The following is a 115,343-nucleotide window of genomic DNA, read 5'->3' as shown; positions in this document are numbered from 1 at the left end:
CATTCCGGCAATGCCCTGTCGCATGCGCAGACCACCGCGCCTGAATTGTGGGCGGATTCGGATGGCGAGCTGACCGCATTTGTCGATTTTGTCGGATCTGGCGGAACACTCGGCGGAGTCATGGAAGGGCTGCGCCGGTTCCAGCCGGACATGCGCGGATATGTTGTCGAACCCGAAGGCGCCGCGGTGCTGGCCGGGTTGGATGCCACATGTCCTTCCCATCCTATCCAGGGGGGTGGCTATGCGATGGCTGATCTCGATTTCCTGATGGGAGTGCCTGTGGATGGTTTTGTTCAGGTCAGCGGCGCGGAGGCGCGCGAGACCGCAAGGGCGTTGGCGCGGGAAGAGGGAATATTCGGCGGCTTTTCAGCCGGTGCCAATGTGGCTGCCGCATTGCGCCTGTTGGCCGGGCCGGAAGCCGGGGGAACAGTCGGAGTCATGATTTGCGATAGTGGATTGAAGTACCTATCTACCGACCTTTGGGAATAAGCGGAACACGGCCATGTTCGGTCAAAAGCCAGCAGTCCTGGCCTTCGAACACCGCGGTCGCCAGCGGCCTCCCATAGCCTGCTCCCGCATCCAGGTTGATGCGGTTACCGAAATGTTCCGCCATGCGTCCGGGTGTATGCCCGTGCACCACCAGCCACGGATGCGGTCGCGGATCGTCAAGAAACTCGTGCCTGATCCATATCAGATCGTGTTCGCATTGCTGTTCCAGCGGCACACCGGGACGGATGCCCGCGTGGACGAAGAGAAGCTCGTTTTCCAGGTGGTAGGACGGCAGCCCGGACAGAAACGCCAAGTGATCGGGTGGAACCGCATCGCGCGCTTGGGCGTGCACCTGATAGATCCGTGCGCCATCGGGAACATCGACACCATAGGAGGCGAGCGTTTCAATCCCGCCGATCCGCTCATGCAGCCAGTGATAACCGACAAGCAGCCGATCGTCATTGGCAGGGTGGTCGCGCAGGAACATCTCGAACATGCGGTCGTGGTTGCCCTTGAGCGTGATCCAGTCGCGACCTTCGTCCAGCCCGTTGCGCAGCAACTCGACGACCCCGGCGGAGTCCGGTCCCCGGTCGGTGTAGTCGCCCAAGAAAACTATGCGCCCACCGCCGTCCCGGTCGATCCGGGCGAGCGCATCTTCCAGCATGGTCTTTTGACCGTGGATATCACCTACGGCATAGATCGGTTGCATGGGCGAGGCCTGTATGTGGGATTATGCTTTGACGATCCACACATAGCGCGACGGCGTCAGAGAGAAAAGCAGTTCAGGCCGTTAGCACCGCTTCGGGATCATCTAGCATGGTGTAGGAGTGCAGATTGATATCGCCGCTCCAACGCCAGAACGTCAAAAGCCCCTCTGGCCCTGCCCGGAATGCATGCGGCATCAGTGATGGGTGATGTATCTGCGCGCCGGTCTCACGCAATTGCGTGTCCTCGCCTGCGGTCCAAATCGCTGAACCGGCAAGGATGGTATAGGTTTCGTCGGCGTCATGATTGTGCAGCCCGTAATAGGTATTGGGGCGCTGATAATAGAGGCCCATGCGCAGATTGGCGCAGGGCACGGGGCCTTCAGGCCCCATGAGGGTTGCAACGATATACATGGAGCCGCGGTCACCAACCTGCGCAGCGACAGGGTTTACACCCCAAGGGAGCAGATCGAACGCCGCCAGCAATCCCGGCGCGGCAGGATGAGGCGATTGGGCAAGGAGGCTCCGCATTGCAAGATGCTCTGCCGTCTGTGTTTGCGGAATGCAAAGTTGCTGCGGCCCCATTTCTTGCAGCACCAGAGCTGTACGGGCCGCCTCGACCCGCGTCTCGGCCAGAAGCGGCAGGCAAAGCGCGTCAATCAACGTCTGAACGGCCTCGGTCATGGCATTCTCCGGACATGTTGCATTGGCTCCTTACGACCAAACGGCTTGCCCTTGCCGATCCGGAAACGACGAAACGGCGTCGCAAATCTTCGCTGCTGACAAAAAAGGGCGCCACACAAGCCGTGTGGCGCCCTTTTTCCTGCCGGAATAGCTGGCTTAGACCACATCAAACTCCAGCGGTTTGATCTGGTTGAACATCCCGGTTTCCGCAAGTTTTGCGCGCGCCTCGGCTGGGACCGGCTCGTCGACATAGAGAAGCGCAATGGCTTCGCCGCCCGGACCCGCGCGGCCCAGGGTAAAGTTGGCGATGTTCACGCCATGATCGCCCATGGTGCGGCCCAGTGTACCAATGATGCCCGGCACGTCCTCGTTGGTGGTATAGAGCATATGCGCGCCGATCTCGGCGTCGACATTGATACCCTTGATCTGGATGAAGCGCGGTTTGCCGTCGCTGAACACCGTGCCAGCGACTGAGCGTTCGCGCTTGTCGGTGACGACGGTCACTTTTACATAGCCGTCAAAGGCGCCCGACTTGTCCTGGTTGGTGGTCGAGATCTGGATGCCCCGTTCCTTGGCCACAACGGGGGCCGACACCATGTTCACGTCCGGGTTTGACCTTTTCATGATGCCTGCCACGGTCGCGCAGTTCAGCGCCGCCAGGTTCATTTTCGCAGCCACGCCGTCATAGAGAATGTTGATCGCCTTGATCGGCTCGTCGGTCATCTGTCCGACAAAGCTGCCCAGATGCCCTGCAAGCGCGATCCAGGGGCCCATGACCTTGGCCTCTTCGGCGGTGACCGACGGCATGTTGAGCGCGTTTTCGACCGCGCCGGTCAGCAGATAGTTCGACATCTGCTCGGCCACTTGCAGGGCGACGTTTTCCTGCGCCTCGGTGGTGGCGGCGCCCAGGTGCGGGGTGCAGACCACGTTGGGCAGGTTGAACAGCGGGTTTTCCTTGGCCGGTTCAACGCTGAACACGTCGAATGCGGCGCCTGCCACGTGACCCGATTTCAGGAGGTCGGCCAGCGCCTCTTCGTCCACCAGACCGCCACGGGCGCAGTTGATGACACGAACGCCCTTCTTGGTCTTGGCCAGGTTCTCGCGGCTCAGGATGTTGCGGGTCTGATCGGTCAGCGGCACGTGAAGGGTGATGAAATCGGCGCGGGCGAGCAGTTCGTCCAGCTCGACCTTTTCAACGCCCATCTTGTTGGCTTTCTCCTCGCCCAGGTAGGGATCGTAGGCGATAACCTTCATCTTGAGGCCACGGGCGCGGTCGCAAACGATTCCGCCGATATTGCCCGCACCGATCACGCCCAGGGTCTTGTTCGTCAGTTCAACGCCCATGAACTTGGACTTTTCCCATTTGCCCGCATGGGTCGAGGCGCTGGCCTCGGGAATCTGACGTGCGACGGCGAACATCATGGCGATGGCGTGTTCGGCGGTGGTGATCATGTTGCCAAAGGGCGTGTTCATGACGATCACGCCCTTTTTCGAGGCGGCGTCCTTGTCCACGTTGTCGACCCCGATCCCGGCGCGGCCGATGACCTTCAGGTTGGTTGCGGACTCGAGGATCTTTTCCGTCACCTTGGTGGCCGAGCGGATGGCAAGGCCGTCATACTGGCCGATGACCTCGGCCAGTTTGTCCTTGTCCTTGCCCAGGTCAGGCTGGAAATCAACGTCGATCCCGCGATCGCGGAAGATCTGGACGGCGGCGTCCGACAGCTTGTCAGAGATGAGTACTTTGGGAGCCATATGGGCGGTCCTTTGAATTGGGAGCTTGGACGGTGGGCAGACTGCCCACCCTACTCAATCGAGCATCTGTAGGGTGGGCATTTTGCCCACCGTTCCTCAGGCAGCCTGCGCCTGCGCGGCGATCTCGGCCTCAAAGGCCCAGGCGAGCCAGGGCAACAGCGCCGAGATGTCAACGGTCTCGACCGTGCCGCCGCACCAGATGCGCAGCCCGGCCGGCGCGTCGCGATAGGCGCCGATATCCAGCGCCACGCCCTCGGCCTCCAGCCGCTTGGCGACTGCCTTGGCAAACCCGGCGCCATCCTGAATGCGCGCATCGGTGAACTTCAGGCAGACGCTGGTATTGGACCGCGTGGCCGCATCCTCTGCCAGGTTGGTGACCCAGTCATGTGCCTCGCAGAAATCGAAGATCGCCTGCGCATTGGCATCGGCCCGCGCGATCAGACCGTTCAGGCCACCAACCGAACGTGCCCAGTCGAGCGCCAGCAGGTAATCCTCGACCGCCAGCATCGACGGCGTGTTGATCGTCTCGCCCTTGAAGATGCCCTCGATCAGCTTGCCGCCCTTGGTCATGCGGAAGATCTTGGGCAGCGGCCATGCGGGGGTGTAGCTTTCCAGCCGCTCCACCGCGCGCGGGCTCAGTACGATCATGCCATGCGCGGCCTCGCCCCCCAGAACTTTCTGCCAGGAGAAAGTGGTCACATCCAGCTTGTCCCAGGGCAGGTCCATGGCAAAGGCGGCGCTGGTGGCGTCGCAGATGGTCAGGCCCTGACGGTCGGCGGCGATCCAGTCGCCATTCGGGACGCGCACGCCCGAGGTGGTGCCGTTCCAGGTGAACACAACGTCATTGTCGCAATCTACAGAGGCCAGATCGACGATCTGGCCGTAATCGGCGGTCTTGACCTCGGCGTCCAGTTTCAGCTGCTTCACCACATCGGTGACCCAGCCAGCGCCAAAACTTTCCCAGGCCAGCATCTCGACCTTGCGCGCACCCAGCAGCGACCACAGCGCCATTTCCACCGCGCCGGTGTCTGAGGCGGGAACGATGCCGATGCGATAGTCGGCGGGGATGCCCAGAATTTCGCGAGTGCCTTCGATGGCAGCTTTCAGCTTGTCCTTGCCGATGGCGGCACGATGCGAGCGGCCCAGCGCGGCATCGGCGAGTTTGGAAACATCAAAAACGGGGGGTTTGGCACAGGGGCCAGAGGAGAACCGCGGATTGGCCGGCCGCGTTGCCGGTTGTGCAATAGCCATGAATGCTATCCTTCCAGATAAGCGCCCCTCGTTGGGGAGGGGTGTCCCGACGACAGAGCTAGTCCGCCGCAGTGCGGCACGCAAGCGAAATAGATGTCGAAAATCGCCGCTTTGGCATTTGATTGCGACTTTTGTGACTACGATCGGAAACTTGCGTTTCGCAGTAAGGAAATCCTGTGCCAGGGCAGGGCACCGTGAGGCGGCATTCGGGATTGAGAGATATATCCTATTTTTTACAGTGGGTTAATGGAGGCGCACGCATCGGGTGGAGGCCGGTCTGAGGCGTGGGGCGCAAACTCGGCTGGGGCTGGCGGAGATTTCGCGCCTGCGATATGGCGGTTTCGACCCAAAGGAGATGCCCCATGTATGTCGCCACGCTGTTGACCAATCCCGCTATTGCCCGTCTCGACCCGGCGTTGGTCGATTCGCTGCGCAATGCCTGGGGCGGTGGCGATGCGGTCTGGCTCAGCCTCGACGAGGCGGCGGAATTCACGCTTGCGACCCTGCCCGGCAATCGCTGGCAGGTTTGGGATGATCTACAGGCATTGGGCGTCGATCTGGTGGTGCAGCCTGCCGAGGGTCGGAAGAAGCGGATGCTGCTGGCGGATATGGATAGCACCATGATCCAGCAAGAATGCATTGACGAACTGGCCGACGAGGCTGGGGTCGGCGAGCGGGTCAAGGAGATCACCGCCCGCGCGATGAACGGTGAACTGGATTTCGAGGGCGCGCTGCTCGAACGCGTGGGCCTGTTGCGCGGGCTGGATGAGGCGGTGATCGGCCATGTGCTCGACACCCGCATCACCCTGATGCCGGGCGGGCGGGCGCTGGTGGCGACGATGCGCGCCAATGGCGGCTATGCGGCGCTGGTCTCGGGCGGGTTCACGGCCTTTACCGCCCGAGTGGCCGCGCAACTGGGCTTTGACGAGAATCGCGCCAATACGCTGTTGGCCGCCGGTGGCAAGCTGACCGGCGATGTGGGGCGCCCGATCCTGGGCCGTCAGGCCAAGGTCGATGCGCTGGAGCAGATCACGGCACGTTTGGGTCTGTCCGAACAGGATGTGATCGCGGTGGGCGACGGCGCCAACGATCTGGGCATGCTGGGCCGCGCCGGAACCGGCGTTGCCCTGCACGCCAAACCTTCGGTCGCGGCCCAATGCGAGGTACGCATCAATCACGGCGACCTGACCGCGTTGCTGTTTGTTCAGGGCTACGCAAAGGCGGATTTCGTCACGGCATGATCTGCCGCTTGCATTATTAACGTAAATGTTAAATAATGCGACCATGACCCAGCTTCTGGCCGCCTTTTCGGCTTTGTCCGACCCGACCCGTTTCGCCATCGTCGAACAGCTGATGACCGAGGGCGAATTGTCCGCCGGTGATCTGGTCGAGGGCAAGGGCATGTCGGGCGCCGCCATCTCGCGGCATCTGAAACTGTTGCGTCAGGCCGGGTTGGTTCGCCAGCGCATCAATGGCACCCAGCGGCTCTATTCCGTGGCGCCCGAGGGGCTGCGCGCGATTGCCGACTGGACGATCTCGAAACGCACCTTTTGGGAGCGCAGCCTGGACCGGCTGGCCGCCGCAATCGAAAGCGACAAGACATGGCCGACCTGAGACTGGAACGCGAATTCGCCGTCACGCCCGAGGCCCTGTTCGCCTGGGTCAGCGATGGCGCGAAACTGCTGCAATGGTGGGGGCCCGAGGGCCTGCATGTGCCCGCCGATCAGCATGACCTCGATTTCACCCGGCTGGGGCCCTGGTTCTCAGTCATGGTGAATGATGAGGGCCAGCGCTACAAGGTCTCGGGCCACGTTACCCATGTGAAACCGCCGCATTCGGTGGGTTTCACATGGGGCTGGCATGACGATGACGACCGGCGCGGGCCGGAAAGCCATGTGATGTTTATCGTTGAACCCTGCGCCAAGGGCGCGCGGCTGATCCTGGACCACCGCGAACTGGGCGATGACGAGATGAGCCTGCGTCACGAGGCGGGCTGGACCTCGTCGTTGCGCAAGCTTGCGGCGGAACTCGCCTGACCCTGATGTTTCATGACCAAAGGAAAGGAACGCGACATGCCTGATTTCATCTTTGCCTATCACGGCGGCAAGACGCCGGAAACGCCCGAGGAAAGGGCCGAGGTCATGGCCGCATGGCAGGCCTGGTTCGGCGCCATGGGCGACGCGGTTGTGATCCCCGGCAACCCGGTTGGCCAGTCCAAGACCGTCAGCGCCGCAGGCGTGGCCGACGATGGCGGTGCAAACCCGCTCTCGGGCTATACCGTGGTGCGCGCCGCTAGTATCGGTGCCGCCGCCGACATGGCCAAGGGGTGCCCGATGGTGGTGTCGGGCAACGGCACCGTCGAGGTGGCCGAGATCATCGAGATGTGATCCGGATCAGAACCGCAACTCGGCTGTGGCACGGATGCTGCCGCAGTCGATACCGCGCCGGTTCAGGATGGGTGTGTCCAGCCGCTTGCGCGTGGCCGGATGACCCGGATCAAGGACGCCAAGACTGACCAAAATCGCGGCAATCGCGCATTCGCTGGCCCGCGTGCTGCCATCGGTGATCTTTACGGCAATCCCCAATTGCGTTTCCGGCAGAATCGCGACGAACACCGCTTCGGCCCCGGTCTTGATCGCTGCCCGTCCGTTCATGGCGCGCATCAGCTCGGTGCAGGCTCGTCCTTCACCTGCGACCAATTCGGGGTGTTTCATCATCGCTGCGGTAAGATCGGCGGCCGCCTGGCTCTGCCGGTCCGAGCGGGTCGAGGCAGAAGCGAACCATGCCATGGCTCGCGCCAAACCCTTGAGAGAGGTTGCAAAGTTCGGCGCGGAACACCCGTCTATTCCGTATCCGGGGCTGTCTTCGCCGGTGACGTCCTCGAACGCGGCCAGGCAGGATTGCTGAACCGGGTGATCGATGTCGATGTATTCCGGCCCGGCCCCCAGATGCTGGCTGAGCGTCAGAAAGCCAGAGTGCTTGCCCGAACAGTTGTTATGCATCTGACAGGGTTTTTCTTGGGCGCGGATCAGCCGTTCATGCTCGGGCCGGTCATCGGGGTCTTGCGGCCCGCATCTCAGATCACCATCGCTCAGGCCCAGTTGTGCCAGCCAGTGGTCAACCCGTTCGGTGTGGATCGCGGCGCCGTTGTGAGAGGCGCAGGCGAGCGCGAGTTGTTCGCTGCCCAGCCCGTATTTGGCGGCCGCCCCCGAGGACAAGAGCGGCAGAGCCTGAATCATCTTGCTGGACGAGCGCGGGTACATCACCAGATCGGGATCACCCCAGCTGCGGACAATGCTTCCTGCCTGGTCGCAGATCACCGCGTGACCCAGATGCAGGCTTTCCAGAATGGGTCCGCGCCAAACTTCGGCCATCGGAACTGGTTGAATCATGATGTTCTCCGCCAATTTGTGCGCGAAATCTCGCCAATCGCCCTTTCGTCCGTGGCGAATTCTGCGTTAATGTGTCTATGTCGGCAATCAAGGGAATGCGCAAGGCAGACGGATCGGCAAAGCTCCGCGAAGCATTCTTTTGATATTGAGGTAAAGGTCAGCTGGAGGGCTGAACAGATGGGATCGAAACTTGTCCGCGGAATTGCGGGCCTGTGTCTGGCCGGGGCGGCCGCAACCACCGCAATCGCACAGCAAGGCGAAAGCTCTAACCGAGTGGCATCCAAGACGGATTGGAGCGTCTTTGTCGAAGACAATCCGACCGAGTGCTGGAGCGTTTCGGCGCCCAAGGAAACCGTCAATACTCGCGGGGGCAGCGTCGTATCCGTACGGCGCAGCGACATCCTTCTGATGGTTTTCTTTCGACCCAAGGCCGGGGTCAACGGGCAGGTCACGTTCACTGGCGGTTATCCGTTTGCGCCCGGCTCGACCGTCAACCTGAACGTCAGCGGCACGGAATTCGAACTGATCACCGAGGGCGAATGGGCCTGGCCGGCAACCGCCGCCGACGACGCCAAGATTGTCGCCGTGATGAAGCGCGGCTCCGAGGCCACGTTGACGGCGCGTTCGGCGAGGGGAACCCAGACCAAGGATACCTTCTCGTTGTTGGGTTTCACGGCTGCTGTAGAAGATGCGGAGAAGCGTTGCGGCGGCTGATGAGAGTTGGTTAGGCTGCATTCCTCTCGTTCACCTTGAACACTTTCAGGAGTGGGGAGTAGGGTCCCGTAGGCCCATGAACCCGAGGAGGGAAACGTTTCTTGCAGCCCTACATGTTCGGCCCTGATCTGCTGTTCCAGATCCAAGCCAATCTTGGGCGTTTCACCGACCAGACGATCCAACGATCCGGGTTGCGCGATGCAGCTGTTGCAATCGTGGTGACTGAACTCACAGACACAGGCGAAGCCTGTGTTCTCATGACCTTGCGGCCTCCACGATTGAATCGCCATGGCGGCCAGTATGCCTTGCCCGGTGGTCGTCTGGATGACGGCGAAAACGAAACGGAGGCAGCCCTCAGGGAACTGCGCGAGGAACTGGGTCTCGACTTGAAACAGGACGACGTCCTGGGACGGCTGGACCAGTTTCCGACCCGATCCGGGTTTCGCATGTCACCGGTTGTGATGTGGGCCTCTGGCGAACTGGAACTGCGGCCTGACCCTTCGGAAGTGGCACAGGTTTTTCACCTACCTCTGCGTGAACTCGATAGCCCCGACATCCCGAGGCTTGAGAAAAGCGAGAACAGTGAACACCCTGTTCTATCCGCCTTTTTCCCAACCTTGGGACACTACATGTATGCCCCCACAGCCGCGATCCTCTATCAGTTTCGAGAGATCGCGCTGCGGGGCAAGACAACTCGGGTTTCGCATTTCGATCAACCTGCCTTTGCCTGGAAGTAGCGGCAAGCCAACAGGCCGAAACGCTGTCTGTCAGAAATCGAGGTTTTCCACGTTGAGCGCATTGGTCTGGATGAATTCGCGCCGCGGTTCGACCGAATCCCCCATCAGTTTCGTGAAGATGTCGTCGGCCTCGACCATGTCGTCCACCCGCACCTGAAGCAATGTCCGCGCGTCCGGATCAAGGGTGGTTTCCCACAATTGGTCCGGGTTCATCTCTCCCAAACCCTTGTAGCGTTGCAGGGAGAGTCCCTTTTCGCCCTCTTCCAGGATTGCCTTGAGCAGCGAGAGTGGCCCATGGATCACCTGCGTGCGGTCACGCCGCACCAGAGAGGCCGGCAGGGTGTAGACATCTTGCAGGCTGCGGGTAAAGCTGCCGGTCTTGCGGGCCTCGCCCGAGCGCAGCATCGGGCCGTCCAGCGTCCGAACCTCTTCGACACCGCGCAATATGCGCGCCAGCCGGATGCCATGATCCTGGGTGATCCGGCCGAGCCAGCCGCGCTCATATTCAAGGGCGATCAGGTCAAGCCGCGCGGCAACCTTGTCGGCCACCCCTTGCAGGTCTGCATCAACGGCACCGGCGACAAAAGCACCAGCGACGGCGGCCTGTTCCAGAATGTGGCGGGGGTAATGGGTCGGGAAGGCATCGAGGACGCGTTTCAGCTGACGCGCTTCATCGACCACGCGGGCCAGGTCCTGACCAACAATCTCTTCGCCATTGCCCTGCTTCAGCACCGCGCCTTCGACGCCTTGCTGAATCAGGTAGTCGTCCAGCGCCGCCTGGTCCTTGAGGTAAACCTCGGATTTGCCACGCGCGACCTTGTAGAGCGGCGGTTGCGCGATATAGAGATACCCGCCCTCGATCAGTTCCGGCATCTGCCGGTAGAAGAAGGTGAGCAGCAAGGTACGGATATGCGCGCCGTCGACGTCGGCATCGGTCATGATGACGATCTTGTGGTAACGCAGCTTGTCGATGTTGAACTCGTCGCGCCCGATGCCAGTACCCAGCGCCATCACCAGGTTGCCAATCTCCTGACTGCTGAGCATCCGGTCGAACCGCGCCCGTTCCACGTTCAGGATCTTGCCGCGCAGGGGCAGCACTGCTTGGGTCCGACGGTCGCGCCCGGTCTGGGCAGAACCGCCGGCGCTGTCACCCTCGACTAGGAACACCTCGGTCTTGGACGGGTCCTTTTCCGAACAGTCCTTGAGCTTGCCGGCCAGGTAGTTCACATCCATCGCCGTCTTGCGCCGGGTCAGCTCGCGCGCCTTGCGAGCGGCCTCGCGGGCCAGTGCGGCCTCGATGATCTTGCCGACGATCTGCTTGGCGACATTGGGATTTTCTTCGAACCACTCGGCCAGTTTCTCGTTCACCAGGTTCTCGACCGCCGGGCGCACCTCGGAGGAGACCAGCTTGTCCTTGGTCTGGGACGAGAATTTCGGATCGGGCACCTTGACCGAAAGGACGCAAGTCAGCCCCTCACGTGCGTCATCGCCGGTGAAGTTGATCTTTTCCCGCTTCGCGATGCCGCTTGACTGGGCATAGTTGTTGATGGTCCGGGTCAACGCGCCACGAAAGCCCGCCACATGGGTACCACCATCACGTTGCGGGATGTTGTTGGTAAAGGGCAGCACCGTCTCGTGATAGCTATCGTTCCACCACATCGCGATTTCCACGCCAATATCGTCGCGCTCGCCTTTGATGTAGATCGGTGCGGGCATCACGGGTGATTTCGACCGGTCCAGGTATTTGACGAACTCACGCACGCCACCTTCGTAAAACAACTCGGTCTCCAGCCGTTCCGCCGGACGCTCGTCGATCAGGATGATGCGCACGCCCGAATTCAGGAAAGCCAGTTCGCGCAGGCGCTTTTCCAGTGTCTCGAACACATAGTCCAGGTTCGAGAATGTGGTGGTCGAGGCCAGAAAGCGGACCTCGGTTCCGGTGCGGTCGCCACACTCGCCGACAACGCGCAGATGTTCGACGGTATCGCCACGCTCGAACCGCGCGACATGCTCTTTGCCCTTGCGCCAGATCCTTAGTTCCAGCCAGTCAGACAGCGCGTTGACGACGGAAACACCCACCCCGTGCAGGCCGCCTGACACCTTGTACGAGTTGCTGTCGAACTTACCGCCCGCATGCAACTGGGTCATGATAACCTCGGCCGCAGACACACCTTCCTCGGCGTGAATATCGACGGGAATGCCGCGACCGTTATCCGTTACCGAAACGCTGTTGTCTGCGTGGATCTTGACGGTGACATGGTCGGCATGTCCGGCCAGCGCCTCGTCGATGCCATTATCGACAACCTCGTACACCATGTGATGCAGGCCCGAGCCGTCATCGGTGTCACCGATATACATCCCGGGCCGCTTGCGCACGGCTTCCAATCCCTTGAGAACCTTAATGGAATCGGCACCGTATTCGTTTCCGGGTTGCTCGATTTCGGACATTCGCGCCTTCCTTCGTATTTTTGTGATTTTATACGAAACCCACAGGGGAATGTCACGGCCCGGGCCTGATTTTCAGCAATTGTTTTAGGCCGCTTTTGCACCCATCTGCGCCGCCTTGCGCAGCCATTTCTGGACCCGGTCGCCCTCGGCGCCGGTGGCGGGGGCAAATGTCGAAAAGCGGGCCGGCTTGATCCCGACGAAACCCAGGATCTGACGGGCCAGAAGCTTCTTGATCGCGTTCGAGTAGAACAGGCCCAACAGCATCGCCGGCGTGTCCGATGTCATCAGCACCCGCGCCGTGCGCCCCTTGAGCAGCGGCGCCGGAACGCCTAGGAAATTGGTGTTGCGAGTGTCGAAGGCCCGTCCCGGCAACAGTGAACGGTCGAACAGCCCCTTCAGCTTGGCGGGAATGGCACCCCACCAGAGCGGCGTCGCCAGCACCACGTGTTCGGCCCATTCCAGATCGGCCAGAAACGCCTCCAACTCAGGCTCCAGCGGTTTGGTGTTCTTATAGCCACCCTCGCCGTAATCCATATCGAACCGCATTTGCGATAGATCGTGATAGCGAACCTGATGACCTGTCTCGCGCGCGGCGGTGGCATAGGCGTCGCACAGCGATTTCGACAGCGACGACTGGCCCGGGTGGCCGTTGAGAACGATGATTTTCCGAGTGGACATTTTCCTGTTTCCTCTGCAAAAGTGACCTTGGTCAATTTACATACAATGAAAATGACCAGGGTCAATATTTATTTTTGACCTCGGTCAATTTTTTGAAAGGACAGCTATGCCCCGCCCACCGCAGAAACGCCGCCTGGAAACCCGCGCCCGCCTGTTGGCCGAGGCGTCTCGACTGGTCGAGGCGCAGGGATATGCCGGGCTGCGGGTCGAGGATGTGGTTGAAGCGGCAGGCGTCGCCAAGGGCACGCTGTTTTCCCATTTCACCGACAAGGATGGCTTGCTGGCCGTCCTTATCGGCGCCGAAGTGATGCGCATCATCGACGAGATGGAGAACGCCGCCCCACCTACGGATCTGCCGCAGCTGATGAACCGTTTGGCGCCGCTGCTGGACTTCGTGGCCAGCGACCGGGTGATCTTTGACCTGCTGTTGCGTTACTCGGGCTCCACCGGAGCCGAGCGGGACGAGGTGGTGGCCGAGGGGTTCTATCGCCAGATTGACCTTTGGGCGGGTTGGATCGCAGGCATGCAGGCGGCAGGCGCGGTGCGGGGCGATCATTCGCCCACGCTTCTGGCCGAGGGCATTCAGGCCTTCCTCAACCAGGTTATCGCGATCCGCTTCTGTCAGGGCGATCAGGCCACTGGCACGCCTGCTGAGGCCCTGCACCCCTTTCTGGCCGCCTGGCTGATCACGTAAAGGGCAGGATCAGCCCGACGACGATCAGCATGGCTCCTGCCATCAGGTTCATCCGCCTGAGCGCGCGGGGCGAACTCAGTACCCGCCGCACCCGATCGACAAAAGCCGCCAGCATCAGGTTGCCCACCAGCGGTACCGCCTGAGACACCGCCACGATGGCAACAAGGTCGGTGGTCGTGATATCGGACAGATCAAAGAAGCCCGGCAAGATCCCCATATAGAACAACACCGCTTTGGGGTTGCCCAGGATCACCACCAACCCCGCCAGAAACCCGGCCCAGATACCAGGCCGGGTCAACCTGCTGTCACTGGCGATGGTCCGGTCGGCGTTTCGGATCGTGACGATCCCCAAGGTGACAAATACCAGCACTGCAACCACCTTGAGTATCAGCGCGATCTGGGTCGAGGCGGCGGTGATCCAGCCGATGCCCAGAACCGCAAGAACCGGCCATAGGCTGTCGCCCACCACCACACCCAGGGTCAGCGGCCAGGCCGCCTGAAACCCGCCTGAGAGGGTGCGGGCAGTCAGCGCCAACCAGACCGGCCCCGGTGTCAGAAACAGGATAAAAACCGCCCCGGCATATAGCGCCAGATCATACACGGACAGGGTCATGTCCCCACCACCTCTGATTGGCCATCCCGCTCTATCAATGCGATGGATTGTGCCCGCGCACCCAGTTCGGCAAACAGTTCCGGCCCGGTGCCCGTCATCCAAGCCTGGGCCCCCGAGGCGCAAATCTCGTCATAGAGCGCGGCGCGGCGGTCCGCATCCAGATGCGCTGCGATCTCGTCCAACAGCAGCACCGGCGGCGCCCCAACCTGTCTGGCCAGCGCTCTCGCATTGGCCAGGATCAGCGAGACCAGCAGCGCCTTCTGCTCGCCGGTCGAACAGTCGCTGGCGGGCACGCCCTTGGCTGCATAGACACCATACAGGTCGCTGCGATGCGGCCCCACCAATGTGCGCCCGGCGGCCAGGTCACGAAACCGGCTCTCTGCCAAGGCCTCGCGCAGGTCACCTTCGCTTTCGGGCAAGGCCCCTTCGGTCTGGGTCAGCTCCAGATCGGCCGCCGGAAAGGCGGTTTCGGCCTCGGTCTGTGCGGCACCCAGCGCGGCCAACGCAGCCTTGCGCGCGACATGAATCCGATGACCTGCCGTTGCCATCTGCGTTTCCAACGCCAGATACCAATGCGCATCGCGTACCTGCTCACGTAGCAGGCGGTTGCGTTCGCGCATCGCCTTTTCATAGGTCAGCACCGCCTCGGCATGATCCGGTTCGAAACTCATGGTCATCCGGTCGAGGAATCGCCGCCGTCCGTCGGGCCCCTCGATCCAGAGCCGGTCCATCGACGGCACCAGCCAGACCATCCGCACCAACCGCCCCAGCGCCACCTGGCTGGCCGCCTTGTCGTCGATCCGCACCTGCCGCGCGGCACCGCCTTCGGACCAGGTTTCGATCTCGTGGCGCTGCGTTCCCGCAACGATCTCTGCGCTGAGCTTCCAACCCAGCGCCTCAGGGCGTCGTGTCATCTCGGCGGCGCTGGCCCGGCGCATGCCACGCCCGGGCGAGAACATCGACACCGCCTCAAGGATATTGGTCTTGCCCGCGCCGTTGGGTCCATGGATCGCCACGGGCCGCTGGTCCAGCCTTAGCCGCAGCAAGTGATGCGACCGGAAATGCGAGATCTTGATTGCGGTCAGGGCCAGCGCCATGACCCCTCCCTTCTGGTGATCAGAAACACCTCCGCCGGAGGCATCGCGCGTCAGCGCGATCAGACGCGCATCGGCATGACCACGTAGACCGCGCTTTGGTCATTGCCTTCGCGCATCAGGGTCGGATCGCCGGACGAGTTGAACAGGAACACCGCGTTTTCGCGATCCACCTGGCTGGCAATCTCCAGCAAGTATTTGGCATTAAACCCAATTTCCAACCGCTCATCGCCATAGGCAACGGCCAACTCCTCTTCGGCGGCACCGCTGTCGGGGGCATTCACCGACAGCACCAGCTTATCGTTTTCCAGTTGCAGCTTGACTGCGCGCGACCGCTCCGAACTGACGGTTGCAACCCGATCGACCGCCTTGGCGAATTCCGCGGCATCCACCTCGAGCCGACGCGTATTGGCTTGTGGGATCACGCGGGTATAGTCGGGGAAGGTCCCGTCGATCACCTTGGATGTCAGGGTTATATCCGGTGTCGCAAAACGTACCTTGGTCTCGCTCACCGATACGGCGATATCCATCTCGTCATCGTCGAGCAGCTTGCGCAGTTCTCCGACGGTTTTCCGGGGAACGATCACGCCAGGCATATCGACGGCACCCGCAGGCAGATCGGCATCGACCCGCGCAAGACGGTGTCCGTCGGTGGCCACACAGCGCAGCACCTTGCCGTCCGGGCCATCTGACACATGCATGTAGACGCCGTTGAGATAGTAACGCGTCTCCTCGGTCGAGATCGCGAATTTCGACTTGTCGAACAACCGGCGCAGCACGGCGGCGTTGGCGGCAAAGTTCGACTGATACTCGGACGAGGCCATGACCGGGAAATCCTCGCGCGGCAGGGTGGCCAGCGAGAAATTCGAGCGTCCGGCATCGACCGTCAGGCGGCCAGCGGCCGGATCGGCGGTCAGGGTTACAAGCGCGCCATCCGGCAGTTTCCGGACAATCTCGTGCAGGGTCGTGGCCGCCACCGTGGTCGCACCCGCCCGCTCGACCATGGCCGGGGCCTTGTCGACCACTTCGATATCCAGATCCGTGGCGCGGAATTGAACACTATCGCCTTCGGCCTCGATCAGAACATTGGCCAGGATCGGGATTGTGTTTCGCCTTTCGACGACAGACTGGGCCTGTGCCACGGCCTTCAGCAGAGCGCCGCGTTCGATGCTGATCTTCATATCCCTTCATCCTCCGAGTAGGCCGGGAAGGGCAAACTAACGGTTTCCCCCTTCGACACAAGGCTTTTTATGGATTTCTCGGGTGTATCGGGAAGGGCGTCAAGGGGGCGAGGACATCTGGAGCACCGATATGGCGCGGATGCAATTGTTTGAGGCCAGGAACAGTGCCATTGTGTACGTGTTTAGGGAGGGCGCGACCGTGATTTCTCATACCCAGGTCCGGGCAGCCGCCGAACAGTACCGCGAAGAAGGATACGCTTTGGTCCGCCAGTTCATCGACGGCGAGGAAGTGGTCCGTCTGCGCAAAGAAGCCCGGCGGATCTATGAAGAGGGCATGAGACATCCCTCCACATGGCGCCATGGGAACTTGTGCTTTGAAATCCTGCCAGAGGCCGATTTCGGGGCCAGATACGTGATTCAGGCCTATTGGATGAGCTGGATATCGGAATATTTCGAGAGGTTTCGCCGCTCGGACGCCTATTTGACACTTCTCGGGCCTATTCTTGGCGACAGCATCAAGCAGGTGGCGCAACAGATTCACTGGAAGCCGCCGGGGTCACGGTTGAATGGCTATCGCTTTCACCAGGACCTGCGGTTCCGGGAAGCCCGGGGTGCTTACCGGGATATTGCGGGATCGACAGTCAATACCGGCCTGGCAATTGATCCAGCAACTCGAGAGAACGGTTGCCTTCAGGTGATCCCCGGGTCCCAAAAATTGGGATACCTTGGGCTGTCGGACGACAGCGAAGGCGGGCAGATCATGAAAGGTTTGACCACAGAAGATGAGTTACGCGCCAAGGGGTTGGACCCTGACGCTATCGTCTGGCTGGAGCAGGAGCCCGGTGACATCGCGCTATGGGGCCTGCTGACGGTGCATGGATCCTTGCCGAACATGTCGGACAAGGACCGGGCCTTTGCGATCTCCAGCTATGTTCGTGCCGAGAATTCCGACCGTGGTGAGTGGGCCTTTCGCGACGGTGTTTCCGTTCCGCTCGGGACAGAGCCGCAGCTATGCAAATACGAGGCGCTCCATGACCGACCAGGGCCGCATTACGTAGATACTAAATGGTACAATTGATGAGTTCTCCGGGGCAGGGTTAAGGGACGGCAATCGCCGTCCCTTAAAGGTGTTACGCTTCCAGCGCCCGGCGCAGCATTTCCACGTCTTCGGCGATCTGGCCGTCGACCATCTTCAACTCTTCGATACGCTTCACGCCATGCATGACAGTGGTGTGATCGCGACCTCCGAAACGACGCCCGATCTCGGGCAGCGACCGGCTGGTCAGCTGTTTGCACAAATACATGGCGACCTGGCGCGGCCGCGCATACGAGCGCAGGCGCTTGGGGCCGATAATGTCGCTGAGGCGAATATTGTAGTAGTCGGAAACCTTCCGCTGGATCTCTTCGACGGTGATCTTGCGTTCAGAGGCGCGAAGAACGTCAGCCAGACAATCCTGGGTCAGTTCCATATTGATTTCGCGACCAACCAGCGACGCAAAGGCAAAGAGCCGCGTCAGTGCCCCTTCGAGCACGCGCACATTGGTCGAAATCCGGTGAGCCAGGAATTCCAGAACCCCATCGGTGATCACCAGATCCGGATAGGTGGCACGATACATCTGAACCTTGGTTTGCAGGATGCCAAGGCGCAGTTCATAGTCGGTCGGATGCAGGTCGACCACGAGGCCGCATTGCAGCCGGGATTTCACCCGATCCTCGAGATCCTTGATCTCACCAGGGGCGCGGTCAGCGGAAATGATGATCTGCTTGTTCTGATCCACCAGCGCGTTAAAGGTGTGAAAGAACTCTTCCTGAGTACTGTCTTTGCCGGCGATGAACTGCACGTCATCCACCATCAAGACATCGACCGAGCGGAAGAGGTGTTTGAAGTCCATCATGCGGCGTTCGCGCAGGGCCTGTACAAAGCGGTACATGAACTGTTCGGCAGACAGGTAGAGCACGTTGAGATCCGGGCGCTTCACCTTCAGTTCCCACGCGATCGCGTGCATCAGGTGCGTCTTGCCCAATCCGACGCCACCGTAAAGAACCAGGGGATTAAACGTGACCGGGCCACCTTCGGAGACACGGCGCGCCGCGGCATGGGCCAGTTCGTTCGGCTTGCCCACGACAAAGCTGTCAAACGTAAAGCGCGGATCGAGTGGGGCCGCTTGCAAGGCATCCATCGGGTCGGCGGCTTCCGCCGCGCGCACCTTGGGCGCCTCATTGTTTGCGGGGCGTGAATGCGCATTGCGCAAAGGGCGAACGGGAGAGTTGGCGGCAACCCGGAATGCGAGACGCTGGACCGCTTCGCCGGAATTGTTCAATTCATACAGAATCAGGTCAGAGAAGTTCTGGCTGACATAGTTCCCCATGAAGTTGGTCGGAACCGAAAACACGGCGACGCCTTCCTCAAGCGCCTGGAACTCAAGCGGTTCGATCCAGGTCGTATAGTTGTTCTGCCCTACTGTCTTGAGCAATTTCTGACAGAGTTGTCCCCATTTTTCTTGTGTCATTTACGCCTCACACGTCCCGTTCAATGGCCTTTTCGGCCTTATTGCCCATCCATATGTGGACCGGGGTTTCCCGGCCCGGATTCACTTTACGATTGGGTAAAGGATGCCGCCCCGTGAAACACGGTGCGTGTTGCCCATCCGACAACTACAAAGAACGCGCGTACAAGCCCCACAGACCCAACCAAGGTCTCACGGGGACAATACACACCGTTCAATACACACTTCAGACAGGGCGGATCGCCGGGCAGCCCGGTTACCGCAAGGATCGAGAGGCTTTGTTAGAAAACGCTCTCAATTTCTCTTATGCCGACTCTGAAAAGCGGTCGGAGCCGTCGTAAGATGCCTGTCCCCCCAAGCGAGTGAATCGCTGGGACAGTGGTAGCAATTCGGCCTGCGGAGCGGCAACGAAACTATGATGTTGACTCGGGATTCAGCAGCAAAGAATCTCTCCGCGCCGCGGGACAGGGGATTCAATGCAACACGAAAAAAAAGGCGTTGCCCAAGCAACGCCTTCTGCTGAAAACAGATTTTCAGGATTCTTGATCTGGATCAGGCCATCGCTTTGACGCGCGCCGACAGGCGGGACATTTTGCGGGACGCGGTGTTCTTGTGGAACACACCCTTGGTGACGCCGCGCATCAGTTCGGGTTGAGCGACGCGCAGAGCGGTTGACGCTGCGTCCTTGTCGCCCGAAGCGATCGCTTCTTCGACTTTGCGCAGGTAGGTGCGAATCCGCGAACGGCGGGCTTTGTTGATTGCGAAACGTTTTTCGTTCTGGCGTGCGCGTTTAGCGGACTGGGGCGAATTGGCCATTTTGTACGTACCTCGGATCGGGTTGTGTTCGTTTTGTACACGCATGGCACGCCCGAACCGATAATTGTACCGGTCTGATTCTAGCCTAAGCGGGCCCCACGCGCATGTATGGGGGGCCATATAGAGCGGTGGGGCGGCGAAGTGAAGACCTTTTTTCCCAGACCTCTGGCAGTAGCGGGCGGGTCGCCCGGGGGGATGGCGACCCTGTGTGCATGTTACTGTGCCTCTTCCGCCAACGCCTCCAGCTCTTCGGGGACGGCCGGCCCCGAGGAGCGGGTCAGAACCGCGCGCGTCACATCGGGGCGGTTGTAATGCCCTGCGGGATCGGCAAAGACCTTTGCCGCCTCGATCATCCCAAGGTCGATATCGGCCACCGCGAACCCGTCGGTGAACTCGTCGATCGGGGCGGTAAGCCGTCGGCCATCCGGCCCGAACACGGCCGCGGCGCCACCGCCCGCCCCCACCTGCATCCGGGCAAATTCATCTCCGCCGGTGATAGCGGCCAGATGCTCTTCGGCGATGATCGAGTTCGGGGCCAGAACAAAACAGCCGCCCTGCATCGCATAGCTTTGCGATTGAACCAGATTGGCCTCGGCGGACAGCGCATAGGCCATCGGATTGCCCTTGAACATGCCAAAGGATGGCCAGACCGCCACATGGATCTGTTCGTGCAACTGATACATGCCCTGGCGATTGACCGGCTGCATGTTCTCCCAGCAGCACAGCCCACCCAGACGACCGATCTCGGTCTCGACCACCTTGAGATCATCGGCAGGGCCCTCACCCCAGACCGTCCGCTCCATATGTGTGGGCTTCAGCTTGCGCCGGTTGAGGATCAACTCGCCCCGGTTATCGAACGCGGCAATGGAACAGTAGATCGACGTGCCATCCCGCTCGGCATAACCCAGAGCGACATGGGTTCCGGCCCGTTTGGCCGCCTGACCGATCGCACGCATTTCCGGTCCGTCAACGGTGATCGCGTTTGCGCGATGCCGCATCACCAGTTCCATCGCCTTCATCGGCGCCAGCAGCCAGATCGAGAAGGGATAACCGGGAAGCCAGGTCTCGCCAAAGGCCAGCAATTCGATATCCTGCCGCCCGGCGTCTTCGATCAATGCGATGGTCTTGTCGAGCGTGCCTTGGGCATCAAGCCACACTGGCGCCGCTTGTACGGCTGCAACTTTGGTCATTGGTGCGTTCCTCCTGTCGAACCAGTGGAGGTGACGCTATCAACCGTGCCTGCCGGGCGAAAAGTCCCCGAACGGGGACCCATGGCCGCCTACGAGATACCGGCGCGCCATGGCGGTTCGGGTGGTCACGCCAAAGATCTGGTGCAGCGCCTTCATATGTTTGCGCACCGCCGCCTCGCCGGTGGCCAGTTCCTCGGCAATCTGGCGGTTGGTCATGCCCTCGGCCGCGAGCCGGGCAACCGCGTCCTGCCGGGGTGTCAGTGCCGGGTGGAGCCCGGGCAGCGACAAAAGCTCGGTCCCGGCCCGCATGGCAAAAACCGTCAGATCGCTCAGGTTCCATTTTTCCAGCCGGGTGACCTGGGTCTGGTCCAACGCACCCAGATAGAGAATCCCGAACAACGTATCGCTGCGATAAAGCGGCAGGGCGGCAAAACCGGCCAGCCCGAACCGCCCCGACACCCGCTGGTACAACTGGCATTGCGTCCAGCGGTCCCCCAGAACGGTTCGCGTCGAAACCGGAACTCCGGTCCGGCGAAGCTCGGCCAGCACCGGGTCTATCGAGGCGCCAAGGGTTTCGTAGGCCGAGACAAAGGCCAGCGGCATGTTCAGAATGACGCCGTCTTTGAACGCGCCGGTATCGGCAACGACATACAGCCCCACGCTGCCCATTTGTGAACTGCGCAGGGCCTTTTCCGCGACCTTCGCGATGTCGTTGCTGTCGTAGACCATGGTCTCTGCCTTGCCGAGAGATATGGCCATGCTAACGCCAGCAGGAGATTCCGGCAAACCCGGCCTTGGTCGGGCGCCCTGTCGTCTATTTGTCGCGGAATTGGGCTGCGCGTTTTTCCAGGAAGGCGGCCATGCCTTCCTTCTGATCTTCGGTGGCGAACATCGAATGGAACACCCGGCGTTCGAACAGCAGCCCCTCGCTGAGCGTCGTCTCGTAGGAACGGTTGACCGCCTCCTTGACCGCAAAGGCGGTGATCATCGACTTCTCGGCGATCTTCTGGGCCGCGCTCAGTGCTTCCTCGATCAGTTTCTTGGCGGGAACGACACGGCTGACCAGTCCGGCGCGCTCGGCCTCTTCGGCATCCATGAAGCGGCCGGTCAGGTTCAGGTCCATGGACTTGGACTTGCCGACAAACCGGGTCAGGCGCTGGGTGCCGCCGATACCGGCGATCACGCCCAGATTGATCTCGGGCTGGCCGAACTTGGCGGTGTCGGCCGCGATGATGAAATCGCACAGCATCGCCAGTTCACAACCACCGCCCAGGGCATAACCCGCCACGGCCGCGATGATCGGCTTGCGGATTGCCGAGATCCGGTCGTTGGCATCGGCAAACAGGTTCTCGTCGAACACTTCGACAAAGGTCTTTTGCGACATCTCGCGAATGTCGGCGCCGGCGGCAAAGGCCTTTTCGCTGCCGGTGATCACAATGCAGCGCACCTTGTCGTTCGAATCCGCCTCTTCCAGGGCGGCGCACAGCTCTCCGACCAGTTGGGAATTGAGCGCATTCAGCGCATCCGGGCGGTTCAGCCGAATGAGGGCTACGTGGGTATCCACTTCGACGATGATCGTCTCAAAGGCCATGGGGCTTTCGCTCTCGCTTGTTCCGTTTCGGGACGATTCCTTATCACGGGGGCGCGATGGTTCAAGTTATCTTTGGCATTGCGCACAATAGAAAGACGATCTTCCCGACTGGGTGATTCTCTTTATCGAACCGGTGCAAGAGGGGCGCCGACAGGGTTCGCCCTCGCGTCCGTACACATCGAAGTTGTGCTGAAAATATCCAAGCTCTCCATCAGCTTGCCGGAAATCCCGCAGCGAGGAACCGCCCGCCTCGATGGCCTCTGACAGGACCTGCCGGATGATCGGAACCAGGGCGCCGACACGCGGGGCTGCGATCTGTCCGGCCTTGCGGCGCGGCGACACACCGGCCCGAAACAATGTTTCACAGACATAGATATTGCCCAGCCCCGCGACGATTCCCTGATCGAGCAGGGCGGATTTGACCGGGGTGTTCTTGCCCTTGAATGCGGCGATCAGGTGGTTTTCGTGGAAATCGTTGCCCAGCGGTTCGGGCCCCAGCACCATCAACAGCTTGTGATCTTCGGCGGTCGCGGTCGGCATCAGGTCCATCGCGCCGAACCGGCGCGGGTCGTTGAAGGTGATGCGGGCGCCATTGTCCATGTGAAACACCACATGGTCATGTTTCTGCGCCGCCGGGTGGTCATGCACGAACTGCCCCAGCGGATCGCCCGACACGGTCATCCGCCCCGACATGCCCAGATGGATGAGCAGCGTCTCGCCCCCCGACAGATCGGCCAGGATGTATTTCGACCGCCGCCGCAGCCGTTCGACCCGTTGTCCTGTCAGCCGCTCTGCCATGCGATCGGGGAAGGGCCAGCGCAGGTCGGGCCGGTTGACCTCGGCCCGCGCGATCACCGCCCCCTCCATCGCGGGGGCCAATCCGCGCCGCACGGTCTCGACCTCGGGCAATTCAGGCATTAGACGCTCCTCATCCAAAGGGCCGCATTGTGCCCCGGTCTCAGCGCCCTATAAGAAGGGGCGAAATGCGAGGAACGGCAAGACCCATGTCCGACACATCCGACAAGACCACCCATTTCGGCTTTGAAACCGTGCCCGAGCATGAAAAGGCGGGCCGGGTGCAGGGCGTGTTCGGGTCGGTCGCCTCGAAATACGATGTCATGAACGATGTGATGTCGATGGGCATCCACCGGGTCTGGAAAGACGCGATGATGGATTGGCTGGCGCCACGGCCGGGTCAGCGGCTCTTGGATGTGGCGGGGGGGACCGGCGATATCTCCTTCCGGTTCCTGAAGCGCGCGGGCCATGGTCATGCCACCGTTCTGGACCTGACCGAGCCGATGCTGGTCGAGGGCCGCAAACGGGCCGAGGCCGACCGCATGGCCGACAGTCTTGACTGGGTGGTGGGCGACGCCATGGCGCTGCCGTTCGAGGATAACACGTTCGACGTCTACACCATCTCGTTCGGCATCCGGAACGTGACCCGCCCGCAAGAGGCCCTGAACGAGGCCTACCGCGTGCTGCGCCCCGGTGGCCGCCTGATGGTGCTGGAGTTCAGCCAGTTGCCCAATGACGGGTTGCAAAAGCTCTACGATCTTTACAGTTTCAACGTCATCCCGCGCATGGGGCAGCTGATTGCAAACGACCGCGACAGCTATCAATACCTGGTGGAATCGATCCGCAAGTTCCCCGATCAGGAAACGTTCCTGGACATGGTCAAGGCGGCGGGTTTCGGCAATGCCAAGTATCGCAACCTGAGCATGGGCATCGCCGCGCTGCATTCCGGCTGGAAGATCTGATCCATGCGCGGCCCCCACAATATCATCCGCCTGATCCGCACGGGCGCCACGCTGGAGCGCAACGGCGCCATGGGTGCGGTGCTGGATGCGTTTGACGCGCCGCGCCCGCTGCGCATTCTGGCCCGCATGCTGGGCAAACCGTTCCAGTGGCTGGGTTTCAAGGGCGACCCCAGCCTGCCGCCCGCCACCCGCGCGCTGATGGCGATGGGACCGGCCTATATCAAGTTCGGTCAGGTGCTTTCGACCCGGCCCGACGTGGTGGGCCAGGACCTAGCCGATCAGCTGCGCGTGTTGCAGGACCAGCTGCCACCCTTTCCCCGCGCCGTTGCCATGCGCGAGGTGGAGCGGGAACTGGGCCGCCCGCTGCCCGAGATGTTCAGCGAGTTCAGCGAACCGATTGCGGCGGCGTCCATCGCTCAGGTGCACCGGGCGCGTCTGGCCGACAGCGGCGAGGATGTGGCGGTCAAGGTGCTGCGCCCCGGTATCGAGCGTGCCTTTCGCAAGGATGTGGACGCGTTCTATTTCGCCGCCCGCATCGTCGACCTGTTTGCCCCCGGTGCCCGCCGCCTGCGCCCGATGGAGGTGATCGAGCATTTCGACGGTGTCGTGCGCGGAGAGCTGGATCTGCGGCTGGAAAGTGCGGCCGCGTCGGAATTTGCCGACAATACCAAGGAGGATGCCGGATTCCGCCTGCCGCCGGTGCGCTGGTCGCTCTCGGCACGGCGGGTGATGACGCTGGGCTGGGCCGATGGCGTGCCGCTGGGCGACAATGCCGCGCTGGACGCCGCCGGACACAACCGCCGTGATCTGGGTGAGCGGGTGCTGCGCCTGTTCCTGCTGCACGCGCTGCGCGATGGCTATTTCCATGCCGACATGCATCAGGGCAACCTGAAGGTCGCCGCCGATGGCGATATCATCGCCTATGACTTCGGCATCATGGGCCATATCGACGAATATACCCGCCGCGTCTATGCCGAGATCCTGTTCGGCTTCATCCGCCGCGATTACAAACGCGTCGCCGAGGTGCATTTCGAGGCCGGTTACGTGCCCGCCACCCAGGATGTCGACGAATTCGCCCGCGCCTTGCGCGCGGTGGGCGAGCCGATCTTCGGCATGGATGCGACCCATATCTCGATGGGCCGGCTGCTGAGCTATCTGTTCGAGGTCACCGAACGGTTCGGTATGGAAACCCGGACCGAGCTGATCCTGCTGCAACGCACCATGGTCGTGGTCGAAGGCGTGGCCCGTTCGCTCGATCCGCATATCAACATCTGGGAGGTCGCCCGCCCGGTGGTCGAGGACTACATCAAGCAATCCATCGGCCCGCGTGCGGTGCTGGCCGATCTGGGCAAGACGGCGCTGGTGGTGGCCCGCTTCGGCCCGCACCTGCCCGATCTGGTCGAGCGGGCGCTGGTGGCGCAGTCGCAGCCGGGTCTGGACGAGAAACCGGGCCGCAGCGCGGCGTTCTGGCCCGCCCTGGGTGGCGCGCTGATCGGTGGCGGAGTGGTGCTGCTGGCCAACCTGCTCATGTGAACGGGTGACAGGCGCGACCTTCGTGCTAGGCTGCGCCCATGGCTCGCACCAATCCAAATCGCCCCTTTACCCCCGACCCCGAACAGGCAGCCCTTGCGCCCGGGATCAGCGGCAATGACATCAACGGGCTGGGCGAAACATCGTTTCGCCGCCCGCGCATGGTCTATTGGGCGCCCGATCCGAGCGACATCCCCCACGGGCCGCTGCAATACTATTTCTACCGGCAATCGGCCAAGGATCCCGACTTTGCCACCAGACGCGCCGGGCGCCAGATGGTGCTGGACGCCCCTTTGTCCCCATTGGCCGACACCGCCGTCATTCGCACGCCTGCGGACTGGACCGCCGCGCTGGTGCAATTCGTGGACAGCGGCGCCTGTGACCTGACCGGTGTCGCCGAGATGAACCCCGACTGGGTCTTCGAAGGCCACGAGATACCGCAATCCCGCGTTATCATGATCGGCGTGGCCCATGATTACGACGCCATCGCCACCGCGCCCAAGCCAAGCGCCGGGCTTGAGGTGATGACGCAATACACCCGTGCCGCCCAGGCCGCCAAGACCATCGCCGGATGGCTGCGCCAGCAGGGGTGGCAGGCCGAGCCGCTGACCGGCCCGATGACCGGCGCTCTGGCGATGATCCCACCGGCGCTCGCCTGCGGCTTTGGCGAGTTGGGCAAGCACGGGTCCATCATCAACCCCGATCTTGGCGCCTCGTTCCGCCTGTCGGCGGTGCTGACCGATGCACCTTTTGCCCCGACCCCGGCGCAGGATCACGGTATCGACGGCTTTTGCCAGAACTGCCGCATCTGTCAGGACGCCTGCCCGCCCGAGGCGCTGTTCGCGGACAAACAGACCGTGCGCGGCGCCCGCAAATGGTATGTCGATTTCGACAAATGCCTGCCCTTCTTCAACCAGACCCACGGCTGCGCCATCTGTATCGCCGAATGCCCCTGGTCGCGCCCGGGCATCGGCCCGAACCTGGCCGCGAAGCTGGCCCGGAAACGAGAAAGGGACGCGACCGGCTGATCGCGCCCCTGCTTCATTTCGCTCAAAATACTCCGGGGGTCTGGGGGCAGCGCCCCCAGCCTCTCCACTCAGAGCATTTCAATGGCGATGGCGATGCCCTGGCCACCGCCGATGCACATGGTGATCAGGCCCTTGGATCCGCCGGTGCGTTCCAGTTCATAAAGCGTTTTCAGCGTGATGATCGCACCGGTCGCCCCGACCGGGTGGCCCAGCGCAATCGCGCCGCCATTGGGGTTCACCTTGGCCGCATCAAGGCCCAGTTCCTTGTTCACTGCCAGTGCCTGCGCGGCAAAGGCCTCGTTGCTTTCGATCACGTCGAAATCACCGATGCTCAACCCGGTGCGCGCCAGCAGGTTCTGCACCGCCGGAACCGGGCCGATGCCCATCACCTCGGGGCGGACACCGGCATGGGCATAGCCCAGAATACGCGCCTTGGGTTTCAGCCCGGCCTTTTCGGCCGCATCCGCCGTGGCCAGCACCATCGCCGCCGCGCCGTCGTTGATGCCGCTGGCGTTGCCGGCCGTCACCCGGCCATCCTTCTTGAACACCGGCTTCAGCCCCGCCAGCGCCTCGACCGAGGTTGCCTTGGGGTGCTCATCCACCTTGAAATCGACCATGTCGCGCTTGACCTTGACCTGTACGGGCGTGATCTGGCCGTCGAAATGGCCCGCCGCAATTGCCGCCGCCGCGCGTTCTTGCGAGGTCATTGCGAACTGGTCCATCTGCTCGCGGCTGATCTGGTGCTCGTCGGCGACATTCTCGGCAGTCACGCCCATATGGCCGGTGCCAAACGGGCAGCTCAGCGCACCCACCATCATGTCGAGCGATTTGACATCACCCATCTTGGCGCCCCAGCGGGCCTGGGTCATGATGAACGGGCTGCGCGACATGCTTTCGGCGCCACCGGCGACGGCAAACTCCGCATCCCCCAGCATCAGCGACTGCACCGCCGAAACGATGGCCTGCGCACCGGACCCGCACAGGCGGTTTACGTTCATCGCGGGGGTGCCGTTGGGGATACCCGCCTGCATCGCGGCGACCCGGCTCAGATACATGTCGCGCGGCTCGGTATTGATCACATGGCCGAACACCACATGGCCGATCTGGCCGCCTTCGACGCCCGAACGTTCCAGCGCCGCCTCGGTCACCACGGTGGCCAGGTCGATGGGTGCGGTCGATGCGAGCGCGCCGCCAAAAGTACCGATGGCGGTACGGGCACCATCCAGAATCACGATGTCAGTCATGTTGTCCTCCTCAGGGTTTGACGCATTATGCAGGTGCAGCATGATTCGTCTCCTGAGACGTGCCGTCGCGCCCCAAGCGGCCCGGAATTGACAAATCCCGTGTATGAGCGCAGAGAATCCGTCATGACGGAAGAAGCCGACGATATCCTGAACCTGCTGCCCGCACGCCTGAAAGAGGCGCGGCGCGCCCAGGGCCTGTCGCTGGAGGCGGTTGCGAACCTGAGCGGGGTCTCGCGCTCGATGGTCAGCCAGATCGAGCGGGGCGAGAGCAGCCCGACCATCGCGACCCTGTGGAACCTGACCCGCGCCTTGCAGGTCGATTTCGCGGGTTTGCTGGAAACCTCCGAGAACGCCGCCCAGATCGACACGCTGCGCGCGGCGCAAGTGCCCAGCATCGACAATATGGGGCAGGGCTGCCGCATCCGCATCCTGTCGCCGCCCGAGGATGCAGGCGGGCACGAGGTCTATGATATCGCTTTTCGCCCGGGCGGAGCGCTGGTCAGCCAGCCGCATGGCCGGGGCACCCGCGAACAACTGACCGTGCTCGAAGGCGCGGTCAGGGTGACGTCGGGCACGGCTGCTCAGGATCTTGGGCCCGGCGATACCGCGCGCTATGCCGCCGATATCGCCCATTCGATCACCGCGACGTCAGACGGGGCGCGAGTGTTCCTGATCGTCAAGTCGGCCTGAGCCGACTTATTGCCCCAACACTTCGAGCAGGACCTCGCCCGCCGCCGCGGATGGTGGGGTGGTGCCCGCGATCATCGCCAGGGTCAGCGCCACATCCACCGTGTGAACGCGGCGCGAGACCCGGCGCGGTTCCAGCCCGAACCCGGCAAAGAAGATCGGCACATAAGTGTCATAGCGCCACGGCGAACCGTGGGTCACCGTCACGGAAAGCCCATCCATATCGTTGATGAACCAGCCGGGATCGAACACGACATAGATATCCCCGGAGCGGTCCGGGTGATAATTGTTCAGCACTGCCTGGGTCATCGCATTTTCGGGCAGCGACCCAAGGCGCAGGCGCGCGCTTGGCACGGCATAGGCCACCCCGTCTAGCGCCATGAGTTCCTGGGCGATGGCGGTTTCCAAAGCGCTCTGGTCGATGGCAAGGTTCCGGCGAACCGCTTCGTCAAGGTAGAGATACGGGTGATCGTAACCGGTGATCAGCGGGCCGCTGATGCCGAACCGGGTCTTGATCCGCGCTATCGCGGCCTCGGTGTCCCATGTATCGGGCGAGACATAGCCGCCGAGACTGCCCAGTTGCTCCAGATAGCCCGGCGCCTCGGGCGCGCCGTGATCGGCCGACAGCACAATCAGCGTGTTTTCCAGCCCGACCCGGTCGTCCACATGGGCTAGCAGATCGGCCAGCGTGCGGTCGAGATGCATCAGGTTGTCTTCGCTCTCCAGGCTCGACGGGCCGTAGAAATGGCCGACGTAGTCGGTTGACGAAAAGCTGACGCCAAGGAAGTCTGTCACCTCGTCCGCGCCCAGGTTTTCGTTGTCGATCAGCGCCTTGGCAAAGGTCGCAGTCAGTTCATCGCCTGCGGGGCTGACTGTCAGCAGAGTGGTGAAATATTTGTCGTCCGATGCCGGAAACGGATGCGGAAAGGTGCGGCCAAAGCCTGCGAAATCAGGTTCCCACGGTTGATCGTCACGGGTGCCGAACAGGTAGGATTCGGGTGAGTTCAGCAGGGACCAAGACTTGCCGGCGTAGGCGTCCGGCAGGCGCTGGTCGTTCCATTGGGTGACCCAGTCTGGATACCGGTCGTAGTAATAGTTGCTGGTGACGAACTGGCCTGCGGATTTCGAGAACCAGAACGCTTTGCCCACATGTCCGGCCATGGTGACGGCGCCGCGATCCTTGACGGAAACGCCAAAAACCTTGGCCTGCCCGGCGGTATGCCCGGATAGCTCATCCCCGAATGTGGTGGTCAGGATCGCCTTGGGCGAACGCCCGTCAGTCTTGGCCGCGCGTTGGGTCGGGTCGATTTCGGTATCGGCATCGACTCCGGCGCCGCCGGTCAGGATGGCATAATCGGGATCCTCGATATTATAGACGGTGCGCCCCTGGCCGCGATCGTACCAAAGGTTCCCGACCATTCCATGCCCCGCCGGATGTGCGCCGGTGGCAAGCGTCGCATGCCCCACCACGGTTTCGGTGTTCGCATGGGCGTGGTGGGCGTTGTCGAAGTGAATGCCCTGTTCCATCAGGTAGCGAAATCCACCCTCTCCGAATTGGTCGGAATAGCGCATGGGCAGGTCGCCCCGCAGCTGGTCGACAGTGATTTGCAGGATCAGCCGGGGCTTTTCCCGAGCGTGGGCGATGCCGGGCATCGCGGTAAGGCAAACGGAAAGAATTAGAGAAACGCGTAGAGAATGGCCCATGTGAACACCCGAAAGCTGAAACACATTCAGGCTAGCATATGTTCAGCGCGCGCACCAAGCGCGACGCGTCAGTTCGTCAAAGCTGGTCCGCCGGGGCAAGCCGGAAAAACTGGCCGGATGACCAGACGCCGAACCAGCCCTCATCCTCGGATCCCAAATCCACCAGACGATAAAACGTCTTTCGGTCGATCAGGGCCTCGAGCCCAGCGCGTACATGGACATAGGGCGATGGCTCGCCGGTTTCCGGATCGCGCTCCAGTCTGATTCCGTTCTCTGGCCCGGCAATGGTCGTATCGCCGGTATTGGTGGTAAAGGTCAGCACCTGGTTTTGGCCTTCGCCGGTCGCATCGCAATCGACTGCGACAAAGGGCGCATCATCGACGGTGATCGCCACTTTTTCGACCGGGGTGACCAGAAAGTACCGCCCGTCCTCGAGCTTGAGGATCGAAGAGAACAGCCGCACCATGTTGGGCCGATTGATCGGTGTGCCTTCGTGATACCAGGTTCCATTGCGGGCGATCCGCATGTCCATCTCGCCGGTGATGGGTGGGTTCCACAGGTGAACGGGCGGCAAGCCCCGTGGTTTCACCGTCCGAACCGCGGCCGCCAGACTGTCGGCGGAGGGTTTCACGGGCTTTTGTCCGCTCATTGTTTTTGCCATTTCCTGTCAGCGCGATACACTCATACCCATATAGTTGTCGCGGAGGGAAAACCATGTCCGAACCTGCCGATCTTATCGGGGAAATCGACGCGCTTGGAGAGAAGCTGAGGCAGGCGCGCGCCTCGATCACCCGGCGGTTCATCGGGCAGGAACGCGTGGTGGATTTGACTCTGACTGCGCTCTTGTGCGGCGGTCATGCATTGCTGATCGGTCTGCCGGGGCTGGGCAAGACGCGGCTGGTCGAGACGCTGAGCACGGTGATGGGGCTGCATGGCAACCGCATCCAGTTCACGCCCGACCTGATGCCCGCCGATATCCTGGGGTCCGAGGTGCTGGATACCGCCGAGGACGGCAGCCGCCATTTCCGCTTCATTCCCGGCCCGATCTTTTGCCAGCTTTTGATGGCGGACGAGATCAACCGGGCCAGCCCGCGTACCCAGTCGGCGCTGTTGCAGGCGATGCAGGAAAGGACCGTGACAGTGGCGGGCGAGAATCGTTCGCTGGGCACTCCTTTCCACGTGCTTGCAACGCAGAACCCCATCGAGCAGGAGGGAACCTATCCGTTGCCAGAGGCGCAACTGGACCGGTTCCTGGTGCAGGTCGACGTGGATTACCCGGATCGTGCGACGGAACGCGAGATCCTGTTGGCCACCACTGGTGCCGAAGAGGCCGAGGCGCATCAGGTGATGACACGGGACGAGTTGCTGGCGGCGCAGGTTCTGCTCAGGCGGATGCCGGTGGGCGAGTCGGTGGTAGAGATGATCCTGGACCTGGTGCGTGCGTTCCGGCCCGATGAACCGGGGGTGAGCGAACGGGTGCGCGACACGGTTGCGTGGGGTCCCGGCCCACGCGCGGCGCAGGCGCTGATGCTGACGGTGCGGGCGCGGGCCTTGTTGCAGGGGCGGTTGGCGCCCAATGCCGAAGATGTGATCGACATGGCGCGCCCGGTGCTGAGCCACCGGATGGCACTCAACTTTGCCGCCCGCGCGCGCGGCGACAGCCTGGCGCAACTGATCGAGGCGACCGCCGCAGGTCTGGCCCGCACCGAGGCCGCCGCGTGAGTGCCCCGCGCGCCCTGAGGCAACGGGCCGAGGCACAGGCCGAGACCTTGCCGCCTCTTTTGGCGCGCGCGGAACATTTGGCCGGTACGGTCCTGCTGGGCGACCATGGGCGCAGGCGGGCCGGGTTGGGGGATGATTTCTGGCAGTATCGCCCGGCGCAGCCGGGCGACAGCCGACGGATGATTGACCACCGCCGTTCGGCGCGCGGGGACGTGCAATACGTGCGCGAACGCGAGTGGGAGATCGCGCAATCGGTCATGCTGTGGGTCGATCAGGGCGCGTCCATGCGGTTTGCGTCGGACAAGACGCTTGAGACCAAGGCCGATCGGGCCCGGTTGCTGGGTCTTGCGGTGGCGATCCTGCTGGTGCGGGCGGGCGAGCGGGTCGGGTTGACCGGAACCGCATTGCCGCCACGGCGGGGCAACGGCCAGATCCACCGGCTAGCCGAAGCCTGGTCGCGGGATGTGGCGGCCGACTATGCGCCGCCCGAGCATCGGGCGATGATCCCACATGCGCGCGCGCTGTTCATCTCCGATTTCCTGGGCGATATGGCAGAGGTGGAACTGGCCCTGACCAAAGCGGCTGACCGCGGAGTCCGGGGCGTTGTCTATCAGGTCCTCGACCCGAACGAAGAAAGTTTCCCCTATCAGGGCCGGACCATATTCGAAAGCGTCGGCGGAACGATCCGGCATGAAACCCTGAAGGCGGGCGAATTGCGGGGCCGTTACCTGGAGCGACTGGCCGAACGACGTGATGTCTTGGTCAATCTGTGCCGAGCGACCGGATGGCAACTTGGTCTGCACCATACGGGTGACAGCGCGCAGACCGCCTTGCTCTGGCTGTGGCGTTCGCTGGATGGAGGCACGCGATGACGGTGCTGGGCGGTATCGGTTTCGCGTCACCCTGGTTGTTGACCGGGCTTCTGGCGCTGCCGATCCTGTGGCTGATCCTGCGTGCGGTGCCGCCTGCGCCGATCCGGCGCATGTTCCCGGCGGTGACGCTGCTGCTTGGCCTGCGCGACGACGAAAGCGTGTCGGATCGCACGCCTTGGTGGCTGTTGCTGATCCGAATGCTCGCGGTCGCGGCGGTGATCATCGGGCTGGCCGGTCCTGTCCTGAACCCTCAGCGCGAGGTGGATGGCACAGGGCCGCTCTTGCTGTTGCTCGATGCCAGCTGGGCCGGGTCGGCGGGGTGGGGTCAGCGGATGGAGCTGCTCGATACTCAGCTGACCGAGGCAGGCCGGGCCGACAGGCCGGTGGCGGTGATGAGACTGTCCGCACCAGAGGCGCCCGTGTTCCAGTCGGCGGCCAGTTGGAGAGCCCGTCTTGCGGGGCTGAAGCCGGAACCGTGGCAGCCGGGAGCCGGGCAACTTGCTGTGGCAGTAGAAGAGATCCGTTCGGTCTCTGGCGGGTTTGACACACATTGGTTGAGCGACGGTTTGGATTTCGACGGGCGGGAACAGGTGTTGTCCGCGCTTGCCGACCGGGGCGATGTGACGGTTTTTCAATCGCCTGACCCGGTGATTGCACTGCGCCCGGCGCAATACGCAGATGGTGCAATTGAGCTATCGCTTGTGCGGTCCGTTGGTGGCAGCGAGCGGGTGCAGGGGGTTGTCGCGCTTGGACCCGATCCTTCGGGCACCGTGCGGGTGCTGGAACGGGCCGAAGCGCGTTTTGATGCCGAGGCGACCGAAGCACGGCTTGCCTTGTCGCTCCCCTCGGAACTGCGGGCGCGGATCACCCGGTTTGAGCTGGAAGGCCAACGCGCGGCCGGGGCGGTAGCCCTGACCGATGACGGTTTGCGGCGGCGCGAGGTGGCCCTGTTCGCAGGGCGTCAGGACCGGGAAGGTTTGGAGCTTCTCTCGCCGCTGCACTATTTGACGCAGGTTCTTGTGCCGACCGCTGATTTTGTCGATGGCGCGTTGCTGGATGTAATTCCGGCAAATCCGGATGTGATCGTTCTGGCGGATGTCGCCACGCTGGCGCCGCCCGAAACCAGCGCCCTGACCGAGTGGGTCGAAAACGGGGGTTTGCTGCTTCGGTTCTCGGGGCCGCGGATGGCGGCCAGCGATATCGGCCGGGATGAGAGCGATCCGCTCTTGCCGGTGCGCTTGCGCAGCGGCGGGCGCTCGGTTGGCGGCGCCATGAGCTGGGGTGAAGCCAAGACACTGGCGCCTTTCCCTGAAAACTCTCCGTTCTTTGGGCTGAAGCTGCCGCCCGATGTGACCGTTTCGACCCAGGTCGTGGCGCAACCCGATCCCGATCTGGCGGACAAGGTTATCGCGGCGTTGAGCGATGGAACGCCCCTGGTGACGCGCAAGCCCCTGGGGCTGGGTCAGGTGGTTCTGTTCCATGTGACGGCAGACGCCGAGTGGTCGTCGTTGCCGTTGTCAGGGTTGTTTGTCGAGATGCTGGACCGGTTGGCGGTGTCGTCCAGCGCCAAACAGGTCGATGCCGAGGCGCTGGAAGGCACGGTTTGGAGCCCGGTCCGAGTCATGGACGGGTTTGGCCAACTGGAAGAGGCGGGTAACCTGCCCGGGGTCGACGGGGTTTCGCTGGTGTCCGATCCGCTTGGCCCTGAAATCAGACCGGGCATCTACAGCAACGAGAAACGGCGGCTGGCCCGCAATGTGCTGCGGTCGGACACGACACTGTTGGTTGCCGAGTGGCCGCCGTCTGTTCCGGTTGTCGGTCTTTTGGTCAAGGCCGAGCGGCCGCTTGGCGGCTGGCTCTTGTCCTTGGCGCTGATCCTGTTGGCGGTTGATGTCGTGGCGTCCTTGGCCTTGTCGGGTCGTCTGAGCGCCTTGCGCCGGGCCACCCCCCTTATCGCGGCGGTGTTCGTTTTCGCCCCCGATGCGCAGGCGCAGACCGCCGAAGCGGCGGAACGCTTTGCCCTGGAAGCAACGCATGAAATGGTGCTGGCCCATGTCCTGACGGGCAATAAGAGCGTGGATGACGTGGCTTGGGCGGGCCTGTTGGGACTTTCGCGCACGCTCTATTACCGCACTTCGGTGGAACCGGCCGACCCGATCGGCGTGGACCTGGAGCGGGATGAGCTGGCGTTCTTTCCCATGCTCTATTGGCCGGTGACGCCGGATCAGCCAGCCCCGTCCGAAGCCGCCTATGCCCGGCTGAACACCTATCTGCGTTTGGGTGGCATGATCCTGTTCGATACACGGGACGCAGATGTCGCGCGGTTTGGCTCAGGCAGCCCAAACGGCCGCAAGCTTCAGGAACTGGCCGCTCCGCTGGACATACCCCCGTTGGAGCCGGTGCCGGGCGATCATGTGCTGACCCGCGCCTTTTACCTGCTTCAGGATTTCCCGGGGCGCCATTCCGGCACCGATGTCTGGGTCGAATCCGCTCCGATGGACGCGGAACGGATCGAAGGCATGCCATTCCGAAACCTCAATGATGGGGTGACGCCCGTGGTGATCGGCGGCAATGACTGGGCCGCGGCCTGGGCGGTGGATCGCGATGGCCGCGCGCTGTTGCCGGTGGGCCGGGGCCTGGCCGGTGAACGCAAGCGCGAGCTTGCCTATCGCTTTGGTGTCAATCTGGTGATGCATGTGCTGACCGGAAACTACAAATCGGATCAGGTGCATGTGCCTGCTCTGTTGGACAGGTTGGGCCAATGACCGGAAGTCTTCTGTTCGATCCTTTGGTCCCGTATCCGCTGTTGATCGTTCTGGCGGTGTTGACCGTCCTCGGTGTGGTGCTTGCGCTTTGGCGCGGCTTGTCGGGCTGGGCGCTGAGGGGGTTGTCGGCCCTGGTATTGCTGGCGGCGCTGGCCGGGCCGGTCTGGCAGATCGAAGACCGCGAACCGCTGACGGATATCGTCTTGATGCTGGAGGACGAGAGCGCGAGCCAGACAGTATCGGACCGCCCGGATCAGACCCGTTCGGCAGCAGATCGCATGGCCGTCGAGATCGAGAAACGGCCCAACACTGAGTTGCGCCGTATTCGAGTCGGCGATGGCGAAGGGGATAGCGGCACGCGTCTGATGTCGGCCTTGTCCGATGCGCTGAACGAAGAACCACGCGCCCGGATCGCCGGTATCATCGCGCTGTCCGACGGGCAGGTTCACGATACCGACCGGGCCCCGGACCTGCCTGCACCGTTGCATTTGCTGCTGTCCGGTCGCGAGAGTGACTGGGATCGCCGCCTGGTGGTCAAGAATGCCCCCGCATTCGCCATCATCGGCGAGCCGGTCACGCTGAGCCTCAGGATCGAGGACAATGGCGCTGTCCCTGATGGTGTTGGGCCGATGGCGGAACTTCGGATATCGGTCGACGGCGGCGAGCCGGACAGGTTGAGCATTCCGGTGGGGCAGGACTTCGACCTGCCGATCACCTTGCCGCATGGCGGGCGCAACGTGATCCAGTTTGTGGTGCCGGTGGCCGATGGGGAATTGACCGACCGCAATAACTCGGCGCTGGTCCAGATCAACGGGGTTCGTGACAGGCTGCGGGTGCTGCTGGTGTCGGGGCAGCCGCACCCGGGCGGGCGCACCTGGCGCAATCTTCTCAAGTCCGACAGTTCCGTCGATCTGGTCCATTTCACCATCCTGCGCCCGCCTGAAAAACAGGACGGTGTCCCGGTGGACGAACTGAGCCTGATCGCCTTTCCGACCCGGGAATTGTTCCTGGAGAAGATCGACGATTTCGACCTGATCATCTTTGACCGATACAAGCGGCGGGGGATACTGCCCGCGATCTATCTGGACAATGTCGCCAACTATGTGAACGGCGGCGGTGCGGTTCTGGTGGCGGCGGGGCCTGATTTCGCCACCGCCGACAGCATTTATCGGTCGCCGCTGGCGCCGATCCTGCCAGCAGAACCGACGGCGCGCATCATCGAAGAGCACTTCCGCCCGGAGGTATCAGAGGACGGCGCGCGTCATCCTGTGACCTCGGGCCTGGACGGCGCGGGTGAATGGGGCGGCTGGCTGCGCCAGATCGACGTTCTGCCCCGCTCCGGTCACGTATTGATGAACGGTGTCGAAGGGCGCCCGCTCTTGGTGCTCGACCGTGTGGGCGAGGGGCGGGTCGCGCTTCTGGCCTCGGATCACGCCTGGCTCTGGGGGCGCGGATACGAGGGCGGTGGCCCGCAGATGGAGCTGTTGCGGCGGCTGGCGCATTGGATGATGAAAGAGCCCGAGCTTGAGGAAGACGCGCTGTGGGCCGAGGTTCAGAACCAGACCATGCGCATCATCCGCCGGACGCTGGAGGCCGAGGTAGGCTCTGTCACCGTGACCAGACCGGATGGCACCACCGATGAAATCCCGCTGGCCGAGGTGTCGCCGGGCCGGTTTGAAGCCTTGTATGCGGGTCCCGAAATCGGTCTCTACAAACTCAGCGACGGTGGCAAGACGGCGGTTGTGGGTCTGGGTCCTGCCGCGCCGCGCGAGTTCGAGGCGACCATCGCGACGCAAGAGGTTCTTGCGCCATTGATCGCGCCGCTGCGTGGCGGGGTGTTTCGAATGGAGGACGGTTTGCCAACAGTGCGCAATGTGCGCGAAGGGCGGCCTGCTTCGGGGCGCGGGTGGTTGGGTCTGACGCCTCGGGAAACCTATGAAACCCGCAACATTCGGCAAACGCCGCTGGCTCCGGCCTGGTTGGTTTTGCTGCTGTCTACGGGGTTCCTGATTGCCGGTTGGCTGAGAGAAGGGCGCCGATAGGGCCGCTCCCGGTCGGGGCCGTCAGCGCAGCGTGACGGTAGCCCGGTCCGCCTGCCCCTTGGCATCGAGGACCAGCAAGGTGGTGAAACCGCGACCGGTTACCGGCATGGCGATTTCCCTGAGCGGCGATTTCGTCACGACAGGCTCTCCGTTAACCAGGACCGAGAATGGGGCTGCTCCCCCACGCAGCTTCAACGTGATTTCACCGTCTTCGGCATAAAGGGCCGCGCCGTCGGGTGGAAACAGCAGTTGCGGCGCGTTTGGGATCTCGTCGAACGCGGCGTTGCGCGGCCGAAACCGTTGCAACGGCTGTGGCAGTTCCGCCGATCCCAGCAGCAAGGTTGCGTGCGGGGGTGGGGGCAGCGGAGAGAAATCCGGTTTCAGCCGTCCAAACGCCTCGAACAGGACCGGGGCGGCGACGTCGCCGCCGAATGCGCCGGGTACCGGTGTGCCGTCGGGGCGGCCCAGCCAGACACCGATGACATGCCTCCCGTCGTAGCCGATGGCCCATGTATCCCTGTGCCCGTAGGACGTGCCGGTCTTGTATGCCAGGATGCCCTTTCGCGCGCCCGGCGGCGGGGTCAGCCCGGCCAGGATGTTGCCCACCTGCCAGGCAGCCACATCCGACATGATGCGCCCGCTCGTTGTGCGCGGCTGTGTCCGGTCGTACCACAGCAGCGGCCCCTGGCCGCCCTGCGCCAGACCGCCGTAAAGCTGTACGAGATCGTTCAGGGATATCCCGACCCCCCCCAAGGCAACGGCAAGTCCGGGGCTGCCCGATGGCAGCCGCGCAGAAGCGCCGCCGCGTGTCAGTGCGGCCATCAGACGGGCAGGCCCCAATGCCTCGGTCAGTCGCACCACGGGGATATTCAGCGACAGTTGCAGTGCCTCGCGCACCCGAACCTCGCCGCGAAACTGGCCGTCGAAGTTGCGTGGGGCATAGCGGCCGAACATGACCGGGCTGTCCTGGATCAGGGTTTCGGGATGTGCCAGCCCCTGATCGAAGGCCAGCCCATAGACAAAGGGTTTCAGCGTTGAGCCCGGTGAGCGCAGCGCCCGGGTCATGTCGACAAAGCCCTGCCGCGCGGGTTCATAGGCTGCGGAGCCGACCGAGGCGAGGATTTCGCCGGTCTGGTGATCGGCGGCCACCAGCGCCGCCGACATCCGGCCGCCGGCCTTGCGGGCGGCCTCGGCCAACAGAGCTTCCATCTTGCGCTGAATGTCTGCGTCGAGCGTGGTGTCGAACTGCCGCGCTGTGGGATCGCCCGCGCGCATCCGGTCGGCCAGGTGTGGGGCCAGTTGCGGGAACCCGTGCAGCGCCGTTGGCAAAGGTTCGGACAGGGCCGCCCGGACATCTGCGGTGGAAAGGATGCCCTGGTCTGCCAACCGGTGCAGGATGCGATCCCGCGCCATTCTCGCTGCATCCATGTTGCGGTCGGGTCGGCGGGCCTCTGGCGCCTGGGGCAGCGCCACCAGCAGGGCCGATTGTGCCGTGGTCAGCCGACGCGGTTCCTTGCTGAACCACGCCAGCGCGGCTGCGCGCACCCCTTCCAGATTGCCTCCGTAGGGGGCGTGCTGGAGATAGAGCGACAATATCTGCTCTTTCGGCAATCGCCGTTCCAGAGCCAGGGCGACGCGGATCTGCCGCAGCTTTCCGGCCCAGCGGCCCGTTGGCCCGTCTTCGATCAGGCGCGCGACCTGCATGGTGAGGGTCGAGCCGCCCGAGACCGTCTGCCCGTGCCGCAGGGCCTGTGCGGTCGCGCGCAGCATCGCCAGGGGATCGACGCCGGGATGGCCGTAGAAACGCTTGTCTTCGTATCGGAGCAGCATGGCGACAAACCCGGGATCGACCGGGCCGGGATCCAGCCGCCAGATGCCGTTTCCGACCTGATAGACCCGAAGCGGCTTGCCGTCCCGGTCGCGTATCTCGACGCCTGTTTCGGCAAGCACCGGCGGCAACACGGTCGCGTCGATCCATGTATCGAGGCGGTCCCGCGCCATGGCGCCACCCCACAGGAGGACAGCGCAGGCCGCGAGCCATATGTGCGGTCTAGGCGCCATCGACCCAACCATGCCAAAGCCCCGGATAGCCGGTGACAAAGCCGCTCGCGTGCACCTCCAGTTTGGCGCTGAAGCCGGGTGAGGCATAGTGCACCCGGGACGCGTCCAGCCGGGTATAGACCTGATCGAGCCGGGCAATGCTGCCGAGATCGGGTTTGAGCCAAGCAGCGGGGACTTGCATTTCGCTGCCCCGGGCAGGTCCAAGGCGCTGCAGCGGCAGCAGATTGGTGGCGGGTGTAAAGCTCAGGTCCAGATCGGCGCAGTCGGAGGTGCCCGGTTGCATCACATCGTTCAGCAACCATCCATGTGCCGAACGGAGAAGGCGCAGCTCTATCCGGCGCCCCGCCTGTTCGCCCGCCACGTCCGCCGAAAGGCTATGCCCGTCGGAACCGCAGCGGATATCGTAGCTAAGTTCCGTATCCACATCCTCGCAGCGCCAATGGGCATGGCCCAGCAGCATCCTGCCCTGCGCCGCCTGCCACAGAGTGCAGCGGTCGGACCCTTCGCAATCGAGCCGCCGCCAATGGGCGACGGCAATTTCGCGTTTGTCGGTCATTGCGTCACTTTTATGCGGTCGGTTTCGGTCCTGGCTCTGAATTGCGGGCGGTACATGTCCTCGACCGAGGCGGCGGGGCGATGGAACGTGCCCGGGCTGACGGCACGTGCGACATAAGCCAGCGTCACCGGGCGTGCGCCGAAACTGTCGACAGCAGCGAGAAAGCGGTCGCTGCGGAACTCGGCATGCGCCGCCTCGTCCATCGACAACCAGTCGAGCGCGCGCACATCGCCCGAGCGCAACAGCGACGGATTGTCGATCTCGAACCCCGCTGGAAGCGGATCGTTGACCATCAGGCGCCCACCGGTTGCCTCGTGCGGCGACACGGTCAGAACCGTGACAAAGCGTTCGCCTACTGCGAACGTGTCGCGGTTTATCGGCGCACCATCCATCGTGTAGAGGGCGCGGGTAATGGTATAGCCCATGCCGCCCGCCGGTGGCGCAACCTCGGGTACCCCGATGGTGGTCAGGGTGATGTCGGTTGCCTTTGCGTCAGACGCAGTGATGTTCAGGACATCGGTGCTGCCGCCATCGAGAACCTGAACAAATGGCCCATCAACCGGTGCGCCATTGACCCGCAGACCCGATTGTTCCGGGACCTTGACCAGCGCTTGTGCGGCCAGCAGCGCCCATGCCGCCTCTTGCGTGGACATCTGGCCCGCCGGTCCGTCAATCCGGGTCAGCAGCGCGTCGCGGTTCACCACCGTGCTGCCCGCCTCGGCGGCAAGGGCAAGCAGGCCCGCGGCATCGCGCAGGTTGGTGCCATAGTCCGCCCGCCAAACGGCATCCTCGACCCGTTGGCCCGCCACCATCGCTGCTGCACGGGCGAACATCGCATCGGCGCGGGTCTGGTCGCCATAGTACGCAAGCGCCGCGCCAAGCTGTGCTGCTGCAAGCGGGGTGGTGAAGGCACTCGCCTTTACATCCGCATAGTAGCGCAGGTCGCCCATGGCCGCCGCCCCTTCACGGGCCAGCACCATCAGCGCATAGGCGATATCCTCGCCGCCCTCGTCGAAATCTGGGGCATAGCTGATGCGGTTGCGCAGGTTGTCCATCGCCATGGCAAAGGCGCGGTCGGGGACCGTGTGACCCGTTGCCCGGGCACGGCTGAGGAAGTCCGAGGCATAGGCATCAAGCCAGAAATCCCCGCTTTCCGCCCGCCAGAGTCCAAAGGCGCCGTTAGATGCCTGCCGGGTTAGGATACGCCGGATCGCGGCATCTATGCGGCCTGTGACCTGCGGGCGATGGCCCAGGCCTGCGGCCTCGGCTACTGCGCTCAGATACAAGAGCGGCATTGCCTGCGAGGTCACCTGCTCGGTACAGCCATAGGGGTAGCGGTCGAGCAGGTTGAGCAGGCCGGGCGCATCGAACTTCGCCAGAGGCCCGGCAGAGAGGATCGCCCGGGCAGACCCGGGCCGCAGCCCGGAAAAGACATCGCCCGAGAACAGGAAACTGTCGCCAGCCCCCAACGCAAAGCGGCGGGTCTGCGCCACCACAGGGTCGTTGGACCGCACCGCCAGTGTCAGTGTCTGGCTCAGTTCGCGCCCGTCCGGGGTGACCAGGCTGACGTCGATTGTCGGATCGCCGATTGCACTGGCCGATACCGGGATTTCGAAAACCTGCTTTGCCCCGTCGGCCAGGGTGAAACTCCCCGGCTGCGCGTCGATCTCCAGCCCACCCGCTGTCTTGAGAGCCAGTTCCATCTCTCCCGCCGGGCCGTCCGCATGTGTCACGTCCAGCAGAATCCGGCTGCTGTCGCCGGGGGCGAGGAAACGCGGCACGGTTGCTGTGACAACCACCGGGTCGCGCACGATCATGTCACGCTCGGCCTGACCGATGGCGCCTTGGGACCAGGCCACCGCCATAAGCCGCACGGTGCCGTTAAAGGCGGGCAGGCGGATATCGATCTGGGCTGCGCCATCGGCGCCGACCTTGACGGGTCCGCTGAACGTCGCCATCAGCTCTTGCGTGGGCGGCGGCGATTGCATCCTGAGACCGTTGTCCGCATCGCCCCCAGAACGTACTGTTCCAAGCGCGCCGTTCATGCCGTCGATCAGCCGACCATAGATGTCGCGCAATTCGACCCCCAGACGGCGCTGGCCGAAGTAGTAGCCTTGTGGATCGGGACTTTGAAATCCGGTCAGGTTCAGGATGCCCAGATCGACGGCGGCAAGGGTCAGCCATGCCTCTTCGCCCGGCTGTGCGCCTTCTACCAAGACGCGCACCGGCTGGGTGCGGCGGGGTTCGGCGACTTCGGGTGCGTCGATGGAAACGGTCAGTTCCTTGCCGACCGGTTCGACCCTGGCATGGGCCAGACCCAGCGCGCGGGCCGGGTTCTGTCCTGCTGCTACGTCCATCGGGCGGATCACTGTCACGGTCACATAGGCGCCGGTGCCCCAGTCGGCCGTGACCGTCAGTGGGATGACGGTTTCGCCAGCCTCTACCGTTATGGCCTGTCGCGAAATGACACGATCGGACAAGACGGAGACCAGAGCGGTTCCAGCGGCGCGCGCGACAAGGCGCAGACGGGCGGTGTCGCCCGGGCGATAGCTGTCGCGATTCAGCGACATTTCCAGCCGGTCGGGCGTGGCCGAGGCATCCGCAGCCTGGTACCAACCGGCGTAGAAATTCACCGAGGCCGCGACATAGCTGCCGTCGAGTCGTTCCACCAGCAGTTCGTATTCGCCCCATTCCACCGGCTGCGACAGTGACAGGGGGGCATCGCCCAATGTCGCCTCGCCGGTTGCGATGCGGGTGCGGCGGGTGATCGGCTCCCAGTTCCAGTTGCCGTAGAGCTGGTACCATTGATAGCGGGTCTCGACCCGGTTCAGGGTCCATTTCACCTGCATTGGTTCCGGTGTCAGGCCGGGGGTCAGTCCAATCACCTGAAACGCGGCGTCGGTGCCTTCGCTCACCACGTCCTCGAACAGGGGTTTGATGCCGATCACGGAGGTGTCGGGTGACACCGGCACCGTCAGCCGCCGTTCGACCGGGCGGGCAGAGCCATCGGCCAGTCGCGCGATCACGGTGGCCGACAGCGGTTTGCCCTCGGCATCCAGAGATGGAATTTCGATTGCAAGCCGGGCCTGTCCGCTGGCATCTGTCCGCTCGCCTCCGAAATAGCTGCTTTGGGTCGAGACAAAGGCGTCGTGCCGGCCAAAGCGGTAGCCGGGCCAGGCCTCGATACCCTCGGAGGCGCCGAGCAGCACCTGCCCGTCTATTGTCAGATCCGAGCCGGGTGCGCCAAAGAGATAGCGCGCATCGATTGTGAGCGGTGGGCTATCGCCGGGAAAGACCGGCGCATCGGGCAGCGAAAGGGAGAAGTCGATGCGTTCGGGCAGGAAATCTTCAACCAACAGGCTCTGGCTTGCCAATGCGGGACCCTTGGGGTCGCTCTTGATCTCCAGGCGCCAGGTTCCGCGCGGCGCGCTTGTGCCGACTGTCAGGGCAAAGACATGGCCCCCGGCAACGCCGCCGTCCGACACCTGCCGCGCGTACTCCACGCCATCGGGGCGGCTCAGGATCGCGGTCAGCGGCAGGCCCTCGATTGCGCGTGTGGTGCTGTCGCGGCTGAGCACGGTTGCGTTGATCGTCTCACCAGCGCGATAGGCGCCCCGGTCGGTGGTCAGGAATACATCCACCGGGCCCGATGGGTTGCGCCCCTCGACGCCGCGGTCGGACAGGTCAAAGGCCGGGTCGGTCAGGGACAAAAAGCCGATATCGGTGTCACCAAGGGCTGCGAGGATCAGGGCGGGCGCGGCGGACCCAGTTCCACGGGTCAGGCCGGGATCGAAGCGGGCATAGCCCTCGTCATCCGTCGTGGCAGTACCCAGCACCGCGTTGGCGCGCGAGATCAGCGTCAGGTCGACCCCGCCCCGGGCGGCAGCATCCGACAGGCCGCGCACGGTGACTTGCAGACCATCGTTGCCGGACACGCTGGACAGGCCCAGATCGGACAGGACAAACCATTGGGTTGCCCCCGGATCGTCATAGGGATCGGCGCCGGGTACCCGGGCGGTTAGCGCATAGATACCCGCCGGTTGCCCTGCAATGGCTTCGGACAGGGGCAGGCGCGTGGTCATGTCGCGGTTCAGACCGGTTGCGACGACAGCGGTGCCGGTCCAGACCTCCTGCGCGATATCGGCGGCAAAACTCTGATCCTCCCAATAGGACAGCGGACGGCCGAAATACCCGTCTTGCACGGCGCGTAGCAGGTTGCGGTCGCTGACGCGCCGCAGGGTGAGATCAAGCGCGGTGGTGTTGACCGTTTCCACGGGGATGGCGGCATCAGCCGCCTTGGGCAGGATATAGGACCGGCCCGGAAAGCGCACGGTGGGGCTGCGGTCGCGGACATAATGGGTGAGGGTCACATCCTTCCACAGGGTTTCGCCCGACGCGGCGGGGAGCCCCTTGCGCAGCGTCACCCGGTACCGTTTTCCATGCTCGACCCCGTCCAGGCACAACTGGTTGCCTTCGGCCTGGACCACCAGAGTGGCATCGGGGGATTGCACGAAGGGTTCATAATCCACCCCGGCCTTGGCCAGCGATTCGGAGAACTGCGCGCAGATGCGCGGCAGGGCGCTGTCGCTCTCGACCGTGCTTTCGACGACCCGAAAGCCGTATCTGGCGATGGCAGTTTCGAGCGCCGCCAGGATGTCCGGGCGCGGTTGAATCTCTGACGCGAGCCGCAATGCCGACACCATGTCCCGGCCACGGTCGGAACGTTCGAGGACCTGCGCCATGATGTCGAGTGCATTGACCTCGGTGCCGGGTTGATCCGCGCGCAGATAGGCGTTGGCCGAAGCGAGCAGCGCCCGGCGCCGGTAGTCGCGCTGGGCGTCGCTGTCATTGGTGCGGATCGCCAGCAAGAGGCGCGCATACTCGGCCCAGAGGTCGGCGCGGTCAGACAGGGACACGGCCGCTCCGGCCCAGCCCATCGCTTCGGCCGGAGTGGAGGCAGCGCGCATCGCACCCAGCACGTGATCGAATTCCAAACCGCCTGCCGGGTGGCGCAGCCCGAGTGTGCGCGCGAGGTCAGCGGCTGCGGTCAGGTCAGATGTTCCGAGAAAGCCCAGCGCCGCGGAACGCGCCTGTGCCCTGTCCACGACCACTTGTGGTGTCGGCCATTTCTGGGCCGAGATCGCGCCCTGATACGGTGTCTGCTGGCTGACGCCCTTCTTGGGAAAACACGCGTTCGATCGGGCATTGTAGGTGAAGGCCCCACAGGCCCGGTTGAGGTCGCATGCCCGCACGCAGGATGGCAGGTCGGTGTCAAACAATGCATCCAGATCCTCGCCGAAGAAGTCCATGTCACGGGTCACGACATAGCGAAAATCCGGGATCGCCTGTTGTGCAACAGCAGGCGCCGCATCAGATAAAAACGCAGAAAAAGAAAGAATTAGGAAAAATCCAAAACGTCGCATTCCGACCTCCTGTTTGAGGCAAGGGTCGCATGGGCGCGTGCGGGTTGGCAAGGATTCCCGTCCTTCCTTCCTTAAGCCCTTTTTCACGGATCTGTTCGATGTTGGCACCCAGGTTGTGTTGAGGATTGTCACGAATGAGCCTGGTCAACAAGCTTGCCGAGGAACGTCGCGCGCGTCTGGCGGCCGAAAGATTGTTGGAACTGAAACAGGCCGAATTGTCGGCCGCCAATCGCAAGCTGGGCCGGCATGCGCTGGCCCTTACCAAACAGATCGGCGAGAAACAGGCCGAAGTGGCCACCGTCCGGGACGAAAACGAAAAGGTCAAATCGGATCTGACGGTCGCCAACGCCAAGATCGAGGTAGCCGAGCGCCGGTTGTGGCATTCGATTCAGACCATCGAGGATGGATTTGCCTTTTTCGATGCGGAAAGCCGGTTGATCGGCGCGAATACAGCTTATCTGAACGTGTTCGATGGTCTGGAGGAGGTCGCGCCCGGCATTACCTACAAACGCATTCTGCAACTGATGGCCGAAGAGGGGATCATTGATACCGGGGATCTGTCCTGCCGGGATTGGCAAGGCATGATGCAGGACCGCTGGAGTTCAATCTCGCCGGAACCGATCGTGCTGCGGCTGTGGAATGACCAGTACGTCAAGATGGTGGACCAGCGCGGCCTGGGGGGCGATGTGGTAAGTCTTGCGCTGAACATCACATCGACCGTCCGGTACGAGGCCGAGTTGCGCGCCGCTCGGGAAAAGGCCGAGGCCGCGAACCGCGCTAAATCCGCGTTTCTGGCAAACATGAGTCACGAGATTCGGACTCCGATGAACGGGGTCGTCGGGATGGCGGATCTTCTGTGTGATACGGTGCTGGACGAAGAGCAGAAACTTTATGCCAACACGATCAAGAGCTCGGGCGAAGCGCTGCTGGTGATCATCAACGACGTTCTCGACTACTCCAAGATCGAGGCGGACAAGATGACGCTCCATCCCGAACCCTTCGATCTGGAGCGCTGCATTCACGAAGTGACCATGCTGATGCAGCCCACGATCAAGAACAAGGCGCTGTCTCTGGTCATCGACTATGATCTGTTTCTGCCCACCCGCTTCGTCGGCGATCCGGGACGCGTTCGCCAGGTTCTGACAAATCTGATCGGGAACGCGATCAAGTTCACCGCCGAGGGGCACGTGGTTATCCGCGTCACGGGTGTGCCGGATCCGGTCTTGGGGCGCTGCGCGATCCATGTCGCAATCGAAGACACCGGAATTGGCATACCGAAATCGAAGCTTGGGCATATCTTTGGAGAATTCAATCAGGTCGAGAATGACCGCAACCGACAATTCGATGGCACCGGGCTTGGCCTTGCCATTTCTCGCAGGTTGATCCAGCTGATGGGGGGCACCGTCTGGGTCGAAAGCGAAGAGGGGCGCGGGTCGTGCTTTGGGTTCCGCGTCACTCTGCCGATGAGCGACGAGCAGCAGCCCGTTCTGCCGCATTTCCCCCGGCAATTGCGCCATGTCCTTGTTGTCGATCACTTGGCGGTGAACCGGGCGATACTGAGCAAGCAACTCGCGCAACTCTCGGCCCGGATCACGTGTTGCGCATCGGGGGCCGAAGCATTGCAGAGCATGGATGACGAGGTCGATCTGGTGCTCAGCGATCACGATATGCCAGCGATGGACGGGCTGGAACTGGCCCGAGAGCTTCGGAACCGCGGTTGGACCGAGGTACCGGTATTGTTGCTTTCATCGAACTCAAATTCGGCCCAGAACCATCCGGGCCGATGCAATGTTCAGGGGATACTGCAAAAGCCGCTGCCCAGGGCCGAGTTGTTCCGGCGTTTATCAAACCTCTTGAACGGCGTTCAGGCTGGGCCGCAGGTTCCATCGCTTGCGCAAGATGAAGATCGGCCAGACGATGCCCCAGACCGCCCGCAGTCGCCCGGCGTTCAACGAAAAATGCGAGTACTGGCGGCCGAAGACAATCGGACGAACCAGTTGGTTTTCAGCAAGATGTTGAAATCTATCAACATCGAGCTTCGCTTTGCCAACAATGGATTGGAAGCGGTGGAGATCTGGCGGGACTTCCGCCCCGATCTGATCTTCATGGACATCTCGATGCCCAAGATGGACGGCAAACAAGCGACCATGGAAATCCGGCGGGAGGAAGCCGGAACCGGTCGCCACGTTCCAATCGTTGCACTGACCGCGCATGCCATGTCCGGTGATTCAGATGGCATCCTGGCAGCGGGGCTGGATCACTATTTGACGAAACCGTTGCGCAAGGATCTGATCCACGCGCGTATCATCGATGCGCAGCCGGGCGACACCCTGCCAGTTCACGCTGAAAACGGATCCTGACTCTAGGCCTTGGCCGAGATGATCAGGTCGGGGCCAAAAATCGTATCCGCGTGGTGATGCAGGTAGATCTTCAGCCAGGGCGTGAACCTTTCAGGATAGCGTTTCACCTCGGCCAGCAGATCGTGATACCCGATCCAGCGGATCTCCATCACTTCGTCTGGATTCGGGTCGACATCCAGCGGCCCCCTGACATGTGCGAGAAAGACATCGACGACTTCATTCTCGACCATGTTGTGGCCGACATCCGCGTGGTATTCCAGCCGATGGCGGTACTCGGGGTACAGTCCTTCTATCCCCAGTTCTTCGCGCAGGCGCCGTACCGCGCAGGCGGATGCGCTTTCATCCCAATCCGGGTGGGTGCAACAGGTGTTCGCCCATAGCCCGGGCGTATGGTACTTGCCCATGGCACGGCGCTGAATCAGGATATCCATGCCCCGCACGGCAAAAACGGATACCGCCTTGTGCTTCAGTCCCTTTTCATGCGCCTCCAGCTTGTCCACCGGGACCAGCGCGCCATCGACCCAGGCCGGAATCAGGATACCCATACCATCCCCATGTCGAAAACTCCTGCGTGCATGAAACCCGTTTGTACTCAGCGCGGGGGCCGCTCCGGCCAAGAAAGGGTGTGTTGTTTCACGACATCTGAAGCGATGTGAGCATCTCTTCCATTTGCCGCCCTGCCAGAGTGGGAGTGTTCCGGCCCATATTCAATCGTATAAAAGGCCGCAGTCAGGTGCTGCGGCCTTGAACGTAGGAAGGCGAGATGTGGTTTATTCTGCTGCCACACTCTGAAGATAGGCAAACACGTCTTCGTTGTCCTTCTTCAGCTTGAACGTCATCTTCGACTTTGCGGCGGTGTCGTCCAGATAGGTCTTCAGGAAACCGGCGGGATCCATGGTGAAAGCCACGAATGTCTCTTCGTCCCAGACCAGGCCCTTCTCGCCGGCGGCCATCAGGCTATCGCCGTATTTGAAACCTTCGGCGCTGCCTGCGGCGCGGCCGACTACACCGTACAGGTTCGGGCCGGTCTTGCCGCCTTTGACGATGGTTTCGCCGGTGGGCGTCTCGATCATGTGGCAGGATTTGCATTTGTTGAACCCTTTTTCGCCTTTCTCGGCATCGCCGGCGGCCAGGGCGGGCACGGCAAGGACACAGGCGACAACGGTGGCAACGATGCGGTTCATGATGTGATCTCCATGGATTTCGGTTGCGCCAAGAGAGACGTCAGTCGTGCCGCGAGTCAACTGTCCGAATGTATCATTCAGGCACTGTGTCGCACCTGATCACGGGGCTTTTACCCGGTTTGCCCCGAATGCCAGCACGGCAGCAGATCTCCGGCTCCGGGACGTGCCAGATAGATGGCGCGGGCAATCGCCCGCGACAGGCACACCGCCGCCGCGTGGCCTATCAGGGTAAGGTCGCGTTCGGGGGCGCTCATCGGGCGGTCGCCGGTCGAGAGCGAGAACACCAGATCGCCGTCGCCGGGGGAATGGGCGGGGACCGTGGCCCGCGCGATACCGTCATGCGCCGCGATGGCCATGCGCTGGCACTGCGCCTTGCTCAGGTCGGCATCGGTTGCGACGATGGCAATTGTGGTATTGGCGCGCTCTTCGGTGCGGCTGCGCATGGCCTGGACCTTGCGGCTTTCCAACTGACGACCGAGGCCCACGTTGGTGTCAGGCCCAAGTCCGCCATACTCGCCGTCTATCTCGAACGGCGCAGCCCAGAAGTGCCGCTCGCCGGGTGTCGTGACGCTGCCCATAGGGTTGGCCGCGACCAGCGCCCCTACCGTTGTGCCATCGGGCAAGACCAGTGAGGCGGAGCCGAGCCCCCCTTTCAGCATTGCCGTCAGCGCTCCGGTTCCGGCCCCAGCGGTGCCTAGCGAGAAGTCTTCTCCGGCGACGTGGTATGCGGCCTGACCAAGGGCGCGATAGGGGTTTTCGGTCCAGTCCTTTTGTCCGCCATTCAGCAAGTCAAAGATGATTGCGCCGGGTACGATCGGGATCACCGCATCACCAACGCGAAAACCGCGCCCCTGGGCCCGCAGGGCATCCGAGACGCCCGAACAGGCATCCAGGCCATAGGCAGAACCGCCCGACAGAACCAATGCGTCTACGCGCGCCACCGATTTGTCCGGAGCGAGCAGATCAGTTTCGCGCGTCCCCGGCGCGCCGCCCATCACATGGACCGAGGCCATGAAAGGCCGATCCGCCGTCAGGACGGTCGCGCCAGATTTCAGCGCTTCGTCCTCGGCATTGCCGACCTTGAGGCCGGGCACGTCGGTGATCAGGTTGCGAGGGCCGGGGATCATGGTTTGCAGGTCCTTTCCAAAGGCTCAGATGCAGCGACCGCCATCGACTTCCATGGCGACGCCGGTGATCATGCTGGCCTCGTCCGAGCACAGGAAACAGGCCGCGTTGCCCATGTCCTGCGGTGTTGAAAACCGCCCGAGCGGGATCGTCGCCAGAAATTTGGCGCGCATTTCCGGGGTGTCCTCGCCCATGAAGGATTTGAGCAGCGGCGTTTCGCCCGCAACCGGGTTCAATGCGTTGACACGCACGCCAGAGGGGGCAAGTTCGACGGCCATCGTCCTGGTCGCGGTGATCATCCAGCCCTTGGAGGCATTGTACCAGTTCAGGCGCGGGCGCGGGGAGACACCGGCGGTGGAGGCGACGTTCAGGATCGCGCCCTTGCCGCGATCTTTCATATGCGGAACCAGCGCGCGGGCGGTCAGAAAGACCGACTTCATGTTGACCCGGAACACCCGGTCGAAATCTGCCTCGCTGACATCCTCCATCGGCGAAGGCAGGTGGGTAACGCCGGCGTTGTTGACCAGAATGTCCACATGGCCAAAGCGCCGCAAAGCGGCCGCCGCCATCGCATCGACCGAGTTGCCGTCGGATACGTCGACCTGGTGGGCAAATGCGTCGCCATCCATATCGGCCGCTGTTTTCTGCGCTTGATCCAAGTTAATGTCGGCAACCATCACCTGGGCACCTTCGGATACGAATTTGGCCACGATCCCGGCACCGAAGCCCTGCGCGCCCCCGGTAACAATGGCGGTCTTTCCGTTCAGTCTCATATGCTTGCTCCCTCTCCGCTGGCGCTACCCTAGCACCGGATCAAGGCGATGCCAGCCTATTCGTCGGCCACCTTGCCGCGCAGATACTTGACCTCGCCCCGGGCCTTCTTGGCGTCGAGGCGCCGTCGGACCGAGCCTTTGGTGGGTTTCGTGGCCACGCGGCGTTTGGGAGCGACCAGAGCGCGCGTGATCAGGTCGACAAGCCGGGCGCGGACGATTTCGCGGTTGCGGGCCTGGCTGCGGGTTTCGTCGCATTGCAGAACAATCGCGCCTTCGGTTGTCCAGCGGCGTCCTGCGATCCGTTTCAGGCGCGCCTTGACCGGATCCGACAGCGCGGGCGACCGGGCGGCCTCGAACCGAAGCTCGACGGCTGATGAAACCTTGTTGACATTCTGCCCGCCCGGACCCGAGGCGCGCATGAAGCTTTCACTCAGTTCCCAATCCTGAATCGCGATATCGTTCGTCACGTACAACATTGCGCGACCATAACCCTGCTATGGCCCATGAAAAAGGCCGCCCGTGGGGCGGCCTTTCGAAAGTTCAGGAAGCTGTGCCAGTGGGCCAACAAGCTCGACCGGGGCGGATCACCGCCAAGGACTGCCTTGACCGGCGCCTGCCCTAGGTTCCGACACCTCTCTCCAATCCCTTTCTCGACACTGGACCACCTCCTTTGCTTTGCTGTTGAACTCACCTTCAGCGTGCCACAGGAAGTGATTTGCTCCAAACGTTTTTTTCAGGCAGCGCCACGGGTTGGCAAAAGATGCTGAACGATCAGGCGGAACGGTAGCAGCGCGATCAGGGCCAGCGAAAGTTTGACCAGCCAGTCGGCAAAGGCGAGCGTTACCCACAACGGCGCGGGCGCGCCGCGATTCATGAAGGGCACCGCTTCCCAGGCCCAATTGATCGCGGCATCGGCATCCGGGCCAAAAACGGCGATGCTGGCCGAAAACGCGATTGTAAAGAACAGCGCGGTATCCAGCGCGGAGCCGACCAGGGTCGAGACCAGCGGCGCGCGCCACCAGCCGCCGCCGCGCAGCCGGTTGAACACCGCGACATCGGTCAGTTGCGCGATCAGGAACGCGGTGCCCGAGGCAACCGCGATACGCAGCGGCACGGCGGCATAGGTGTATCCGTCGCCCTGCAACACGATCTGGCTGCCGATCAGCGAACAGACAACGCCGGTGACAAACCCCGCAAAGACTACGCGTCGTGCCGCTGCGGTCCCATAGACCCGGTTCATCACATCGGTGACCAGAAACGCAAAGGGATAGGTAAACGCGCCCCAGGTCAGCAGGCCGTCAAGGATCAGGAACTGGACGAGGATGTTCGAGGCCACAACGATAGTGGCCATGGCAAGAATGCCGGGAAGGTGTTTGCGGGTCATGTGTCAGGATCCGTTTTGGCAAGGGTGCGGCGACTTGGCCCGCTGAGTAGGGCGAGCAAGCGCGGCCCTTAGCCTGCGTGGGCGGTTCGAGTCAATCCGGTAGCCGATATTCGACGATCTCTGTGCGTTGCAGGAACAGGAAATTGTCGTCCGAGATCATGGTGGCGCGCAGCTTACCCTGCGCGTCGCGCCAGACCGACAGACCTTCGAGATTGTCATGGCGGCCCGTGCCGCTCTGAAACAGGGTTTCCTCGTTGCTGGCGCCCTGTTCCGTCACCGTCCAGCGCCGCAGGCGCGAGCGAAAGCCAAGCGTTCCGGCTTTCCTTTCCAGAACATAAAGGAGACCGTCCGGGCCAAAGTCGGCGGCGACGGGCAGGAAACCTCCGATCTGGTCGAGGTGGAAGACCGTGTCCCAGACCCGACCATCCCAACGATAGACCGGGATCGTGCCATCGGCGGCCCGGCTGCTTTCGGGCATCGTGTATAGGCGTCCTCTGGCATCCATGGCCAGTGCCTCGAACGCACCGTTCCTGGCCATGTGATCAAAGGCTTTGGGGCGAGACAGCACCTCGGCCGGCCCGCCAAGTCGGCGGTATCGGGCGACGCGCGCGATACCCTCGAAGGAAACATATAGGGAGCCATCGGGCGCGACGACCAGCCCCTCGCTGTCCCCGGCCCGACCGTTGAGCACCTTGTTCCGGCTTGATCTGACCTTGTGGACCTGGCCCGGCGTTACGCCCGAAATCCGCTCTCCATCCCGACTGATCCGGGCCGTCAGGATCTTGGCGCGGTCCGACAAGACCGTCATCGACAGACCATCGTCACCGACTTCGATGGCCGAGAAACCACCAAACCAGGGATCGGTTCTGTTCCAGGTGAAACTGTCCAGATGCTCGGCCTTGCCCCGGTCGATCGCCCGGGCAGGCAGCAGGGACAGCAATAGGGCGGCGCCTATTGCGACCGCAAGACCGAGGCGCATTGCTTGGGCAGATCGGACAGAACGTATTCGCGGCGTTTCTTGGGCGGCGGGGCGTTTGGATCACGCGGTTTGGGCGGTGGTGGGTTCAGAATGTTGTTCACCCATTCCTGCGCTTCGGCGCAACCGTCACCCTTGGGTGGTGCGTCCTGATCGGCACAGCCAGACGACCCTTTGGGACAATTCAGCCGAACGTGGAAATGATAGTGATGCCCCCACCATGGCCGGATCTTGCGCAGATAGGCGCGGTTTCCTTTTTCGTTGTTGCACATCCAGACCTTGGCGCCCGGAAAGACAAAGATCCGCGCCACCCGCTTGTCGCGGGCGGCTTCGCGGATGATGGCGTGATGCTGCGCGGTCCAGTTCGAATTGACATAGGCGCCCTCGGCCCGGCGCAGCGAGACCGACGAGATCTTTTCGCGATGCGATCCTGTCAGACGCAGATTGTTGGCGGGCAGCATCCAGATGTCGATATCCAGCCCCAGTTGGTGGCTGCGATGCCCCGTCAACATCGGCCCACCGCGCGGCTGACTGATATCCCCGATATAGAGCCCGCTCCAGCCGCGCTGACCGGCGGCGAAACCGCTGAGATCCCTGATGAAGTCAATTGTGTCGGGATGGCCCCAATTGCGGTTGCGGCTGAGCCGCATCGCCTGCCAGGTCGGCCCGGTTTCGGGCAGTTGCTCCAACCCGGCGGCACAGCCCTTGGCATAGCTGCCATAGGCGGCAGGTTTTTGCCGAGAGGCGGTCTTTTGCGCCCCAAACAGCTCTTTGGCAAGCGGTTCCGCAGACGCTTTCGACAGGCCCAGGACCGGAATCAGGCAAAACAGGAGAATGATAACCCTATGAAAAAACACTAACTCTGGTCTCCTTTCGGATTGACCCATAGCAACAGGATCAACCCTACAATAAACAAGCCCACGACCGGTGAAACCCCCAAGCGCGCACTGCCTGTCGCGGCGGTCGCCGCGCCGATCAGCGCGGGCGCGAGAAAGGCGGTCGCCCGGCCTGAGAGACCGTAGAGCCCGAAGCTTTCGGTTGGTGCGTCCGGCGCGGTGTGACGCACCATCATCGAGCGGCTGGCCGCTTGCAGGATGCCACCAAAGCCGCCGATCAGGACGCCGCAGAAGAAGAAGATACCGTCGGGCAGCTTCGATCCCTCGGCGAACGGAATGCCGAAGACCTGGTGGCGGTCCATGCCAACGATCGTGGCGCAGACCAGGATCAGAATCAGGATCGACCAGATAATCACGGGCTTGGGTCCATATTTCCGGTCGGCCAGCCCGCCAAGCCAGCTGAACAGCGCAGCGGATATCGCCGCAATGATCCCGAAGACACCGATCAGCGTGATTTCCCAACCCAGAACCAGACGCGCGTAGACGCCCCCGAACCCGTAGAGGCCGTTGAGCGCATCGCGATAGAACATGGAGGAGGCAAGATAGCTGGCCAGGCTGCCCCGATGGCGCAGGTTCCTGACCGATCGCACAACCAGGGCAACCGCCTCGGCAAATCTACCACGCCGCCCACCGACCGCGGGTTCGCGTACCCACAGGAAGTAGGGGATCATGAAGACCACGAACCAGAGCGCCGTGAATGGACCGACCGAGCGGGTTCCTTCGCGCGTGGCCGCATCGAGGCCCAGAACCGGGGCAAGCCCGATCAGCGTCTTGCCGTTTGCCTGTTCGACGAACAGCAAGAGCATGATGAACAGCGCCACGACCCCGCCGAGATAACCAAAGGCAAAGCCAGACCCCGAGATCTTGCCCACCTCTTCCTTGGTTCCAAGCGAAGGCAGCTGTGCGTTGATGAAGATGAGAGCATATTCGGCACCGATGAAGCCCAGCCCGAAGCTTGCCATCATCCACCACAGGTTGCTGCCCGCCGGGTCCATGTACCAAAGGCCCCAGGCGCCGACGACATACATGCCGCAGAACAGGGTGATCCAGGTCATGCGCCGACCTGAGATATCGGCCATCGCCCCCAGGAAGGGTGCGCCGAAGCCGATGATCAACCCGGTGATGGTAAGGCATTGCGACCAGACCACCTGTGCCTGCGCCTTGGCGGCCTCGGTTTCCATGCCTTGGCCCATGAAGAAATCGGCCGCCACCGCCGCGAAGAACGGGCTAAAGACAAAAGTGACCAGCAGCGTATGATATGGCTGGCTGGCCCAGTCGAAGAAGTACCAGCCCCAGATCCGCTTGCGCGCCGAAATCGTTGCCATTTCCGTTCCCCTGCCTCTTTTCTCGGTTATGGCGGGCGCTCTGGCGGTTAGGCAAGCTTTTCCTTGGGACTTGCGTCTTTTGCTTGCTGCTCTTAGGTCTCATTTCGGTCGGCGAACAAGGAGGCCCCATGCAGTCGCTGTTTCAAATCCTGATGCTGATCCTTGATGTGGTCTGGTTCTTTATCCTGGCGCATGTGATCATGAGCTGGCTGATCAATTTCCAGGTGCTGAACATGCGCCAGCAACTGGTGGCGCAGATCTGGTACGGGCTGAACCGGGTGCTGGAGCCGATCTATGGCCCGATCCGCCGGATATTGCCGCCGATGGGCGGGCTCGACCTGACCCCGCTGGTGGTGCTGCTGGCGATTATGGCACTGCGCATCGTGCTGATCAACAACGCGGCACTGTTCTATTGAGCGGGTCCGGGGGCGCTGCTCTCTCTTGGCCTGACGGCCAATCCACCCCTTGGCGACTACCGACCTTTGCTGCGCCGTGGGCATAGTGTGAGGTTGCGGGACGGAGTTGACATACCCTTTTTCCGGCCGAATGGCCGCCACGATAACTGAAGAAGGGCTCCAAATCAGCCGTCAACTGTTGGCTTGTGCTCGTGTTCATCCTATATGCACAGCATCTGAAATGGAGATTTCATGTCCCGGTAAGGAAGGGAGGCGGCGCGCCTCCCGGAGCACATCCAACATCTGAAGCAACACCGTCACTTTATAGCTGACGGACATGTTTGGTGTGCAGGCTCATTTCCTACCATCAGCGCCCAAATCTGACCTGGGCCAGAGACATGAAAGTGACACCCCGTGATAAGGGATTACTCTGACTTCCTTCCGCGTCGCGCCTCCGACGCCGGAACACACGCCGACCTCAGTCCTCTTCAGGCACTGGGATGGCAACCGTTTTTTGCCCAGCAGATCAGCGTAGAAGAACTGTCGGCAACCCCTCCTGTTCGCGTTGTCGAAGTGCATCGCAATGGGCTGCACGCCCTCGGTGACGGCATCGATACGACATTCCCGCCCAGAGACGATGTAACTGTCGGGGACTGGCTCATGCTGGATTCTTCGCGCCCGCGATCCAGTCGGGTTCTCGAGCGCACGAGTCTCATCAAGCGGCGTGCGCCCGGAACTGACCGGCAGGAACAACTGATCGCGGCGAACATTGATACGGCCTTTATCGTCACCTCCTGTAATCAGGACTTCAAGGTGGCCCGGCTGGAACGCTATGCCGCCCTGGCGTTGGAAGCACGGATGGCGCCCGTCATCGTCGTCACCAAGACCGATCTCGTGACGAACCCGCAAAGCTACATCGACGCGGCCCGCGCGGTATCGGACATGATCGACGTGGTCGCACTTGACGCCCGCGGAGACGCGCCCCGGACAGAACTGACCCGGTGGTGCAAGCCGGGCAAGACGGTGGCGTTCCTCGGCTCATCTGGTGTCGGTAAATCGACGTTGGCCAATGCGTTGCTCGAGAGCCAGTCCATTGCAACCCAGACCATTCGCGAGGACGACGCAAAGGGTCGGCATACGACGACGCGGCGCGAGCTTCATGCGATGCCCAATGGCTGCCTGATCCTGGACACTCCGGGCATGCGGGAATTGCAGCTCACCGATGCAGCTGAAGGGATCAATGATCTCTTTTCCGATGTGCAGGGGTTGGCTGCGCGGTGTCGGTTCAAGGACTGCCAGCACGAGACCGAGCCGGGATGCGCTGTTCTGAAGGCGATTGACCAGGGCGCTCTCGATGCAGGTCGGCTTGGCAGATGGCGCAAGCTCATGGCTGAAGACGCGTTCAATTCCGCGAGCCTTGCGGAACGCAGGTCGCGCGACAAGGCGTTTGGCAAGATGGTTCGCGGTATCAAAAAGCTCAAAGATGTCAGGAGGTAAGGCGATGATGCAGTCGAAAGCGGGTCGGATCGTATGGCATGACCTTTTCACATCGGACAGGGCGTGTTCGATGGCGTTCTACCAGCAGGTCGCCAACTGGACGTATGAAGTCGAGCGGGCATCGGATTTTGCCTGGGGTGGCGGTGAGAAGGATTTTGTTCTTGCCCTATCCGGTGACGAAGCGGGCGCCGGGTTGGTCGAGACGCCTCCGGAGCAGGAAAATGGTTGGATTGCTTATATCGAGGTCCCCGACGTGGATGCGGCGGCCAAGCGCGTCGACACGCTCGGAGGCAAGGTAGTTCGGGAGCCGTTCGAGGTGCCGGGTGTCGGGCGCAACGCACTCGTCCGCGATCCGCTTGGTGCTCTGGTGGGGATTTCGCTGTCCCGGCACAGCTTCCCTGTGCCGCAGCGGCAGTTCGGTCCTGAAGTGTATGTCAGTAACGGGAATGACTTTCCGCAGGCGTTCTACGTCGAACTCTTCGGATGGCAGGTTTCTCCCGAGCGGGACAAGGACCGTGTCACTCTCCTCGGGCCTTGGGGTGATCTTGTTGCAATCCAACATGCCGCGACTTGGCGACCCGGTTCAAACGCAGCTTGGATCCCGTGCATCAAGGTTTCTTCAACCTCCGATGCGTCCCGTGCTGCTGAAACCAAAGGGGCACGACCGGCTTCTGTAGAGGTGAATGACTCCGTCCAAGCCCATAACCCCATCCTGTGTGACCCGTGCGGCGCCCGGTTTACTCTCGGCGTCAAGCAGACCGACACTTTCTAGCAGTTCGCCAATTCTTCACAGGAACTACAGAGCGGACATCTGTCCGTTCCACCACACCGGACATTCATTCGGATCGCAGCATCCGGAAAATGGGCTCTCTTGTTGAATCCGCCGCGTGAAAGACAATTGGCTTCTCTGCTGAAGATCGTTTGCTCAACGCAACACGGCAGTTGTTATCGAACAGAAGAAGACCGGCGCCGGTGCTATTGTTTCCGGCGCCTCCGCGCGTGTAAGGTGGCGCCAAAGGGCAGAGCGCAGAAACAGGACAGGCCACCCCAAAGATGTTCGACGCCGCACCGCTGTTGCGAGATGTGTTTGGATTCGATGCCTTCCGTCCCGGGCAGGAAGAGATCGCGCGGGCCGTGGCCGAGGGCGAGAACGTGCTGGCGATCATGCCCACGGGGGGCGGCAAATCGCTTTGCTTCCAGCTGCCGGCACTGATGCGCGAGGGGGTGACGGTGGTGATCTCGCCGCTGATCGCCCTGATGCGCGACCAGGTACGCGGCTTGCAGGAGGCGGGTGTCGAGGCGGGGGCGCTGACCTCGGGCAATACGTCTGAGGAGACCGAGGCGGTCTGGCAGGCGCTGGAGGCGGGGCGGCTGAAGTTGCTTTACATGGCGCCCGAACGGCTCGCCTCGGGCGCGGCGATGGGGATGCTGCGGCGGATCGGGGTCAGCCTGATCGCGGTGGACGAGGCCCATTGCGTCAGCCAGTGGGGCCATGATTTCCGACCCGACTACCTGCGTATAGGAGAGCTGCGCCGCGCACTGGGCGTGCCGCTGGCCGCCTTTACCGCCACGGCGGATGCCGAGACCCAGGCCGAGATCATCGCGAAACTGTTCGACGGCGAGGAACCGCGCAGCTTTCTGCGCGGGTTCGACCGGCCCAATATCCACCTTGCCTTTGCCGCCAAGGACAGCCCGCGCCGCCAGATCCTGGAATTCGCGGGCGCCCGGCGCGGACAGTCGGGCATTGTCTATTGCGGCACCCGCGCCAAGACAGAGACACTGGCGCAGGCCCTGCGCGAGGACGGCCACAGCGCCTGTCATTATCACGGCGGCATGGAGGCCGAGGACCGCCGCATCGTCGAGACCTGCTTTGCCCGCGAGGATGGGCTGATCGTGGTGGCGACGGTCGCCTTTGGCATGGGCATCGACAAGCCCGATATCCGCTGGGTCGCCCATGCCGATCTGCCGAAATCCATCGAGGCCTATTATCAGGAGATCGGCCGCGCCGGGCGCGATGGTGGGCCAGCCGAGACGCTGACGCTCTACGGTCCCGATGACATCCGCCTGCGCCGCAGCCAGATCGACGAGGGACTGGCCCCGCCCGAGCGCCGCGCCGCCGACCATGCCCGGCTGAATGCGCTTCTGGGGCTGGCCGAGGCGCTGACCTGCCGTCGCCAGACCCTGCTGGGTTACTTTGGCGAGACCGAGGTCAGTTGCGGCAAATGCGATCTGTGTGACAGCCCGGCAGAGCGCTTTGATGGAACCACCGCCGTGCGCATGGCTTTGTCGGCGATGCTGCGGACCGAGGAATGGTTCGGCGCGACCCATCTGATCGACATCCTGCTGGGCAACCAGACCGACAAGATCCGCGAACGCCGCCATGACCAGTTGCCCACCTACGGCGTTGGCACCGAATGGAACCGCGCCCAGTGGCAGGCGATCTTTCGCCAGATGATGGGCCGCGACCTGGTGCGCCCTGATCCCGAACGCCATGGCGCGTTGCGGATGACCGAGGCGGCGCTGCCAATCCTGCGCGGCGAGGCCGAAATTGAGTTGCGCAAGGATACCGTGCGCAAGGCGGCGCGGCGTCCGGCGGTCAAGGCAATGGTCAACGACGAAGACGTGCCGCTGCTGTCCGCGCTCAAGGCCAAGCGCCGCGCGCTGGCCGAGGCGGCGCGGGTCCCGGCTTATGTGATCTTTCCCGACCGCACCCTGATCGAGATCGCCGAGAAGCGCCCCGCGACGCTGGACCAGATGGCCCGCATCGGCGGCATCGGCGCCAAGAAGCTGGAGCGTTACGGCGCCTTGTTCCTGGAGGTGGTGAGCGGTGCCGCCGAGGCCCTGCACCCCGCCCGCCGCAAGCTGGCTGGTCGGCAGACCGGCAACATCTATGACCGGCTGCTGGCGGCACAGGCCGATCTGGCGCGCGGCCCCGACGGAATCGACAAGCCGCTCAGCTGTTCGGCATCGCAACTGGCCAAGGTGGCGCAGATGCGGCCCGACGACCGGCACGGGTTGGAGGCGCTGCTGGGTGATCGGCGCTGGGAACGTTTTGGTGAGGCCTTTCTGGACGTGCTGGGCCAGACGACCTAGATACGTCCAAGACCAGGGATGAGGGGGCAGGACATGCTGGTGGTGATCTCTCCGGCCAAGCGGCTGGATTGGGCGGAGCGCGACGTTGCAGCGACCGAACCCGCCTTTCAGGACGATGCGGTGCGGCTGGCCAAGACTGCGCGCAACCTGACGCTGGGCGATCTCAAGAAACTGATGGGGCTGAGCGACGATCTGGCCCGGCTCAACCGTGACAGGTTCCGCGAATTCGCCGATACGCCCGGTGCTGATGTGACCCGCCCTGCCGCGCTGGCCTTTGCCGGGGACACCTATCAAGGGCTCGAGGCGACCTCGCTCGACCCCGAAGAAATGGAATGGGCGCAGCAGCACCTGCGCATCCTGTCGGGGCTTTACGGCCTGTTGCGCCCGCTGGATGCGATCCAGGCCTATCGGCTGGAAATGGGCAGCCGGTTGAAGACGCGTCGGGGGACCTCTCTCTATGATTATTGGGGGGACCAGCTATCCCGAACGCTGAACGCGCAGGCCGAAGCGATCGGCACCGATGTGCTGGTCAACTGCGCCAGCCAGGAGTATTTCGGCGCCGTGGATCCCAAGGCACTGAAACTGCGCGTGATCACGCCGGTGTTCATGGAGGACAAGGGCGGCGCGCCCAAGATCGTCAGTTTCTACGCCAAGAAGGCGCGCGGGGCGATGGCCCGCTATATCGTGCAACGCCGCCTGACCGATCCACAGGCGCTGAGCGAGTTCGACAGCGGCGGATACCAGTACAACGCTGACTTGTCCGAACCTGACAAACCGGTATTCCTGCGCCCCTATCAGGGCTGATTTCCTCTCGACCTCTCGCGTGGCACCGGGCAGTCTGTCGCCACGAGAGAGGGAGAAGGCCATGACCGTATTGATCGCCGGTGCCGGTGTCGCAGGGCTCAGCCTGGGGCTGACACTACATCAGATCGGGGTACCGTTCCGCATCTACGAGGCGACGGCGGTGCTGCGCCCGATGGGGGTGGGGATCAACCTGCAACCCAATGCGGTGCGCGAATTGCTCGACATGGGGCTGGAAGCGGAGCTGGACCGGATCGGGGTGCGGACGCGCCAATTGGGTTTCTACTCGAAACTGGGCAAGACCATCTGGGAAGAGCCGCGCGGCACCTGGGCAGGCTATACCTGGCCGCAATATTCGGTGCATCGCGGCGCCTTGCAGATGATGCTGTATGAGGCGCTGATTGCGCGGGCAGGGGCGGATTGCGTGGTGACGGGCGCCCGCGCGGCGGGGCTCGAAACCGGGCCAGAGGGCGCCATACTGATCCTGAGCGATGGGCGCCGGATCGAGGGGCGGTTGCTGATCGCCGCCGACGGTATCCATTCGGCGCTCAGGGCGCAGATGTACCCGGACGAGGGCGAGCCGATCTGGAACGGGCGCGTCTTGTGGCGCGCCACCACCCGGGCGCCTGCATATTTCGGTGGCGGCGCCATGGCAATGATCGGCCATGACGACCTGCGGCTGGTGTCTTATCCGATCTCGGACCCTGACAGCGACGGCATGGTCGAGATGAACTGGATCGCCGAGAAGCGCTTCCCCTTGGACGCCGCGTGGAAAAAAGAAGACTGGAACCGTGCCGCCGATATCAGTGATTTCCTGCCGGATTTCGCCGATTGGCGGTTCGACTGGATCGACGTTCCCGCGCTGATCCAAGGGGCCGAGGTGGTCTATGAATATCCGATGGTCGACCGCGACCCGCTGCCCAGCTGGACCGACGGTTCGGTGACTCTGATGGGCGATGCGGCGCATCCCACCTATCCGGTGGGGTCCAACGGGGCCAGCCAGGCGATTCTGGATGCCCGCATCATCGGTGCCCGGCTGCTGGAGCATGGGATAACGCCCAAGGCTCTGGCGGCCTATGAGGCCGAAGTCCGCCCGGTGACCACCGCCGTTGGCCAGGCCAATCGGGCGGGCGGCGGACCGGACGGGGTGCTGCAACGGGTCGAGGATCTGTGCGGCGGCGAATTCGACGATATCGACACGGTGATCCCCCGCGCTGAACTGGCCGCGCATGCGGCCAGATACAAATCCATTGCCGGGTTCTCGATCGAAGAGTTGAACGCGCGCCCCCGGACCATCGCCCAAGGCGCGCGGATACCAGCCTAGACCATCATCGCCGCCGCAACCGCCGCTTTCCAGCGGCGATAGGCGGCTTCGCGGTCGCCCTCGACCATCTTTGGGGTGAACCGGGCGTCCAGCGCCCAGGTCGCGGCAAAGCCTGCCTGATCGGGGTAGATCCCCGCCTTCATCCCAGCCAGCCAGGCCGCGCCCAGCGCCGTTGTCTCCTGCATCACCGGGCGGTCCACCGGTGCACCCAGACGGTCGGCAAGGCCCTGCATTGCCCAGTCGGACGCGCTCATGCCGCCATCGACACGCAGGATCACATCCGCATCCGCGCCCCAGTCGCCCTGCATCGCCTCCCACAGGTCGCGGGTCTGATAGGCCACGCTTTCCAGTGCCGCCTTGCAGAACTCGGCCGGGCCGGAATTGCGCGTCAGCCCGAACATGGCGCCGCGGCAATCGGGCTTCCAATACGGGGCGCCAAGACCGGTGAAGGCGGGCACCAGGATGACATTCTGGGCCGGATCGGCGCGGGCGGCCAATTCGCCGCTCTGCGCCGCGTTCTCGATGATCCCCAACCCGTCGCGCAGCCACTGCACCGCCGCCCCGGCGATGAAGATCGACCCTTCCAGCGCATAGGTGCGCTGGCCGTCCAACTGATAGGCGATGGTCGTCAGCAGCCGGTTTTGCGAGGCGACCGGCTGTGTTCCGGTATTGAGCAGCGCGAAACAGCCGGTGCCATAGGTGGATTTCATCATGCCGGGCTGGAAACAGGCCTGACCGATGGTGGCTGCCTGCTGGTCGCCCGCAACGCCCAGGATCGGCACCTGCCCGCCGAACAGATCGGTGGTGCCGAAATCAGCGGCGCAATCGCGCACCTCGGGCAGCATCGCCATCGGAACGTCGAGAAGCTCGCAGATGTCTTTGCTCCACTCGCCCTGATGGATATCGAACATCAGCGTCCGCGCGGCGTTGGTGGCATCACTCGCGTGCACCCGCCCGCCGGTCAGCCGCCAGATCAGGAACGAGTCGATGGTGCCAAACAACAGCTCGCCCGCTGCGGCCCGGTCGCGCGCGCCTGGCACCGTGTCGAGGATCCATTTTACCTTGGTGCCCGAGAAATACGGATCGAGCAGCAGGCCGGTTTGCGCGGTAAAGTCGTCCTCGCAGCCCGCATTGCGCAAGCGCTCGCAGATGGCGGCGGTGCGCCGGTCCTGCCAGACGATGGCCCGATGCACCGGCGCACCGCTGGCCTTGTCCCAGACCACGGTGGTTTCGCGCTGGTTGGTGATGCCGATCCCGGCGATCTGCTCGGGCCCGATCCCCTGAGCAGAGATCACCTCGCGGCAGACCTCGACCGTGGTTTGCCAGATCTCTTCGGCGTCATGTTCCACCCAGCCCGCTTCGGGAAAATGCTGGGTGAATTCGCGTTGGGCGGTCGCTACCCGCCGCATCTCGCCATTGAACAGGATCGCCCGGCTCGAAGTGGTGCCCTGGTCGATCGCCAGAATAAAGGTCATTCTCCGCCCCCTGTCATCGTCTCTTGACCCGGGACTGTAGCCGCATTTCCGGCGTGTCAGGAAGCCCCTACTAATCGTTTAGTTGAGGAACTGCGATATTGTCGATCAGCCGCACCCCGTCGAGCCAGGTGGCCACCAGCAGGCGCGCGGGTTCGGTGGGCTGGTCGAGCGCGCGCAGACTGTCCGCCGCGCGCAGGTCGAAATACTCGATATCGACAAAACCGGCGGCGCCCAGCGCCTCGCGCGCTGCGGGCGCCAGGTCACCAAAAGAGGCGCCAGCCGCCAGCCGCTCGGCCACCTGCCGCATGACGGGATAAAGCCGCCCGGCCCGCTCCAGCCCGTCAGCCGAGAGCCGCATGTTGCGCGAGGACATAGCAAGGCCCGAGGCCTCGCGCACCGTGGGACACCCCACCACGGTGATCGGGATATCCAGATCCTGCGCCATGCGGGTGACCAGCATCATCTGCTGGTAATCCTTTTCGCCGAAAAAGGCCCGGTCGGCCCCGGTTTGCAGGAACAGTTTCGCCACCACGGTCGCCACCCCGTCGAAATGGCCGGGGCGGCACGCGCCCTCCATTACATCGGTCAGACCCGAGAGCGAAACGGTGGTGGCAAACCCCTCGGGATAGATCTGGTCGGGATCGGGCACATAGACCGCATCGACCCCATAGGGCGCGAGCTTGGCAGCGTCGGCCTCTTCGGTACGGGGGTATTTGGCCAGGTCCTCGGGGTTGTTGAACTGTTTCGGGTTGACGAAAATGGTCACCACCACCCGGTCGCAACCCGCCTTGGCCGCAGCGACCAGCGACAGGTGGCCATCGTGCAACGCGCCCATCGTGGGCACCACACCGATGCTCTCGCCCGCGCGCTTCCAACCGGCGGTGGCGGCGCGCAGATCGGCCAGTTTGCGCAGGATCGGCGCGCTCATGCCTTGGCACCTTTGGCAGGGGCCTGATCACCAAACACGTGTTCTGCCGCCGGAAAGCTGCGTGCGCGGACCTCGGCCGCATATTCGGCAATCGCGGCCTCGGCAAGCGGGCCCAGATCGGCATATCGCTTGACGAATTTCGGTTTGAAAGCGGTGAAGAAGCCCAGCATGTCATCCACCACCAGGATCTGCCCGTCACACCCGGCTGAGGCCCCGATACCGATGGTGGGAATCGCCACCTCGGCGGTGATCCGGTCGGCAAGCGTCGCGGGCACCTTCTCCAGCACCACCGAAAACGCGCCCGCATCGGCCACTGCATGCGCATCGGCCAGCACCGCCTGGGCCTGATCGTCGCGGCCCTGCACCTTGTAGCCGCCCAGCGTATTGATCGACTGCGGCGTCAGCCCGATATGGGCCATCACCGGAATGCCGCGTTTGACCAGAAACCGGATCGTCTCGGCCATCTCGACCCCGCCTTCCAGCTTGACCGCGCCAGCGCCGGTCTCGGCCATCAGCCGGGCGGCATTGCGGAACGCCTGAGCCGGGTCTTCCTCGTAGCTGCCGAATGGCATGTCGATGACCAGCATCGCGCGGTCCAGCCCGCGCGCCACCGCCTGGCCATGCAGGATCATCATCTCCATCGTCACACCCAGGGTGGAACTCAGCCCATGCAGCACCATGCCAACGCTGTCGCCCACCAGCACGAAATCGCAATGCCCGTCCATCAGCCGCGCCATCGGAGTCGTATAAGCGGTCAGGCTGACCAGCGGCACGCCCCCCTTTTGCGCCCGGATATCCTGGGCATTGGGGGCCGTCTTGCGGGCAGTTGCACTCATTTCCAGTCCTCCACGGAAAATGTTGCATCGCAGCATAAGTATTTCGCAATCGCAGCGAAAGCCCGGTTGCGCCAACATTTCCTTGATCACCCCGGGATTTGCGGAAACAGTGAGGCAAGCCGTGGCGGGTTCACGATCCCGTCAGACGAAACCAAACGGGGAGAGTTGGAATGAAACGGTTTGTAAGACAGGGGTTTGTCTCTGGTCTGGCGCTGAGTGCTGCTTTGATCGCAGGGGCCGCCTGGGCCAAGGATGACATCACCATCGCCATGCAGCTGGAACCGCCGCATCTGGACCCGACCAGTGCCGCGGCGCAGGCCATCGACTCGGTGGTCTATGTCAACATCTTCGAGGGGTTGACCCGATTCATGGGCGATGGATCCATTGTGCCCGCCCTCGCCGAAAGCTGGGAGATCTCAGAGGATGGCACCGTCTACACCTTCAAACTGCATGAAGGCGTGACCTTCCACGACGGCTCGGCGATGGATGCCGAGGACGTCAAGTTCAGTCTGGACCGCGCCCGCGCCGAGGACAGCGCCAACGCGCAAAAGGCGCTGTTTGCCGGGATCGACAGCGTCGATGTGGTCGATCCGCTGACCGTCAAGGTGACCCTGACCGAACCCAACGGCAATTTCCTGTTCAATATGGCCTGGGGCGATGCGGTGATCGTGGCGCCCGAGAGTATCGAGAACATCAAGACCACGCCGGTGGGCACCGGCCCCTACACGCTGGGCGAATGGGTGCAGGGCGACAAGATCGTGCTAAACCGCAACCCGGGGTATTGGGGCGCCGAGCCCGCGCTGGCCCAGGCGACGTTCAAATTCATCTCGGACCCCACCGCCGCCTTCGCCGCGATGATGGCCGAGGATGTGGATGTGTTCACAGGCTTTCCCGCGCCCGAAAACCTGCCGCAATTCGAAGCAGATCCCCGGTTCCAGGTTCTGGTCGGCTCGACCGAGGGCGAAACGATCCTGTCGACCAACAACAAGCAGCCGCCGTTCGACAATATCAAGGTGCGTCAGGCGATGGCCCATGCCATCGACCGCCAGGCGATCATTGATGGCGCGATGTTTGGATATGGCACACCTATCGGCACCCATTTCGCGCCGCACAACCCGGCTTATGTCGATCTGACCGGCAACTCTGCCTATGATCCCGACAAGGCCAAGGCGCTGTTGGCCGAGGCAGGATTCCCGGACGGGTTTGAAACCACGCTGCACTTGCCGCCCCCCTCTTACGCGCGGCGCGGCGGCGAGATCATTGCGGCGCAACTGGCGGCGGTCGGCATCAAGGCCGAAATCACCAATGTCGAGTGGGCGCAATGGCTGGAAACCGTGTTCAAGGGCAAGAATTTTGGCCTGACCATCGTCAGCCATACCGAGCCGATGGATATCGGCATTTATGCCCGGCCTGAATATTACTTCCAGTACGACAATCCGGCGTTTCAGGAGCTGATGACGACGCTGAACTCGACCACCGATCCGGACAAGCGGACCGAGTTGATGCAACAGGCGCAGCGCATCATTTCCGAAGATTACGTGAACGGCTACCTGTTCCAGCTTGCCGCGCTGAGCGTGGCCAAGGCTGGCGTGCAGGGATTGTGGGCCAACGCGCCCACCGCCGCGACCGATCTGTCGGCGATCAGCTGGTCCGAGTAAGGCGCGGGGCCATTTTCTGACACAGAAAATGGTTCAGAAAATCTGCGATTTTCTGGCTCGCCGCTCCGGCGGCGGGTCTTTTTTCCGAATGGGTGGTATCGACCCGACATGCTCCGCTACAGTCTGAAACGCGCGTTCTCGCTTGCGATCAGTCTGGCCGTCGCCAGCCTGGTCATCTTTGCAGTGATCGAGATCGCTCCGGGCGATCCGGCCTCGTTCATGCTGGGGGTCAATGCGCAGCCCGACACTCTGGCTGCGCTGCGCACAGAACTGGGTCTCGATCAGTCAAAGGCCGAACGTTATATCAGCTGGATCACTGGGATGCTGCGTGGCGATTTCGGCACATCCTATACCTATCGCACGCCTGTCTCGCAGATGATCGCGGACAGGATGTGGGTGTCGTTACCTCTGGCGCTCTATGCGCTGGCGTTGTCTACGGCCATCGCCTTTCCTGCTGGTATCTATGCTGCGTCACGTCGCGGCAAGGTGGGTGATCTGACAGTGATGAGTGCAACCCAGCTGGGTGTCGCCATTCCGAATTTCTGGTTCGCCATGATGCTGGTGCTGGTCTTTGCCATCAATCTGCGCTGGTTCAACGCAGGTGGCTTTGCCGGCTGGGACAAGGGGCTGGCAGCAGGCCTACACTCGCTGACATTGCCCGCCATCGCGCTGGCGCTGCCGCAAGCCGCCATCCTCGCGCGGGTGATGCGCTCGGCGCTTCTCGATATCCTGGGTGAGGATTTCATGCGCACCGCCCGCGCCAAGGGGCTCAGCCGTCGGCAGGCACTTTGGCGGCACGGGTTGCGCAATGCGCTGATTCCGGTGCTGACCATCATCGGGCTGCAATTCTCTTTCCTCCTGGCGGGATCGATCATCATCGAACAGGTGTTCTATCTGCCCGGCCTCGGGCGGCTGGTGTTTCAGGCGATCTCGGCGCGCGACCTGATCGTGGTGGAATCGGTCGTCATGCTGCTGGTCTTTGCGGTGATCACTGTCAATTTCCTGGTCGATCTGGCCTATGCTGCCGTCGATCCACGCCTGAGGTCCCGGACATGAGCCGTAACCTGATCCTGGGCGCGGGCCTGTCCTCGCTGGTGGTGCTGTCCGCGCTGGTCTCGTTCGTCTGGACGCCCTATGACTATGCCGCGCTCAACATCCCGGCCAAGCTGCAAACCCCAAATGCGCGGCACTGGCTCGGAACCGATCATTTCGGGCGCGACATGTTTTCCATGATCATGGTGGGCGCGCGCACCTCGATCGCGGTGGCGCTGCTGGCTGTGGGCATCGGCATGAGCCTGGGCGTACCGCTGGGCCTGGCTGCCGCCGCACGCAAGGGGTCGTGGCTGGACGAGCTGATCATGCGCGGCAACGATCTGGTCTTTGCCTTCCCCTCGCTAGTGATCGCCATCCTGATCACCGCTGTGTTCGGTGCCGGTGCCGTCAACGCCATCATCGCTATCGGCATCTTCAACATCCCGGTCTTTGCCCGAATTACAAGAGGCGCGGCGCTGAGCCTGTGGGAGCGCGAGTTCATCATGGCCGCGCGTGTCGCGGGTAAAAGTGCGGCACATATCTCGGCTGAACATATCCTGCCCAACGTGGCCAATCTGCTGATCGTGCAGGGCACCATCCAGTTCTCGCTGGGTATCCTGGCCGAGGCGGGACTCAGCTATGTCGGTCTCGGCGCGCAGCCACCGACGCCCAGTTGGGGCCGGATGCTGGCCGATGCGCAGACCATGGTCAGCTTTGCCCCGCATCTGGCGTTGATTCCGGGGTTTGCCATCATCCTGACCGTGCTGGGGCTGAACCTGATGGGTGATGGTCTGCGCGACTGGCTTGACCCGCGCATTCGGGTGGCCCGGTCATGAGCCTGTTGCAGATCAAGGACCTGTCATTGTCGATCCACGGGATCGAGATTCTGCAACGGGTCAACCTGACCATCGCTCCAGGCGAAATCGTCGCCGTCACTGGCGAAAGCGGGTCGGGCAAGTCAATGACGGCCCTGGCGGTGATGCAACTGCTGCCTGCGGGTAGCGAGACAACCGGCTCCATCCTCCTGGACGGCGAAGAGGTTCTCGACCTTCCCGAGGACCGGATGTGTGAGCTGCGCGGCGCCGCGGTTGGAATGGTGTTCCAGGAGCCGATGACGGCGCTGAACCCGGTCAAGACCATTGGCGATCAGGTCATGGAAACGATCCTGATCCACCGGGCCATGCCGCGCGACAAGGCCGAGGAACGCGCGCGCGAGGTCCTGGCGCGCGTGGGTCTGCCGCCCGAACGCTATCCGCTGGGCCGGTATCCGCATGAACTGTCGGGGGGCCAACGGCAGCGGGTGGTGATCGCGATGGCGATTGCCCTGCGCCCGAAACTGCTGATCGCGGATGAGCCGACGACGGCGTTGGACGTGACCACCCAGGCACAGATTCTCGACCTGCTCAAAGGTCTGGTGCGCGAATACGGCATGGGCATGCTGATGATCACCCATGACCTGGCAGTGGTGGCCGATATGGCCGACCACATCACGGTCATGCGGCGCGGCGAAGTGGTCGAAGCAGCCCGGACCCGCCAATTGCTGACCGGGATGACGCATCCCTATACCAAGATGCTGTTCGCTGCATCAGAGCATCAGGTCTCTCTGCCCGAAACAGTCGGTCAAATGCCCCTGCTGGCCGTGGCTAATGTCGTTCGCGACTATCCGTTGCCGCGCACAAGCCTTTTTGCGCGACCGGGTCAGCATCGTGCGGTGGATCATGTCAGCTTTACCCTGCACCAGGGCGAACGTCTGGGCTTGGTCGGGGAATCCGGTTGCGGCAAGTCGACCCTGACCCGTGCGATCCTGGGATTGGAGCCGGTGCAAGCCGGCCATATCCTGCTGGATGGTCAACCGGTCTATTCCGGTAACAAGGCCAATCTGGCGGTCCGCCGCAAGATGCAGGTGGTGTTTCAGGACCCATATGGAAGCTTCAATCCGCGCCACCGGGTCGACCGGCTGGTGACCGAACCTTTTCACCTTTTGGAAAACCCGCCAATGGGCTCGGAACGGCGCGACCGTATCGCCGAAATGCTGACCGCCGTCGGTCTGTCGCCGGATGACTCGGGCAAGTACATTCACGAGTTTTCCGGTGGTCAGCGCCAGCGGATCGCGATTGCGCGGGCGCTGATCATCCGCCCGCAACTTATTCTCTTCGACGAGGCGGTATCGGCGCTTGACGTTTCGGTGCGGGCGCAGATCCTCGATCTTTTGGCCGATCTGTGTGCCAGCTACGATCTGACCTATCTGTTCATCAGCCACGATCTGAGTGTGGTTCGGACGATCACCGACCGGGTGATGGTGATGCAGGCAGGCCGTATCGTCGAGCAGGGTGAGACCGAACAGGTGTTCTCGGATCCGCAGCACCCGTATACCGAGGCCCTGATCGCCGCCGCACCAAGGTTGCCGCGCCGTCGTCCGATGATTGCCCGATGATCGTGCTCACCCGCATCCGCCGAGAGGAAAGTACCGATCTCATCGCGGCGATGACCTCCTATCTGGCAGAGGTCGCGCCGGGTGTTCCGTTGCCGGTCGAGGAAATGGCGATGCGCCATTGGCGCGATGCGGGCAGGATCGCCTACTGGATTGTCCATAGAGATCGCAAAGCCGGCTTTGCCCTGGTTCACATCCATCCGTGTGGGCAGAGGGAACTGGCCGAATACACCTTGTTTCCATCGTTCCGGCAGCAGGGTTTCGGGAAGCGGGCGGCGCGGTCCGTCTTTGCACTTCATCCCGGGCGATGGCGCTTTGGGGTTGCCTTGGGCTCGGCGGGCGCGGATGAGTTCTGGCAAGCGTGCCTTGCCGGGATGCAGGGGGTTGCCAATCTGCGCCGATGCCCTCCAATTACACCGCATCAGGGCTACAGCTACGCTTTTGACTTCGGAAAGGAGACCGATATGTCCCTCCCTCTCTGGTTTGACGCCTCTCTTTGTCTTGTCGGCGGGGTCTGGCAACCGGCCCAAGGTGGCGCGACCCTGCCTCTGGTCAATCCGTCTGACGGGTCGGAACTTTGCCAGATCGCGCGCGGCGGTTCCGCCGATATTGATGCCGCTGTAGCCGCTGCCGAAACGGCATTGCGTGGTGACTGGGGCCGGATGACCGCAACCGAACGCGGCCGTATCCTGACGCGCCTCGGCCAACTGGTGCTGGAACGGGTCGAAGATCTGGCCGTGATCGAAGCCGCCGACGTGGGCAAGCCGCTGACCCAGGCCCGCGCCGATGCCGTTGCGCTGGCCCGGTATTGCGAGTTCTATGGCGGCGCCGCCGACAAGGTGATGGGTGAAACCATTCCCTATCTCGACGGTTATACCGTCTATACCCTGCGCGAACCGCATGGGGTGACCGGTCATATCGTTCCCTGGAACTATCCGATGCAGATCATCGGTCGTTCGGTAGGCGCGGCGCTGGCCATGGGCAATGCCTGCGTTCTGAAACCGGCGGAAGAGGCCTGTCTGACCGCGCTGGCCTTTGCCGATCTGGCGATGCAGGCCGGGCTGCCCGCCGGAGCGCTGAACGTGGTGCCGGGACTGGGCGCCGAAGCGGGCGCGGCGCTGTCGGCGCATCCGGGCGTGCATCATATCTCGTTCACCGGATCTGTCGCCACCGGGGCGCTGGTGCAGCAAGCGGCGGGGCGCAACGTGGTGCCGGTGACGCTGGAACTGGGGGGCAAGTCGCCGCAACTTGTGTTCGACGATGCCGATCTGAATGCCGCGCTGCCTTTCCTGGTGAATGCGGGGTGTCAGAATGCCGGTCAGACCTGCTCGGCCTCTTCCCGCATCCTGGCTCAGCGTGGCGTCTATGAAGAGGTCAAGGCGCGCATGGCTGCGGCGTATGCCGACCTGACCGTCGGCCCCGCGATGGAGGATCTGCGGGTGGGGCCGCTGATTTCGGCCCGCCAAAAGGAGATTGTGACCGGGTTTCTAAACAAGGGCGCCGACCTGACCATCGCGGCGCAGGGCCGGATCGTGGATCACGCCCCGGCGTCGGGGGCTTATGTCCGTCCGACGCTGTTCGCCGATGTGCCTCCCAACCATGCGCTGGCACGGGACGAGATCTTTGGCCCGGTGCAGGTCCTGATCCCCTTCGACACCGAGGAAGAGGCAATCGAAATCGCCAATGGCACCGATTACGGTCTGGTTGCCAGCATCTGGACCCGAGACGGCGCGCGTCAGATGCGGCTGGCCAAACGGCTGCGGGCGGGGCAGGTCTTTGTCAACAACTACGGCGCCGGGGGCGGGGTCGAACTGCCCTTTGGCGGGGTCGGCAAGTCCGGTCATGGCCGTGAAAAAGGGTTCGAGGCGCTCTACGGATTTTCTCAACTCAAGACCGTCGCCGCGCGGCACGGCTGAGGATGAGCGGGCGCAGCGGCGATAACGTGGTTCTCGCGATCCTGTTGTCGCTGCTGGCGCTGGTCCTGTTCGACATGATGGGGCTGATCATCAAGCATTTGTCGCCGCGCTATGGCGCGGCCGAACTGTCAGCCTATCGCAACTTCTTTGGCATCTTTCCCAGCCTGATCGCATTGTGGTCGGCACCCGCCTGGCACCGGGCGGGGCGGCCCTGGAAGATCCGGCAGTGGCGGCTCGGGTTGATGCGCGGCGTCTATGTGACCTTTGCCCAGTTCCTGTTCTACTATTCGCTGGGCAAGCTGGCCTTTGCCACCGCCTCGACGATCACCTATGCCAACGCGGTGTTCATGACTGCGCTTGCGGTACCCCTGCTGGGCGAACGCGTTGGCCTTATGCGCTGGGCGGCGGTGCTGCTCGGGTTTGTTGGGGTCCTTTTGGTCATGAAACCCGGCAGCGAAAGTTTCTCGGCCGATGCGCTGGCGCCGTTGGGGGCGGCGTTTCTCTATGCTCTGACCGGCGTGTCGGCGCGGCAGATGGACAGTTCGGTGCCCAGTGCGCTGATCAACCTCTATTCCGTCGTGGCCGCATTGGTCGGATCGCTCGTGCTGGCCCTTTCGACCGGAGGTTTTACCCCCATCGGGCAGAGTGCCGACCTGGGATGGATCGCGGCAATGGGCGGTTTCGGAGGGACTGCCGTGCTGTGCCTGGTGGCCTCCTACCGGATGACCGAACAGAGCAACCTGGCGCCTTTCAGCTATTTCGGTATTCCCATCGCCTTTGTCGCGGGTTGGCTGGTGTTCGACGAAACGCCGTGGGCCGATCTGTTTCCCGGCGCGCTCTTTATTGCGGGCGGCGGGCTCATGATCGTCTGGCGCGAGCGGATCAGGTCGCGGGCGGGGCACCACAGATCAGACTGACGACCGGATCACACTTCGACAGCAAAGCGGGTTTGCTGGCCCACCCCGAACACTCGCTTGTAACGGGCGATCTCGTCGGCGGGACCCATCGCCTTTTCCGGGTTATCGCTCAGTTTCACGGTCGGCCGCCCATCGGCGGACACCGCCTTGCACACCAGCGAGAATGGAGCCAGCGCGTCATTGGCAACCAGGCCCCTGAAATCATTGGTCAGCAGGGTTCCCCAGCCGAAGGAGATCTTGGCTCGCCCGGCAAACCGGGCATGCAGTTCGGCGATCTTGTCCACGTCCAGCCCGTCCGAGAAGATGATGCGTTTCTCTGCCGGGTCTTCTCCGCGTGCCTTCCACCAGGCGATGGCGGTCTCGGCGCCTGCGGCCGGGTCGCCGCTGTCGATCCTGATCCCGGTCCAGCCCGCCAGCCAGTCGGGCGCCCGTTCCAGAAAACCCTTGGTGCCATAGGTGTCGGGCAGGATGATACGCAGATTGCCGTCATGCTCCTCGTGCCAGTCGCTCAGCACGTCATAGGGCGCACGAGCCAGTCCCGCGTCAGTCTCGGCCAAGGCGCTGTACACCATCGGCAATTCATGCGCATTGGTGCCGATGGCTTCGACCTCGCGCCGCATGGCGATCAGACAGTTCGAGGTGCCGGTGAACTTTGGACCCAAACCTTCGATCATCGCCTGCACGCACCAGTCCTGCCACAGGAACGAGTGCCGCCGCCGGGTGCCGAAATCGGCAATCGTCAATCCGTCGATCTGGCGCAGGCGCTCGATCTTTTCCCAGACGCGGGTCATGGCGCGGGCATAGAGCACCTGCAATTCGAACCTGCGCATGTCATGCAGTACCGCGCGCGAGCGCAGTTCCATCAGCACGGCGAGTGCCGGTATCTCCCACAGCATCACCTCGGGCCAGTTGCCTTCGAACGTCAGCTCGTACTGGTCGTCCCGGCGTTCCAGATGATAGGGCGGCAATTGCAGCCCCTCGAACCATTCCATGAAATCCGGCCGGAACATCTGCCGCTTGCCATAAAACGTATTGCCACGCAGCCAGGTGCTTTCACCCCGGCTCAGCCGCAGCGAGCGGATGTGATCGAGTTGCTCGCGCAGCTCACCTTCGTCGATCAGCCGCGCCAGCGGGATCCGCGTGGTCCGGTTGATCAGGGAGAAGGTCACCTGGGTGTCGGGCTTGTTGCGGAACACCGACTGGCACATCAGAAGCTTGTAAAAGTCGGTGTCGATCAGTGACCTCACGATCGGATCGATCTTCCATTTGTGGTTATAGACGCGGGTTGCAATATCCACTGGGCCTGCCTCGTGATCTGGGTCAGCCATGGATACGCCAGCGAAGCCGGTATGGCAATTCAAGGCGGTTCTGTTGGCTTGGCTCCGACGGTCAGGCGGTTCGAGGCACCGAGTCCGGATCGGTCCGATGCGCAAGATGCTTCAGCAGGCAGGAGATCAGTTCGGATCTGCCAACAGGTTTGCTGAGAAAGTCGTTCATTCCGGCATCAAGGCATGCTCTGCGGTCGCTGTCATATGCGTTCGCCGTCAGCGCTACGATCGGGAGCCCGGTGCTCCAGGACTTCCGAATGAGCCGGGTCGCCTCGATCCCGCTCAACTGCGGCATCGACATGTCCATGAAGACGATGTCGGGATTGAGCGCCTCGGTCATTTCAACGACCTGCTGCCCGTCACAGGCGAATTCGAGCCGCACCGGAAGATCCGCCAGGAATTTCGCGATCAGGAGTCTGTTGACCCTGTTGTCATCCGCGACAAGGACGGTCCGCCCATCCAGGCGTTCAAGTACTTCGTCTTCGATCTTCATCTGTTGATCGGTGCCGCCGATCTGCATCGGCGGGGCGAGAGGTAGCCTCAGAGAGAAACACGATCCCGATCCAAGCGTGGAGTCCACAGTGAGGCTGCCCCCCATCAGCCCGACCAACTCCCGAGAGATGGACAGACCCAGCCCGGTGCCCCCATAGGTCCGGGTTGTGTTGGCTTCGGCCTGCGAGAAACGTTCAAAGACATGCTCGATCTTGTCGGCGGGAATACCGATACCGGTATCTTCGACCTCGATGATCGCGACATGGCCTGACGCGGCCTGCTCCACCGACAGACGCAGATACACCGCGCCGTTTTCGGTGAACTTGACGGCATTTCCCAGCAGGTTGATCAAGATCTGTCTCAGGCGGCCATCATCGGCATGAACAAGTTCCGGCACTTCGGTCAGCGTCTCCAGCGAAAGGCGCAGACCCTTGCTGTTCGCCTGAGGCCGGATCAGGCGCACCGTATCCGACACGCAGGCCAGCAGATCAAAGTCAACCGGGTGGAGTTCCACCTTGTGGGCATCGAGACGGGACAGTTCCAGAACATCGTTGATGATTGTCAGCAGCGCGGCCGCCGAACTCTTTATCGTGTCGACATATTCGTTCTGCTCTTTCGTAAGAGGGGTTCCAGAGAGCAATTCCGCCATTCCGACGACACCGTTCATCGGGGTTCTGATTTCATGGCTCATCGTGGCCAGGAAGTCCGCTTTCGCCCTGGCCCCATCCTCGGCAGCTTCGCGCGCAGCGGCCAGTTCCTGTTCATGGGATTTGGCCTGGGTAATGTCGCGTTCCACCGCCACCGTCATTTCTACATTGCCGGTCTCGTCGACGATGGGCACCATGTTGACGTCCATCCAGATCGGCTGACCCTGCTTTGTCACGTTCTGGATTTCACCGCGGAATGGTCGCCCTTCGGTGATCGCCGCTGCGATCGCGTTCGACATCGACAAATCGGTTTCGGGCCCGTTCAGCAATTCACCCGGCAGCTTGTCCCTGGCTTCGTCGGCCGAAAACCCGGTGATCCGGGTAAAAGCTTCGTTCGTCCATACAATTCGCCCTGTCGCATCTGACATGATGACACTGTCGTTGGCGTTTCGCGCGACAAGTGACAGTTGCTGCGCCTCTTTCTGGTGGCGGAGCAGGTCGCGGCCCTGTTCGATCAGGCGCAAGGTTGTGCGCCGATGCGTATTGAAACCCGCGTTCACGAAATTCAGAAAGAGCGCAACCATGAAGGCGAGCATCGCTGTGCCGCTGGCGTCCATCAAGAAGATGGAATCGAGCCTATTCGCGGTCAGGACTTCGAACGCAAAAATGAACAAGGTGACCAGGGCATAGACGGTCAACCGGACCGCGCCAGCCGATGGATTAAACGGCAGCACCAGCCCGGCATTGATGGCCGCCCCGGCGAGAAACGCAATTGTGAACAGGGAAGACTGCCCGCTGAACTCTCCGAACCAGGCCAGCAGGACGCAAAGCGCTATTGTCGCGGATTGCACCAGGGCCGTGATCGAGCTGATGAACAGCAATCTGTGCAGATCGTGACCCGCTTCGATCAGCTTGGGCAGGCGGGACAGGAACAGGCAGTCGACCAACTCGCCAAACAATGCGACAAGAACTGCAATGGCTCCCGTTTCAGGCCCTTCGGACATTGTCAGCGCCAGGCCGCCGCTGAACGTCATGATCTGCCGGTTGCCGAAGTTCCGGACCCGGCCCCTGGCATAACGGATCAGCAGGCCGCGGCGGCTATACCTCCGTTCGAATTCCGCCAGTTGGTCGGCTTCGTGCGACCCGGTATCTTGCATTGGCGAACCCCGGGGTGACATGGACATGTACCCAACGTTCTAGCCCGGCAGACCTTAACAAATGGCAACTATCAGGTCAGTTTCACGCCCGCCGCCCGCATGGCGTCGATTGCGGCCTGCAAGGAGCCGTCAAGGTCGATCGCACGGCAGGCGTTCATCTGTACCGTGACGTCGTAACCCAGACGCGCCGCATCGACAGCAGAATAATGAACACAAAAATCGGTCGCCAGACCGACCAGGGTCAGTCGGTCGATGCCACGATTGCGCAGGTATCCGTCCAGTCCGGTCGGTGTTGTCTTGTCGTTTTCAAAGAACCCCGAATAGCTGTCGATACCGGCACGGAACCCCTTGCGAATGATCAGGTCCGCATCGGTGACAAGGTCGGGATGGAACTTGGCCCCGCGTGTGTTCTGAACACAGTGATCCGGCCACAGAACCTGAGGCCCATAGGGCATCTGGATCAGTTCGAACGGTGCCGCACCCGGATGCGAAGACGCGAACGACGAGTGCCCTGCCGGGTGCCAGTCCTGCGTCAGGATCACAGCATCGAACGCGTTCATCATCCCGTTGATCAAGGGTACAATCGCATCGCCCTCGGGCACCGCCAATGCGCCGCCGGGGCAAAAATCGTTCTGAACATCAATCACGATCAGGCCATGCATGGCTATCTCCCTTTTGGAGCGACACTAGCGTGCGGGCGGAGGATGAAAAAGCACCCTTTGCGCCACAGGCCACGCAAACGGCGTTGCGATCGTCTGCTCTCCGATATATCCGGCTCCTTTCGCACAGACCGGGAGAGAGCTATGGCACGTCTTGGCGTGGATTTTGGAACGTCGAACACTGCGGTCGGGCTGATGCAGGCGGGGCAGCCCCGGATTCTCCCTCTTGAACCAGGGGCGCAAACCCTGCCAACGGCGGTGTTCATCGACTTTGACACCCGCCGCTACGTCTATGGCAGCGACGCCGCCCGCGCCATGATGGACGGGCAGGAGGGCCGCTTTCTGCGTGCGCTGAAGAGCGTTCTGGGCACCTCTCTGGCGCGCGAACCCCGTGTGTTTCTGAACGAGCGGCTGACCCTGGTCGAGGTGATCGCCCGCTTTCTGACCGAGATCCGGGAGCGTGCCGAAAAGCTCAGCGGGCAGAGATTTGATCGCGCCCTGTCGGGCCGACCCGTCCATTTCCATTCTGCGGCACCCGATCGCGACGCCCAGGCCCGGATTGACCTGCGTGACGCTTATCTGCTTGCCGGATTCCGCGATGTAGACTTTCTGCCCGAGCCCGAAGCGGCGGCGCTTGCGGTTGCGGGACAGGGGCGGATGCTGATCGTCGATATCGGCGGCGGCACCTCGGATTTCACCCTGTGCGACCGTCAGGGTTCGGCCACCCAGGTTCTGGCGAGCCGCGGCTTGCGTATCGGCGGCACTGACTTTGACCGGGTGCTGAGCCTGGAACATGCGATGCCGTTGCTGGGTTACGAGACCAGGATCGGCGCCGAACTGGGCGATGCCAGCCACAGCGCGCCCCGGGCGCTGTTCCACGATCTGGCGAGTTGGGAAAAAATCGCCTTCGTCTATGATCCTGCCATCTTGCGCGAGGTGAGGCGCTGGGCGCGCCTGGCTGAACAGCCGCGCCTGTTCGAACGCCTCTCCGAAGTGCTGGAATCGCATCTCGGCCACGACGTGGCCTATGCGGTCGAGGCGGGCAAGATCGCCGCCAACGGGGCCGAGGCGGGCCGCATTACGCTCGATATCATCGAGCGTGGGCTGGGGGCCGATCTGGGTAAGGACGCGATGCAAGCGACGCTGGCCGGTTTTGCCGATGAAATCGCAGTCTGCGCGATGCAGACCGTGCGCGATGCGGGTGTCACTCCGGGTAGTGTTGATCAGGTCGTTTTTGTGGGTGGTTCCAGCCTGATGGCGGTGATCCGGTCGGCTTTGCGCCGTGTCCTTCCCGACGCGCGGCAACAGGACTCCGAAGTGTTCACCGCCGTGGTGCATGGCCTCGCACTGGCCAGCGAAACTCAATAAAACAACATCGAAAACGCATGTTTTGCCATATGGCGCGCCTCTTGAAATCGCGGGCGGCGGGGCGTATGGCGCGGGCATGTACACGATCGCCGCACTCTACCACTTCACCCGTTTCCCCGATCCCGCCGCGCTGAGACCGGCCCTGCTGACGCTGTGCCAGGCGCAGGAGGTCAAGGGTACGCTGTTACTTGCAAAGGAGGGCATCAATGGCACCATCGCCGGTCCTCGCGCGGGAATCGACGCGGTGCTGGCCCATATCCGCGCTCTGCCGGGCTGCGCCGATCTGGAGTGGAAAGAGGCCCAGAGCGACCATCCGCCCTTTGGCAAGATGAAGGTGCGGCTGAAGAAAGAGATCGTGACCATGGGGCAGCCGGATGTCGATCCGCTGGCGAAGGTCGGGCACTACGTGGAGCCGCAGGACTGGAACGACCTGATCCGGTCGGAGGACGTCGTGGTGATCGACACCCGCAACGACTATGAGGTGGCAATCGGCACGTTCGAAGGCGCCATCGACCCCAAGACGGACAGTTTCCGCGAATTCCCTGCCTGGTGGGAGGCCAACAAGGAGCGGTTCCACAACAAGCGGGTGGCGATGTTCTGCACCGGCGGCATCCGGTGCGAGAAATCCACCAACTATTTGCTGGGGCAGGGGGTCGAACAGGTCTATCACCTCAAGGGCGGCATCCTGCGCTATCTCGAAGAGATGCCCGCCGAGAACAGCACCTGGCAGGGCGAATGTTTCGTTTTCGACAACCGGGTCTCGGTCGGCCACGGATTGGTCGAGGGGCCGCACGAGCTGTGCCATGGCTGCCGCCGCCCGATCCTGCCCGAGGACCGAAAGCGCCCGGAATACGAACATGGTGTAAGCTGTCATCTCTGCATCAATGAAACCACTGACGCGGACAAGACGCGCTTTCGCGAACGGCAGAAACAGATCGCGCTGGCCCGCGCGCGCGGAGAAGAACACCTCGGCAGCCATTGAGCCGCTGCGCGCTTGCCTGATCTCGACGGACAAGAGATGATCGAAGCCGGAGATCGAGGAGCAGGACATGGCCAAACCGCATTCCCTGACGCGCGAGTGGCGCGGAACCATGATAGCCGCAGGCGGCATGGTCATCGTCAGCAGCCTTGCGTTTCGCATCTTGTCACATGTTGACGAAGGCCTTGCTGGTGGCACCCTGGGTACGGTTTCGACAATCGCCTTGGCTGCCTGGCTGTTGATGCAGCTCTGGACCTATGTCGTGCGCATCGGCCAGCCCAAGCATCAGGTGGTGCTGATGGGTATCTCCTTTATCCAGTCGGTGCCGTTCCTTTACGCGGCGGTCTATGCCTCCTTCGGATACACGGACAGTTGTGTTCAGGGGGCGGATCGTGCCTCGGAACTGCTCTATTTCTCTTATGTCACCTTCACCACGGTCGGTTATGGCGATCTGCAACCCGTCGGCATGTGCCGTGGCCTGGCCGTGGCCGAGGCGGTGACCGGCTACATCCTGCTGGGCCTGTTTGTATCGGCGGCCGTGGCCGTCGCCTCGCATAACCGGCATTCGAAGGAATAGCCCTGCCTAGCCCGCGTTAACGGGAACCAGGTGATTGTCCCAGGCAATGTTGGTCTGGCTCAGCGACGCGCCGTCAATCCACTGCAATTGTCCCGTCCCTGACGAGGTAAGCAAACGGCCGCCCAGCAGACTCAGCCCGCACACATCCTCAATCTCGACACTCTGCGCAATTCTGCCTGTGGTCACGTTGCTCAGCTGAACACGGCCACCGCGCGGCGATGACACGGCGACCTGAGCGCCGCCGTCGAAAAACGCGACACTGCCGCCATAGCCGTTCATGGCGCGCATCTCGATCTCACTACCGGGAACGGCTTGGGGCGCCGCGCCCCTCTTGTGCAATCCCAGAACCGGGCGCAATTCGGTCTCCTCGCCTTCCCACTGCATGGCAAAAGCGACCAGCCCGTCGCCCCGCACATCAAGATGCCGGATCGAGTTTTGCCGGTGCTCGGGTGGCATCTGCACCATGTCCAGAACCAAACCCTCAAGCGACAGATAGGTCAGGTTGGGTTGCATCACCGGCAGGTTCAGCTTGGCCCGGCCACTGTCCGGGTGGGTCTCTACCCCGCCATTTGCGACGACCAGCGTCCGGCCATCGGGCATCAGCCGGATGTCATGCGGCCCGACCCCGGACGAGGACACCTCTCCCATCCGGCGATATCCCCTGGCCACGTCCCACAAGCCGATACGACCCTCACCCGCCTCATAGTCGTTTTCCGTTGTATAGAGGGTCGTCCCATCGGGCGAAAACACGCCGTGGCCGTAGAAATGCCGCCCCTCGGGGGCCGAAAGTCGCGCGATCTCGGCGCCGGACACGCAGTTCAGCACCACCGCAAACCGTCCCGGGCGGCGGGCAAAGGCGACGGCCTCGGGGCGGTCGGGATGGGCGGCGGCGGCATGACCCCGGTCGGGGATGGGGATACGAAAGACCGGCCTTCCCTGATAGTTGACGCCGTAGAGGAAATAGGCGCCATCCGGCGCCCGCCCAGCGCTCAGAAACGCCGGAGCACCCGCATCGGCCCAACTCAGTCTCGGTGTCAGGCTCGCCGCTACCAGTCCTGCCAGAAAGCCGCGTCGGTTCCGCATCGCTCAATCTCCGTCCAATGAGTTGAACCCGGCTGAAACGCCCAGCTTGGGTCCAAGGTCCTTTGCCACCGCCTCGCGGATCTCGTTCACCCGTTGTTGCAAGGCCTCGATACGAACCCGACCGCTTGGGTTGGCGACCCCGACCAAAGTGGGGTCGTCAATCCGGCTTGCCGTTTCGAGCGCCAGATCGAATTTCGCGGCCAGTTCCATTTGCAGGTCGGTATCTTCTTTGGCCAACAGCAGCGCCAACTCTCGTTGCGACCCCAGCGACGCCCGGATCAGGTCCAATGACAGGCCGGATCGCCACATCTCGGCCCGTAGCGAGCGCGGCTTGTCATAGGTACCCAGAGGCCGTCCCAACCGTAACTCAGCCGTCATTTGCAGGCCGGTCCGCAGCGCCTTGAAGAACTCCTGGAGCACCTCCGCCTCGGACTGATATGTACCTCCCGGTCCCGGGCTGCGCATCAGGGCGGCATAACGGTCGTGCCAGTCGGTGGCCATGTCACCTGCCAGCCGCGCACCATCGGCGGCGATGGCGCGGATCAGGGCGCAGCGGTATTCGGCGGTCCCGGCTGTTGCGATTCTGTCGTCAAACAGCAGGTATTCCAACGCATAGAGACCCCGCGCCGCGATCGAAACCTGGGCAAAGGCGGTGCTGTCGGAAACGGCCTGATCCCGGGCCAGGATCAGCCCCATCAGCACCTTGGGCGTCATGCCCCGATTGTCCGGCCAAAAGGCAAGCGCGAAGCCGCGGTTTTCCGCCTCGCTCGGGCCGAACCGCAAGTGGCTGACCGTTGTCCAGGCTTTGACGGCATCGGCAAACGCTCCTCTCAGCGGGGCTGAGGCCGTGTCACACTCTGCGTCCGCCATGGCGGACAAAGCCTGCGTTTGGGCCTCTAGCCGATCGAACCCGGGCAGGACATGGGCATCCAGAATGTCATTCCCTGGATCGGCCGCTGCCATACCAGCGAGGAACAGGGGGAAGAGCAGCATACGGATCATTTCAGAGGCTCTCCAAAAAGCGGATCAGGGCGGCACGATCCGCAGGCGTCATTGCGATCACTGCCGTCTGCTGCGGTTCCGCTTCGCCGCCGTGCCACAGGATCGCCTCCAGCAGCGACCGGGCACGCCCGTCATGCAGGAACCGGCTGTAGCCGCTGACCTCGGCGGTCAAACCAATGCCCCAGAGCGGCGGCGTGCGCCATTCATGGCCATCGGCACGGCCTTCGGGCAGCGCGTCTGCCAGACCGTCGCCCATGTCGTGCAGCAACAGGTCTGTGTAAGGCCAGATCAGTTGAAAGCTCTGTTCCGGCTGATCCGCCAGGCGTGCCGTGACATGTTTGGGCACGTGGCACCCAACGCATCCGGTGTCATAGAACACCTGCTTGCCGCGCAGGACCTCGGGGTCATCTGGCAGACGCCGCTCGGGCACCGCCAAGTTGCGGCTGTAGAAACTCACAAGTTCAAGCCCCGCACCGTCAATCTCGGTGTCGCGGATATCGCCATCGCCATGCGGCGCGGCGCGACAGGTCGCTTGCGCCGCGCTGCAATCACCCCATCCGTCCGGAAACAACGGCGAGGAGATGCCGATATCATTGGCAAAGGCTGCGGCCGACTGATCGCGGATCGTGGCCTCTCCCGCCTTCCAGCCAAAGCGCCCCAGCATAGGTTGTTCGCCATCCCGCGACCAAACCCAATTGGCCCGGCCCGAGATGCCGTTGCCATCCCGGTCGTCCTCGTCAACTAGGGCAAGGATGTCCTGTTCGGGGATCGCCTCCAGCAGCCCAAGCCCGATCATCGGCGGAGCAACCCGCGCGCTGAACACGGTCTCGCCATTCAGCGGGCCATAGCCAAGCGTGCCTAGGTCGTATTCAGGCTGTCGCAGGACCACAGTCTCACCACCCGCCAGCTCGATTGGGATCTCGCGATAACGCACCGCTATTTGCGCCTCGGCGGCATGGCCGGGCAGGGCGAGGTCCTGCAATTGACGGCCATAGACCGGGTCCGGTCCGCCGCCGGGTCGGGCCAGGCGCACGATCATCGACACGGATCCATCCTGATCCGGGGGCTGCCCGCGCCCGTCGCGGATATGGCAGGCCTGGCAGGATCGCGCGTCATACAGCGGGCCCAGCCCGTCCGAGGCCTGCGTGGACGAAGGCGACGACACCCAGATCTTTTCGAACAGGGCCTTGCCCAGCAGAAAATCCAGTTCCCGCTCAAAACTCATGTTTGCCGACGGATGCGAAAACGCATCGCGATCCGTCGTATTCCTGAGCGTGGCGGCCCCACCGGGCAGGGCCTCATAGGGTTCTGACTGTTCGAACGCCTCGGTCGGGCGGATGACCTCGGCAATCCGAGCGGCATCCTCTTTGACGGGTGACGCCGCAAGCGCCTGACCGCATGCAGCGGTCAGGCAGGCAGAGATCAGACCCAGAACCGATCGTTGAAACACGTCAGCTTCCCAGGGCGATTTCAAAATTCACGCCGAATACATGATCGGTTACACCGGCTTCCTCGATCCGGGCCAACGCAGCGCCGATCAGATAGCGGTCTCCGAACTCGTATTCGGCGCCAATGGATAGCAGTTCGGTCTTGCCCAGGCTATCGACATCCCGGGTCGCCACCGTACCCGACAAGGTCACATCGCCGACCGCATAGGCGGCGTTGAGCGTGACAAAACGGGCATTGTCGGCGGTGCCGCCATAGCCATCAAACACCGCAGCCTCGGCGAACAGATCGAGCGCGCCGCCGAATGTATGGCCAATGGCCAGAAACCCGCCGGTCTCGTCCGAGACATCGCCAGCACCCGCACTGAGATGCCGGGCACCTGCCCAGACCCGGGTGTCACCGAACGTGCCGTGCCATTGCAGGCTGGCATTGTCGAGCCGCCCGGTATTGCCTGCACCCCCCAGGGCCGTGCTGTTGCGCCCTCGGTTGAACCCGGCCGATTGGCTGAGCGCGGTGTCGTCGGCGTAGAACAGTCCGATCGACAAGACACCCGCCACCCCCAGGTCAAGATCGGTCAGCGCGCCGATCTGCTCGGACAATTCGTAATCCTCGGCCAGTGTGCTGCCGAAATATCCGGCAGCCTCGTCCCAGGCGGTGCCAAAGGCCGGATGCACCTTGCCCAGTTGCACTGTGGCTGGACCGATTCCAAACTCCAGACCCAACTGATCCAGGTACAGACCATAGCCGGTGTTCGCGGCGGCATCTTCGACCTCTTCAAAGGTCAGTCCGGCAAAGATCGAAACGCCGTTGCCAAAGGCGTAGGTGCCCAGGAACTCGCCCTTGGCATAGGCCGTATCGGTCTCGTTTGCCGGTGTGTCGGACGAATAGACGGATTCAAAGCCCAGTTCCACCGACCCTTCCCAGGCAAACCCGGATTGATCTTGGTCTTGGGCTTGGGCGGCGGTGGTACAGGCAATGGTGCCGACCAGAGCCGCAAATCTTTGGATGTACATTTTGCTACTTTCTTTGATGAGCAGCTTGGCGGGCCATCAAGGCTGGCTGGCTGTGTGTAAGCCTATTGAAAAACCGCGCCCGGATTGTCGAGCGATTCCGAGCCTTCGAAGCTGATTTCATCCAGCCCCAGCGCCGGAACCAGGCGCTGGATCGAGCGGGTCTGATCGATCAGCCCTTCGACCCCGGCCATGATCAGGGCTTCGCCTTCGGCATTGCCGCGCGCCAGCATCTGGTCATAGGCCATCCCGCCCTTGACCGCCGTCCGGATCGCCTCCAGCGCCGCCATGGTCGTGTCGAGCTTGCTACGCAGTTCTGCGTCCAGGCCCGGGTCGGTTTCGGCCACCAGATCGGACAGAGATGGGCCGGCGAGCACGTCACCATTCAGCCGCTGATACCGGCCGAGGTAGACGTTCTGAACGCCCAGCCCGTCATAGTAATGGCTGTTGTGGGTGTTGTCCGAGAAGCAGTCGTGTTCCTCTTCAGGATCGTTCAGCAGAAGGCCCAGCCGCATCCGCTCACCTGCCTGTTCGCCATAGCTGAGGCTGCCCATGCCGGTCACGATGGCGATCAGCCCGGCGGCTTCATCCGCCATCACCGCTGCACGCGCGGCACCCCCCCGGGCCCATTGCGCGGCCATCCACTCCAGGTCGTCGACAAGCAGGGTGGTGGCGGCTTGCAGGTAGGCTGCGCGGCGGTCGCAATTGCCGTTTGTACAATCCGTACCCTGCGCATAGTCGGTCCAGGGCCGGTTCCCGGCGCCCGGGCCGTTGCCGTTCAGGTCCTGCCCCCAGAGCAGGAACTCGATGGCATGATAGCCCGCCGCGACATTGGCATCGACACCGTCGGCCTCGTGCAGGGTGTCGGAAAGCAGGGTTGGCGTGATGCTGGTCGCGTCCACCTGGGTTCCGGACAATTCGAACTGCGGTGTCGCGATGACATTCAATGACGCATAGAGGTTGTCATCGGTCGGCCCGGCGTAGGAGGCATCGACATAGTCGATCAGCCCTTCGTCGAGCGGCCAGGCATTCACGCGGCCTTCCCAATCGTCGACGATCGGGTTGCCGAAACGATACACCTCGGTCTGCTGATAGGGGATGCGGGCGGCCAGCCACGCCTCGCGGGCGGCGGCAAGCGATGCCTCGGAAGGCTTTGAAATCAGGTCGTTTATCGCGACTTGCAGAGCGCGCGACGTGACCAGGCTGTCCTGATATTTCGCCTCGGCGATGTTGGCATAAGTGACAAGTACGGCGGCTCTGTCCGTGGCCAGGGCGGGCGCGGCGCAGAGCAGGGTCAGCGCAGAGGCTACGAGCGTTTGGGGTGTCATGGATGTCCCTCGGATGTGAGTCAGGCTTGGCTTGACCCGCAGGGATCTGGCATGACAGTTAACTGACTAAATAAGTCAGGCTTGTCAACCGGGAGTTAGCTCCGTTCACCTGTTGCGGTCGATCCAGGCGGACATGGCGGCCTTGTCGTGAAAACACTCGGGCGGCACGGTCCGGCGCTTGGCCCGCGCGATCCGCTCGGCAAAAGCCACTTGTTTTCCAGAGGGATAGCGGTCGAACGGCGACTCGGATGCAGGCCGGTGGGCGGAGATCCAGGCGGACAGAACACGGCGATCACGCTGCGCCTCGACCGGGATTTCCAGGGCCGAGCGTTGTGCAATCGCGCGGGCGTATCGCAGTTGTTTTTCGGTGACCGGCAGCAGGTGATAGTCGTTGCTGGGGCCGTCGAACGCGTGCATGCGCGGGGCCGTCAACATGGGGAAACCCTCCATTCCACTATGGAACAAATATAGAACATCTTGTGGAGAATTTCAAGATGCCGGTCGGATCAACATAGTGTTGCACCCCCGAAACCCCGCCGAATTGACCGTTTTGTACTGGCTAAACGACCCCAATTGACCGTTTTGTACGGGCGTCCGGAGGGAAACGGGAGGCGGCGACAGGCATGTGTCGCGGAACAAGCGTTGGATAAACCCCCGCCAAGGCGGGGCTGTGCCGGGACGGAGTTCCGCACGACGGAGCAAGGGATTCGCTGCGGGGGCGGCCCGACCTGAGACCGAACATCAAAACAGGCGTTCGGATTGCGCCGGCATCGGGTTCTTTCCGCCCCGGCGCAAGTCAGTCACCCGCCGACCACAGTTGGTGTCCGGCGCCCGCACTGCTGGCGAAAGCAAACGCCCCGTTGTCATGCCGGGGCGTTTTCTTTTCACTCGGCGACACAGTCGGCGAAATACCGGACCTCGCCGTTCTCGCCGACCTCGTGAAGCAAGCCGTGGATATCGGTTTCGAAGCCGGGGCATTCGCGGGCAAACTCGCGGTTGAACCGAAGATAGTCCACGATCTCCTTGCTGAAGACTTCGCCGGGGACCAGAAGCGGGATACCGGGCGGATAGGGGGTGACGAGGCTTGTGGTCACACGGCCTTCGAGATCGTCGATCGCGACCCTTTCGGTCTTGCGTCGCGCAATATGGGAAAACGCGTCGAGCGGGGACATCGCAGGGCGGTGATCGCCCAGATAGATCTCGGTCGAGAGCCGCGCCACGTCGTATTTGGCGTAGAGATCATGCACGTGCTGGGACAGATCCTTGAGTCCCATATGTTCATAGCGTGGCTGTTTGGCGCAGAATTCCGGCATCACGCGCCACAGCGGCTGGTTGCGGTCATAGTCGTCCTTGCACTGCTGGAGCGCGGCGAGAAGCGTGTTCCAGCGGCCCTTGGTGATACCGATGGTGAACATGATGAAGAAGCTGTAAAGACCGGTCTTTTCGACCACGACACCATGTTCGGTCAGGTATTTCGACACGATCGAGGCGGGGATCCCGGTTTCTTCGAAGCGGCCGTCGATGTTCAGGCCCGGGGTGATGATCGTCGCCTTGATCGGGTCGAGCATGTTGAAGTTGCGGGCCATGTCGCCGAACCCGTGCCAGGCGTCTTCGCCCGAGCTTTCGATGGCATCGCTGTCGGTCTTCTTCAGCTCCCAGGCTTTGGCGCGGCCAATCCCCTCTTCGGCCAGTTCGTCGGGGCCCCAGACCTGGAACCACCAGTCGTTGCCATATTCCTCGTCCACCTTGCGCATGGCGCGCCGGAAATCGAGCGCCTCCATCAGGCTTTCCTCGACCAGCGCGGTGCCGCCCGGGGGCTCCATCATCGCCGCCGCGACATCGCAGCTGGCGATGATCGAGTATTGCGGGCTGGTGGACGTGTGCATGAGGTAGGATTCGTTGAATAGATGCCGGTCGAGTTTTGCCTCTTCCGCATCCTTCACCAGAACATGGCTGGCCTGGCTGATGCCCGCCAGAAGCTTGTGGACCGATTGCGTCGCGTACACCATCGAGCTTTTCGTGCGCCCGCGCTTGCGCCCCATCGCGTGGTAGGTGCCGTAGAACGGGTGGAAGGCCGCATGCGGCAGCCAGGCCTCGTCGAAATGCAGCGTCTCGACATAGCCGTCGAGGATCTCTTTTATGACTTCGGTGTTGTAGAGCACCCCGTCATAGGTGGATTGCGTGAGCGAGAGGATGCGCGGCTTTACCGTGTCGGGGTCGATCCCTTCCAGAAGCGGGTTGGCCTCGATCTTGGCCCTGATGGCTTCGGGTTCGAATTCGGATTTCTGGATCGGGCCGATGATCCCCCAATGATTGCGCGTGGGCTTGAGAAAGATCGGGATGGCGCCCGTCATGATGATCGAATGCAGGATCGATTTGTGACAGTTGCGGTCCACCAGCACGATGTCGCCCGGCGCGACGTTGTGATGCCAGACCATCTTGTTCGAGGTCGAGGTCCCGTTGGTGACGAAAAAGCAGTGATCGGCGTTGAAGATCCGCGCCGCGTTGCGCTCTGACGCCCCGATGGCGCCGTTGTGGTCGAGCAGCTGGCCCAGTTCCTCGACCGAGTTGCAGACATCGGCGCGCAGCATGTTCTCGCCGTAGAACTGGTGATACATCTGCCCGATGGGCGACTTCAAAAAGGCGACACCGCCCGAATGTCCGGGACAATGCCACGAATACGAGCCGTCCTCGGCATAGTCGAGAAGCGCCTTGAAGAACGGCGGCTGGATGTATTCGAGATAGTTCTTCGCTTCGCGGATGATGTGGCGGGCGACGAATTCGGGGGTGTCCTCGAAGGCATGGATGAAACCGTGCAGCTCGCGCAGGACATCGTTCGGCAGGTGCCGCGAGGTCTTGGTCTCGCCATAGATGTAGATCGGGACATCTTCGTTCTTGTAGCGGACCTCTTGTATGAAGCTGCGGAGATTCAGAACCGCCGGGGCGAGGTCGGGGCCGGGGCTGAACTCTTCATCGTCGATCGACAGGACAAAGGCCGCCGCGCGGCTTTGTTGCTGCGCGAATTGCGACAGATCACCGTAGCTTGTCGCGCCGAGGACCTCGAACCCTTCGGCTTCAAGCGCTTGTGCAAGCGCCCGAATGCCGAAGCCCGACGTGTTCTCGGACCGGAAATCCTCGTCGATGATGACAATGGGAAAGCAAAACTTCATCTGTCGATCCTTGATGCGACTTGTGAACTTCGACTGTTGTCGAAGTCTGGGGAAATGACGTCAAGTGCCGAAAAAACCATTGGGAGGTGACATTGTCCACAGTCCAGTTGTCTTGCCTGCCGTGAAGCGGCCCCTTGCGCCTCAAAAGTTTTGCGTGTCATTGCCCGCGTCCGCGCGTAGCGTGCGCGCGAATCCGTGGACGAGCCATATGGAGCCTGCATGACCCAGATCACCCCCGCGCTGCTGACCGAAATCCGCAGCCGTTTCGCGCAAATCGACCACTGCCCGGTGCAGGGCCCGCGCGTGTTCTTTGAAAATGCCGGTGGCGCGCTGACGCTGCATTCGGTGGTCGAGACATCGGCCCGCTATGCGGCGATCCCCGACAACCAGGGGCGCGACAACCCGGGCAGCCACGAGCTGGTGCGGGTGATCGACAAGGCCAAGGACGACATGCGCGTGTTCATGAACGCGCCGGGGGGGCAGTTCTTTGTCGGCGAAAGCGGTACTGAGCTGACCTTTCGCCTGATCATGAACGCCTGCCTGGGCGCCGGGCCGGGGGTGGTGCTGGGCACGACGCTGGAGCATCCGGCCTCACGCAGTGCCTGTGACCGCTGGGCGCGGGTGGCAGGGCAGCGGCATGTGCTGGTGGCCCATGACGACGCGACAGGCACGGTGACGCCCGAGGCCTATGCCGCGGCGGTGACGCCCGATACCGTGGTGGCGACCGTGGTCCATACCTCGCCCGTGACCGGCATGGGGGTGGACCTGGAGGGGATCGTGGCGGCGATCCGGGCGGTTGCGCCCGAAGCCTATATCATCGTGGACGGCATCCAGCATGCGGCGCATGGGCGGATCGACCTGGCGGCTTACGGTGTCGATGGCTATGTGATCTCGCCCTACAAGATGTTCTCGCGGCATGGCTACGGGCTGGCCTGGATCTCGGACCGGCTGACGAAATTGCCGCATAACGGGCTCTTGAACGGGCCTTCGGACAATTGGGAGATGGGAACGCGGGACACCGGCAGCTATGCGACGCTGACCGATGTTGCGGATTACCTCGAATGGCTGGGCGCGCAGGTGAGCGATGCGACCGACCGGCGGGCGCGGTTCGTGGCGGCGGGCGAGGCGATCCATGCGCAGGAAAAGGCGCTGACCGACGCGATGATCCATGGCACCGGCAACCTGCCGGGGCTGAAGGACATGGAGAAGGTGCATATCATCGGCGGCATCGACAACCCGGCGCGCGAGGGGCTGGTGTCGCTCTGGGTCGAGGGTGTGGCCTCGGCCGAGGTGGTGGCGCAGCTCAATGCGCAGGGAATCCGCACCCATGTGCGCAAGGCCGATCATTACTCGGGCAACATCCTTGATCCGCTGGGGCTGGACAGCTGCGTGCGGGTGTCGATGTGCCATTACAACAGCGTTCACGAGGTGGCGCAGTTCCTGGCGGCGATGAAGGCGATCGCGGCCTGACACAAAACAAAAACCGGCCCCCCACCCCAGAATTTTTGGCGGGTGCGGGGCCGGGTCTGCGGCTAGGGTCGTCCGGGACACAGTACGGAGACCCGCCCCATGAAAACCCATGCCCAGGCCGTCGTGATCGGCGGCGGTCTTGTCGGATGCTCGATCCTCTATCACCTGGCCAAGCTGGGCTGGCGCGATGTCGTCTTGCTGGAGCGGGACGAGCTGACCAGCGGATCGACCTGGCATGCGGCGGCGAATATCCACGGGCTGCACGACAACAACAACGTCACCCGTATCCAGCATTACACGATGAACCTGTACAAGGAGCTGGAGAAGGAGACCGGGCAGGGCTGTGGCGTGTTCCAGGCGGGCTCGCTCTATCTGGCGCAGACCGAGGCGCGGGAACACCAGCTGCGGCTGCAAGAGGCCAAGGCGCGGTATTACGGGCTGAACTTCTACGAGATCGACAAGGACCGCGCCAAGGAACTGCACCCGCTGGCGCAATTCGACGATATCCGCTGCATCATGTATGAACCCGATGGCGGCAATGTGGACCCGTCGGGCGTGACCTATGCCTATGCCGCCGGAGCCCGCGCCATGGGGGCCACGATCGAACGGTTCTGCCCGGTGATCGGCACCGAGCCCCAGCCGGATGGCAGCTGGATCGTGCGCACCGAGAAGGGCGACATTCACACGCAATGGGTGGTCAACGCGGCGGGCCTGTGGGGGCGCGAGGTGGCGGCGCTGGCGGGCATCACCCTGCCGCTGCAACCGACCGAGCATCAGTATTTCGTGACCGAGGCCATCCCCGAAGTGGCGGCGCTGGGCCGCCGCCTGCCGTCGATCGCGGACCGGGATGGCGAATATTACTTCCGGCAGGAAGGCAACGGGCTGCTGATCGGCGCCTATGAGAAGGACATGAAGTTCTGGGCCGAAAACGGCACGCCGCTGGATTTTGCCCATGATCTGTTCCCCGACGATCTGGACCGGATCATGGAAAACGTGATCCGCGCGACCGAACGCGTGCCGGTGGCGGCGACGGCGGGGGTCAAGCGGGTGATCAACGGGCCGATGATCTGGTCGCCGGATTCGAGCGCGCTGTGGGGACCGGTGCCGGAATTGCGGAACTATTTCGTCTGCGGCGGCATCATTCCGGGCTTTTCGCAATCGGGGGGGCTGGGCCTGTTGGCGGCGCAATGGATGATCGAGGGCGAGCCGCAATACGACATGTTCGCCTGGGACCTGGCGCGGTTCGGCGACTGGGCCGACAAGAAGTTTACCAAGGCGCGGGTGCAGGACCAGTATACCCATCGCTTTGCCATCCATTTCCCCAACGAGGAGCGCAGCGCCGGGCGACCGGCGCGGGTGCGTCCGGCATATGAGATGCAAAGGGAGATGGGCGCGGTGTTCGGCATGAACTGCGGCTGGGAGCATCCGCTGTGGTTCGCCGACCGCGCCGGTGTGAGTGAGACCGTGGGCTTTACCCGCCAGAACTGGTGGGAGCCGGTGGGCCGCGAGGTGCGGATGCTGCGCGAGCAGGTGGGCGTGATCGACATCTCGAACTTTGCCAATTACGACATCAAGGGGCCGGGCGCGCGCGAGTGGCTGGACCGGCTGGTGGCGAACCGGGTGCCTACGGTGGTGGGCAGATCCTGTCTGACACCGCTGATTGGTGTGCGGGGCGGGATTGCGGGCGATTTCACCATCACCATGACGGGCGAGGATGCCTATATGATGGTGGGGTCCGGCATGGCCGAACGTTATCACCAGCGGTTCTTCAACATGGTGGATTTGCCTGCGGGCACCACGCTGGAAGTCGCGACCAACCGCATCGCGGGCTATAACGTGGCCGGACCCAAGGCGCGCGACATGTTGCAGCGGCTGACCAATGCCGACCTGTCGAACGAGGGCTTCCCCTTCATGCGCTCGGCCACGATCGAGGTGGCGGGCGTGACCTGCCTGGCGATCCGGGTCAGTTTCACCGGCGATCTGGGATGGGAGCTGCATTGCGCCGAGGGGGATCAGGTGAGGCTGTACACCGCGCTGGTTGCGGCCGCGCGCGAGATCGGCGGCGGGCCGGTGGGCAGCCGGGCACTGGGGTCCTTGCGGATCGAGAAGGGCTATGGGTCCTGGGGTCGGGAATACAGCCCCGAATACTGGCCGCAGGAAGTGGGACTGGAGCGGCTGATCAAGGCGGATAAGGAGTTCCTGAACAAGGCGGCCTGGCTGAAGATCAAGGACAACCCGGTGCGCGAGGTGCTGTCGGTGTTCGAGATCGAGGCCGCGCATGGGGCGGACGCCAGTGGCGGTGAGCCGATCTTTACCCCCGACGGGAGGCCGGTTGGGCGGGTGACCTCGGGCGCCTATGGCTATTCGGTGGGCAAGTCGCTGGCCATCGGCTATGCCAACCCGGCAGTGGCGAAACCGGGCGACGCGCTGGAGGTGTTCCTGTTGGGTAAGCCGCACAAGGCGGTGTTGCTGGCCGAACCGCCATTCGATCCGGCGGGGACGCGGTTGAGGGGGTGAGCCTTGTCCCGATCCGGTGCGCAAGCGGCCGGGTCGGAATTTGAGTATTTTTGACCAGAAAGAAGCAGGACGGGGTTTCCTGGGCTGGGTGGCGGTCAGCCCTCCATCCGGGCGGCGGCGTCGAGCAGCCAGGACTTGAACAGCCGGACCGAGGGGGTTGGCGTGCGGCTTTTGAACCGGGCGCAATAGACCCAAGGATTGCGGATGTCGGTCTGGAACGGTTCGATCAATTCGCCCTGGTCCAGATAGGGGCGGGCAAGCACACGGGGCAGGGCGGCGCAGCCGAGGCCCTGGGCCGCTAGGCGGGCGGCGAGGGTGGAGACATCGGTCTTGTGTCCGCCGGTGGCCTCGAAGCTCTTGATGCCGAAATGGCGCGCCATCAGCTCCCAGTAGATCGGGCGGCCGAGCACCTGGATCCGGCGGGCGCGCACCAGTTGCGCCGGGTCGGTCAGGGGCTTGCCGTCGACCCGGAAATCGGGGGCGCAGACCAGGGCCAGCCGTTCGTCCCAGAGCTGCACCGCGCCGTCTGGGATGTCATCGGTGTGGTCCATGGTGATCGAGATGTCGGACACGTCCTGTTCCACATCGGTCCAAACGGTGCCGTGCACGGTGACCAGGATATCGGGATGGGTGGTGTGAAAGTCGCGCAGCACACCGGCAAGCCAGACCGAGGCCAGGCTGGTGGGGCAGGAGATCACCACCTCGCGCCGCCGCTTCTGGGACAGAAGCGCCTCGGTCGCGACGTCGATCTCTTGCAGGGCGTGGCGGACCGAGGGGAGATAGGCCTCGCCCACCTCGGTCAGGGCCAGCGCGCGGGGCAGGCGAACGAAGAGGGGGCGGCCGATATATTCCTCAAGCGAGCGGACATGGTTGCTGACCGCCGATTGGGTGCAGTTCAGTTCCTCGGAGGCGGCGGTAAAGCTCAGGTGGCGGGCGGCGGCCTCGAACGAGCGCAGGAAGGTGAGATGCGGCAGATGTTTCATGGTGCAAGTCTATTGCCGGTTGCCCGGCCTGCGGCAAGCCCTGTCCGGCCGGGCGTTGGTCAACGCAAAACCATCCGGGGCAAAAATATCCGGGGCATAGGCCCCGGCATTTTTGCGTGTGGTGCTGCGGGCGGGCGTCTAGCCTTGGTCTCGGAGACGCCCGGCTGGGCGAAGGAGGCCAGATGACCGCACCGATGAGCAAACCCCTCTCTACCTTTGACCGGATCGCCGATTTTGCGCTGGACCGCATCCCGGCAGAGATACCGGCCAGCACGCTGGAGGCGGCGGCCCTGATGACACTGGATACGCTGGGGATCATCGCCGCGGCAGGCCCGATGGAGGCGGGCGTGATCGCGCGCCAGACGGCGACCCTGCTCTATGGCAGTTCCGATCCGGGCCACAGCGCGCGGATGATGTTCGACGGGCGGCGCGTGAGCCTGGCGGGGGCGGCCTTTGCCGCCGCCACCCAGACCGACAACCTGGACGGCCATGACGGGTACAACCCGACCAAGGGGCATATCGGTGTCGTCGTGATCCCGACCCTGGCGACATTGGCGCAGCATCTGCCCGATCTGACCGGCCCCGAGGCGCTGGCCGCGATCACCGTGGGATACGAGGTGGCCGGGCGCGCGGGGATCGCGCTGCATGCCACGGTCAGTGACTATCACACCTCGGGCGCGTGGAACTGCCTGGGCGTGGTGGCGATGGCGGCGCGACTGCGCGGGCATGGGCGCGAGACGATGCGGCAGGCGCTGGGCATTGCCGAGTATCATGGCCCCCGCAGCCAGATGATGCGCGAGATCGCGACCCCCACGATGCTGCATGACGGCTCGGGCTGGGGCGCGATGGTCGGGATGTCGTCGATGATCCTTGCCGAGCACGGGTTCACCGGCGCACCCGCGATCACGATGGAGGCGCCCGAGGCGGCGCCGTTCTGGGAGGATCTGGGCCGGTTCTGGCAGATGGAGCATCAATATGTGAAACCCTATCCGATCTGCCGCTGGGCGCATGCGGCGGTGGACGGGGTGCGCGCGATCATGCTGGAGCATGGTCTGAGCCATACGGATATCGCGCGGGTGCATGTGAACAGTTTCCACGAGGCGGCGTGCCTCTATCAGGGGCTGCCGCCCTCGACCGGGATCGCGCAATATGCGCTGCCGTTTCCGGTTGCCGCCTATATCGCTTATGGCCGGATCGGGGTGGAGCATATCTCGGGCCCCGGTCTGTCGGACCCGCTGGTCGCCGAGATCATGAGCCGTATCACCGTGGCCGAGACCGAGCGCCATTCCACGCGGTTTCCGGCGGGGCGCTGGGCGGATGTGGAGATTGCCACGACGGACGGGCGGGTATTGCTGTCAGGCGACACCCATGCGCGGGGTGGACCCGAGGCGCCGATGTCCCGTGACGAGGTGTTGGGCAAATACATGGATTTTGCCGCGCCGGTCCTGGGAGAGGAACGCGCGGCGTCGCTGCGCGACGCGATCCTGGGGCTGACAGATCCGGGCAGCCGGTTCGCCGATGCGGCGGCACATCTGTTCGAGCCGGTTCAGGGTTGAGCACATGAGCGACCGCAGGACCGGCGGCCGGCGCGGCAAGAGCGCGCGCAGTGGCGGTGGCATCGAGCAACTTCCCTGGCAGCAGGTGCGCAACCCCTATCCCGGGTTCGAGCTGGCCTCGCCCGAGGAGATGGAGCGGCTGCACGCCACTTCGATGCGGGTGCTGTCGGAACTGGGTATCCGGGTGATCGGTGACAATGTGCTGGACCTGTTTGTACAGGCAGGCGCGCTGGTCGACCGTGACAGCCGGATCGTGCGCATTGACGAGACGCTGGTGAACGCGGCGCTGGCAACGGTGCGGCGCACATTCACCCTGACCAGCCGCAATCCGGCGAAACGGATCGAGATGGGCGGCAATGCGCTGAACTTCGGTCTGGTGGCGGGGCCGCCCAACGTGCATGACCGTGTGAACGGGCGGCGGTCGGGCAACTATACCGACTATTGCAACTTCATCCGGCTGGCGCATCATTTCAACGCGATCCACATCATCGGCAATCAGGTGATGGCGCCGGTCGAGATGCCCGCGAATACCCGGCATCTGGACACCTATCTGGCCAATCTGACCCTGTCGGACCTGTCGTTTCACTGCACCGCCATCGGGCGGGGCCGGGCGCTGGACGGGATCGAGATGATGGCGATCGCACGTGGTCAGACGCTGGAACAGATGGCAACTGACCCTGGGGTGATCACCATCATCTCGGTCAACTCGCCGCGTCTCTTTGATGATGCGATGGGGGACGGGCTGATCGCGATGGCCGAGCATGGCCAGCCGGTGACGATCACGCCCTTTACCCTGATGGGGGCAATGACGCCGGTGACGCTGGCTGCCGCGCTGGCGCAGCAGAACGCCGAGGCGCTGTTTGGCGTGGTGCTGACCCAGCTGGTGCGGCCCGGGACGCCGGTGATGTATGGCTCGTTCACCTCGAATGTCGACATGCGCTCGGGCGCGCCGGCCTTTGGTACGCCCGAGAACACCAAGGCGAACATCATCGGCGGGCAGTTGGCGCGGCGCTATGGGCTGCCCTATCGCACGTCGAATTCCAACGCTTCGAACGCGGTCGATTTGCAGGCCGCTTACGAGACGATGATGGCGACCTGGGGGGCGGTGCTGGGCGGGGCCAATATCATCTATCACGCCGCCGGATGGCTGGAGGGCGGGCTGACCGCGTCTTATGAGAAACTGGTCCTGGATGTCGAGATCCTGCAGAACATGATGGAGTTCCTGCGGCCGCTGGATGTCTCGGATGACGCGCTGGGCTTTGACGCGATGGCGGGTGTGCCGCCGGGCGGGCATTTCTTTGGCGCCGCGCATACGATGGAACGCTACGAGACCGCGTTCTACCGCCCGATCTTGTCGGATTGGCAGAATTACGAGAGCTGGGAGGCGGCGGGGGCGGTGGATGCCGCAGAACGCGCGACCCGGGTCTGGCAGCAGGCGCTGCGGGAGTACGAGGAACCGGCGATGGACCCCGGCATTCGCGAGGCGCTGGAGGCCTACGTGGCGCGGCGCAAGGAGACGATCGGCAGCGGCGAACCCTGAGGCCCGGGTGTCCGACGTCATGGCTGGTGGTGCGATCCGTTCGACGGAAGGGAACGATGCGTTGGGGGACGGGTACATCGAGGCCGCGCCGCGTACTGTTACCCGGCAGGCGATTTGCAAGGCAAATCTGCCGAGAGGCATGCGCGCTATCCGGGCGGCAACGGGGATATTGCAGATCTGAACGCGGGACGGCCTAAGGCAAGCTTTCGCTCTTTGTTGTCATTGCCCGGAGCAGCAGCTTCGCAGTGGTACAGCTGAAAGAGAGAGCAGACCAAAAGGCTGCCCGTGAGTCTTGGGGTTCCCGCAGATGGTGCCTTGTCGTGTTCATAGTATCGCAACCGAGTGGGCCATCGAAGGTGCGATTGCGGCGCGCGCAATGGCACGGGGCGTCGGTTTGCGGACCAGACTTGGGCTGCGAACACGAGCCCCCGCAGGTCCATTGCGAGTGAATCTGATATGTGAAGTCGGCGGGATCGTGCATCGGCTGACAGAGCCAGAGCAAACCTGGATCCATGGCCTGGTCGAACGCCTGAACACAGGCGCTAGAGCAGCGGGTACTCGGCAAGGATCCGGTGCCGCGCGCCCGTGGGGTGAAGCGTTGAGCCATAGAGCGCCACCGCGGTGACAGGCAGGTCCGGGAGGTCGGTTTTGGCCAATCCCGGCGGCAAGGGCGGCGGGGCCGCGCCGGGGCGGAGACGGGCCAGCGTCACATGTGGACGAAACCGCCGTTTTGGCAGCCCGATCCCGGCGCGGCGGCAGGCCGAGGCGACCGCATCGTGCAACCGGGCCAGACGTGGATCGTTGGCCACGTGTACAAACAGCGCCGTGCCGAACACGCCGATACCCCCCATCGCCACGGCAAAGGGCGCGGTGTGCAGCGACTGGAGCCCGTGATGGAGTTCTTCCAGCACCGTTTCGGGCTGGTCGTCGAGAAAGGCAAGCGTCAGGTGCAGGTTGTCGCGCGGCACCGGGCGACCCGCACCCAGACGACGTTGAAGCCGCTCGAGAGGGTCGGCGGTACCGTCGGGGACCGGAATGGCGATGAAACTGCGCATGTGTTCCTTGTTGCCGACCGGGGCGGCCCGGTAAAGGCCCGTTATTCGCGGTCTGCCGGTCGCGCCCGATCGGCACCGGGTGAAATCCGCCGACGCCACGCCGGCGGATCATTCCAGCCGACCCAACATCTCCTTGATCCGGTCACGCATCGCGCTGCTGTCTTCGACGATGCTGCGGGCCTGGGCCAGCGGGGTTTCGGGATACTCGGTCCCGGCATTCAGCAGATCCATGCCCATGGCATGAATTTCGCCAAACCCGGTCCCTTCGGTGCCGGGCATCGGATCGGACGCGCCGGAGATCCAGACATAGCGGCTGGCCCGCTCCAGGTCCCCGGACTGCGCCAGCAGATCGGCGGCACCGGAATAGTCGCCGGTCTGGTACAAGGCCTCGGCCCGGATCAGGTTGGCCTCCTCGCCTTCGATCCCGGCCAGTTCAAGCAGGGCGCGGTGCGGCCGACCTGTGCCCAGCGTCGCGCGCGCGATCAGCACCGCGCGGTCATGCCGCCCCTTGCGGTCCTGCGGACGATCGGCGTAGCGCAGGGCCAGTTCATGAAACCCAAGCGCGGTCAGCCGCTCGGCGATCCGTTCCGCGTTTTCGGGTTCGGTGGCAAGGAACTGGTCATTCGGCAACAGCGAGATATGGCGCAGGAAGGTCAGGTCGTCGGATCGTGCGGTCAGGCGCGAGAGGACCCGGTTCAGGGTGTCACCCCGTGCATTCCGGTCACCGTCCGTCCCGGTTGTGCCAACCGCCTCCATCGCCTGATCGAAGCGGCCAGCCAGGGCCAGAGCGATGACATGGGCGGCCGCCAACCTGGGGCCGAGATCGGATTTGCGGTATTCCTGGGCAAAGGCGGCCGCCAGTTCCACATCGCGTTCGGACACATCGCCGCCCTCGGCCCAGCGTTTCTCGATCAGATCCGCCAGGGCCAGCGGGGCGTGAACGGAGGCCTTGTCGTCCGTCACGATCCGCGAGAGCTTCTCCTCCTGCACATCGGGCTTGTTTTCGAGCCCGGCCAGCTTGGCTTCGACCACTTCGACCGAGACCGGATCGGCGGTTCTGGTACGCTCGGTGGCGCGGAGAACCTGGCGCGCGGCGTCGACGAAACCTGCCTCGGTCAGATGGCCGCCCAGAGTGGGTCCCAGATGGGCGCGCAGATGCTGCGGCAGCGTGGCAAAGCTGCGCAGCATTGCCTTGGTATCGGCATTCTCGGCGACCCGGCCCTCGGTCAGGGCCGACCACAGGGCGGCCGGCCCATCGCAGGCCTGTTGCCTGGCCAGCGGATTGTCGGCGCGCGGCGGCACCCCATCGACCGCGTCGGCAAGGGCGGTGAGCAACAGCTGATCTCGCGGCTCGACCCCGGCCAGGGGCAGGACATCGCGGGCTTCGGCGCCGAACCCGAAATGGAGATACAGTCGCGTCAGTTGCAGCGCGATATCCGTGTCGACAGCGTCGAACTCCAGATACAGGCGCGCGCGAAGCCGTGCGAGCTGGGTCTGGAAAGGGGTCTCGTCGCCCCAGCTTTCGATCGCAAGCCGCGCGGCTTCGGTACAGGGCCGGTGCTGGACCGGTGACGCGATTCCATCCCGTGCCCCGCCCAGATCGCGGTCGACAACGGTGCTGATCCTGAGGTTCGACAGTCCGAGCCCCTGTTCCAGCGTTTCCGCCAGCGCCGCCTGCGCCGCCAGCGTATCCGGCGTGGCGCCTGTCGCGCCAGAAGGATCAAGGGTCAGCACCTCCTGATCGACGCCGCGCAGAATGCGCGACAGCAGTCGGGTTTCGACCGCGCGATCGGCTTGCCGGACCGGAAGCGCGGAAAACACCGGCGGCAGCGCCCTGTCAGTTTCAGCGGCAGCGGCGCTGTCGGAAGATGAAGGCCGGGCAATCCGGTCCGGGACCAGCGGCAGGGTTACAGGCCGGGCGACGGGCGGCAAGGCGGGCGGCACAGGCGCGCCCTCAGGGCGCGGACGGATGTCGATCACAAGCATTGACCCGGACTGGACAAACCCGCGCGCATCGCAGGGGCAGGCCAGTTTCAGCTCCAATGGGGCGCCCGGTGCCGTCTGGTTCAGGGCCGCCAGGCGCGTGTGCGGGATCCGATCAAACACGGTATCGAAACGGTAAACCAGCTCGGGGATGTCGATGGTCAGGCGCGCGGCATCCGCACCGCTTTCCAGGTTCCAGTCGGTTCCGGGTTCGATCCGGAACACGAGCCGGGTAAATCCATCGTGTTCACCCGAACGCACTTCGATTTCGGCGGCCCGGGCCGAGACCGCGAACAGGCTCAGAAACACGACGACCCAGAGTTTCAGCATCAGGCGGCGTCCTGTTTGAGACCCTTCAGAGCCTGTTCCAATTCGGTGAAATCGGGCCGGTTGTGCGCCGGTGTGTTCTGGCGGCCGACCTCGATGCACATGGACGCGTTGTGGTTGTGCAGATTGGCGACCAGTACCTCCTTGATCAGCAGGTAGAAGTGATTGTCTTCCTCGACCACCGCCTTGACCTTGGCCGCGAAGGGGCCAACCAGACCGTAGGCCAGAAACACGCCAAGAAAGGTGCCGACCAGCGCGCCGCCGATCAGTTTGCCCAGCACTTCGGGCGGCTGGTCGATCGAGCCCATGGTCTTGATCACGCCCAGAACCGCCGCGACGATTCCCAGCGCGGGAAGGCCGTCGGCCACTGTCTGCAACGCGTGGCTGGAATGCATGGCGTGATGCAGGTTGGCCTCCATCCGCTTTTCCAGCACCTCTTCGACCTGATGCGGGTCGTCATAATTCATCGAGGCCGAGCGCATCGTGTCGCAGATCAGGGCAACCGCCTCGCGGTCGGCCTGAATCCGTGGGTACTTAGAAAACAGCGCGGAATTGGCCGGATCCTCGATATGCTGTTCGACCTCGACCGGGTTCTGTCGGGCGATACGGATCAGCGAGAACAGCAGGCACAGCAGGTCATGATAGTCGCCGGGTTTCCACCTGGGTCCCTTGAACACCTTGCCGATGTCCTTGAGCGTATGCTTGATCGCACCCATGTCGTTGGAAATCAGGAAGGCCCCGGTTGCCGCTCCGCCGATCATCATGATCTCGAACGGCAGCGATTTCAGGATGATGGCCATCTTGCCGCCGGCCGCAAGATAGCCGCCGAACACCATCGCGAAGATCACCACGATACCGATTATGCCGATCATTTTTGCGTCTCCGCTCTACCCAAACCCTTTGTGACTCAAACAGCAGAGTCCTAATTTCCGGTTTTCATTCCTTGGGAACCGATGCATTTCTGCCTGCCAGAACCACACTGATCGTATAGGCGGCCTTGGGACTGAGACCGGCCATCACGGCGGCGGCCAATTCGGGCTGCATCCGGGCCAGGAACCCGGCGGCAAAGGTCGGGTCCATTTCCTCGAACAGCGCGGCCGCGTCCTTGGGCTTCATCTTTTCGTAGACATCGGTCAGGCGGCTCAGGTCGCCTTCGGCCGCGACGCTGGCCTTGGCCAGCGTATCGCTCAGCGTCTGTTCGGCGGCGCTCAGTTCTGCCAGTTTCCGGTCGATCGCGGTCTCGGCGATCTCGAGCGCCCGCATGCGTTCCATGACATGGGATTCGCGCGCGTCCAAATCCTGTTCCCGTTGGCGCAAGGTAACCAGCAACTGGTGCAAATCGGGGTCCGAGGGCGCTTGACCGCTTTTTTCGGGCTTTGCCTGGGCGGCTTGCTCGGGCTCGCTGCCCCGGGCAAAGGCTGGCCCGGCCTCAAGCACGATCCGGATCGCGGCCGAGCCGATCATCAGCAAGGAAATCAGCAGCAAGGCACCGCCCCGCACGCGCGCGGCGGCGGCGGGTTTCGTGGCCGTGCTCATGAGCCCGCTCCGCCCGGGTTGCGTTCGTGCCGCATGAACATCACACCCTGCGGTGGGGGCGCCGATTGCCTGGACTGCTGGGCAGGCGGCGTCTTGGGTTCTTCGCGAACAACCTCGTGCATCTCCTGCGGCGGGCTTGCCGGGGCGGCCTGTGGCGTCAGGTCATGCATCGAGGCCATCATCAGTTCCAGCCGCTGCGCGACCGATTCCGCGCGCGTGGTCAGATCCTTGAGCGCCGTGCCCGAGTTGTCCGAGGTCTGCCGCGCCACGGTCAGGGTCTTGTTCAACTCGTCCACCTGCGCCGACAGGACCGCCACCGCGCCGCCGACCCCCTTTTCCAGGTCGTTGAATTTCTTCAGGCGCCGCGCCAGCACGAAACAATAAAGCCCGGCCCCGAGTGCGCCCGCCACCAGAAGAATATCCGCAATCAGTTCCACATTTTTCTCCTAGTTCAGCACGAATTCCATGATCAGCACGTCGGTGATCCGCCCTTCGCCAGCCACGATGTTGATCCGGCGTTGCATGTGCCCCCTGAGCCGGGGAAGTGACAAAGGGCCGTCCAGGTCAGAAACCTCGACCGCCCGCAGATAGCTGTTGAGGACGTCGACGATTCTCGGGCGAATCTTTTCGACATCGGCGATATAGGCCTCGTTCACCTCGAGCTGAGCGTGAAACCGCAGATGCCGTTGTTCGCCGCCGCTTGCGAGCGAGACCATGATGGGCTGGAGATCGACATAACCCACATTGGGCAGCGCTGCGGGTGTGCCGTGATCGTCCTGTGCCGGGGCGTCGTGGGTCGCGTGCTGGGCATGCCCGCCCAGTGGAATCAGCCCCGACACCGTCGCGAAGTAGCCGCCGCCAGCCCCGGCGATTGCCAGCACAAGACCCACGATCAGCCCTTTCTTGCCGGATTTCTTCTCCGGTTCGATCGCGTCGGCGGTTGCGTCAGCCATGTCACTCTCCAGCTTGGTTCGCCTACTGGAATACCCCGTCAGGAACTAACCGATTGTTAAGGCCAATCAGGGAAACAGAAGAGGCGCCGCGCAGAAGGTCGGCAGGACGGAGGACTACGTGCAGCAGATTAGAACGGTCTGGGCAAATCTTGACAGAAAGAGCCAGCTTGTGGTCGCGGGGGCCGCGCTGGCGGTGTTCCTCGGCGTGCTCGGCTTGTCGAGATTCGCCGCGACCCCGAACATGCAGCTTTTGTATGCGGGGCTGGAGAACGGTTCGGCGGGTGAGGTCGTGCGGTCGCTGGAACAGCAGGGCATCCCGTATGAGGTGCGCGGCGGGTCGATCTATGTGCCGTCCGACCGCCGCGACGAGCTGCGCCTGACACTGGCATCCGAGGGGCTGCCGGCGAACGGCGGGCGGGGCTATGAGCTGCTTGATTCGCTGAGCGGCTTTGGCACCACGTCGCAGATGTTCGACGCCGCCTATTGGCGCGCCAAGGAGGGGGAACTGGCCCGCACCATCGTGGCGAGCCCCCATATCGCGCAGGCGCGCGTTCATATCGCCAACGGGTCGGCCAACCCGTTTCAGCGCATGATCGAGCCGACGGCCTCGGTCTCGATCGTGCCGTCGGGCGGGCAGATCAGCCCGGCACAGGCCAATGCGGTACGCTATCTGGTGGCCTCGGCAGTGTCGGGGATGACGGCGGACAGCGTGACAGTGATCGATTCGAACGGCAGCGTGATCGGGACCCAGGAAACCGGCGGCGCCAGCACCACGGAGGATCGTGCGCAACAGATGCGCGAACGGGTGCTGCGGCTGGTCGAGGCGCGGGTCGGTCGCGGCAATGCGATTGTCGAGATCAGTATCGACACGGTGACCGAGACCGAATCGATCCGCGAGCGCCGGTTCGATCCAAACGGCCGCGTGGCGATCAGCACCGATGTCGAGGAGCGCTCGGATGCCTCGAAGAACCTCTCGTCCGAGGTCACGATCGCCTCGAACCTGCCGGACGGAGACGGAGCCGCGGGTGACGAATCCAACTCATCGGCCAGTTCGACACGCGAACGGGTGAACTATGAAGTCTCGGAAATGGAAACGGAAATTCACCGTGTCCCCGGCGCGATCAAGCGGCTGACGGTCGCGGTTCTGGTCAACGGGCTGCGCACGACCGGCGCCGATGGTGCGGCGGCGTTTGAGCCCAGGTCCGACGAGGAACTGAACGCGCTGCGCGAACTGGTGCAATCCGCGGTCGGTTTTGAAAGCGGGCGTGGCGATGTGATCACGCTCAAGTCGATGGACCTGCCCAATCTCGAACCGCAGGGCACGCTGGCCAGCAGTTCGCTGTTGCAGGGCCTGTCCCTGGACCTGATGTCGCTGATCCAGATGGCGACCCTGGCCCTGGTCACCCTGGTTCTGGCCTTGTTCGTGGTCCGGCCGATCCTGACCCGGCCAGCCGCTGCGCCAAACCTGCTGTCCGGGCCCGCGCCCGGGGCACGCGCGTCGGCGCCCGTGCCGGCGCTCACCGGAGAGATTCAGGAGGATGGGGTGGGCGGCCAAGCGGCCAGCGGTCTGACCGTGGGGCAGACCGGCGCGGCGCTGCCGGCGCTGCCGGGGGGGCAGGGGACGGCCGCTGTGGATCGTCTGCGCGCGATGATCGGCGACAAGCAGGAAGAGACTGTCGAAATCCTGCGCAGCTGGCTGGATGAAAACAACGGGGAGAAGGTCTGATGTCGATTGCTCACCTGCTTGAGGATTTCGAGATTAATCTGATGGATCCGGCTCTGGTCCGGCTGATCGACGAGGACGGGCTGGAGGAAATCCGGCTGACTGCCTTCGAAGAGGGTTATTCGGCCGGATGGGATGACGCCGTGCAGGCCCGAACCGAGGACAATGGCCGTATCACCGCCGCGCTGGCGCGCAACCTCGAGGATCTGTCCTTTACCTATAACGAGGCGTTGACGCAGATGTCGCTCTCGCTGGAGCCGATGTTTGCAAGCCTGATGTCCACGGTGCTGCCGGGGACCATGGACAAGAGTTTCACGCATCACATCGTCGAGCAGCTCAAGTCCATGGCGCAGGATCAGGTGGCGCAGCCGGCGTTGCTCATCGTGCCCTCGGGCGTTGGCGCAGTGCTGAAACCGGTGCTGGATCAGGAGTTCTCCTTTCCGGTTCAGTTGGTCGAAGAGGCATCCCTGCCGGATGGGCAGGCCTGTTTGCGGATCGGCACGCAGGAACGTGATGTCGATTGTTCGTCGATCCTGACCTCCATTTCGGAGGCGATGGAATCCTTCCTTTATCAGGCAAAAGAGGTGTCCTGACATGCGTGAGCCGACACAATCTGGCGAACCCAAGAACCCGTTCAATTCCGTCCCGATTGAGATTACCGTGTCGGTCGGGCGTGCCCGCCCGCTGATCCGGGATCTGATCGGGTTGGGCGAAAACGCGGTGCTGACCCTGGACAAACGGGTCGAGGACCCGGTGGAACTCTATGTTGGCGACCGCCTTGTTGCACGCGGGCAGCTCGAAGAGCTGACCGGCGACCAGGCCGGCCAATTGGCGGTCCGCCTGACTGAAATCTCGGATCTTTCGAACGGTCTGGGATGAGACGCACCCCCTTCCGGGCGGCTGTGGCCGGATTGACGCTGGGACTGGTTCTGGTCGCGTCTGGGCCCGCCCTGGCGCAGGAGATCTCTGTCTCGTTTGGAGAGGGCGGTTCGGTCTCGGCGCGGACCATCCAGCTGATCGTGCTGGTCACGGTGTTGAGCCTGGCCCCGGGGCTGGCGATCATGATCACCTGTTTCCCCTTGCTGGTCACCGTACTTGGCATCTTGCGGCAAGGGATCGGCCTGCAACAGTCGCCGCCGAACATGCTGATCGTCAGCCTGGCGCTGTTCCTGACCTACTTCGTGATGGAACCCGTCTTTGCCGAGGCCTGGGCCAGCGGGATCGCGCCGATGCTGCGCGAGGAACTTACAGTAGAGCCCGCGATGGAACGGGCCTTGCAGCCCTTTCGCGTTTTTATGGCCGGCCGGCTGGACGCCGATACGTTTCTGGCCATGGCGGTGCTGCGACCAGGGGGCGAGGGGCTGACGCCTGTGCCGGAGGCACCGCTGTCGGTTCTTATCCCATCGTTCATGCTGTCCGAGGTCGCCCGCGCCTTTCAGATCGGGTTCCTGGTGTTCTTGCCGTTCCTGATCATCGACCTTGTCGTTGCGGCGGTGCTGATGTCGATGGGCATGATGATGGTGCCGCCGGCAACCGTGGCGCTGCCGTTCAAGCTGGCCTTCTTTGTCCTGGCGGATGGCTGGTCTCTGATCGCCAGCGCCCTGGTGCGCGGATACATGGGCTGAGCACCCGGGAGACCAGGCGCGCCCGGTCGGTCAGCGTTGTCATCGCACCCACGTGTTGCCACGAATACAGAGCATCAAACGAGCGCTTGTTGCGCTCAATGGTACATTCGCGGTGTGTCTGACCGGTCGCGAGGGGCAGGGCAAGTATCGCCAACCTGTGATCTGAAAGGCGTCCCGCGGAGGGGGCCTGCGCCTTCATGTGGCGCGGGCCGTTCGACAGGCTGCCTCAGCGCACCACGAACTCGGCATGCAGCGCCCCGGCGGCCTTGATCGTCTTGAGTATGTCGATCATGTCGTGCGGCGAGACGCCCAAGGCGTTCAGCCCGGCCACGACATCCGAAAGCGAGGCGCTTTCCGGCACTTCGGCGAGCTTGATGCCGGGGCCTTGTTCGATCTCGGCCGTGGTGCGCGGCACCACGACCGTGTCGCCATCGGCAAAGGGGTTGGGTTGTACCGCGATCGGGGTTTCTTCGACCCGCAATGTCAGGCTGCCCTGCGACACCGCCACGCGCGAGATCCGCACATCCGCACCCATCACGATGGTGCCCGAGCGCTGGTCGACGACCACGCGCGCCTTGCGTTCCGGCTCGACCAGGATGTTCTCGATCCGGCCGATCGCATGCGCGGTCGAACGGGCGCGGGTGGCCGTGATATCCAGCTCCACCGTGCCTGAATCGCGCATCACCGCGACCCGCGCGTTGAAGGTGGCGTTGACCGCGGCCTCGATCCGGCCAGCGGTGGTGAAATCGGGTTCGCGCAGGGCCAGACGCAATTGCGTGAGCGAGGCGAGATCAAATTCTATCTCGCGTTCGATCCGCGCACCCGAGGGGATCACCCCGGCGGTGGGGACTCCGCGCACCACCGAGGCCGCCTCACCCTCGGCCGAGGCGCCCCCGGCCAGCACCGTGCCTTGCGCCACGGCATAGATCTGGCCGTCGGCGGCATTCAGCGGGGTCATGATCAGGGTTCCGCCCAACAGGCTTTTCGAATCGCCGATGGCCGAAACGGTGACATCGATCTGGCTGCCGGCGCGGGCAAAGGGCGGCAGGCTGGCGGTGACGAACACTGCCGCCACGTTCTTGGGGCGGAACTCTTCTCCGGTGACGTTGACACCCAGCCTTTCCAGGATGGTCGACATGATCTCTTCGGTGAAAGGCGCGTTGCGCAACCCGTCGCCGGTGCCATTGAGACCGACAACCAGCCCGTACCCGACCAGGTCGTTGCCGCGCACCCCGTCGAATTCTACGAGATCTTTCAGGCGGACCGCCCCGGCCTGGGCAAGCGCGGGGAGCATGAGGAGACACAGGAGGAGACGGAGCAGGGTCATCGCAGGAAATTCACCAGGGTCAGGCGCGAATTGCGCACGGTTGTCGTGTAGAGGCTTTCGAGCTGGAACTGCACCGCCTCGAGCCGGATCGCGGTCTCGTAGGGGTCGGCGCCGATCAGCTCACCGCGCGCCAGATCCAGACTGGTCCGGGCCATGGAATTGCCGGTCCGGGCCTTTTCGATCCGGGACTGGGCATCGCCGACCTCGGCCTGAAGTTCGACCAGGCGGTCACGCGTTCCCAGCAGCCCGGTACCGGCCGCCTGAAAAATCGCGTTTCTGCCGGTGCTGTCGAGCGACAGGGCCGGATCGTTCGCCAAGGCCGCAACCGCGGCGAGCATCAGTCCTTCGCGAAACACCGGGTCGTCGGCGCGGCGGTCAAGAGCGATCTCGTCGTTTTCCGACACCCGAACCGGGCTTCGGGACTGGTCCGACCCGGTGTAGATCGCGGCCTGGAATCCGGCCGGGTCGTCGAACCAGTCGCGCGCCGCCTGAAGCATGTCGGCGGGCGTGGATTGGCCGGACACCGCCGTGCGCAGTTCGCTCAGCAAGGTGTCGGCATCCCGCAACGGCGACTGATCTTCGGCAACGCCCGCAAACAGCGACCGGCCGGCGAGCGATGTGTTGAGCGCCGAGATCATGGTATCGAGAGCCGACCGGGCCTTGACCGCCGCCTGGGTATGGCTGACGGCCTGGTTCGACAGCGAAACCGAGAGCAGCGAGTCGGACAGATCCGTGGCTGCGGTGTTGACGGTTTCGAGGCTGGCCTGGGTCGCGTCGGCCAGCAAGCCGGTTTCGGCGGCGGCGGTCGACAGCGCGTGCAGTCGCTTGAGCGACCGGTCCATGTCGGCGAGATGCGAGAAGTCGCCGCGCAACCGACCTGTGACATCGGCGACCTGGCCCGAGCTCAGCTCTTGCGTCAGCGTGTCGATCTGCATCCGGATGCGGGTGCCCTGGCTGCGCAGCATCAGGTTTTGCGCCAGATCGCCTATCGAGTTCAAGGACATGGTTACAACCTCAGCAGGGTGTCCATCAGTTCGGACACGGTTTCGATGACCCGCGCATTGGCGGCATAGGCCTGTTCGACCTGCATCAGGGTCCGAAGTTCGACATCGGTATCGACCCCTTGCTGCAACTCGATCCGGTGCATTTCGGCCTGGCTGGCGGTGGCAAAGGTCAGCCGTTCGGTCGCCCGGCTGGCGTTCTGCGATACCGAAGACAGCAGGGCGGCGCCAAGATCGGCGGCGGTCATGTCAGCGGTGCCAAACACCGCACCAGCGACGGGGCGCTGGGTCGTCAGCGCCTGATGAAAGGCCTTTATCTGGGTGGCGTCGCCGGGCGCGCCGGGTTGGGTCGCGCCTAAACCGTCGCGCAGACGCCAGGACTGGCCGCCCCGCGCCGGATCGACAGCGGCGTTCACCTCCAGCCGTCCGGCCAGCCCGACTTCGCCGGTGGACGAAAACCGCGCCCCGTTGTCGGTGAGAAGACCCGGATCGCCGGGTCCGGCGGTTGGATCCAGCCCGGGCGCCTCGAACCGCTCGATCAGGTCGCGGGCGATGGAATCGAGCCCCTTTTGTGCGTCGACCGCAAGCGTGTCGCGCACCTCGAAGGCGGCGGCCAGGGTGCCGCCCGCGATTGGCGCGCCGGTGCCGGCGGTGCGGATCGGTGATCCGTTGAACTGCAAGCCGGACAGCAGACCGTTCTCCACCGTCATATGCGGCATGGCTTGCGGCGTCTGCGCAAACGAGAATTGTCCGGCCTTGCCGTCGAGCAGGATCGCGCCGCCGTCGGTGAACAGCGCGACGCTGCCATGATCGCGGCTGACCACGTTGACCGGCACCATCGTGTTGACCTCGTCGATCAGCCGTTGGCGCTGGTCGAGCAGCGCCGAGGTATCGCCGCCGGAGAGTTTGGTGGTCTGCACGCGGCCGTTGATCTCTTCGATATCCTTGAGCACCAGGTTCAGCCGGTCGACCTGCTGGCCGATGCTGCGGTCGGCGCCGATGCGGGCGGTGCGCAGCCCGTCCGAGGCCCGGTTCAGCGCCTGGGTCACATCGACGGCGGCGCCGACGGCTGCATCCAGCCGCACCTGGGCGCCTGGATTGCTGGCGGCCGCGATCAGGCTGCTTTCGAACTCGGCCATCAGGTTGGGGATCGAATTGGGATCGTCCACCCCACCGACCAGCCGGGCCATTTCCCCGTGGAACCGAGAGACGGTATCGGCATTGCCCTGAAGGGCGTCGGCGCCGCGCCGGTTGGCGACCAGAACCGGATCGGTATGCCGGGTGATCCCGGCAACCCGAACACCGGTTCCGTTGACGATGTTTCCGGTCAGTTCCAGCGAGCGGCGGGCATATCCGGGGGTCAGCGCATTGGCGATATTGTCGGCAACAAGACCCGAAGCGCGGCTGGCGGCGCTCAGGCCGGTGAGCGCGGTGTTCAGCGCGGTGGAGATGGTCATGGGAGGCCTCCGCTCTCAGGGCGCGATCAGCGCTTGATATTGGTGGTTTCCTGCAACATCTCATCGACCGTCTGGATCACCTTGGCGCTTGAGGAATAGGCGCGCTGGGTCTGGATCATCGCGGTCAGTTCGGTTGCGACATCGGTGGTCGATTCCTCGCGCGCGAAAGACACCAGATCGCCGGTCGGCCCATCGCCCGCATCCCACAGGAAATAGGTGCCGCTGTCGCGTGAGGGCGCATAGGTCTGGCTGTCCAGCGCGACCAAACCGTTGGGATTGGGCATGTCGACCAGCGGGATCTGGAATACCCGTCGGCTGACACCGGTATCGAAGAAGGCATAGACATAGCCGTTTTCATCGACCTCGACCCGGCTCATGGTGCCGACCGCATTGCCGTCCTTGGTGATCGAAACCGGTGCAAACGTATCCGACAGCTGCGTGATCCCGTCCGCGGCGCCGATCTGCCCGACGTTGATTTCCATCGGCCCGCCAGCCACGTTGATCACCATGCTGCCGGTCGCGGGATCATAGGCGCCACCGGTGGTGGCGGTCACCGATTGCAGGGTACCGCCCGAGGTGCGGCTGTCGTCGAATACCAGGGTATATTCCCCGACAATGGCGCCGCCCGAGCCGGTATCGCGCAGGATCATCGTCCATTCGTTGCTGGTGCCGGTCGCGGGGACGGTCGGTATCAGCTCGATCTGCACATTCTCGGACTTGCCCAGGTTGTCGAAATACTCGACCGAGAGCGGCTGGGTCTCGCCCGCCGATCCCGCCTCGGTCGCGGTTGCGGGCAGGTTCATCCGCAGCACCATTTCCGTTGTGGGCGAGCCGGAGAGCTGATTGACGCTGAGCTGCACCGGTTCCAGCCCGTCCGAGGTGTCGCGCGGCAGGTTCGGGATAGAGCCATCCGCATTGGCCCGCCATCCCATCAGGACCAGGCCGGATTCGGTGACCAGATACCCTTGCTCATTGGCGCGGAACGAGCCGGTCGTGGTCAGCATCATCTCTTGCGTCCCCACCGAAAGTTGCGAACTGCGCATCACCGGCAACATGCCGCGCCCCCGCACCGCAAGATCGGTGGAATTGCCCGTCGAGACCAGCGAGCCGCGCTGGTCGATCAGGCGCTGGTTGGTCGTGCGCACCCCACCCGCCGAATAGGTGCCCCTGCCGCTGGCGTTGACCATCGCATGGAAATCCGTTTCCACGCGCTTGTACCCGAAGGTGGACGAATTCGCGATATTGTCCGAAATCGTCGCCAGGCGGCTGGCATTGGCGGTCAGCGCCGCGACCCCGGCATTGAGCGAAGATGAAATGGTCATGGACACGCCTTTCTGCTGCATCTCGGAAAAAACCTGATGCAACAGCTAGCGCACGACCGCTTAACACCGTTCTAACGTCTAAAATGCCGTCTATCCCGGGGGCGAGACACTGCGCAGAAAGGTCACCTCGATCCTGTCATTGCGCGCGGCCATCGGGTTGCGGTCGGTCAATTTACGGTCGGCATATCCGGTAACACGCTGAATTCGCTCAGGCTTCAGGCCCTGACCCTCGAAAAGGACGCGGGTACGCTCTGCCCGTGCGGTCGACAGTTCCCAAACCGGATTTCGGGCCAGGACCACCGGGTGCGCGCGGATATGACCGCCCACCGCAATTCCGTTGGTGACCATGCCCGAGGCGCGAACGATAACGTTTGCGAGGTCCTTCATCAGCGCGGTCGGCCGGTCCGTGCCCGGTTCGAACAGGGGCGATTCGTCAGTCGAGAACAGTTCGACGATCAGGCCCTCGTCGGTGACCCGGGTGACGATATGCTTGCGCAGCTGCTCACTGACCAGGCTTTCGCCGCCGCGCCCCTGAAGCACCGCCTCGAGTGTCTTGAACTCTTCGAACGGCGCCCGGTCGCCGCCCTGCCGGTCGACCCCGGTCGATCCGCGCGAGCGTTCGGCATCGGCGCGCCTGCGGTTCACCCCGCCGGTGCCATTGGTCACCAGCGTGTTTTCCGAGAACATGCTGTCGCCGCCGAATGATCCGTCGCCGCCACCGGACACCGGGTTGACCGGTATCGCATCGGAAAAGTAATCGGCCAGGCCCTTGCGTTGTTTTTCTGTTGTCGCGTTCAGCAGCCACATCAACATGAAGAAAGCCATCATGGCGGTCACGAAGTCGGCATAAGCCACCTTCCATGCGCCGCCGTGGTGGCCATCGCCACCACCCGATTTCTTCCTCTTGATGATGATTGGCGCCGCATTGGAATGCGCACCCATCTCCACCACCTTCCTATTCACCCAACTACCGGGATACCAAGGCAGGCGTTAAGGGATGCATAACATGTAAAACTCTAGAGAAAACGGCGGTCAGTCCTGCTTTACGGCATCGCCCCATTCGGTGAGGAAGCGATCCCGCTTCAACGTGTCGAGAAACACCAGCAGCCCGGGGCCCAGCTGGATCGGGCGCAGGGTGGCCCCCAGCGCCCGGACGCTTTGCGGGGGATCCTGAAACGGGTATTCGGGCGCGGGCGGCACCGACCAGGCGGCGGCGATCAGATGATCGGTGAAGGCGCCCGCCAGTTCCGGCTCGGTCGCACCCTTCAGGATCACCGCCGTGCGCATCATCATGTTGGTGTATTCCTCGGGCTCGATCACCAGGATGCGGTCGGCCAGGTCGCGCCGGGCGCGGGCATAGCTGCCCAGCACGTTATAGGCCACGTCGATCTGGCCATTGGCCACGGCCTCGATCATCTCGCCCGAGCAGCAATAGAGTTTCACCCGCAGGCTGCCCAGAACCTCCATCAGCCGCCAGAAGCTTTCGGCGGTGCGCGCGTCCTGGGTGGCAAAGAGATAGCCCAGGCCGCTGACCGCCACGTCATAGGTGCCGACCCGGTCGCGGAAGCGGTCGGGGTCGCGGCGCAGCAGGTCGATCAACTCTTGCCGCGTGCGCGGCGGGGTGACGCCGGAAAACGCGCTGCGCGAGATCACGATGGCGGCGGTTTCCTGGGAGAAGGCAAACACATGGTCGCGCCAGTTGGCCCAGTCGGGCACCATCGGTGTCCAGGCCGACCGGTGCGCGCGGGTGAACCCGTCATTGGCCAGCTTGACCTGAAGGTCCATGGCCGAGGACAACGTCATGTCGAACCGCGCGCCCTCGTCCGCAATAGCCTGCATCACCTGGGCGCTGCTGGCCACGGTATAGTCGATGGCGACACCGGGCCGGGCGCGCAGAAAGCTGTCGATCAGCGGCTGCAGGATGTCGATATCGGTGGTCGACAATACGCGCAGAACCCGGCCCTCGGTCGGGCCGAACTGCTCGCGCCCCTCGATCTCAAAGGCCGCGGCGGCCCAGGCCCAGAGGATCAGGCAGAGGGAAAGACCAGCGTGACGCATGCTCCGGCTCCGTCTTCGGTGTTTCTTATTTCCAGCCGACCGCCATGGGCCTCGGCCACTTCGCGAGCGATGGTCAGGCCCAGACCCGAGCCCACGGTGCCCTCGGCGTTGCGGCCGCGCACGAACCGTTCGGTCAGATGATCAAGCTGGTCGGTCGGGAACCCGCCGGCCTGATCGCAGATGGTGACTGTATGCATCCCGCTTTCGGTGTTCAGCCCGATCTGGACCAGGCTTTCGTCCGGGGCGTATTTGATCGCGTTGTCGAGCAGGTTGCGCACCGCGTTCTGCACCAGGATCGGATCGCCCAGGATCGGATGCGGCGTAGTCTGCTCCAGCACAAGGTCGATATCCTTGAGATCGGCCACCGGGCGCAGGCGATCCACCAGTTCGGCCACCAGTTCGGTCAGGTCGA

At 63.3% G+C, this 115,343-nt stretch carries 99 protein-coding genes (2 of these 99 only partly in view); 41 read left to right on the top strand and 58 right to left on the bottom strand.

The genetic code is table 11. The features are described 5' to 3' along the window. Positions 1–489 carry the 3' portion of a PLP-dependent cysteine synthase family protein gene (locus tag OE747_RS04430; RefSeq protein WP_263827393.1) on the top strand. Its footprint begins 468 nt before the window's first position, so only the last 489 of its 957 coding nucleotides appear in the window; its start codon lies off the left edge, out of view; the stop codon is at positions 487–489. Here OE747_RS04430 and OE747_RS04425 read toward each other — a convergent pair. The 4 genes from OE747_RS04425 to OE747_RS04410 all read right to left on the bottom strand — a co-directional run bounded on the left by OE747_RS04425 (position 470) and on the right by OE747_RS04410 (position 4,880). Next, the gene (locus tag OE747_RS04425) at positions 470–1,198 is read right to left on the bottom strand and encodes a metallophosphoesterase (RefSeq protein WP_263827392.1); all 729 of its coding nucleotides are present in this window, start codon (positions 1,196–1,198) and stop codon (positions 470–472) included. The genes OE747_RS04430 and OE747_RS04425 overlap by 20 nt on opposite strands. A gap of 73 nt (positions 1,199–1,271) precedes the next feature. Beyond that, complete coding sequence (locus OE747_RS04420; RefSeq protein ID WP_263827391.1) at positions 1,272–1,877, bottom strand: dimethylsulfonioproprionate lyase family protein; 606 nt, start codon at positions 1,875–1,877, stop codon at positions 1,272–1,274. Positions 1,878–2,033: 156 nt separating this feature from the next. Continuing rightward, positions 2,034–3,629 carry a phosphoglycerate dehydrogenase gene (gene serA / locus OE747_RS04415; protein WP_263827390.1) on the bottom strand — a complete coding sequence of 532 codons (1,596 nt, stop codon included), beginning with the start codon at positions 3,627–3,629 and terminating at the stop codon, positions 2,034–2,036. 96 nt (positions 3,630–3,725) lie between these two features. Then, entirely contained in the window at positions 3,726–4,880 is a 1,155-nt protein-coding gene (locus OE747_RS04410) for a phosphoserine transaminase (protein WP_263827389.1), read from the bottom strand. Between the two features lie 362 nt (positions 4,881–5,242). Between OE747_RS04410 and serB the strand changes: the two genes are divergently transcribed. The 4 genes from serB to OE747_RS04390 are packed head-to-tail and all read left to right on the top strand — an operon-like array spanning position 5,243 to position 7,267. Next, on the top strand, positions 5,243–6,121 hold the full coding sequence (gene serB, locus OE747_RS04405) for a phosphoserine phosphatase SerB (protein ID WP_263827388.1): 879 nt from the start codon (positions 5,243–5,245) through the stop codon (positions 6,119–6,121). A gap of 43 nt (positions 6,122–6,164) precedes the next feature. Continuing rightward, positions 6,165–6,494: an ArsR/SmtB family transcription factor gene (locus OE747_RS04400; RefSeq protein WP_263827387.1), complete on the top strand. Its 330-nt coding sequence runs from the start codon at positions 6,165–6,167 to the stop codon at positions 6,492–6,494. Further along, positions 6,482–6,916: an SRPBCC family protein gene (locus OE747_RS04395; RefSeq protein WP_263827386.1), complete on the top strand. Its 435-nt coding sequence runs from the start codon at positions 6,482–6,484 to the stop codon at positions 6,914–6,916. The genes OE747_RS04400 and OE747_RS04395 overlap by 13 nt, the downstream gene beginning before the upstream one ends. Positions 6,917–6,952: 36 nt before the next feature. Further along, the gene (locus tag OE747_RS04390) at positions 6,953–7,267 is read left to right on the top strand and encodes a YciI family protein (protein WP_263827540.1); all 315 of its coding nucleotides are present in this window, start codon (positions 6,953–6,955) and stop codon (positions 7,265–7,267) included. A 6-nt stretch (positions 7,268–7,273) separates the two neighbouring features. Here OE747_RS04390 and OE747_RS04385 read toward each other — a convergent pair whose 3' ends face one another. Further along, positions 7,274–8,272, bottom strand: coding sequence for an asparaginase (locus OE747_RS04385; protein ID WP_263827385.1), 999 nt, complete (start codon positions 8,270–8,272; stop codon positions 7,274–7,276). 177 nt (positions 8,273–8,449) lie between these two features. Between OE747_RS04385 and OE747_RS04380 the strand changes: the two genes are divergently transcribed. Next, entirely contained in the window at positions 8,450–8,986 is a 537-nt protein-coding gene (locus tag OE747_RS04380; protein WP_263827384.1) for an invasion associated locus B family protein, read from the top strand. Between the two features lie 113 nt (positions 8,987–9,099). Next, complete coding sequence (locus OE747_RS04375) at positions 9,100–9,723, top strand: NUDIX hydrolase (RefSeq protein WP_263827383.1); 624 nt, start codon at positions 9,100–9,102, stop codon at positions 9,721–9,723. Between the two features lie 30 nt (positions 9,724–9,753). Here OE747_RS04375 and gyrB read toward each other — a convergent pair whose 3' ends face one another. Then, complete coding sequence (gyrB, locus tag OE747_RS04370) at positions 9,754–12,171, bottom strand: DNA topoisomerase (ATP-hydrolyzing) subunit B (protein WP_263827382.1); 2,418 nt, start codon at positions 12,169–12,171, stop codon at positions 9,754–9,756. An 84-nt stretch (positions 12,172–12,255) separates the two neighbouring features. After that, positions 12,256–12,849, bottom strand: coding sequence for an NAD(P)H-dependent oxidoreductase (locus OE747_RS04365; protein WP_263827381.1), 594 nt, complete (start codon positions 12,847–12,849; stop codon positions 12,256–12,258). A gap of 106 nt (positions 12,850–12,955) precedes the next feature. Between OE747_RS04365 and OE747_RS04360 the strand changes: the two genes are divergently transcribed. Then, positions 12,956–13,543 carry a TetR/AcrR family transcriptional regulator gene (locus OE747_RS04360; protein WP_263827380.1) on the top strand — a complete coding sequence of 196 codons (588 nt, stop codon included), beginning with the start codon at positions 12,956–12,958 and terminating at the stop codon, positions 13,541–13,543. Here OE747_RS04360 and OE747_RS04355 read toward each other — a convergent pair. The 3 genes from OE747_RS04355 to dnaN are packed head-to-tail and all read right to left on the bottom strand — an operon-like array spanning position 13,536 to position 16,431. Then, positions 13,536–14,156 (bottom strand): LysE family translocator, encoded by a 621-nt coding sequence (locus tag OE747_RS04355; protein ID WP_263827379.1) that lies wholly within the window; start codon positions 14,154–14,156, stop codon positions 13,536–13,538. The genes OE747_RS04360 and OE747_RS04355 overlap by 8 nt on opposite strands. Further along, positions 14,153–15,253, bottom strand: coding sequence for a DNA replication/repair protein RecF (recF, locus tag OE747_RS04350; RefSeq protein WP_263827378.1), 1,101 nt, complete (start codon positions 15,251–15,253; stop codon positions 14,153–14,155). Before recF ends, OE747_RS04355 begins: the two co-directional genes overlap by 4 nt. Positions 15,254–15,312: 59 nt before the next feature. Then, the gene (dnaN, locus tag OE747_RS04345; RefSeq protein WP_263827377.1) at positions 15,313–16,431 is read right to left on the bottom strand and encodes a DNA polymerase III subunit beta; all 1,119 of its coding nucleotides are present in this window, start codon (positions 16,429–16,431) and stop codon (positions 15,313–15,315) included. Positions 16,432–16,561: 130 nt separating this feature from the next. On the opposite strand from dnaN, the gene OE747_RS04340 reads away from it, so the two are divergent. Beyond that, the gene (locus OE747_RS04340) at positions 16,562–17,509 is read left to right on the top strand and encodes a phytanoyl-CoA dioxygenase family protein (RefSeq protein WP_263827376.1); all 948 of its coding nucleotides are present in this window, start codon (positions 16,562–16,564) and stop codon (positions 17,507–17,509) included. 52 nt (positions 17,510–17,561) lie between these two features. On the opposite strand, the gene dnaA is transcribed toward OE747_RS04340, so the two are convergent. From dnaA to mutM, 6 genes are all read right to left on the bottom strand, one after another. After that, the gene (gene dnaA, locus OE747_RS04335) at positions 17,562–18,941 is read right to left on the bottom strand and encodes a chromosomal replication initiator protein DnaA (RefSeq protein ID WP_263827375.1); all 1,380 of its coding nucleotides are present in this window, start codon (positions 18,939–18,941) and stop codon (positions 17,562–17,564) included. 549 nt (positions 18,942–19,490) lie between these two features. Further along, positions 19,491–19,754, bottom strand: a complete 264-nt coding sequence (rpsT, locus tag OE747_RS04330) for a 30S ribosomal protein S20 (protein WP_263827374.1) — start codon at positions 19,752–19,754, stop codon at positions 19,491–19,493. Between the two features lie 215 nt (positions 19,755–19,969). Next, positions 19,970–20,944: a carbon-nitrogen hydrolase family protein gene (locus OE747_RS04325; protein ID WP_263827373.1), complete on the bottom strand. Its 975-nt coding sequence runs from the start codon at positions 20,942–20,944 to the stop codon at positions 19,970–19,972. Between the two features lie 39 nt (positions 20,945–20,983). Next, positions 20,984–21,703 carry a helix-turn-helix transcriptional regulator gene (locus OE747_RS04320; protein ID WP_263827372.1) on the bottom strand — a complete coding sequence of 240 codons (720 nt, stop codon included), beginning with the start codon at positions 21,701–21,703 and terminating at the stop codon, positions 20,984–20,986. Positions 21,704–21,758: 55 nt separating this feature from the next. After that, positions 21,759–22,535: an enoyl-CoA hydratase gene (locus OE747_RS04315; protein ID WP_164130607.1), complete on the bottom strand. Its 777-nt coding sequence runs from the start codon at positions 22,533–22,535 to the stop codon at positions 21,759–21,761. A gap of 66 nt (positions 22,536–22,601) precedes the next feature. Beyond that, positions 22,602–23,453 carry a bifunctional DNA-formamidopyrimidine glycosylase/DNA-(apurinic or apyrimidinic site) lyase gene (gene mutM / locus OE747_RS04310; protein ID WP_263827371.1) on the bottom strand — a complete coding sequence of 284 codons (852 nt, stop codon included), beginning with the start codon at positions 23,451–23,453 and terminating at the stop codon, positions 22,602–22,604. Between the two features lie 86 nt (positions 23,454–23,539). Here mutM and ubiE point away from each other — a divergent pair, with 86 nt between their 5' ends. Genes ubiE through OE747_RS04295 form a run of 3 tightly spaced genes read left to right on the top strand, consistent with a single transcriptional unit; the run spans position 23,540 to position 26,850 of the window. Beyond that, a complete protein-coding gene (ubiE, locus tag OE747_RS04305; RefSeq protein ID WP_263827370.1) occupies positions 23,540–24,292 on the top strand; it encodes a bifunctional demethylmenaquinone methyltransferase/2-methoxy-6-polyprenyl-1,4-benzoquinol methylase UbiE in 753 nt (250 codons plus the stop codon). A 3-nt stretch (positions 24,293–24,295) separates the two neighbouring features. After that, complete coding sequence (ubiB, locus tag OE747_RS04300) at positions 24,296–25,825, top strand: 2-polyprenylphenol 6-hydroxylase (protein ID WP_263827369.1); 1,530 nt, start codon at positions 24,296–24,298, stop codon at positions 25,823–25,825. Between the two features lie 38 nt (positions 25,826–25,863). Beyond that, complete coding sequence (locus tag OE747_RS04295; RefSeq protein ID WP_263827368.1) at positions 25,864–26,850, top strand: 4Fe-4S dicluster domain-containing protein; 987 nt, start codon at positions 25,864–25,866, stop codon at positions 26,848–26,850. 68 nt (positions 26,851–26,918) lie between these two features. Here the strand turns inward: OE747_RS04295 and OE747_RS04290 are convergent, their stop codons facing one another. Further along, positions 26,919–28,094: an acetyl-CoA C-acyltransferase family protein gene (locus tag OE747_RS04290; RefSeq protein ID WP_263827367.1), complete on the bottom strand. Its 1,176-nt coding sequence runs from the start codon at positions 28,092–28,094 to the stop codon at positions 26,919–26,921. A gap of 123 nt (positions 28,095–28,217) precedes the next feature. On the opposite strand from OE747_RS04290, the gene OE747_RS04285 reads away from it, so the two are divergent. Next, positions 28,218–28,784 carry a helix-turn-helix domain-containing protein gene (locus tag OE747_RS04285; RefSeq protein WP_263827366.1) on the top strand — a complete coding sequence of 189 codons (567 nt, stop codon included), beginning with the start codon at positions 28,218–28,220 and terminating at the stop codon, positions 28,782–28,784. Between the two features lie 6 nt (positions 28,785–28,790). Here OE747_RS04285 and OE747_RS04280 read toward each other — a convergent pair whose 3' ends face one another. Both OE747_RS04280 and OE747_RS04275 read right to left on the bottom strand, forming a co-directional pair. Further along, entirely contained in the window at positions 28,791–30,434 is a 1,644-nt protein-coding gene (locus tag OE747_RS04280) for an alkaline phosphatase family protein (RefSeq protein WP_263827365.1), read from the bottom strand. A 127-nt stretch (positions 30,435–30,561) separates the two neighbouring features. After that, complete coding sequence (locus tag OE747_RS04275; protein WP_263827364.1) at positions 30,562–31,134, bottom strand: DUF1285 domain-containing protein; 573 nt, start codon at positions 31,132–31,134, stop codon at positions 30,562–30,564. Between the two features lie 65 nt (positions 31,135–31,199). Here OE747_RS04275 and OE747_RS04270 point away from each other — a divergent pair, with 65 nt between their 5' ends. From OE747_RS04270 to OE747_RS04255, 4 genes are read left to right on the top strand one after another with little or no spacing between them, the layout of a single operon-like run. Then, the gene (locus OE747_RS04270; RefSeq protein ID WP_263827363.1) at positions 31,200–32,207 is read left to right on the top strand and encodes an AAA family ATPase; all 1,008 of its coding nucleotides are present in this window, start codon (positions 31,200–31,202) and stop codon (positions 32,205–32,207) included. Then, the gene (locus OE747_RS04265) at positions 32,204–33,079 is read left to right on the top strand and encodes a DUF58 domain-containing protein (protein ID WP_263827362.1); all 876 of its coding nucleotides are present in this window, start codon (positions 32,204–32,206) and stop codon (positions 33,077–33,079) included. The genes OE747_RS04270 and OE747_RS04265 overlap by 4 nt, the downstream gene beginning before the upstream one ends. Beyond that, entirely contained in the window at positions 33,076–35,844 is a 2,769-nt protein-coding gene (locus tag OE747_RS04260) for a DUF4159 domain-containing protein (RefSeq protein ID WP_263827361.1), read from the top strand. The genes OE747_RS04265 and OE747_RS04260 overlap by 4 nt, the downstream gene beginning before the upstream one ends. Further along, the gene (locus tag OE747_RS04255) at positions 35,841–37,886 is read left to right on the top strand and encodes a hypothetical protein (protein WP_263827360.1); all 2,046 of its coding nucleotides are present in this window, start codon (positions 35,841–35,843) and stop codon (positions 37,884–37,886) included. The genes OE747_RS04260 and OE747_RS04255 overlap by 4 nt, the downstream gene beginning before the upstream one ends. Before the next feature lie 21 nt (positions 37,887–37,907). On the opposite strand, the gene pbpC is transcribed toward OE747_RS04255, so the two are convergent. From pbpC to OE747_RS04240, 3 genes are read right to left on the bottom strand one after another with little or no spacing between them, the layout of a single operon-like run. Beyond that, positions 37,908–39,887: a penicillin-binding protein 1C gene (pbpC, locus tag OE747_RS04250; protein ID WP_263827359.1), complete on the bottom strand. Its 1,980-nt coding sequence runs from the start codon at positions 39,885–39,887 to the stop codon at positions 37,908–37,910. A gap of 49 nt (positions 39,888–39,936) precedes the next feature. Further along, positions 39,937–40,503, bottom strand: coding sequence for a putative glycolipid-binding domain-containing protein (locus OE747_RS04245; RefSeq protein ID WP_263827358.1), 567 nt, complete (start codon positions 40,501–40,503; stop codon positions 39,937–39,939). Beyond that, positions 40,500–45,926, bottom strand: coding sequence for an alpha-2-macroglobulin family protein (locus tag OE747_RS04240; protein ID WP_263827357.1), 5,427 nt, complete (start codon positions 45,924–45,926; stop codon positions 40,500–40,502). The genes OE747_RS04245 and OE747_RS04240 overlap by 4 nt, the downstream gene beginning before the upstream one ends. A 134-nt stretch (positions 45,927–46,060) precedes the next feature. Between OE747_RS04240 and OE747_RS04235 the strand changes: the two genes are divergently transcribed. Further along, positions 46,061–48,286 (top strand): response regulator, encoded by a 2,226-nt coding sequence (locus tag OE747_RS04235; protein WP_263827356.1) that lies wholly within the window; start codon positions 46,061–46,063, stop codon positions 48,284–48,286. Between the two features lie 2 nt (positions 48,287–48,288). Here OE747_RS04235 and OE747_RS04230 read toward each other — a convergent pair whose 3' ends face one another. From OE747_RS04230 to OE747_RS04190, 9 genes are all read right to left on the bottom strand, one after another. Beyond that, the gene (locus tag OE747_RS04230; protein WP_263827355.1) at positions 48,289–48,831 is read right to left on the bottom strand and encodes an isopentenyl-diphosphate Delta-isomerase; all 543 of its coding nucleotides are present in this window, start codon (positions 48,829–48,831) and stop codon (positions 48,289–48,291) included. Positions 48,832–49,056: 225 nt separating this feature from the next. Continuing rightward, entirely contained in the window at positions 49,057–49,470 is a 414-nt protein-coding gene (locus OE747_RS04225; RefSeq protein ID WP_263827354.1) for a c-type cytochrome, read from the bottom strand. Between the two features lie 110 nt (positions 49,471–49,580). Next, complete coding sequence (locus OE747_RS04220) at positions 49,581–50,597, bottom strand: P1 family peptidase (RefSeq protein WP_263827353.1); 1,017 nt, start codon at positions 50,595–50,597, stop codon at positions 49,581–49,583. 24 nt (positions 50,598–50,621) lie between these two features. Beyond that, a complete protein-coding gene (locus tag OE747_RS04215) occupies positions 50,622–51,368 on the bottom strand; it encodes an SDR family oxidoreductase (protein ID WP_263827352.1) in 747 nt (248 codons plus the stop codon). A gap of 56 nt (positions 51,369–51,424) precedes the next feature. Then, positions 51,425–51,844 carry an alternative ribosome rescue aminoacyl-tRNA hydrolase ArfB gene (gene arfB / locus OE747_RS04210; protein ID WP_263827351.1) on the bottom strand — a complete coding sequence of 140 codons (420 nt, stop codon included), beginning with the start codon at positions 51,842–51,844 and terminating at the stop codon, positions 51,425–51,427. 257 nt (positions 51,845–52,101) lie between these two features. Next, on the bottom strand, positions 52,102–52,752 hold the full coding sequence (locus tag OE747_RS04205) for a queuosine precursor transporter (protein ID WP_263827350.1): 651 nt from the start codon (positions 52,750–52,752) through the stop codon (positions 52,102–52,104). A gap of 91 nt (positions 52,753–52,843) precedes the next feature. After that, on the bottom strand, positions 52,844–53,731 hold the full coding sequence (locus tag OE747_RS04200; protein WP_263827349.1) for an esterase-like activity of phytase family protein: 888 nt from the start codon (positions 53,729–53,731) through the stop codon (positions 52,844–52,846). Further along, complete coding sequence (gene mepA / locus OE747_RS04195; RefSeq protein ID WP_404818294.1) at positions 53,704–54,564, bottom strand: penicillin-insensitive murein endopeptidase; 861 nt, start codon at positions 54,562–54,564, stop codon at positions 53,704–53,706. The genes OE747_RS04200 and mepA overlap by 28 nt, the downstream gene beginning before the upstream one ends. Positions 54,565–54,584: 20 nt before the next feature. Next, on the bottom strand, positions 54,585–55,949 hold the full coding sequence (locus tag OE747_RS04190) for an MFS transporter (protein WP_263827347.1): 1,365 nt from the start codon (positions 55,947–55,949) through the stop codon (positions 54,585–54,587). Positions 55,950–56,077: 128 nt separating this feature from the next. On the opposite strand from OE747_RS04190, the gene OE747_RS04185 reads away from it, so the two are divergent. From OE747_RS04185 to OE747_RS04160, 6 genes are all read left to right on the top strand, one after another. Continuing rightward, entirely contained in the window at positions 56,078–56,365 is a 288-nt protein-coding gene (locus tag OE747_RS04185; protein WP_263386580.1) for a YggT family protein, read from the top strand. Positions 56,366–56,758: 393 nt separating this feature from the next. Beyond that, positions 56,759–57,841 carry a ribosome small subunit-dependent GTPase A gene (gene rsgA, locus OE747_RS04180; RefSeq protein ID WP_263827346.1) on the top strand — a complete coding sequence of 361 codons (1,083 nt, stop codon included), beginning with the start codon at positions 56,759–56,761 and terminating at the stop codon, positions 57,839–57,841. After that, a complete protein-coding gene (locus OE747_RS04175) occupies positions 57,828–58,613 on the top strand; it encodes a VOC family protein (RefSeq protein ID WP_263827345.1) in 786 nt (261 codons plus the stop codon). Before rsgA ends, OE747_RS04175 begins: the two co-directional genes overlap by 14 nt. A gap of 281 nt (positions 58,614–58,894) precedes the next feature. Beyond that, the gene (gene recQ, locus OE747_RS04170) at positions 58,895–60,934 is read left to right on the top strand and encodes a DNA helicase RecQ (RefSeq protein ID WP_263827344.1); all 2,040 of its coding nucleotides are present in this window, start codon (positions 58,895–58,897) and stop codon (positions 60,932–60,934) included. 33 nt (positions 60,935–60,967) lie between these two features. After that, positions 60,968–61,738 (top strand): peroxide stress protein YaaA, encoded by a 771-nt coding sequence (gene yaaA / locus OE747_RS04165; RefSeq protein WP_263827343.1) that lies wholly within the window; start codon positions 60,968–60,970, stop codon positions 61,736–61,738. Positions 61,739–61,799: 61 nt separating this feature from the next. Then, complete coding sequence (locus OE747_RS04160) at positions 61,800–63,059, top strand: flavin-dependent oxidoreductase (RefSeq protein WP_263827342.1); 1,260 nt, start codon at positions 61,800–61,802, stop codon at positions 63,057–63,059. Here the strand turns inward: OE747_RS04160 and glpK are convergent. The 3 genes from glpK to panB form a co-directional block, all read right to left on the bottom strand. After that, a complete protein-coding gene (gene glpK / locus OE747_RS04155) occupies positions 63,056–64,534 on the bottom strand; it encodes a glycerol kinase GlpK (RefSeq protein ID WP_263827341.1) in 1,479 nt (492 codons plus the stop codon). The two genes, OE747_RS04160 and glpK, sit on opposite strands and share 4 nt — an antisense overlap. A 70-nt stretch (positions 64,535–64,604) precedes the next feature. Next, positions 64,605–65,462, bottom strand: coding sequence for a pantoate--beta-alanine ligase (gene panC / locus OE747_RS04150; RefSeq protein ID WP_263827340.1), 858 nt, complete (start codon positions 65,460–65,462; stop codon positions 64,605–64,607). Beyond that, complete coding sequence (gene panB, locus OE747_RS04145) at positions 65,459–66,298, bottom strand: 3-methyl-2-oxobutanoate hydroxymethyltransferase (protein WP_263827339.1); 840 nt, start codon at positions 66,296–66,298, stop codon at positions 65,459–65,461. The genes panC and panB overlap by 4 nt, the downstream gene beginning before the upstream one ends. 170 nt (positions 66,299–66,468) lie before the next feature. On the opposite strand from panB, the gene OE747_RS04140 reads away from it, so the two are divergent. From OE747_RS04140 to OE747_RS04115, 6 genes are all read left to right on the top strand, one after another. Further along, a complete protein-coding gene (locus OE747_RS04140) occupies positions 66,469–67,956 on the top strand; it encodes an ABC transporter substrate-binding protein (protein WP_263827338.1) in 1,488 nt (495 codons plus the stop codon). A gap of 108 nt (positions 67,957–68,064) precedes the next feature. Beyond that, entirely contained in the window at positions 68,065–69,012 is a 948-nt protein-coding gene (locus OE747_RS04135; RefSeq protein WP_263827337.1) for an ABC transporter permease, read from the top strand. Next, positions 69,009–69,824, top strand: a complete 816-nt coding sequence (locus tag OE747_RS04130) for an ABC transporter permease (protein ID WP_263827336.1) — start codon at positions 69,009–69,011, stop codon at positions 69,822–69,824. Before OE747_RS04135 ends, OE747_RS04130 begins: the two co-directional genes overlap by 4 nt. After that, entirely contained in the window at positions 69,821–71,422 is a 1,602-nt protein-coding gene (locus OE747_RS04125) for an ABC transporter ATP-binding protein (RefSeq protein ID WP_263827335.1), read from the top strand. Before OE747_RS04130 ends, OE747_RS04125 begins: the two co-directional genes overlap by 4 nt. Before the next feature lie 461 nt (positions 71,423–71,883). Continuing rightward, positions 71,884–73,335, top strand: a complete 1,452-nt coding sequence (locus OE747_RS04120; RefSeq protein WP_263827539.1) for an aldehyde dehydrogenase family protein — start codon at positions 71,884–71,886, stop codon at positions 73,333–73,335. Positions 73,336–73,337: 2 nt separating this feature from the next. Continuing rightward, a complete protein-coding gene (locus tag OE747_RS04115; RefSeq protein ID WP_263827334.1) occupies positions 73,338–74,252 on the top strand; it encodes a DMT family transporter in 915 nt (304 codons plus the stop codon). Positions 74,253–74,260: 8 nt separating this feature from the next. On the opposite strand, the gene pncB is transcribed toward OE747_RS04115, so the two are convergent. The 3 genes from pncB to pncA all read right to left on the bottom strand — a co-directional run bounded on the left by pncB (position 74,261) and on the right by pncA (position 78,538). Next, positions 74,261–75,580, bottom strand: coding sequence for a nicotinate phosphoribosyltransferase (gene pncB / locus OE747_RS04110; protein WP_263827333.1), 1,320 nt, complete (start codon positions 75,578–75,580; stop codon positions 74,261–74,263). A 61-nt stretch (positions 75,581–75,641) separates the two neighbouring features. Continuing rightward, complete coding sequence (locus tag OE747_RS04105) at positions 75,642–77,876, bottom strand: hybrid sensor histidine kinase/response regulator (RefSeq protein WP_263827332.1); 2,235 nt, start codon at positions 77,874–77,876, stop codon at positions 75,642–75,644. 71 nt (positions 77,877–77,947) lie between these two features. Beyond that, the gene (pncA, locus tag OE747_RS04100) at positions 77,948–78,538 is read right to left on the bottom strand and encodes a bifunctional nicotinamidase/pyrazinamidase (protein ID WP_263827331.1); all 591 of its coding nucleotides are present in this window, start codon (positions 78,536–78,538) and stop codon (positions 77,948–77,950) included. A 141-nt stretch (positions 78,539–78,679) separates the two neighbouring features. Here pncA and OE747_RS04095 point away from each other — a divergent pair, with 141 nt between their 5' ends. From OE747_RS04095 to OE747_RS04085, 3 genes are all read left to right on the top strand, one after another. Further along, positions 78,680–79,903, top strand: a complete 1,224-nt coding sequence (locus OE747_RS04095) for an Hsp70 family protein (RefSeq protein ID WP_263827330.1) — start codon at positions 78,680–78,682, stop codon at positions 79,901–79,903. A 76-nt stretch (positions 79,904–79,979) separates the two neighbouring features. After that, complete coding sequence (trhO, locus tag OE747_RS04090) at positions 79,980–80,885, top strand: oxygen-dependent tRNA uridine(34) hydroxylase TrhO (RefSeq protein WP_263827329.1); 906 nt, start codon at positions 79,980–79,982, stop codon at positions 80,883–80,885. A gap of 67 nt (positions 80,886–80,952) precedes the next feature. Further along, the gene (locus tag OE747_RS04085; RefSeq protein WP_263827328.1) at positions 80,953–81,459 is read left to right on the top strand and encodes a potassium channel family protein; all 507 of its coding nucleotides are present in this window, start codon (positions 80,953–80,955) and stop codon (positions 81,457–81,459) included. 6 nt (positions 81,460–81,465) lie between these two features. On the opposite strand, the gene OE747_RS04080 is transcribed toward OE747_RS04085, so the two are convergent. The 7 genes from OE747_RS04080 to OE747_RS04050 form a co-directional block, all read right to left on the bottom strand. Further along, complete coding sequence (locus tag OE747_RS04080) at positions 81,466–82,542, bottom strand: DUF1513 domain-containing protein (protein WP_263827327.1); 1,077 nt, start codon at positions 82,540–82,542, stop codon at positions 81,466–81,468. 3 nt (positions 82,543–82,545) lie between these two features. Next, on the bottom strand, positions 82,546–83,544 hold the full coding sequence (locus tag OE747_RS04075; protein WP_263827326.1) for an imelysin family protein: 999 nt from the start codon (positions 83,542–83,544) through the stop codon (positions 82,546–82,548). A 1-nt stretch (position 83,545) separates the two neighbouring features. After that, positions 83,546–84,967, bottom strand: coding sequence for a di-heme oxidoreductase family protein (locus OE747_RS04070; protein ID WP_404818293.1), 1,422 nt, complete (start codon positions 84,965–84,967; stop codon positions 83,546–83,548). 28 nt (positions 84,968–84,995) lie between these two features. After that, positions 84,996–86,003 carry a hypothetical protein gene (locus OE747_RS04065; RefSeq protein ID WP_263827325.1) on the bottom strand — a complete coding sequence of 336 codons (1,008 nt, stop codon included), beginning with the start codon at positions 86,001–86,003 and terminating at the stop codon, positions 84,996–84,998. A gap of 62 nt (positions 86,004–86,065) precedes the next feature. Beyond that, positions 86,066–87,328, bottom strand: a complete 1,263-nt coding sequence (locus OE747_RS04060; protein ID WP_263827324.1) for an imelysin family protein — start codon at positions 87,326–87,328, stop codon at positions 86,066–86,068. 105 nt (positions 87,329–87,433) lie between these two features. Then, positions 87,434–87,763, bottom strand: a complete 330-nt coding sequence (locus OE747_RS04055) for a hypothetical protein (protein WP_263827323.1) — start codon at positions 87,761–87,763, stop codon at positions 87,434–87,436. Between the two features lie 449 nt (positions 87,764–88,212). Then, entirely contained in the window at positions 88,213–90,498 is a 2,286-nt protein-coding gene (locus OE747_RS04050) for an arginine/lysine/ornithine decarboxylase (RefSeq protein ID WP_263827322.1), read from the bottom strand. A 219-nt stretch (positions 90,499–90,717) separates the two neighbouring features. Here OE747_RS04050 and OE747_RS04045 point away from each other — a divergent pair, with 219 nt between their 5' ends. Further along, positions 90,718–91,968 (top strand): aminotransferase class V-fold PLP-dependent enzyme, encoded by a 1,251-nt coding sequence (locus OE747_RS04045; protein WP_263827321.1) that lies wholly within the window; start codon positions 90,718–90,720, stop codon positions 91,966–91,968. A 99-nt stretch (positions 91,969–92,067) separates the two neighbouring features. Next, positions 92,068–94,485: a GcvT family protein gene (locus tag OE747_RS04040; protein WP_263827320.1), complete on the top strand. Its 2,418-nt coding sequence runs from the start codon at positions 92,068–92,070 to the stop codon at positions 94,483–94,485. 95 nt (positions 94,486–94,580) lie between these two features. Here OE747_RS04040 and OE747_RS04035 read toward each other — a convergent pair whose 3' ends face one another. Continuing rightward, on the bottom strand, positions 94,581–95,468 hold the full coding sequence (locus OE747_RS04035) for a LysR substrate-binding domain-containing protein (protein WP_263827319.1): 888 nt from the start codon (positions 95,466–95,468) through the stop codon (positions 94,581–94,583). 182 nt (positions 95,469–95,650) lie between these two features. Here OE747_RS04035 and OE747_RS04030 point away from each other — a divergent pair, with 182 nt between their 5' ends. Both OE747_RS04030 and OE747_RS04025 read left to right on the top strand, forming a co-directional pair. Then, positions 95,651–97,024, top strand: coding sequence for an MmgE/PrpD family protein (locus OE747_RS04030; RefSeq protein ID WP_263827318.1), 1,374 nt, complete (start codon positions 95,651–95,653; stop codon positions 97,022–97,024). Between the two features lie 4 nt (positions 97,025–97,028). Beyond that, the gene (locus OE747_RS04025) at positions 97,029–98,564 is read left to right on the top strand and encodes a trimethylamine methyltransferase family protein (protein ID WP_263827317.1); all 1,536 of its coding nucleotides are present in this window, start codon (positions 97,029–97,031) and stop codon (positions 98,562–98,564) included. A gap of 542 nt (positions 98,565–99,106) precedes the next feature. Here the strand turns inward: OE747_RS04025 and thpR are convergent. From thpR to OE747_RS03995, 6 genes are all read right to left on the bottom strand, one after another. Beyond that, the gene (gene thpR, locus OE747_RS04020) at positions 99,107–99,619 is read right to left on the bottom strand and encodes an RNA 2',3'-cyclic phosphodiesterase (RefSeq protein WP_263827316.1); all 513 of its coding nucleotides are present in this window, start codon (positions 99,617–99,619) and stop codon (positions 99,107–99,109) included. Positions 99,620–99,727: 108 nt separating this feature from the next. Beyond that, on the bottom strand, positions 99,728–101,932 hold the full coding sequence (locus tag OE747_RS04015; protein ID WP_263827315.1) for a hypothetical protein: 2,205 nt from the start codon (positions 101,930–101,932) through the stop codon (positions 99,728–99,730). Further along, the gene (gene motA, locus OE747_RS04010; protein ID WP_263827314.1) at positions 101,932–102,801 is read right to left on the bottom strand and encodes a flagellar motor stator protein MotA; all 870 of its coding nucleotides are present in this window, start codon (positions 102,799–102,801) and stop codon (positions 101,932–101,934) included. The genes OE747_RS04015 and motA overlap by 1 nt, the downstream gene beginning before the upstream one ends. Positions 102,802–102,865: 64 nt before the next feature. Beyond that, positions 102,866–103,465 (bottom strand): MotE family protein, encoded by a 600-nt coding sequence (locus OE747_RS04005; RefSeq protein ID WP_263827313.1) that lies wholly within the window; start codon positions 103,463–103,465, stop codon positions 102,866–102,868. After that, positions 103,462–103,902 carry a hypothetical protein gene (locus OE747_RS04000; protein ID WP_263827312.1) on the bottom strand — a complete coding sequence of 147 codons (441 nt, stop codon included), beginning with the start codon at positions 103,900–103,902 and terminating at the stop codon, positions 103,462–103,464. Before OE747_RS04000 ends, OE747_RS04005 begins: the two co-directional genes overlap by 4 nt. Positions 103,903–103,911: 9 nt before the next feature. Beyond that, a complete protein-coding gene (locus tag OE747_RS03995) occupies positions 103,912–104,418 on the bottom strand; it encodes a flagellar basal body-associated FliL family protein (protein WP_263827311.1) in 507 nt (168 codons plus the stop codon). Between the two features lie 118 nt (positions 104,419–104,536). On the opposite strand from OE747_RS03995, the gene fliF reads away from it, so the two are divergent. The 4 genes from fliF to fliP are packed head-to-tail and all read left to right on the top strand — an operon-like array spanning position 104,537 to position 107,766. Beyond that, positions 104,537–106,144, top strand: coding sequence for a flagellar basal-body MS-ring/collar protein FliF (gene fliF / locus OE747_RS03990; protein WP_263827310.1), 1,608 nt, complete (start codon positions 104,537–104,539; stop codon positions 106,142–106,144). Then, positions 106,144–106,734, top strand: coding sequence for an ABC transporter ATP-binding protein (locus tag OE747_RS03985; protein ID WP_263827309.1), 591 nt, complete (start codon positions 106,144–106,146; stop codon positions 106,732–106,734). The genes fliF and OE747_RS03985 overlap by 1 nt, the downstream gene beginning before the upstream one ends. A gap of 1 nt (position 106,735) precedes the next feature. After that, positions 106,736–107,020, top strand: coding sequence for a FliM/FliN family flagellar motor C-terminal domain-containing protein (locus tag OE747_RS03980; RefSeq protein ID WP_263827308.1), 285 nt, complete (start codon positions 106,736–106,738; stop codon positions 107,018–107,020). Continuing rightward, positions 107,017–107,766, top strand: coding sequence for a flagellar type III secretion system pore protein FliP (gene fliP / locus OE747_RS03975; protein WP_263827307.1), 750 nt, complete (start codon positions 107,017–107,019; stop codon positions 107,764–107,766). The genes OE747_RS03980 and fliP overlap by 4 nt, the downstream gene beginning before the upstream one ends. Positions 107,767–107,992: 226 nt before the next feature. On the opposite strand, the gene OE747_RS03970 is transcribed toward fliP, so the two are convergent. The 7 genes from OE747_RS03970 to OE747_RS03940 all read right to left on the bottom strand — a co-directional run. Next, complete coding sequence (locus tag OE747_RS03970; protein WP_263827306.1) at positions 107,993–109,093, bottom strand: flagellar basal body P-ring protein FlgI; 1,101 nt, start codon at positions 109,091–109,093, stop codon at positions 107,993–107,995. Further along, positions 109,090–110,097 (bottom strand): flagellin, encoded by a 1,008-nt coding sequence (locus OE747_RS03965; protein WP_263827305.1) that lies wholly within the window; start codon positions 110,095–110,097, stop codon positions 109,090–109,092. The genes OE747_RS03970 and OE747_RS03965 overlap by 4 nt, the downstream gene beginning before the upstream one ends. A 2-nt stretch (positions 110,098–110,099) precedes the next feature. After that, the gene (gene flgK / locus OE747_RS03960; protein WP_263827304.1) at positions 110,100–111,551 is read right to left on the bottom strand and encodes a flagellar hook-associated protein FlgK; all 1,452 of its coding nucleotides are present in this window, start codon (positions 111,549–111,551) and stop codon (positions 110,100–110,102) included. Positions 111,552–111,577: 26 nt separating this feature from the next. Further along, a complete protein-coding gene (locus tag OE747_RS03955) occupies positions 111,578–112,873 on the bottom strand; it encodes a flagellar hook protein FlgE (RefSeq protein WP_263827303.1) in 1,296 nt (431 codons plus the stop codon). A gap of 90 nt (positions 112,874–112,963) precedes the next feature. Next, complete coding sequence (locus OE747_RS03950; protein WP_263827302.1) at positions 112,964–113,815, bottom strand: flagellar motor protein MotB; 852 nt, start codon at positions 113,813–113,815, stop codon at positions 112,964–112,966. 90 nt (positions 113,816–113,905) lie between these two features. Next, entirely contained in the window at positions 113,906–114,931 is a 1,026-nt protein-coding gene (locus tag OE747_RS03945; protein WP_263827301.1) for an ABC transporter substrate-binding protein, read from the bottom strand. Further along, on the bottom strand, positions 114,901–115,343 hold the end of the coding sequence (locus OE747_RS03940) for a sensor histidine kinase (protein WP_263827300.1). The gene runs 940 nt beyond the window's last position; 443 of the gene's 1,383 nt are visible here — the last part of the coding sequence; its start codon lies off the right edge, out of view — the gene reads right to left on this strand; the stop codon is at positions 114,901–114,903. Before OE747_RS03940 ends, OE747_RS03945 begins: the two co-directional genes overlap by 31 nt.

This window comes from Ruegeria aquimaris (genome assembly GCF_025751555.1).
Lineage (GTDB): Bacteria > Pseudomonadota > Alphaproteobacteria > Rhodobacterales > Rhodobacteraceae > Ruegeria_B > Ruegeria_B aquimaris.
The sequence above is the reverse complement of the archived record's forward strand: the minus strand, read 5'-3'. Positions and strand labels throughout refer to the sequence as shown.

Coding starts and splice junctions, on each gene's coding strand:
- yaaA (WP_263827343.1), top strand. CDS start 60,968: ATGCTGGTGGTGATCTCTCCGGCCAAGCGGCTGGATTGGGCGGAGCGC.
- flgK (WP_263827304.1), bottom strand. CDS start 111,551: ATGACCATCTCCACCGCGCTGAACACCGCGCTCACCGGCCTGAGCGCC.
- glpK (WP_263827341.1), bottom strand. CDS start 64,534: ATGACCTTTATTCTGGCGATCGACCAGGGCACCACTTCGAGCCGGGCG.
- OE747_RS04175 (WP_263827345.1), top strand. CDS start 57,828: ATGTCAGGAGGTAAGGCGATGATGCAGTCGAAAGCGGGTCGGATCGTA.
- OE747_RS04225 (WP_263827354.1), bottom strand. CDS start 49,470: ATGAACCGCATCGTTGCCACCGTTGTCGCCTGTGTCCTTGCCGTGCCC.
- OE747_RS04380 (WP_263827384.1), top strand. CDS start 8,450: ATGGGATCGAAACTTGTCCGCGGAATTGCGGGCCTGTGTCTGGCCGGG.
- ubiE (WP_263827370.1), top strand. CDS start 23,540: ATGTCCGACACATCCGACAAGACCACCCATTTCGGCTTTGAAACCGTG.
- OE747_RS03955 (WP_263827303.1), bottom strand. CDS start 112,873: ATGACCATTTCATCTTCGCTCAATGCCGGGGTCGCGGCGCTGACCGCC.
- OE747_RS04260 (WP_263827361.1), top strand. CDS start 33,076: ATGACGGTGCTGGGCGGTATCGGTTTCGCGTCACCCTGGTTGTTGACC.
- OE747_RS04290 (WP_263827367.1), bottom strand. CDS start 28,094: ATGACTGACATCGTGATTCTGGATGGTGCCCGTACCGCCATCGGTACT.
- thpR (WP_263827316.1), bottom strand. CDS start 99,619: ATGCGCAGTTTCATCGCCATTCCGGTCCCCGACGGTACCGCCGACCCT.
- OE747_RS04025 (WP_263827317.1), top strand. CDS start 97,029: ATGAGCGACCGCAGGACCGGCGGCCGGCGCGGCAAGAGCGCGCGCAGT.
- OE747_RS04270 (WP_263827363.1), top strand. CDS start 31,200: ATGTCCGAACCTGCCGATCTTATCGGGGAAATCGACGCGCTTGGAGAG.
- OE747_RS04295 (WP_263827368.1), top strand. CDS start 25,864: ATGGCTCGCACCAATCCAAATCGCCCCTTTACCCCCGACCCCGAACAG.
- OE747_RS03995 (WP_263827311.1), bottom strand. CDS start 104,418: ATGGCTGACGCAACCGCCGACGCGATCGAACCGGAGAAGAAATCCGGC.
- OE747_RS04375 (WP_263827383.1), top strand. CDS start 9,100: ATGTTCGGCCCTGATCTGCTGTTCCAGATCCAAGCCAATCTTGGGCGT.
- panC (WP_263827340.1), bottom strand. CDS start 65,462: ATGAGCGCGCCGATCCTGCGCAAACTGGCCGATCTGCGCGCCGCCACC.
- OE747_RS04140 (WP_263827338.1), top strand. CDS start 66,469: ATGAAACGGTTTGTAAGACAGGGGTTTGTCTCTGGTCTGGCGCTGAGT.
- OE747_RS04365 (WP_263827381.1), bottom strand. CDS start 12,849: ATGTCCACTCGGAAAATCATCGTTCTCAACGGCCACCCGGGCCAGTCG.
- OE747_RS04190 (WP_263827347.1), bottom strand. CDS start 55,949: ATGGCAACGATTTCGGCGCGCAAGCGGATCTGGGGCTGGTACTTCTTC.
- rpsT (WP_263827374.1), bottom strand. CDS start 19,754: ATGGCCAATTCGCCCCAGTCCGCTAAACGCGCACGCCAGAACGAAAAA.
- gyrB (WP_263827382.1), bottom strand. CDS start 12,171: ATGTCCGAAATCGAGCAACCCGGAAACGAATACGGTGCCGATTCCATT.
- OE747_RS04390 (WP_263827540.1), top strand. CDS start 6,953: ATGCCTGATTTCATCTTTGCCTATCACGGCGGCAAGACGCCGGAAACG.
- OE747_RS04125 (WP_263827335.1), top strand. CDS start 69,821: ATGAGCCTGTTGCAGATCAAGGACCTGTCATTGTCGATCCACGGGATC.
- arfB (WP_263827351.1), bottom strand. CDS start 51,844: ATGTTGTACGTGACGAACGATATCGCGATTCAGGATTGGGAACTGAGT.
- OE747_RS04095 (WP_263827330.1), top strand. CDS start 78,680: ATGGCACGTCTTGGCGTGGATTTTGGAACGTCGAACACTGCGGTCGGG.
- OE747_RS04230 (WP_263827355.1), bottom strand. CDS start 48,831: ATGGGTATCCTGATTCCGGCCTGGGTCGATGGCGCGCTGGTCCCGGTG.
- OE747_RS03950 (WP_263827302.1), bottom strand. CDS start 113,815: ATGGGTGCGCATTCCAATGCGGCGCCAATCATCATCAAGAGGAAGAAA.
- OE747_RS04050 (WP_263827322.1), bottom strand. CDS start 90,498: ATGAAGTTTTGCTTTCCCATTGTCATCATCGACGAGGATTTCCGGTCC.
- OE747_RS04185 (WP_263386580.1), top strand. CDS start 56,078: ATGCAGTCGCTGTTTCAAATCCTGATGCTGATCCTTGATGTGGTCTGG.
- OE747_RS03965 (WP_263827305.1), bottom strand. CDS start 110,097: ATGTCCTTGAACTCGATAGGCGATCTGGCGCAAAACCTGATGCTGCGC.
- OE747_RS04340 (WP_263827376.1), top strand. CDS start 16,562: ATGGCGCGGATGCAATTGTTTGAGGCCAGGAACAGTGCCATTGTGTAC.
- OE747_RS04215 (WP_263827352.1), bottom strand. CDS start 51,368: ATGAGACTGAACGGAAAGACCGCCATTGTTACCGGGGGCGCGCAGGGC.
- OE747_RS04075 (WP_263827326.1), bottom strand. CDS start 83,544: ATGATCCGTATGCTGCTCTTCCCCCTGTTCCTCGCTGGTATGGCAGCG.
- serB (WP_263827388.1), top strand. CDS start 5,243: ATGTATGTCGCCACGCTGTTGACCAATCCCGCTATTGCCCGTCTCGAC.
- OE747_RS04135 (WP_263827337.1), top strand. CDS start 68,065: ATGCTCCGCTACAGTCTGAAACGCGCGTTCTCGCTTGCGATCAGTCTG.
- OE747_RS04220 (WP_263827353.1), bottom strand. CDS start 50,597: ATGATCCCCGGCCCTCGCAACCTGATCACCGACGTGCCCGGCCTCAAG.
- OE747_RS04115 (WP_263827334.1), top strand. CDS start 73,338: ATGAGCGGGCGCAGCGGCGATAACGTGGTTCTCGCGATCCTGTTGTCG.
- pbpC (WP_263827359.1), bottom strand. CDS start 39,887: ATGGCGCGGGACCGCCTCGATACATGGATCGACGCGACCGTGTTGCCG.
- OE747_RS04355 (WP_263827379.1), bottom strand. CDS start 14,156: ATGACCCTGTCCGTGTATGATCTGGCGCTATATGCCGGGGCGGTTTTT.
- OE747_RS04200 (WP_263827349.1), bottom strand. CDS start 53,731: ATGCGCCTCGGTCTTGCGGTCGCAATAGGCGCCGCCCTATTGCTGTCC.
- OE747_RS04080 (WP_263827327.1), bottom strand. CDS start 82,542: ATGCGGAACCGACGCGGCTTTCTGGCAGGACTGGTAGCGGCGAGCCTG.
- OE747_RS04205 (WP_263827350.1), bottom strand. CDS start 52,752: ATGACCCGCAAACACCTTCCCGGCATTCTTGCCATGGCCACTATCGTT.
- OE747_RS04320 (WP_263827372.1), bottom strand. CDS start 21,703: ATGGCCATATCTCTCGGCAAGGCAGAGACCATGGTCTACGACAGCAAC.
- OE747_RS04315 (WP_164130607.1), bottom strand. CDS start 22,535: ATGGCCTTTGAGACGATCATCGTCGAAGTGGATACCCACGTAGCCCTC.
- pncA (WP_263827331.1), bottom strand. CDS start 78,538: ATGCATGGCCTGATCGTGATTGATGTTCAGAACGATTTTTGCCCCGGC.
- OE747_RS04060 (WP_263827324.1), bottom strand. CDS start 87,328: ATGACACCCCAAACGCTCGTAGCCTCTGCGCTGACCCTGCTCTGCGCC.
- OE747_RS04385 (WP_263827385.1), bottom strand. CDS start 8,272: ATGATTCAACCAGTTCCGATGGCCGAAGTTTGGCGCGGACCCATTCTG.
- OE747_RS04105 (WP_263827332.1), bottom strand. CDS start 77,876: ATGCAAGATACCGGGTCGCACGAAGCCGACCAACTGGCGGAATTCGAA.
- OE747_RS04065 (WP_263827325.1), bottom strand. CDS start 86,003: ATGTACATCCAAAGATTTGCGGCTCTGGTCGGCACCATTGCCTGTACC.
- trhO (WP_263827329.1), top strand. CDS start 79,980: ATGTACACGATCGCCGCACTCTACCACTTCACCCGTTTCCCCGATCCC.
- OE747_RS04420 (WP_263827391.1), bottom strand. CDS start 1,877: ATGACCGAGGCCGTTCAGACGTTGATTGACGCGCTTTGCCTGCCGCTT.
- OE747_RS03985 (WP_263827309.1), top strand. CDS start 106,144: ATGTCGATTGCTCACCTGCTTGAGGATTTCGAGATTAATCTGATGGAT.
- OE747_RS04085 (WP_263827328.1), top strand. CDS start 80,953: ATGGCCAAACCGCATTCCCTGACGCGCGAGTGGCGCGGAACCATGATA.
- OE747_RS04400 (WP_263827387.1), top strand. CDS start 6,165: ATGACCCAGCTTCTGGCCGCCTTTTCGGCTTTGTCCGACCCGACCCGT.
- recQ (WP_263827344.1), top strand. CDS start 58,895: ATGTTCGACGCCGCACCGCTGTTGCGAGATGTGTTTGGATTCGATGCC.
- OE747_RS04255 (WP_263827360.1), top strand. CDS start 35,841: ATGACCGGAAGTCTTCTGTTCGATCCTTTGGTCCCGTATCCGCTGTTG.
- OE747_RS04240 (WP_263827357.1), bottom strand. CDS start 45,926: ATGCGACGTTTTGGATTTTTCCTAATTCTTTCTTTTTCTGCGTTTTTA.
- mutM (WP_263827371.1), bottom strand. CDS start 23,453: ATGCCTGAATTGCCCGAGGTCGAGACCGTGCGGCGCGGATTGGCCCCC.
- OE747_RS04245 (WP_263827358.1), bottom strand. CDS start 40,503: ATGACCGACAAACGCGAAATTGCCGTCGCCCATTGGCGGCGGCTCGAT.
- OE747_RS04285 (WP_263827366.1), top strand. CDS start 28,218: ATGACGGAAGAAGCCGACGATATCCTGAACCTGCTGCCCGCACGCCTG.
- OE747_RS04360 (WP_263827380.1), top strand. CDS start 12,956: ATGCCCCGCCCACCGCAGAAACGCCGCCTGGAAACCCGCGCCCGCCTG.
- OE747_RS04280 (WP_263827365.1), bottom strand. CDS start 30,434: ATGCCCGGCATCGCCCACGCTCGGGAAAAGCCCCGGCTGATCCTGCAA.
- OE747_RS04120 (WP_263827539.1), top strand. CDS start 71,884: ATGTCCCTCCCTCTCTGGTTTGACGCCTCTCTTTGTCTTGTCGGCGGG.
- OE747_RS04235 (WP_263827356.1), top strand. CDS start 46,061: ATGAGCCTGGTCAACAAGCTTGCCGAGGAACGTCGCGCGCGTCTGGCG.
- OE747_RS04055 (WP_263827323.1), bottom strand. CDS start 87,763: ATGTTGACGGCCCCGCGCATGCACGCGTTCGACGGCCCCAGCAACGAC.
- OE747_RS04030 (WP_263827318.1), top strand. CDS start 95,651: ATGACCGCACCGATGAGCAAACCCCTCTCTACCTTTGACCGGATCGCC.
- OE747_RS04005 (WP_263827313.1), bottom strand. CDS start 103,465: ATGAGCACGGCCACGAAACCCGCCGCCGCCGCGCGCGTGCGGGGCGGT.
- panB (WP_263827339.1), bottom strand. CDS start 66,298: ATGAGTGCAACTGCCCGCAAGACGGCCCCCAATGCCCAGGATATCCGG.
- OE747_RS04040 (WP_263827320.1), top strand. CDS start 92,068: ATGAAAACCCATGCCCAGGCCGTCGTGATCGGCGGCGGTCTTGTCGGA.
- OE747_RS04425 (WP_263827392.1), bottom strand. CDS start 1,198: ATGCAACCGATCTATGCCGTAGGTGATATCCACGGTCAAAAGACCATG.
- ubiB (WP_263827369.1), top strand. CDS start 24,296: ATGCGCGGCCCCCACAATATCATCCGCCTGATCCGCACGGGCGCCACG.
- OE747_RS04395 (WP_263827386.1), top strand. CDS start 6,482: ATGGCCGACCTGAGACTGGAACGCGAATTCGCCGTCACGCCCGAGGCC.
- serA (WP_263827390.1), bottom strand. CDS start 3,629: ATGGCTCCCAAAGTACTCATCTCTGACAAGCTGTCGGACGCCGCCGTC.
- OE747_RS04015 (WP_263827315.1), bottom strand. CDS start 101,932: ATGCTGAAACTCTGGGTCGTCGTGTTTCTGAGCCTGTTCGCGGTCTCG.
- OE747_RS04325 (WP_263827373.1), bottom strand. CDS start 20,944: ATGACCAAAGTTGCAGCCGTACAAGCGGCGCCAGTGTGGCTTGATGCC.
- OE747_RS03970 (WP_263827306.1), bottom strand. CDS start 109,093: ATGACCCTGCTCCGTCTCCTCCTGTGTCTCCTCATGCTCCCCGCGCTT.
- OE747_RS04410 (WP_263827389.1), bottom strand. CDS start 4,880: ATGGCTATTGCACAACCGGCAACGCGGCCGGCCAATCCGCGGTTCTCC.
- OE747_RS04275 (WP_263827364.1), bottom strand. CDS start 31,134: ATGAGCGGACAAAAGCCCGTGAAACCCTCCGCCGACAGTCTGGCGGCC.
- OE747_RS04130 (WP_263827336.1), top strand. CDS start 69,009: ATGAGCCGTAACCTGATCCTGGGCGCGGGCCTGTCCTCGCTGGTGGTG.
- pncB (WP_263827333.1), bottom strand. CDS start 75,580: ATGGCTGACCCAGATCACGAGGCAGGCCCAGTGGATATTGCAACCCGC.
- OE747_RS03980 (WP_263827308.1), top strand. CDS start 106,736: ATGCGTGAGCCGACACAATCTGGCGAACCCAAGAACCCGTTCAATTCC.
- OE747_RS04035 (WP_263827319.1), bottom strand. CDS start 95,468: ATGAAACATCTGCCGCATCTCACCTTCCTGCGCTCGTTCGAGGCCGCC.
- dnaA (WP_263827375.1), bottom strand. CDS start 18,941: ATGACACAAGAAAAATGGGGACAACTCTGTCAGAAATTGCTCAAGACA.
- OE747_RS04160 (WP_263827342.1), top strand. CDS start 61,800: ATGACCGTATTGATCGCCGGTGCCGGTGTCGCAGGGCTCAGCCTGGGG.
- OE747_RS03945 (WP_263827301.1), bottom strand. CDS start 114,931: ATGCGTCACGCTGGTCTTTCCCTCTGCCTGATCCTCTGGGCCTGGGCC.
- recF (WP_263827378.1), bottom strand. CDS start 15,253: ATGGCGCTGGCCCTGACCGCAATCAAGATCTCGCATTTCCGGTCGCAT.
- fliP (WP_263827307.1), top strand. CDS start 107,017: ATGAGACGCACCCCCTTCCGGGCGGCTGTGGCCGGATTGACGCTGGGA.
- OE747_RS04045 (WP_263827321.1), top strand. CDS start 90,718: ATGACCCAGATCACCCCCGCGCTGCTGACCGAAATCCGCAGCCGTTTC.
- dnaN (WP_263827377.1), bottom strand. CDS start 16,431: ATGAAGATCAGCATCGAACGCGGCGCTCTGCTGAAGGCCGTGGCACAG.
- motA (WP_263827314.1), bottom strand. CDS start 102,801: ATGATCGGCATAATCGGTATCGTGGTGATCTTCGCGATGGTGTTCGGC.